The following is a 115,343-nucleotide window of genomic DNA, read 5'->3' as shown; positions in this document are numbered from 1 at the left end:
ATCACAACATTATCAACACCTGCAAATGTACCTTTTACGAAGTTGTAATATTCCATAGAAGCGAGATCAACATCAGTTAAACCTTGCAATGCTTCGGCCGCTTTAGGTCCTTGTATCGCAAGTAAAGATGTTTTATCAGAAATATTATGCATTTCTACACCTTTATCATTGAATTTCTGAATCCAGTTCCAGTCTTTATCTATGTTAGATGCATTAACAACCAGCATATAGGTTTTTTCATCTATACGATAAACCAACAAATCATCAACAATGCCTCCGTCTTCGTTTGGAAGGCAAGAGTATTGTACTTTTCCATCATAAAGTTTTGAAGCATCATTACTGGTAACACGTTGAATTAAGTCTAACGCATTCTCGCCCTTTAAAATAAATTCGCCCATATGGCTAACGTCAAAAACGCCAACGCCGTTTCTAACCACAGCATGTTCTGCATTTATACCGTCGTACTGAACTGGCATATTATAACCTGCAAATGGCACCATTTTAGCCCCTAAAGAGATGTGTTTATCTGTTAATGCGGTATTCTTCATATTATATATCTGTAAAAACGTGGGCAAAGGTATATAAAATTTAAGCACTTACTAACTTTTGGTAGATATTCAACATCCTTTTAGAGATGGAAAAAAAGTCGTGATCACGCTCTACCGTTTTTCTCGCATTTTCACCTATTTCACGCCATTTTTTAGGGTTGGTGATGCATTGCAGTATAGACCTGTAAAACTCGTCGGCAGTATTGGCTATAAGAATATCTTTACCATGTTCGCACTTGATTCCTTCGGCGGCCATGCTTGTTGCAATGATACATTTGCTCATGGCCATACCTTCGATAATTTTTACCCGCATCCCACTGCCAGACAACAGCGGAACTATCATAATCGCTTTAGAATTAATAAATTCTATTGCGTCAAAAATTTCACCTTCTACTACCAGGTTTTCAGAGTCATACTCAAAAAACTCTCTGGGCATGTTTTTTCCAGCGATATAAAATCGCAGCTCACTACTCAATTTTTCTATATCCGGCCATATTTCATCAAGAAACCATTCCAATCCCTCTTTATTTGGTCGCCAATCCATAGCCCCTAAATGAAACAACGTAGGAAAGCTGGTTTTAGAGGGGTCGGTAACATATTTTTTAAAGTCTAGTGCTACCGGAAAAACTTCAAGAGCTGTTTCACAACCAAACCGAAGAATACTTTGCCTGTCTTGCTCGCTTATAGCAAAAACCTGGTGAAACCTGTTCATCTGTTCGGTTTCATAAACCTTTAAACGACGCGCAAGAAATTGTAAATACATCCGTCTTGGTGTAAACTTTTCGGTTCTTGCAATACGCTCCCAAACATCAAACTCTATATTATGCGCCCTATAAACCACTTTGGCCTTACTATTCGCTTTAACAATATCCAGATAAGGCACCACAAACAGCCCCTCGAATTGAATAATATCAAATTCATTTTCCCTTAAAATATCTTCAAGCAGTTTAGCCGCCTCATCATCAAAATATCTTGAAACGTTATAAGACTGATTAGAGAAAACATTAAATAACGCTCCCCAAACATTAACCTCGGTATCCAAGCTAAAGGAATGGAATTTTATGCTGTCAAAAACAGGGTCATAAATATCATCCACATCAACTCTGTGTTTATTAGTGTTGATGCTAAATAAGGTTATTTCGAGGCCAAGTTGTAGCAACCCCTTAATAGTGTTATAAACTACTATGGGATATCCACTATTTGGCGGAAAGGGGACCCTATTTGTCAGAATTAATATTTTCAAATCACGTGAAAATACTAATTATCCTTCGTTTTCGGAAAATAGGGCCAGTTGCGGATTGCTAATTGTGAAAGTTTTACGGTGAAATGGCGACAAGCCGTGCTCTAAGGCAGCCATCCGATGTACTATTGTAGGATACCCTTTATTTTGATGCCACTGATAATGAGGATATTGGATCGATATATTTTCCATAAATTCATCTCTATGGGTTTTAGCAAGAATAGACGCTGCTGCAATATTTAAATATTTACCATCTCCTTTCACAATGCAGGTATGAGGAATGTTTGGGTATGCTTTGAAACGGTTTCCATCTATGCTCAGATATTCTGGCTTTATGGCTAACTTTTCTACTGCTCTATGCATTGCAAGAAAGGATGCATTGAGGATATTAATCTTATCTATTTCCAGGTGATCAACTTCTGCTACAGCCCAGGCAATTGCTTCCCTTTCTATAATTACCCTTAAATTACAACGCTGTTTATGAGTAAGCTTTTTAGAATCAGTTAACTCTCCGGCAATAAAATMAGGAGGTAAAATTACAGCAGCAGCAAATACTGGCCCTGCCAAACAACCTCTCCCTGCTTCATCACATCCGGCTTCTAATAATTCATTCTGGTAACAGTTCAATAGCATATTACAACAAAGTTAGTAAATTTAATAGTTGTGCCTATACAGAGATATTTTGCGACTTTACATCAAATGCATCTCTTAGTCCAATAGCTAATAAATTAAACGCATATACGGTAAGCATAATTGCAAGTCCAGGTAGAATAGCCAGATAGGCAGCATCCATAATAATATATCCGTAATGCTCCTTTATCATACCTCCCCAGCTAGCCATTGGAGGTTGTGCCCCAAAGCCTAAAAAGCTTAATCCTGTTTCTAAAAGTATTGCCGAAGCGAAATTCGCAGAAGCAACCACAAGTATTGGACCGGCAATATTAGGTAGGATGTGCTTTATGATGATTCTTGGAGTAGAATATCCAAGTGCTTTTGATGCTTCTACAAATTCTACCTCCTTTAATGCAATTACCTGTCCGCGTACCAAACGGGCAACATCTACCCAGGTAGATAACCCAACCGCTATAAATATTTGCCAGAATCCTTTACCGAGGGCAAACGAAATTGCAATGACCAGTAATAGGGATGGTAGCGACCAGATCACATTCATAAACCAGCTGATTGCAGCATCAGTTTTACCTCCAAAATAACCTGCCAAGGCCCCTAAACTAACTCCAATAAAAAGGGAAATAAGTACAGCCATTAACCCTACCGACAATGACACGCGAATTCCCAGGATCAATCTGCTTAACAGATCTCGTCCATAAACATCAGTGCCTAGCCAAAAAGTCTGCGTATAGCGGTTAGTACCTTTAACTAAAGGGAAACTTGTTTCCTCCGCTTGCTCATCATCGCCAATATATTCTCTTGCATAAACTTTGCCCTGGCTTTCACGGTAAGAAGTGATAGGTACACTCTTAAAGTCTGCCTCCTGGCCATAAAGCATCTTCTCAAAGAAATTAACTTTCCTAATGTTCTTGTTTTTACTGACAATTAAAAAATCAAAGGTTCTTCCTGGTTTTTTATTTGTAAGCTGAAGATGCATGGTATTCGCATTCGGGGTTTGATCAGGAGTAATTGCATAACCAAGAATACCCATAATGATAAGCGTAACAATAAATAACAACCCACCAAAGGCTAGTTTATTCTTTCTAAACCGTTTCCAGACTTTTCTTGAAGGGCTATTGTTTGCTTCCACTACTTTACCATTCTCCCTTTCCAGTTATATTTTCCGGAGTTGCCGGCAATACCAATATAAACGATGTATATCATGTGCAATATGTTTAACACAGGCAGCAGAAGCAATAATTTTCGCCTTCTTGCAAAACCAGTTACATCATATAAAAATAAGAATTCGACTATTATTTTTGCCAGTATTTGAAATACAGCCAATTTAAAATAGAACCCTATAAACAAACCAATACCCAGGTTCATAAGTACACTTAGGTTGAACAACCATATGCAAACACCAAGAACAATGATCGACTTGTTTTTGTATCTGGTGCTTTTTGAAGCCCAACGTTTCCTCTGCTGAATGAATTCCTTTAATGTGGGCTTCGCATGTGTATAAACGATAGCATCTCTATTCTTTAAAAATCCAACATTGTTATCAAAGCGAGCTGCTATTTTATGCAAAAGTAATTCATCATCACCAGAAGCGAGATCATCAATTCCTTTAAATCCACCTACTTCATAAAAGGCTTCCTTCTCATAGGCCAAATTGGCACCATTGCAGGTAGACGGTTGTTTGTTCCCTATGGTTGAAGCACCCAAGCCTATTAAATAAAGAAACTCCAGCGATTGTGCCCGCTCAAAGAAACTTTTTTCCTGAAAATAAGCAACAGGTGAGGAAATCATTTTATAATTTCCTGCCTCATAAAACTGGATTATCGTTTTTAACCAGTCTGGCCCCATTCTGCAATCAGCATCAGTAGTAATTATCAATGTACCGGTCGACTGTCCTATAGCTGTTTGTATCGCCTTTTTTTTATAGGAGTTTAAAGCTTGATCCTCATTAAGGCAAATTAATTTTACACCTCTGCTTGCATACGATCTTATAATTTCAGCGGTTCTGTCTGTAGAATGATCATCGATGAAGATAATTTCCGTGAGTTCCTTATTATAATTTTGAGCAAGCAGGTCATCAATAGTATTTGAAATATTTGTTTCTTCATTACGTGCGGCTACCAAAATGGACACCCTGGTTTTTCCTTCACCCTCAGAAGTCTTAAAATATATAAGGCTATGCCACCCTTTAATAAAGGCTATAACCACTATTACATATAAAATAGTTAAGAAAGAGGAGAGGTAACTAACTGCGCTGAATATTTCCAAAGAAATTAAGTTTAAAAACGAAATAAGTTCCTAATATAGCAGGAATTATAATATTTATTAGCCAGATACCAGCAGTGCACGCTATAACTGCAATATTCTGATCTGTTATGAAGCCAAAAAAGTATGATGCCGTAACACTCCTAACCCCTATATCAAAAAGATCAAGAGAAGGTAAAGTCGATTGCACAAAAAACAGAATACTCACCATCATCATGATATCAAGATAATGTAATTCAGGTATTAGCCAATAGAAAAGGATAAAGTATTGGGTACTAAACACAACGTATCTTGACAAGCAAAACAACAATATGTTTAGCAGCTCCCTTTTCTGATATCTTGCAAGAATCCCATAGAATCTTTTGTATTTACGTGTAAAACGCATGGACACCAAAATTCCATTTAACCATTTTATATTAAAATAAAAAATGATAAAAAACAAGCAGAACATTATTGAAAGGATTACCAGGGCATAAAACAAGCGGTAATCTATATTTACAAACTTGTAGATGAAAATACATAGTGCTATTGCGCCAAACACGTTGGTAAGTACCATTTGGCCTATATTCCCAACCGCCATGGCCACTACACCTACAATCCTTCTTTTAGGCGACAGGAAGAAGACCCGGCCACCATATTCTCCAATTCTGTTGGGTGTGAACACTGCCCAGGTTAATCCACAGAATACAGATTCAATAGATCTCCAAATGCTAATTTTCTCTATGCCTGAAACTAACCTTCTCCATTTTAGCGCTTCCAGCCCCCAGTTCAAAAGCATAAGAACAATAACCGTAGTCATCACCAGGATAATTTCTGATTCAGGAATTTGCTTTAATAAATTTTTAAATGAGTTTAAATTCTCATTATTTGACAGTTTGTTGTAAATGATCCAAAAGGCAAATACAACAATTGCTGTTTTAATAAAGTAGGAAAGTATTTTTTTGTACCGCGATGTCAACTTTTTTGTATTTACTATCTGCAAATATGCTTAATATTGTTTTATGTTGGCTGAAAAAAAGGAAAGGGTGATCATGGGTATAGACCCGGGAACTTCAATAATGGGATATGGAGTAGTGTTAGAGAAAGGAAGTAAAATTGAATTAATCACCATGGGGATCGTTAAAATGGATCATATGGACGATCACTTTTTGAAATTACAGCGCATTTTTGAAAAAACCATTCTCCTTTTGGATGAGTTTAAACCCGATGTTCTGGCACTTGAGGCTCCTTTTTATGGGAAAAACATTCAGGTTATGCTAAAATTAGGTCGGGCACAGGGTGTAGCAATGGCAGCTGCCCTATCCAGAAATATCCCCATTGCAGAATATGCACCCCGGAAAATCAAACAATCCATAACAGGCAACGGAAATACCAGTAAAGAACAGGTAGCCGCCATGTTACAGCGACTATTAAATTTTAAGGAAACACCCGAATTTCTAGATGCAACCGATGGTCTAGCTGTTGCTGTTTGCCATTCTTTTCAGAGGGTAAGCACCAGCGGAGCAGGTAAATCCTACTCCGGCTGGGAAGCATTTGCCAAAGACAATAAAAAACGTCTTAAGCAGTAACCTGATTTGCGTTAACTACTTTTCTTTTACGATAATATTTAAAGCCGAAATACGCTGCTGTTCCAATTAATATCCAAACCCATAAGTTCATTGCAACAAGTATAACTTCTTTAAAGATGTACCATCCGTTCTGAAAGCTTAATCCCAATCGGGTAAAGAAATTTGGACGATAGCTATACAAATCATCATTTCCAACAAGAATGCTCTTAACAGTATTGTTCTGATAAAAATTAAGGGTAATTGTACTGTACTGAACTTTACTGTCAATCATCAGATTCTCTATCTTTTTATCTACGTAATCATCTTTAAGAGATAGCGAGGTTTCTACATTATTACTTTTCTTATTGGCATGCTTATTAAGTTGTTCTACAGCCTCAACCCTATTTTCATTCTTTAATTTATTGCTCAAATAGACAATGCTTTGATCGTCCATTTTAAGCGATTGCTGATCTATAAAAACAGCAAACTTTGCTACTTTATTGGTGAACTCATCCAGCTTATCTGAAGGAACCTTTGCTATTATAAATCCTTCCGTGCGGTAGGAAGTAAGCTCCAATAATGAGTCTGTAGAATATTTTACCTTTTCTGTTTGTTGGATATTGCTTTGAACCGTGAACTCTGCAATGGTTCCTCCTTCGGCTTTTATTGCTGAGCTTAATTTCTCTTTCGTATTCTGAACGTCCTTAACCCTGAAACGCATATCTGCAGTCTTGATGATCTTTTCAGCTAGAAGTGAATCTGTTGCCTCCAGATTGGCACTTGCGGAGTCAGAATTTTCTAATTTTKAATCTTTATTACTGTTGCACGAAAACATGGCTATTGCGAATACACAATAGATTAAATATTTTTTCATAGTATTAATGATTAGGTTTTTTCCTTAATACCAAATATTAAATTAGGTAACCTAAAAATTTCAATAAATAAGATCAATTTTAATGTAAATCATATAAACGTTACAAAAAAAAACGTCCTCACCAGCTTTTGCTAATGAGGACGTTTCTAAAAAAATATTTTTATACTATGCGTCTAATATTTTGAATACACCTTTACAAGCGATTATAGAACCGATTAAAAGTATTGCCCATGAAATAATAGACAATGTGGTAGAGTCACCAGCAAAGCGTAAAAATACGCCCAAAATACCAACTAAAATCCCAACGGTCATCAACTTATAAATTGAGATCTCGTTAGCTCTTTTCATGCTTTCTGTATTGTGTTTTGGTGTCTGTTCCATTTTACTGTTTTTATGTACTGCGCAAAAATAATATTTTTTAAACTAATACAGCATATAACGCTGATCTTTTTATATCACTCAATTCTACCCATTCAAAGCAGCTGCACCACTTACAATTTCTGTAAGCTCTGTGGTAATTGCAGCCTGACGAGCCTGGTTGTACGAAAGCTTTAAAGCTTTCAACAAGTCGCCTGCATTTTCAGTTGCTTTATCCATTGATGTCATACKGGCACCATGTTCAGAAGCATGAGAATCCAATACAGCTTTGTATAATTGAATTTTAATTGACTTAGGAATTAACTGCTCAACTATTTCTTCCTGAGAAGGCTCTAAAATATAGTCTACGTTAGTAGATTTCTCTTCTGTAGCATCCTGGCCATTAGTTAATGGAATTAATTGTTCAGTAGTTAAAATTTGAACAGCAGCATTTTTAAATCTGTTGTATACCAGTTCAACTCTATCATACTCACCTTTGGCAAAGCCTACCATGATAGCATCAGTGATTTTGGTAACATTTTCGAAAGTAAGTTCAGAATACACCTCGTTATTGTTTCCAATTACGTTGTAGTTACGTTTCTCAAAGAAATCCTGAGATTTCTTACCTATAGCTACAATACTTACATTACCATTTTTCAACTGTTCGCTATACTTCTCGGCAATCAAATTATTAGTAGCTTTAATTACGTTCATATTAAACGCACCAGCTAAACCACGGTTAGAAGAAACCACAACGATCAAAACCTTGTTAGGTTCACGCTCTTGTATAAAAGGTGACGATGATCCCTCTAAACTAGCTGAAAGATTTCCTAAGATCTCTTTTAGCTTGGTAGCATAAGGACGTAACTGTATGATAGCATTAGTTGCACGCTTCAACTTAGCGGCCGAAACCATTTTCATGGCTTTGGTAATCTGCTGAGTAGATTGTACCGATGCTATTCGAATTCTTACTTCTTTTAAATTAGCMATTCTTCTTTATCTTCAGTTCAGCTTTATTAGTATTTACTTGAAAGCTCTTTAGCCACAGTTTCTAATACTCCAGTGATTGAATCATCAAACTTACCTGCTTTTAAAGCTTTTAACGTTTCTGGATGACGCAATTCTAATTGCTGTAAATATTCAGCTTCAAATTCTCTTACTTTATTTATAGGAACTGAACGCATTAAGTTTTTAGTACCGATATAAATGATAGCAACTTGTTTCTCAACAGTTACAGGAGAGAACTGACCTTGTTTCAAAATCTCAACGTTACGTGCACCTTTATCAAGAACTGATTTAGTAGCAGCATCTAGGTCTGAACCGAATTTAGAGAACGCCTCTAACTCACGGTACTGAGCCTGATCCAATTTTAATGTACCAGCAACTTTTTTCATTGACTTGATCTGAGCATTACCACCCACACGTGATACCGAGATACCTACGTTAATGGCCGGACGAATACCCGCATTGAACAAGTTACTTTCTAAGAAGATCTGACCATCAGTAATTGAAATTACGTTGGTAGGGATATATGCAGAAACGTCACCCGCTTGAGTTTCAATAATAGGCAATGCAGTTAATGAACCGCCACCTTTAACGATACCTTTTAACGATTCCGGTAAATCGTTCATCGCTTGTGCAATCTCATCATTCGAGTTGATCTTTGCAGCACGCTCTAACAAACGACTGTGAAGATAGAACACGTCACCTGGATAAGCCTCACGACCGGGTGGACGACGTAATAACAATGACACCTCACGGTATGCAACAGCTTGTTTAGATAAATCATCATAAACAATTAAAGCTGGTCTTCCAGTATCACGGAAAAACTCACCTATTGCTGCACCTGAGAAAGGAGCATAGAACTGCAATGGAGCAGGTTCAGCAGCAGAAGCAGCAACAACTACTGTATATGGCATTGCACCGTTCTCTTCAAGAGTACGAACAATGTTTGCTACAGTACTTGCTTTCTGACCGCAAGCTACATATATACAGAATACAGGATTACCTGCTTCATAAAATTCTTTTTGGTTGATAATGGTATCAATACATACGGCTGTTTTACCAATCTGACGATCACCAATAACAAGCTCACGCTGACCACGACCAATAGGAATCATCCCATCGATAGCTTTAATACCAGTTTGTAAAGGCTCAGTTACCGGCTGGCGATAAATTACACCTGGTGCTTTACGCTCAATCGGCATTTCGTAAGTTTCACCTAAAATAGGTCCTTTACCGTCGATTGGCTCACCAAGCGTATTAACAACACGTCCCAGCATACCTTCACCAACTTTAATAGAGGCAATTTTCTTAGTACGTTTAATAGTATCACCCTCTTTGATTTTGTCTGAAGGGCCCAATAGAACCACACCAACATTATCTTCTTCAAGGTTCAAAACAATACCTTGCAAGCCGGTTTCAAATTCAACTAATTCGCCCGATTGAACTTTAGTTAAACCATAAACACGGGCAATACCATCACCCACCTGCAATACGGTGCCAACTTCTTCAAGTTCTGCTTCTGATTTGAAGCCCGCCAATTGTTGCCTGATAATTGCCGATACTTCGTCTGGTCTTACCTCTACCATAATTTTATATTATTTCTTTTGTAAATTCAGTATTTATTATCTCTTATTATTTCATCTCAGGATTAAACAATTCCCTGAGCAAATTCCTTTTTAAGTTTATTTAAACCACTTGAAATACTTGCATCAAATTGTTTATCTCCAACTTTTAAAATAAAGCCGCCAATTAATTTGTCATTAACTTTTTCTTTAACAACAACTTCATTCGCACCTATTTCCTTTTTAACAATAGCTACAATTTCAGCTCTGCTTGCAGGTGTAAGTTCAACAGCTGACGTTACATCTGCAGTAACAATACCTTTAATAAAGTTGTATTGAGCAATAAAAGCTTTTGCTGTACCAAATAAAATAGCAGAACGACCTTTGCTTACAACCAATTTCATAAAGACTTTTGTAACCTGATGAACCTTAGAACCAAATATGTTTTCTAAAATCCCTGCTTTTTTATCTAAAGGAACTATAGGGTTTTTAAGGATAGCTTCTAATTCAGAATTATCATTAATTACTCGTTCTAAAAGAACCATATCATTTTTGATTTCTTCCAAAGCATTTTGCTCTGTAGAAAGATCTATTAATGATTTGGCGTATCTCGATGCTGCTTTATTTTCTGACATTTTCTTTGGTATATCTAGCTAAACAAACTATCAATTAGTTTAATTCAACATCTTTTAAAAGATTAGCAACTAAATCCTGCTGTTTTGCTTTATCTTCAAGCTGGCTACGTAATACACGCTCAGCAATCTCTAAAGATAAAGTTGAAACCTGACTCTTAAGTTCTGCTAAAGCAGCTTTCTTCTGATTTTCAATTTCAATTTTAGCTTTCTCGATTAGCTTAGTACCTTCATTATGAGCTTGTGTTTTAGCTTCATGAACAATACTATCTTTAAGGGCTTTAGCCTCTTTTAAGATATGGTCGCGCTCAGCACGGGCTTCTTTCATCAACTCCTCGTTCTGAGCAGTTAAACGAGCCATCTCATGTTTCGCAAGTTCAGCTTTATTTAAAGCCTCATCAATTGATTGCTCACGTTCATGAATAGCAGCAAGAATGGGTTTCCATGCAAATTTCTTAAGCAATATTAATAAGCAAACAAATGCGACTGCTGTCCAAAAAACTAATCCTATGGTAGGGGTTACTAATTCCATTTTATATAATACTTTTAAACTTATTCTACTTTATTAAGGCAGGTAAATAACCAATCGTTAAATACCTGCCTAAACTTTTTCAGTTTGAGTTATTAAACACCTAAGCCTAATAATGCAACTACCACACCGAATAAAGCAGCACCCTCAATAAGGGCAGCAGCGATAATCATTGCAGTCTGAATTTTTGATGCAGCTTCTGGCTGACGAGCAATACCTTCCATTGCTTTTCCACCTACCTGACCGATACCGATACCGGCACCAATTACTGCTAAACCGGCACCTATCGCCGCGATTGAACCTACCATAACTAATTTAATTTATATAATTTGTAAAAAATAGTTTCTAATTAATGATGCTCTTCTACTGCCATACCAATAAACAAAGCAGTAAGTAATGTAAATATAAAGGCTTGTAAAAATGCAACCAGTAATTCTAATACATCCATAAACAATACGAAAGCAACAGATACCGGCGCAATAGCCAATGTTTTAAAAATAAATATCAATGAGATCAAACTCAACACAATAATGTGGCCTGCAGTAATGTTAGCAAACAAACGAACCATTAATGCAAAGGGTTTAGAAATCACACCTACAACCTCAACTACAACCATAAGCGGCCATAACCAGAAAGGTACGTTAGGTAAAAAGATGTGCTTCCAGTAATATTTGTTACCATTGATATTCACAATGATCATGGTAAACAATGAAAGAACAAATGTTAACGAGATGTTACCAGTTACATTAGCGCCCCCTGGGAAAATAGGAATTAAACCTAAAACGTTATTAATCCAGATAAAGAAAAACACGGTTAACAGATAAGGCATAAACTTAGCGTGCTTATGTCCGATATTCGGCTTAGCTATATCATCTCTTACGAAAATAATGATTGGCTCAACAAACGACTGCAAACCTTTAGGTGCTTTACCAACACGTTTTTTATATGCACCGGCAACCGATATAAATATGATCAGAATAACTGCTATTGCAACAAACATTGCAGCAACATTCTTGGTGATAGAAAAATCAAGAATTTTAGATGAAGCTGCTTCATCCACCTGACCATCGGCTCCAACAATTTTAATCTTGTCTTCAACCAAACGATAAGTGTTTTTAGATCCGGTATAATCATGCTCACCATGATGAAAGTTACCAGAAGAGAAAAATTCTACACCAGCTGGAGTGTATAATATTACAGGAAGAGGAACTGAAAGGTGACCCCAAAGATGCCACATATGCGAATCCGCAATGTGTTCCATAATTACCTTGGTTGGTTCAAATTTCTTCTCACCATGTTCGGCACCATGAGCACCTTCAACATGAGCCGCAGTTACGGCAGTATCAGCAGAAACAACTGCAGTATCCCCTTGAGCAAAAACCCTAGACGAAACCGACAGAAACGCTAAAAAAAGCGTAAAAACAACAATTAACCTTTTCACTTTAAACTCAAAAACGTGGCTACAATCCATTTAGTCGCAGATTTTTACTATTTATTTTGGTGGCGCAAGTTACGTAACAAAGAGTATATTTCAAAGAAGCTGAACAATAAATATAAAGAAAAAAAATTCAGCACAAAAATCAGCCCCTTTTCCTTAGCATTTAGGCTGTAAATCAGCACAAAAGCCAAAGAAAAAAACATTTTCACGGCGATAGACCCCATAATGGCCATTATTCCAACTTCAGGATTACGTTTAAGGCCTAAATCAGCACAGAAATAAGCGATGTAGGTGATAATGGCAAAGAAGAAATATACCAGCCAAAATTTGCTGGTCAAAATCCGGGTATCAGGAAAAACAACTGGCAACAGATAGGCTATACCAGCCAAAACAATACAATAAAGTAAATAGGAAACGGTAAAACGTGCTAGGCTCAAAATCTATATTTTTTACAAAAGTAGGTATTTACCTCGGCTTAAAATAATCGACTTTAGTTTTTATTCAACTGTTTTACAACCTGATACATAGCTGCCCCAACCCCAATTAAACTAAATATAGCCGTAATAATACGCGTTTTACTCCCTCTGTATTCATCAATTTTATAGCCTATAAATGCAAAAACCCCTATTGTTGCAAGCATTTGAAAACTAATTGAAGAGTATTTAGCAAATGTCTTTAAGCCTTTTTTCTTTTCCTCAGGATCTACCATAAACTGATATATTTAAATAAAATGGGTTTTGTTAAGAAGTTATTGATGAATAAAATACTTTTGTATATATTTTGTTTTTATTAAGCATCAACTTAATCTATATTTTTTGAAAAATTACGCGATCTACAATTTAAAGATAATATTATTTAGCTTATGCCTCTGCATAATATATTCCTGCAGCTCTCAAAAAGATACCGCTTCGAGCAGAGGTATGCAGAACTTAACTGCTCGCTATAATTATATCTATAACGCTAAAGTTCTCTTAATAAATCACCAACAGGAAATTACCGAAACCTATGTTGATAATTACGACCAGATACTCCCGGTTTATTTAGGCCCGGAAACGGATAACAATGAGGTAAGCACCTCCCTGAACCTAAAACCAATGGATGATATTATTAAAAAAGCCCAAACCATCATCCTTGAAAAAAGCTACAGCAACTATATTGACGATGCTTATATATTGTTAGGGAAAGCCAACTTTTTTAATGGCAACTATTTTAACGCTACAGAATATTTTGATTATACCGCTAAAACTTACAAAGGCAATGTAAACAGCCAATTGGAAGCACTCAATTGGAAAGCGCGAAGCCTTATGCAGCTAAAAAGAATCAGTGAGGCCAATAAAGTATTAGACTCACTCGAATCTATCCTTCCGGATATTAAAAAGAAAAGCAACCTTGCCGAACCATTTGCTACACTTGCCCAAATGTGTATTTATCTGGACAACAATGCAGCCGCCATTTCCTATTTAAAAGATGCAATTAAAGCTGGTACTGGAACTGATAACAGAATACGTTGGACCTATATACTTGCTCAGCTTTATGAGCGACAAAAAAATTATCCTGATGCATTAATAAACTATAGAAAAGTAGTAAAAAGTAACGCTCCTTTCGAAATGTATTTCAACGCTAATCTTAATCAGATTAAGCTAAGAACACTTCAGGGAGGCCCACAAAAAGCAAATAAACAGGATCAATTGCTTAGGCTCTTAAAGGACGACAAAAACCTTGATTACAATGATCAGGTATATTTTCAAATCGCAGAAAGCCATGCTGCAGATGAAGAATACACTGAAGCATTAAAATACTATCAGTTATCTATTCAAAAAAGCACTACAAACCAATATCAAAAAGGTCTTAGCTATTTAAGAATCGCCGATTTAAACTTCAAAGTTTTTAAAGATTACCTTAAAGCCAAATCCTATTATGACAGCACGGTTAATACCCTTCCTAAAAATTACCCGGGATACGAGCTTATTCTTAAGAAAAACCAAAACCTGCAATACTTAACCAACAGGTATCAAATTATAAGCGTCGAAGATACCTTACAAAGCATTGCAAAATTGCCAGAGGCAGACAGGGCTGCAAAAATACAACAGCTTGCAACTCCCGTAGCCACAACTCAGCAGTCTGCAAACACCAATTCAGCTTCAACAGCAGGTTACCAACCAAACTATGGCCGTAACAACACTGCCCAGCTACAAAGCTCTTTTTATTTTAGCAATCCAGCTGCAGTAAGTATAGGATTTTCAGACTTTAAAAGAAAATGGGGAAATAGAAAGTTAGAGAACAACTGGCGTCAAAGCATTAGAACCTCGGCTCAGGAAACTTCACAGGAAATTGCGAATAACATTAATACCTCAACTGAGCCCGACGAAGCCGCTCCCGTTGTTAAAGACCCTCAAACCCTGATAAAACAATATACCGATGCGTTGCCTGTTACACCGGAACTTCTTGCAAAATCCAATCAAAAGATCATTGATGCTTACTACGAAATAGCAAGTTTCTACTTACAGGAATTGAATAGCCCTAAAGAAGCAGCAGAAGTTTATCAGTTATTATTGAGTAGATTCCCTGCCAACAATCATTTGGCAGCAACCTATTATAGCCTGTTTTTAATTAACAAGGGGGGTGATGAAGCAAAATCTGCAGATTTCAAGAGCAGAGTTTTAAAAGACTTTCCTTCGTCCATGTATGCGAAAATCATTATAGATCCTTCATTCTCATTAAAGCAATCAGAACTTGAAACAGCAACAAACAAACAATACAACGATCTATTTGAGCAGTACTTAAAGAAAGATTTCAATACCGTAATCAATCGTGTAAATGAAATCTCGAAAAATAACACCAGTAGTTTCCTTGCACCACAGTTTGCCTATTTAAAAGCAATTGCAATTGGGAGAACAAACAACGTAGATGCCCTGCTAACCGCTTTTAGTAGCATAACAGAGCAATTTCCAGACGACAAACTGATCACTCCTCTTGTTAAGGAAAATGCAGCTTATATCAATGATCATCTCTCAGATTTTCAAAAAAGGGATACTGCACTGATAGATTTTGATCCTAACGAACCGCCTTTTTTCGGCCCGGCCAAATCAATACCAACCGTTGCCAAAGCACCGGAACCAGTTGCTTCCCAAAAACCAGAACAAACGGCAAAAGTTCAGGAACCGGTTAAGGCTGCATCCCCTCTGCAAGCAGCTCCAGATGTGCCTAAAGCTACCGAAGTAAAGGTCGACGGCCCATTCAGCACAGCAACATCAACAGTTTACTATTATGTAATAGATGTATCCGATGCCTCATTAACACTAAGCTCGTCACGTTTTGGTATTGGTCAGTTTAACCGCGGAAACTATGCCGGAAGTGGTCTGAAACACCAATTAAAAGAATTTGACAATGATCAACTCATTTATGTGGGGAACTTTAGTAATTTTGACGAGGCAAAAACCTATGCATCCGGAATCACTCCACAGCTAAAACAAATCATGAAAGTTCCCGTTAATATCTACACAAGTTTCATCATCAGCAAAGAGAATTTCGAAAAACTTACCAGTAAAGCTTTGCTGGATAAGTACATAGAATTTTATAAAAACAACTATTAAAAATGAGGAAAGCACTTTCGCAGGAAGACATCAGAAAGTATAACTTTACATTATGGAAATTATTAATCGGGGGAATAATTCTCTTTTCCCTGTTTATCATTTGCATCGGATTTGGATTATTTGGAGAGCTCCCATCATTCAGAGATATTGAACACCCTAAAAGTAACCAGGCATCAGAAATTGTAACTGATGATGGAAGGGTTCTAGGCACCTATTTTGTACAAAACAGATCAAATGTTACCTATCCGGAAATCTCAGAAAACGTAATTAATGCGTTAATTGCAACCGAGGATATCCGATTCAGAGAACATTCAGGTATCGATTTCAAACGTACATTTACCATATTTTTTTATGCCCTAATCGGGAAAAAACAAGGGGGTAGTACAATTACCCAACAGCTTGCTTTAAACCTGTTTTCAGAAGAAGGAAGACAAAAAAACTTTGCCAAGCGTATTTTACAGAAATTTCAGGAATGGGTTATTGCCGTAAAACTAGAGCGCAACTATACCAAAGAAGAAATTATTGTGATGTATCTTAACACGGTAGAATTTGGCAACCAGGCATATGGTATCAAATCGGCCGCCAGGGTTTATTTCAACACAACGCCAGATAAATTAACTGTTTCACAGGCAGCAACCCTGGTTGGTATTCTTAAAGGAATCACCAGATACTCACCTACCCGAAACCCTGAACGGTCTTTAGCCAGAAGAAATACAATTATGGGGTTAATGCTAAAAGAAAACCTGCTTACCCAGCAACAATTTGATGCTGAGCAACAAAAACCACTAGGGTTACACTTTAGCGCAGCAACTGTTAACGACGGAATTGCACCATATTTTAGGGCTGTTTTAAAGAATGATATCAGGAGAATATTTGAAGAGCGTTCTATAACAAAACCAGATGGAACTCCATATGATCTTGACAGGGATGGGTTAAAGATAATCACAACCTTAAATTACGACATGCAGGTTGCAGCTGAAGATGCGCAAAAGGAATACATGAAAACCCTTCAGCAGTCGTTTATCAACAGCTGGAAAGGACGAAACCCATTCAAAGGAAAAGAAGCCCAGATAGAACAGGGTGTTAAAAGATCTGACAGATACAGAGCTTTACAGCTTGAAGGTAAATCGGAAGCAGAAATTAAAGAAGACTTTAATACTCCCACCCGTTTAACCATCTTTACCTGGAAAGGAAATATAGATACCTTAATGAAGCCTATTGATTCTGTAAAGTATTACAAAATGCTTTTAAGAAATGCAATGATGGCCATGGATCCGCAAACAGGATATGTTAAAGCCTGGGTTGGTGGTATCAAMTACGAACATTTCAAATATGATCAGGTTAAAATGGGTACAAGGCAGGTGGGCTCAACCGCTAAACCATTTACCTATGCCGTAGCAATTGAAAACGGGTATTCTCCATGCTTTTCTGTGCTTAACGAACCGGTTACAATAGAAGTTCCGGGAAGTCCACCATGGACCCCGCGTTCCGGAGGTACCGTTCCGGGCTACCTGACTTTGCAAAAAGGACTTGCACTTTCGCAAAACTATATTGCTGCTTACCTGATGAAACAAGTAGGCCCTACTGCCGTGGCTACACTGGCTAAAAAGATGGGTATTACATCAGAAGTACCGGCTTACCCGTCTATATCTCTTGGTTCATTCGATGCTTCTGTTTATGATATGGTTGGCGCTTACAGTGTTTTTGCTAATAAAGGTATTTGGACAAAACCAACCTATATTCTAAGAATAGAAGATAAAAACGGTGTGGTCTTGCACAGCGAAAAACCAATCCCTGTTCCGGCAATGAACGAAGAAGTGGCCTATGTGATGACCCGTATGCTTAGAGGTGTAGTTACCAACGGAACTGGTTGGAGGCTAGCTGGCAGGTTTGGCATTAAAACTCCAATTGGCGGTAAAACAGGAACAACACAAAACAATTCAGACGGATGGTTTATGGGAATCAGTCCGCAATTGGTTGCAGGTGTATGGACCGGGTGTGAAGACCGTGCATTTCACTTTACCAGTACTGCACAAGGTGATGGAGCTACAACGGCTCTGCCTATTTTTGCCGGCTTCATGAAACGTGTATATGCAAACCCTAAATTAAATATCTCTAAAGCAGATTTCGAACCTCCTAAAAGCGGTGTTTCCATCACTTTTGACTGTAACCAGTATCAGCAGCAGGAGCAAAAAACGGAGCTTGATGAGAAATTAGGTTTTTAACCAACTTAACCTACCTTAGTGTCAATGAGTGCTTTTGAATATAAAAAGGCTGTTAGTGATATTCCTCATAAACCCGGCGTATATCAGTTTTGGGATACCGAGGGCATTCTAATTTACATTGGTAAGGCAAAAGACCTAAGAAACAGGGTTGGCTCCTATTTCAATAAGGATAATCAGATGAATGGAAAAACAAGGGTACTTGTTTCCAAAATCAGAAAAATATCCTTTACCATTGTTGATACTGAAATTGATGCATGGCTGCTCGAAAACAGCCTCATAAAAAAGCACCAGCCAAGGTATAATATCATGCTTAAGGATGATAAAACATACCCATGGATCATCATCAAAAAGGAAGCCTTCCCGCGTGTATTCTGGACCAGAAAAATGGTTAAAGATGGGTCTACCTATTTTGGCCCTTATGCCTCTGTTGGCATGATGCATACCATACTTGACCTAATTAAAGAAACATACCCGCTTCGTACCTGCAATCTCCCGCTTACCGATAAAAACATTAACGAAGGCAAATTTAAAGTTTGCCTGGAGTATCAGATCGGTAATTGTAAAGGCCCTTGTCAGGCTTATCAAACGCATGACGATTACGACAACGGTATAGAGGAAATCAAGGATATCCTTAATGGAAAAATAGGAAATGTAATACGAGATGTAAAGCAGGTAATTAAAAACTCTGTTGAACAGCTAAACTTTGAATACGCCCATCAATACCAGCTAAAGCTGCAGGTGTTAGAAAAATACCAAAGTAAGTCTACCGTAGTAAACAGTGCAATTACCAATATAGATGTAGTAAGTATTGCTTCAGATGAGCGGTATGCTTTCGTAAATTACCTAAAGGTAATGAATGGCAGTATTATTCAGACTCAAACCATCGAAATCAAGAAACGATTAGATGAAACCGATGAGGAATTACTAACCATCGCCATCACGGAGTTCAGAACAAAATTCCACAGTACATCTAAAGAGATCATTGTTCCTTTTGACATTGTACTTCTCGATACCAATCTGAAGTTCACTGTACCCAAACTGGGTGAGAAAAAAAAACTACTCGAGCTCTCACAAAAGAATGTGCTGTTTTTCAAAAAAGAAAAGTTAAACCAGTACGAAAAGCTCAATCCTGATTTAAGAACTGATCGTATCCTTACGCAAATGCAAAAGGATCTAAGGCTTACTCAATTGCCAAAACATATAGAATGTTTTGATAACTCCAATTTTCAAGGTCAGTATCCGGTATCCGCAATTGTAGTTTTTAAGGATGCCAAGCCATCAAAAAAAGATTACAGACACTTTAATGTTAAAACCGTTGAAGGGCCCAATGATTTTGCCACAATGGAAGAAGCTGTTTACAGGCGATATAAGCGTATGCTGGAAGAAGAAGGAACATTGCCTCAACTTATCATCATTGATGGCGGTAAAGGCCAGCTATCATCAGCTTTAACGAGTTTAAAAAAGCTGGGTATAGACAAAAAGGTTACCGTAATTGGAATTGCCAAGCGTTTAGAGGAATTGTATTACCCGGGAGATTCTTATCCCCTATACCTGGATAAGAAATCTGAGACACTAAAAGTGATTCAACAACTACGAGATGAAGCGCACAGGTTCGGTATCACCTTTCATAGAAAAAAACGAGATCAGGGAACATTAAAAACAGAACTGGAACAAATAGATGGTATAGGCAAAACGACTGCCGATAAGCTGTTAAGGCATTTTAAGTCCGTAAAGAAAATAAAAGAGGCATCAGAAGCAGCCCTTGCAGAAGTGTTAAACAAAAAACAGGTACAGACTCTGCTCAATTATTTTAAACAATAGGATTATACAATATACAATAGGGTATAAAACACGTCATCTCGACTTTAGGAGAGATCTCTTGTTTGTATTGTTCAAGAGATCTCTCCTAAAGTCGAGATGACGAAAAGGTTAAAATAAAATCCGTTCTAATACTCCCAAAGACTCTGTTCAAAATCAGAGATCGATTTCTTTATCCGTTCAGACTCATAAAGCTTTCTAGGATCTTTAGGATCGGTAAGACCTAACATATCCGTAATATTTTTATTTCCCGGATTGGTTTCTTTAACAACATAACTCGAGAACAACCTTCTAACAAAAAAATCATCAAAAGTTAAAGTAGAAGCATCATTACCCGGGTTATTAAGGCGTTTTTTGCTTAACAGCTCACGTGCATCATCATAATAAACCCAAAATACCGGTTGCCAGTGTCCTTCAACCTCTTTCATTGGCGCAATACCAACTATTCTTGGTTCAAAAACAGAGCGCTTAGAATCTAGTATCCAATCTTCCTTTATTCTGTATTTTAAAAACTCATCCGATCTTAATCTTCTTAAAGAAGGTTCGGCAATTTTACCCGTTGCAGAATCAGCTACACCTTCACTTACCCCTCTTGCACTTTGCAAAGCCTCCTGAGCAGTCAAAGCAATGCGAAACGAATCATTATCGTCAAGAATCTTCCCTGCGGTAGTATCTTTATTAGAATATACTGTTAACTCCTCGTTGCCAATCGCTTCTAATAAAATATCAATTAGTTTAGCATCTTCAGCTTTAAGAACCGAGTTAATGGTGTCTCTTAAATCAATTTCACGCCAAATTCTTTTCGCATAATAAACATCCTCTTCCCTTACATCAGCATATGGAACCATCACATTACTATCGATGTCCTTTCTTACGGCAAAACCATCCTTTGGAGGTGTTTTAATCTTAGTTTTCTTAAGTGAATCCACCTTAGCCGGAGCTGTCGGGACCTGTGCAAATGCACCCATACTTAACAACAATAATGCAACAATACCTAAGACATTTTTCATAATATTCTATTTTGCTACAAATGTAATTCCGTCTAAAACTTTTTGTCTTCCATCTGGCCCTTCGCAAACAATATCCTTAAAGATAACAGTTGCATTTGGCTTAATAGAATTTAAAGCCCCTTTAATCTGTCCGTTAAAACCACCACCACTGCATTGAATGGTAACCGCATCAGCCTTCGGATTAATAAAGGTAGCAGAAAATCTGATCACCCTGAATTTAACATCGAAAACGAAATCTTCAAGCTGTGTCTCAATTCCACCGGCACCTTCCAGCCATTCCAAAGGAACATTACCTCCGGCTTTTCCTTTAACATATGCTCTCGGAGTAGGCAATCCTTTAACTCTGAATTGCTGAGAACCCAGATTTAATGTTTTACCGGCGTTAGTAGCAGAAACATTAATACTTAAAGTTTTGCCAACCTGTCCACCATCAACATTAACAGTGTACTTACCATTACCGCCAGAAATAGATCCTCCTGAAATAGAAGCACGAACGCTTTCTAAAGGAAAACCAGCCGCCGAAACTGAGAATGGATTAGGAATACCGGCATAAATAACATTCATTTTATCTGGTGATACCGTTGCCGAAGGCTTAGCTACCTGATAGCTTTGCTCAGCAGTTGGATATTCTTTAATCTGTCCGTCGGTTTGTCTAACCCGGATAATCCCTTTCCATCTAAAAACACCAACACTGCCGGTGCTACCAGAATAAGTTCCTTTACCCTCTTTAACAGATAAAGCATTTCCGCCAACCGAAATTTCAGGATTAGATCTAGAGTCGCTAGCCGTTAAAAAAACCTGAGCAGTATACGGCTGGCCTTGTACCACATATGAACTTGGTGCAACAGCAACCGCTTCAAACTGATCTAAATTTACAAGGGCCTTATCCATGTTACCGAATAATTTCTTTACAACTTCAGCTTCAGCATTTTTAACATCCGACTGTATCTTGGTCAAAATTGTATTTGCGGCAGTAAGCGGAGTGCCTTCGCTAAAGTTAATATCCTCCCACTTTTTATTGCCGTTAATATTTTTCTCAGCGTCTTTGGCCTCAAGCGTAAAGGTTACACCTGCACGATCTTTCTCATCCAGTAAGGCAATTAATTTCTCACGGGTTTCATTGATCTTAACTTTAAGCTTCTGACCTTCTTTCTGATTAATCATAATGCCCTGTGCAATATCAAGGTTTGCTCTTTCAACAAGATCACCTGTTTCCTCATCAATACCTTTTCCTGCGGCATTAAACTTATCTTTCAGCTTCTGCACATAATTATTCAACTCATCTGCATAGGCTTTGGCTTTGTTGGCCTTATCCCATATTGGTTGAGCCCTTGCCGGCTCATCTTTAAGTTTTGTATTTTGAAATGATGTAAATAATTGTTCAATGCTTGTATTTACGTTAGTTTTTGAACTAACTAAACTATCATTGATATTTTTAAAAGCATTTAATATAGTATCTGATACGTTTAGGGCGAGCATAGCTAACAATACCAAATACATGATATTGATCATCTTCTGTCTCGTTGTCTGTTTTCCTCCGGCCATTCTAAATAGGTCTGTTTGGTTAATTAATAAATAAAATAATTACTAATTATCCGCGTGGCTGGTTCATAGCAGATAACATATTGCCATAAATAGCATTTAACGATGACAGGTTTTTAGCTAATTTACCTACTTCATCTTTAAACTGTTTAGAATCTTCCATTGATTCATTAAAGTTGTTCATCGTAAGCGATAAGTTCTGGTAAAACTTATTCATAGATTTCAAATGAGCACTTGAATCCTGTAGTTCTAATTCATATACAGCATTTAAAGCTGATAAATTTTTAGCCAATGTATTTACCTGCTCATGGTAAGATTTAGAAGCAACATTGCTTTCACCCATTTCTACCAATTGAGAAGTAGCTCTTTCAAATGCACTGTTTAAGCTATCAAAGCTTGCCGAAGCACCTTTAATTTTACCTGTAAATTCAGCTGTTGCAGTTGAAACATCAGCTACATTAGATATAGCAGCAACTTTATCTCCAAAAGTACGTAAACCCGTACCCAGGCTTTCAATCAATTCAGGACCAATTTTAGCGTCTACAAGCATCTTATCTAAGGCCGCAGTTGAAGAAAAACTTGCAGCAGGTGCAGCAACCGGTCTGGCCGAAGCCTTAGGCAGTTCCCCATCAAAATCGTCTCTTAATTCAGGATATACCCTTTCCCATGCTGGTTCAGGGTCAGGTTGAATGAATCCGGTTAGCGCAAAAAGAATTGCTTCTACCCCTAGTCCGGCACCAATCATATAATTACCCCAAACACCACCAAGGTGAAGGATTTTGAAAAGTGCTCCAAGAATTACCACACTAGCACCAAGCGATATAGCTAGGTGCATCTTATCAAATTTTCTATTTGCTGCCATTTTATTAAAATAAGGATTATCGGTTTTGGGTTTTGTTCGTTTAGTTTTTATAAGAAATATCAGTTCCAGGATATGAAGAAATACATCTGAAACCAATATAAGATCTTGCTTCATCCTGATACTCATAAGTACCAACAGAGTTTTGCAGGAAGAAACCTATGTCTTTCCATGAGCCACCCCTTACAACCTTACGTTTTTTGTATTTGCTGTCCGAAGTTTTAGCTACATAAGTAAAATTAGGATTAAAATCGTGTAGCATTGGCGCTGCTGATGGGTTGTAAGCAGTTATAGTCCACTCGGCAACGTTACCAGCCATATTATATAATCCGTAATCATTCGGAAAATACGATTTTACGTTTACGGTATACAAACCACCATCATCTGAATAGTTTCCGCGTCCAACTTTAAAGTTTGCCTGCATACACCCTTTGGTGTTACGCACATATGGCCCTCCCCATGGATATTTGGTTTTCACGTTACCACCTCTGGCAGCATATTCGAACTGAGCATCACTTGGTAATTGATACTCGGGTCTTGAATTAAGCGGTTGTTTTCTTGCTACCGCTACTGATTCATAGAAGCGTGTACGCCATACACAAAATGCAGAAGCCTGCTCCCAGTTTACACCAACAACAGGATAATCATCGTAAGACGGATGGTTAAAGTAAGTTTTAACCATTGGGTCATTCTGCGAATAGGAATAATCTACTTTCCAAACCATCGTATCAGGGTAAACTGGAATAGATGGGTGATGATTGGGATTAGAAGGATCAGGCAAATCTGTATAAGTAACAATAAAATCCTGTCTCTTTTTAGAAGGATCATTTCTTCCTTCGGCAGCCAGATCAGTGCTTACATAGCTGTAAGCATATCTTAATTTTCTGATATCAATTTCGTTTCTTCCGGGAATCGCATCAGCTCCGCTATAATACATATCGGTTAACTTGCTGCCGTATCCGCCATTTTTATTACTCCACAGTTGTGATCCGTTACCAACTTTTCTCCAGTCGATATTTCTTGTTCCACCAAGAGGAGTTGAGCCTGCCGGTCCTTGTGGTTGTGCCTGAAAATAGTTCGGTGCACCAGAGGGGCCTAAACTGGTTACAGCAATTGAATCTCTAACCCAGTTTACAAATTGCCTGTATTCAGCATTTGTAATCTCGGTCTGATCCATAAAAAATGCACTAAAGGAGGTCATTTTACTAGGCGAGCTCTGAGAGTTATTGATGTCCTCATCAGATATACCTATAAGGGTTCTACCAGGAGGTATGTAAACCATACCMAAGGGAATCCTATTATTTCTGAATTTTTTATTGTATACACCAACCAGTTCGCCCTGGCCGCCCTTTCCACAACTGGAAAGAAATATTGCAACGATAAAAAAACCTAATAAGTATCTGTTTCTCATAATTAGCATCAAGCAATTTCCTAACAATTTTATCAATAATGATTGATATAAACAATTATTGGGGGTAAAAATATGCTTAAAGACTAAAATGAACAGAATTTAGTTCAAATGAACTTAATTATTAAACTTTAAAGAAATAATGCTTAACTGTATGTTAAGCATTATTTGTTAGACTTTTTAATATAATTTTCTATAGCCATAATCATAGAAGGAGCCTCTGGAGAAGGGGCTGCAATGTCTACAATAAGGCCCGCATCCTTAACAGCTTTGTGGGTATTTACTCCAAAAGCAGCTATACGGGTATTGTTCTGTTTAAATTCAGGGAAGTTAGTAAACAACGACTGAATACTTGATGGGCTAAAGAACCCGATCACATCATAAAAAACTTCTGCCAGATCCGAAAGATCTGAAACAACTGTTTTAAATAATACAGCCGGAGTAAAATCATAACCATTCTTCTGCAAGAAATTCATAGTATCCTCAGTAGCCACGTCAGAGCAAGGGTAAAGGAACTTTTCACCTGCGTGTTTTTTCAAAACCTCGGCTAAATCTGCTGCAGTTTGCTTTCCAAAAAAGATCTTGCGCTTTCTATACTGAATGTATTTCTGCAGATATAAAGCAGTAGATTCTGAAATACAAAAATATTTCAGATCGGCAGGAACTTCGTACCTCATTTCTTCACAAATTCTGAAAAAATGATCAACGGCGTTTCTGCTGGTAAATACCACGGAGGTGAAATCACTTAACGTAATTTTGTCCTTTCTAAAATCCCTGGCAGGTACTCCTTCAACATGAATAAATGACCTAAAATCAATTTTCAAGTTATACTTTTTTGCCAAATCAAAGTAAGGAGATTTCTCTGTTTCTGGTTTCGGTAATGTTATTAAGATACTCTTTACCTTACGCAACCTATCTTCTGTCTTTTCTTGCATTTTACAAATTACACGGTTATAATCCTATTGCCTTGATTAAAATTAATATAGGGCAAATTTCGAGGGCACAAAAGTACAAAAACAAATAGACTTTTGAAAATCGATGATGAGATAAAATATTAACCCCTGCCCTTATGAACTGAAAAGCAAAGATCACGCCTAACAGTATAAAAGAGATAGCAATGTAGTATGGGCCATATTTTAAGGGGGATAATGCGAATGCTATAACCAGTGGAATGAAGATTAAAGAGAGGTTAAAATAACTCAAATATAATATTGTAACATATTCATTAACCGGCTTCTGAATGTTAAAAAGGTACCCTAATATCCTTAAAATAACTATTTTCATGATGTATAAAACCACAATAAGTATAGAAATGCTCAGGTAAAACTGGAAACCTGTACCTGGAAAAGAGATGTGATAAAAGCCTGAAACAAGGTAAAAGAACATTCCTATTGTAAAGCCAAACTGAACAAATAAGAGTAAAAAAGGCCACGATGTAAACAGGTTATCTTCCTTATTAAGATTGTTCAAAACCCTGTTACTAAAAAAAGATTGCACAATTGTTTGTAACTGTTTATTAAAGGATATTTTTAACACTGCAAACAAAACCAAAAGCAAAGCTACAATAGCCGGCACCCAAACTGAACCTTTTGGTACTGGTTTGCCCAATCTGTATTTACTTACCTTCATCGTGGTAAGCTCTTTATATCTGCTGATAAGATTAGAACGACCCACAACATTTGCCTTAATTATACTATCCATAATCATGTGTTTATGGACCATTGAATCTGGAAAAAGCCAACTGTGGGTCATTATAGAATCCGTAACAAATTGCTGACGGGCAAGAAAAGCCGGATCTTTTACAAATTTACGTTTGTAAGTTGTTGTTACAACAGAATCAACAGTCTGCGGTACTATCTGTGCATAAGTCCGGCTATAGCCTAAGGCAAAAAATAAGGAGACAATTAGTATAACACGACTCAAATTCATCGCCCCAAATTTAGATAAAACTTTTGAAGATCATGCCAATAGCATCTTTAATGAGACCTAGCTGGATCGCTACTAGTTCGAGACTAGTTCGAGACTGCTTTGAGACTGCTTCGGGTAAAGGTACCTTTTTTCCGAAGCAATCTGCTCTCAGTCCTTATTCTGTCTCGATTTTGTCCAAGCCCGGCTACCTCCGTGCATGCTCTGAGTACAGAGCCGGATTATAACTTTTTCTGTAGTATAAAAATGTTTATCTTTAACTAACCCTATATTGGCTAAGTATGGATCCCTACAACTCGGTTGTTAAAAAAACGGCCCCAACTGAAGCGCTTCAGGCTTTTGTATCTGAATATGTTTTCAGGATACTTACTGTACCAAAACATGAACCTGTGGTTAAAGCCATGCCCTTACGTGTAATGGGCTCTATTGATTTCTTTTTGGGCGACAGTTTCGAAACGATTAACTGCAATTCTAATCAGACTGAATCTTTTGCAAGATGTACCATTCGTGGTCCGCGTACACATAAAAAATATATCATTGCAATTAGTGGTCATTTTGTTTCGTTCACTATCAAATTTAAACCTGCCGGTTTGTACCGATTACTGGGTATTCCGGCAAATCTTTTTTGCAATCAGGCTATTGATGGACAGCTGTTATTTGCCAGTATATTTAAAGAAATAACCGAAAGACTGATGCCTTGTAGTGACATTAATGAGTGCATTGAAATTGTAGAGCCTTACTTGCTACAAATGGCATTAAAACACGCCAAAATTTACCCCTCTAAAGCGGTAAATCAAATGACAAGCCTGATTTTTAACAATAGAGCACCTGTATTTTTGCCTAAGGTATCGCTATCAGACAGGCAGCTGGAAAGGAATTTCGCAAAAGAAATTGGCACTACCCCCAAATTATATAGCAACATGGTTCGTTTTGAAAACCTGCTGCATTATAAAATTAATTTTCCTGATAAAAGCTGGACCGAAATAGCTTATGAGTTTAATTACTATGATCAGATGCATCTTATAAAATCCTTTAAAAAATTTCTTGATGTTACTCCAAGCGACTTTCGTGCTGGAAACTTTGCTATTTAATCAATTTTGAAACATCATTTTATGCTTAATATTCTAGCAAAGATGTCGTTTTTTTACTATTAAATTCAATTGCGCTGCTTGAAATTTGGATGTGCTTTTATTAAACATCCACCCATGAAAACTCATCAATCGCTATTATTACCAACGCTGATATTGTTGGGATTAGGAATGTTGATGTTGCTTACAGTAGCATCAATACTAAGCTGATCAGATGTTAATATGACCTCTGCAAAAAAGCTTAAATGATTCTATAACTTTTGAAGTTCTGCCATGCAGCTGAATAAACTGGAAAGTGCGAAACATCTCTATTCCTTTGATATCTACAATACTAAGTTCGTTCCTTTTTAGTTCACCAATAATAGTTTGCATGGATAAGAAAGCTGCAGCTTCTGAATGAAGAAGGTATTGTTTAATACTGACATTACTTTCTAGCTGCAGTTCAATTTTGAGGTCTTTTAGGTTTATGCCGACCTCGCTTAGTGCCTTTGATATAACATCCAGTGTACCAGAGCCATGCTCCMTAAGCACCAACGACAAGTCCAGTAGTTGCAGCGGAGTAATTTCGCCCTTGCGGGCTAGTGGGTTGTCAGACTTTGTGACCAAAACCAATTCATCGTCACTAAATTTTTCATAGTTTATCTGTGGATAATGCATCTGCCCTTCTACCATTGCCACATCTATTTTACCATCTATTACCAGTTGTGTAATAGATTCCGTATTCCCTCTGGTAAATGTAAATACGATTTCGGGATAAGCTGTTTTAAATAAAGCAAGGATTTTGGGCATGAAAGTTTGTGCCAATGTTGTGCTTGCCCCTATACGAAGGTTACCCCTTAGGCCATCACTTAACTGAGCCAGGTCGTTTTCGATAAGTAAATAAATTTCAAAGATTTTCGCGGTATGCTTTAATAAAACATTGCCCGCTGCTGTTAAGGAAATATGATTCCCGTTTCGAACAAACAAAGCAGTATTTAGCTGTTTTTCGAGCTCACGAATATGTCTGGTTACGGCAGGTTGCGTAATAAAGAGTTCGGCAGCTGCTTTGGTAAAGCTCAGTTTTAGTGCAACTGTTTGAAATACTTGTAACCTGAAATCGAATATCATAGGCACAATATATAAATATCCATAGAATTATGTAATGACCTTTAATAACTTTTTGTTATGACCTATAACTATAAACATCTTTTGCATTGGCTTCATTAATGCCATCTTTGGATAACACACAAATGAAACCTTATGTTAACTAACCAATTAAAACTCTTCGCTATTATTAGCACCACCGCCTTAATATGCAGTTGTAACGAACCGGGCAAGCACATACAACAGCATAATTTAAGCGAAACAAAACCCACTCCAGTTGTTAAAGATGTATGGCAGGCTCCTGAAGAGCACACTATACCAAAAAATTCCAAGGGCGAAATGATTCGCTATGGTAAAGATTTGATTGTAAATACCTCTGCCTACTTTGGCCCTAAAGGAAGATTGGGTAAATTTACCAATGGATTGAATTGCCAAAATTGTCATTTAGATGCAGGCACCAGGATATTCGGTAATAACTATGCTGCTGTGATGAGTAGTTACCCGAAGATTACTGCTCGCTCAGGGAAAATAATCAGCCCCGCAGCACGAATTAAAGGTTGTTTTGAGCGTAGCCTGAATGGCACAATGCCAGATTCTGCATCCAAAGAAATAAGAGCAATGCTGGCTTATATGGAATGGCTTAATCAGGGTGTTAAAGAACCTGAAGGCATGTATGGAAGGGGTACAGAAAAAATAGCCGTGCTGGATCKCCCTGCCGACCCTAAGAAAGGCGCATTGCTATATTCCTCAAAATGCAGAAGCTGTCATGGCGAAAATGGAGAAGGTATTGCTGCAGCTGGAGGCAAGACCTTTGTTTATCCACCATTGTGGGGTAAACTAAGTTATAATGATGGCGCCGGACTTTATCGCCTCTCTAACTTTGCGGGTTTTATTAAGAACAATATGCCTTTTGGTGCTTCTTACAAAAATCCGATATTAACAGACGAGGAATCATGGGACATAGCGGCTTTTGTTAACTCGCAGGCACGTCCTCACAAAGATCAACACAAAGACTACCCCGATTTAAAGAAGAAACCTGTAGATGCTCCATATGGGCCCTACGGAGATCAATTCTCGGAAAAACAACACAAATATGGCCCATATCAACCAATTAAAAATGCACACAAAACAAAAACATAAATGAAAAATCTAACCAAGTACATCTTTGCAATATTTGCAATCTTATTATTCACTGCCATCAAACCGGCCATGGCTCAAAACAGTCAGGAATTTCAACCGGCAAAAAGCAAGAACAAACAATATTATGCGCTTTATGCATTAAACAGCGGTGATGAGCAAAAGATAGCCGGAACATTAAGAAATATTAAAAACGCGTTGGAAGATCCGCGCTTAAAGGGAAAACTTCATATTGAGCTTATTGCCTTTAGCGGAGGCGTAGCAGTGTTCGATAAAAAAGGTCCCTTTAAAGAAACTTTACTCGATTTAAAATCTCGTGGAGTAGATCTTGTTCAATGTGAAAATACAATTAGGGAGCGCAAAATTGAGAAGAGCTCTTTGTATGATTTCATTAACTATGCGCCGAGTGGTAATGGTGAAATTATTTTGCGCCACTATGAAGGATGGGCAATTGTACATCCATAAATATTCTTTAAAATGAAGGTTTAACCCAACAATAATGAGCAAATTAAAACTAATCATATTTATACTAACAGTAGTATTTTTTAACAACACTACTGTAATGGCTCAGGATCATCGTTTCGATCCGCCATGGAATACACCTCCCGATTCAAAGGTGAAGTTTACAATTCCCGGGATTGATAATGTCCCTGATATTTATGGCGACATAAATGACCCTCAGCTGGTTGTATTTTTTGCCGGCAACCAGTTTATGGTTATTGATGATTTGATGAAATCATTTAAGCTTAAATACCCGCAGTATACCCGGGTGCTTGCAGAAACCCTTCCTCCTGGTATTTTAGCAAAGCAGATTGAAGCAGGTAGCATTGTTATTGGCAACATGCGGATAACATTAAAGCCAGATGTATACACTGCCGGCAAAAGCAGAATTGATGAAAGTAAGGACTGGTTTAGCAGAACTGGGCTTTATGCTAAAAATAAACTGGCTATAATGACCCGAAAAGGAAACCCAAAGCAAGTAAAAAAGCTGGCTGACCTGGGCCGCAGCGATGTGCGTGTGAGCATGCCTAATCCTGAATGGGAAGGAATTGGAAAACGCATTGAGGAAGCTTATAGAAAAGTAGGTGGAGATGCGCTTAGAAACACCATAATGGAAACTAAAGTGAAGGATTCGACAACATACCTTACTCAAATTCATCATAGGCAAACACCCATGCGCATTTTATATGAGCAAAGTGATGCAGGGCCTGTTTGGTATTCTGAAGTACATTATCAGAAAATGATTGGTCACCCGATTGAGTACATTGAGATTCCCGAAAACGAGAACATCAAGGCTCAGTACTATGCCGGTCAGCTTAAAAAAGCGCCGCATCCTAAAGCAGCTAGAGATTTTATGGATTTTCTTGTAAGTAAAGAGGCCCGTGCCATTTACAGCAAGTACGGATTTGAACTCCCTTAACCGGGAGTTCAAATTTTATTAATTTTCTTCTTTAAGCGGGCTCACTTTAATGGATTTGAATTTCACTTCACCATGCTTGGAGTAAAACCATAAAAACCCGCCTCTTTGTTCTGGAGTACGGTTTACAATGCATCTTTTGTTGTCAATTGAAACATCTATAATATCGTCTTTCACTATTATATCAAGCTTAATGGTTTTGTTTAAACCGCTAACAGCTCTGATCATTGTATTACCAAGGCTTACGGTTTGATTATTTGGTGAGAAGTTTAGTCGGTAACCAGCCTCTGCTTTTTCGCGTGATCTTAAGTACAGTCCATACTCATCAACCGAACCAGCTGTTTCTATTTCCATAGTAATCCGGCTATTTAATGGAATAGCCGCTGCATGGGCTGCTCCTACTCCATTAGGTGCTTTAATTGAAATACTGTTTTTGCTGACAATAGAAGCGTGCAGATCGGCAACCAGATCAGGTTGAATCTCTGTTCCAGTTTCAGGGATCATCTCGGTCGGGAACTTTGAACTTAGTGTCCCGTCTGCTTCCTGTATAATTTCGCGAAAGATGGCATTGCCGCCAAACCTTTCTCCACCATCATCCTTGTTTTGATCTCTAGAAGGAATCCATGCGGCTGCAATACGTCTGTTGTCTTTAAACTCAGCAGTCTTAACAACATTTGTCCACGACTCATTGATGGTTTGGTAACGGGGCTCTTCCCAAGGGCCATAAGGACTTTTAGATTTTACGTAATAGGTATCTCCATTGTCGCCATATACCAAATAATACCAGCCATTCCATAAGAAATAATCCGGGCACTCTGGTACTGATGATTGTCCGGTTAATACCGGGTCAAGTACAATCCAGTTCTTTAAATCTTTAGAAGTAAGGTGTACCAAAGCGCCTCCGGCATGCCTCAATACAGAATTCTCTTGCCAGCTGGATACAAATAAATGAAACTCTCCTGTTTTCTCATCAACAAACGCCTTTGGGTCCCGGAAATCTCTTTTGCTATAACCCGGAGCTGAGGTATAAAACGGGTTTGGTTTTTGCTTGTCGAAGTTAACACCATCAGGGCTTATTGCGTAACTCAGCTGTTCGTTTACCTGTCCTTCCTTGTTGACTAGCCGTGTTGCATAAAAAGCATAGTATTTATTTTTATAATACACGATGGAACCTGTACAGATGGATTTTTCCCACTCCTCATCAATTCCAAGCACTACTGGATGTTGCTTCCAGGTTTTTAGATCTGTTGTGGTACTTAAAACCCATTGATGGCCCCCTAATCCTTTAAGGCTTGCATGGTGCGCGGAGTCTAGAAGCCAATAAAACGAGTAAGTGCCGTTTCGCGAAAAAGGCATGCAATCACCAACAAACAAATCACCTTTAGGCCTCCAGTATTGAAGGTTCTTAGTGCTTTGAATTTTAGGATCGTACCGCACACCAAGCTGTGCCATAAGGCTATTGGTCGCAAAAACGATTAGCATTAATAGTAAACATCTTTTCATATGTGTTGTTTAAAGTAAGGTTCTTATTTAGTTTTACCTAAAGCCATACCAATAAGTTGTAGCAGCACAGTCGGCTTCGCCATGTGCCCAGCCCAACATTTCCAGATCATATTTAAAGTCTGTTTTAAAAGTTACGCCATCAAGATTCCTTGTTCTGGTAAAAGTATTGTGACCATAAGAATCTTCGGTATCGGCCCGAGGTGCATTGGCAAAAGGAGATTGATAAAGCACCACTGGAGCCCATGAAGTATTGTAATAATCTTCGGCTCCTGTGCCAAATTCTGAAGGGAAGGTTTCGCCGTCTACATATAGCTTCTGATCACCCTCACCATACCAGGTATGCATGTGATTGAATACTGCAAAACTATCTCCAAGGAAGATGCCTTTGCCTTTAATTTTGCTAAGCTGCCATTCAATAGCTCCGGATGTCTCATCCCATTTCTTTATCGGAACCTTTTCTGAAAACTTCCAATGTGCATGAAAATACATACTGTTACTATTCCATGAATAAGGCTGACTGATTGCTTTTAATGTGATGGAAACCGACTGATCGCTCTGGTTTTCTAATGATACAGTAGCAGATTTCTGATAAGGCATTGTCCACCTGGATATAATTTTTCCATCGCCAGTAACAGTTCTATACCAACTTTGCAAAGGCCTGCCACCTACTCCTGATCCTGAAAAATCACCTATCGGACATTCAACACTTTGCTCGCCATCAAACTTGATCTTAAGTATGGTTGATCTCAACAGCTTCTCTAGACTTTGATTATCCTGCGTTGAAACTTCAATGCTTAAGAATTTAACTGCATTTGTTCCCTTGGGCAGGTTTACAGATGCCGTTTGCTTTGGCAGAATAGTTTGATTTATTAATGACTGTTTTCCTTTACTAACATTAACAGGATTTAAAAGCTGCGTGTTAACTTTATCTAGTAAAGTGGTTAAACTCCTAGCCTCCTTTAAACTAAATGTTCTGACGGTTGTACTTGGGTCATATTTGCGGAAATTGATTTGATAATATCTGGGTTCCTTTATTTCGGGTTGTGCATCTTCCCAGGTAACCTTACAGTGTTTTGCGTAAGGCATGGGTAGATAAAGTGTACTGCCTCCTTTTTCTAATGGTTGATAACTGGAATGAGGGATTAATAAGGCTGGGCCCGGTTTTAGGTCGATCTTCATCAGATCGTAAGATGGTATAACAATTTCCGGTATGGGATTGTTATCAAAATAAATTCTCAGTTTGCCCGCTCTTTTAAAAGTGGTTAGCCAGAAACGCACCAGTGCACCGGGGCCTTCCTGATCGAGCATAACATATTCTTTATGCCCTTCATTCTGCTCTACCCTTATAAATTGTGAGTTATCGCCATTGGCAAACCATCCTGGTTTATCCGGCGAAATGGAATGACGATCGTAACTGCTGGCCTGCCCTGCACTGTAATAAGGCTTGGGCCAATAAGTAACAGCATTAAAATCTGTCATTTCTTTAAGCAGTGAGGCTGTGGATACCGTTTGTGCGTGTCCAATAAATCCGCCAGCTATCAATAATATTATTAAAAAACCTGTTGTAAATTTTTGCATATGATTAAATCGCTCTACTTTTTACCAGAAAAATCAACCTGCACAGTATTCTTAATTGGCTTTATCCTGAAAACTGTTTTATCATCTGGCTTACTAAAGGTACCTTTAATTGCTGTAATAGAATAGTCCATTCCTTCAAACTGGCAATCAATTTTATTGGCATTGATTGCTTTAAACGGAAGCACAGCATTTTCTGCAGCAGTCATATCCAAGAACCAGTTGATAGGCTTGCCACCTTTAACACTTAATGTCATTTGCCTTTCATCAATATCCATAACCAACGATGCACCCTTGTCTTTTAAAGGCCATATGATGTGTAATTTTCCTGTAGCCGGGCTTTCGATGACAGGATTCCCTCCTTCAAGCAATACTTCTTTGCCATTCTCCAGGGCTTTAAAACGCATACCCGCTATAGTGCCGGGCTTACTCCAGATATAACCGTCTACAAAAGGAAGTGTAAAAAAAGAGCACTCATTAGAGGTTGCTTTATCTTTGGTATAAACAGAAGGGAATTCCTCATTAAACAGGTGAATATCACGAAAGTTTAAAGATCCGTTTTCCCACAATAAGTTAACCCTATAGAACCTGCTGTTGAACCACACAGTTTTCCGGTTGCTTCCCGGAAGGTCTGTATTTACTGTAACAGAAGTTGCCGGGGTTACTTTATAATTATCTTTAAACCACTGTCCGGATTCTGCCAATGTTTCTACTTTTACTTTGTTCTCGTCTCTAAGTTTTGCAATTAACGGTAACTGAATCTGAAAACCTTTTGACATTGCATCCCAGGTAAACGAATTCTCCTGACCCGCCTGAGTGTAGGCAAATTCCATAGACTCTCCTTCAACAAATTCTTTAAAGAACCAGTTTACCCAGGTAGAATCTCCTCCGGCATCAGGATAAACAGGCTCAAGTGTAATTACCCCTTGTCTGTCGGTACCTAAACCATTGTCGTATTGACGGATCGGATCGCTTCCAAGCATTCTGAAAATGGGAACAGGTAATTGGTTCTTTTCATTTTGTGCCGGCATGTACGAATTTATTTTGCTTGGGTAATAAGCCTGATTCCAATAGCCACCCCATAAGGTATAGCCATCTGTACCTACCTGATCTTTACAATTGCTGGAGGCTATAATATGATATTTTTCGTACAGGTAATTTAAGGTATGAGAATCAATGAACCAAGAGCCTACGGATTTAGGATAATATCCAAATATGCTTTTAAAATCGGCCATGTACACATCGGCCAGTTTCTCACGCTCTTCTGGAGAATACCCTGTAGAAAAACCAATATCCGCATGCCAGTCCCAAGGATAACGTCCACGCCATTTCAGTCCGGCTTTCTCTACCATTGGTTGTGGAATTTCCCACCATGCACCAATTTCGAAAGCATCCTTAGGTAGGCTTTTTAGCAGCTTTTGATAACGGCTGTCCATCAGTGCATCATACTGTAATAGGAAAGTCCCACCTAAACGGTACTTCTTCATCATTTCTACTTGCTTAACTACCGTTTGATAAAGCACATCCTCAGTAATCTTTGGATCTCTGGGTTCTAGCAAACGGATAAAATTCACAATATTGATGATTTTTGGTTTTGGTTTTTCTTTGGTATGACCAGAAAATGGACTTGCAATACCTGCAAGGAAGCAAAGTAAAAAAAGGAATCTTGTTCTCATTGGAATATAAATGGTTTTCATCATTACCACAAATTTAACGCTATGAAATCCTTAGCCATCCTGTACTGTTCTGGCCTGATAAGCAAGTATCAAAAAGTATAAAGAAAATGTTCTTTACTATAAAAGCGCTATTTTGATTTACGGTTAGCTTTGATAGATATACCCAAAATTTATAATGATGAGATTTATCCTACTACTTTCCTTTTTTCTGTTCCTTTTTCAAGACACCTGTTTTTCTATTGAAATAGAGAACCGTGATATTAAGCATAATGTTAGTGCCAAAACAATTACAATCACTGTTCCTGATAAAAAAACATCAATTACAATTGATTATTCAAATGGCTGTGTAATTAAACAATTGAGTTTAAATGGGAAAAATACGCTTTCTCCGTCAGGGGTTTATACAGGAATCAGAACAAGTAATGCAACCTTTTCTTCGGCCGATGATAATAAGCATATCACGCTTACTAAAAACGCGAATGGGATAACGTTAAGTGGCATTAGCTATGGAAATGGCACAATTTCAGTGAAAGAAGTGTGGGATTTCAAATTGAATGGCAACAAGATAATTTGGGATATCACACGTGATTACAATAATGCTGCTAGTCTGGAAGATATGGCATTTCCTAAATGGAATTTTACTGACCTATCTGTTTGGAAAGGGGGAATTATGGATAATGGTGGCATGGTTTGGTGTAAATACCTTAAACAGGTAAACGATACGTATGGCGTGCATACAGGCGGAGTAACTTTCTGGAATACCGAATCTGGAGATGCATTGCGTATTACAGCAAAAACTGATAAAGGCAAGGAGATTGCTTCAAAGTATTCGCATAGCGAGAAAAATGAGTTTACCTGTACGCAATTAGTAACAGATACACAACTGAAACAGCGATACGACTTAAGCAGGTTTGTGTCGGGCAAGGCCGATGTATTTGCTCCTTTTGAAGTTAAAAAAGGAAAACTTAAAGTAAGTTTTGAACTGCAATATGTGGATTATAACCGCGAATATTCAAGGGGAACCTTGGCGGGTATTGATGCCGTGGCAGTACGGGAACTGCTAAACACAACCGGGCGATATGGTGTAGTAGATAACAATATAATAGGTGCAAATGGCTGGTTAACGAATTGGAAATGTTTGCATGAGCCTTTCTTTGCACAGATCGGGATGGCGGTAAATGACCCGAACTATACCAACAACATGTCGGCAACACTAGATCAGGAGCGGGACCAGGCCATGCTTGGTGATGGCCGTGTTTTATCGCGCTGGCACAATGCTGCTGGTGATGAGATACCGGGAACATATAATTCTAAGACCGGATATTATGAAGCAATGTGGGGCTATACAATAGACTCTCAAACAGGCTACGTGATTAATACCAGCGAGCAATTTGATTTAAACGGAAATGTTGATTGGTTGCGGTCTCATCAATTGAGTGTAGAAAAAGCCTTGGATTGGCTGATCAAACGCGATTCGAATAATAATGGGATTTTTGAGATGATGAATGATGGCATTGCCGATAAAAAAGCAAGCGACTGGTTAGATATTGTGTGGGCAAGTTTTGAGAATTCTTTTGTAAATGCACAGATGTATGAAGCATTGACCCTATGGTCTAAATGCGAAAGGATATTGGGCAACCAGCAAAAATCAGATCACTATTTGGCCATAGCTTCGCGCCTAAAAACCGCTTTTAACAAGCCGGTTGAGGAAGGTGGATTTTGGTCGGCGGCTAAACAGCAGTATGTATATTGGCGAGACAAAGATGGCTCTGTACATGGCGATAATCTGGTTACACCAGTAAATTTTGCGGCTATAGCGTTTGGTATATGCGATGACCCAAAAAGAATAGCGTTGATCCTTGATCAGATAGAGTACAGATCTAAAGCTGAGAATCTTTTTCACTGGCCATTGTGCTTTGATTCTTTTAAAAGAGAAGAGGTTAGTGAGGGCAACTGGCCTTTCCCAAAATATGAAAATGGTGATATATTTCCAACCTGGGGATACCTTGGTATAAGGGCTTATGCTAAATACGATAAGGCTATTGCACTTAAATACATCAATAACTTGCTGGACCAGTATAAAAAGGATGGGCTCTCTTCTCAGCGGTATAGCAGAACTACTCAACTTGGATTGGGTGATGATATTTTGGCTGGCATAAGTACAAGTATTACAGCTTTATACAGGGATATTTATGGAGTCAGGCCAAAATGGAACAGGATGGGATTGGAACCGAATATGAGTAGCACGCTAAATGGAACCAAATTCTCTTATACAAACCGCAACACAGTTTATAACCTGGAACTGAGCGTTAACAACTATTTAATGCGCACCAATGGTTTTTCAATAAAAAGCAAAGAGAGCTTTGGTGCAAATAAGGCAGGTAATATACTTACTTATTATCCGCACAATGACGATGTGATGTTGCTTCAGATTAATTCCGCAAGCAATCGTAGCATAAACATGGAGATTAATTCATGGGATGCTAATGCATATTCATGGACCGTTACCTCGCCTGACAAATATCTATTTACAATCAAGGGGCTGGCTCCTGGCAAAAAGTATGAATTAGCTATAAATGGAGTTGCTAAGCATTTTACATCAAAAAATGACGGTAGCTTTTCAATAGAGCATACTTGCAAGTCGACCACTAAATTTGCGGTAAAATAACCTTACATATGTAACAGCATTAAAGTAAAAATACTGGTTTTCAGTGATTGACCAGACAGATCTCACTGATTAAATTTAATTTCTAAAACTTTAGAGCGTAAAAATCCAAATAAATATTACTGGTTTTTACAATTTTCGTTTAAGTCAAGAGTTAAATTATGAGTAAAACTACTGACCAGTTTAGTGAATATGTGAACACGCTTTTCCTAGAAAATGCGACGAAAGAAGCGCTTACTTCTCCGGATTTATATCATTCGCATAGCTTTTATCTTAACTTAATTCCCCTTCTTACAGAGAATGGGAAAAATGATATTAATATACCGGCAGCCAAACTTGAAAAATTAGGCATCGCCAGCTACCTTTATTTTAGGGCACTATTGGTTTATGACCATATGACTGATAGCCAGACGGAAACGACAGAGAAGAAAACAAATCTTTATCTTTTTTTTAGTTTTTTCGAGAGATCAGCAGCAGAGCTGGGGAGGCTGTACGAGAATAGCAATCCGTTCTGGCAGTACTTTGAAGCCTGCAAACTAGAGTACTTCAACACCACCTTGTTAGAAAAACAATGGTCACAAAAAAGACCCGCAATTACTGAAGCAGTATTTAAAAAAATTGCTTCCGGTAAGTCTGCAGTATGTAATGCCATTGTTTATGCATTGAATGGATTGATGCCTAAGGATTTTCAGCATACTCCTGATTGGTTAGAATGTCTGCAGCACTTGCATATCGGATTTCAATATCTTGATGATCTCGACGATTTTAAAAAAGACGGAATAGAACAACAATGGACATATACCCACAGCCAGGTTGAGGAAGCAATTAAAGATCAAGGGCATAATCTATCGGCGGTTTCAAGTGACGCTAAATACCGCTATCTCTTTCTTTCAGGCATAGCTGTAAGAAATTTAGAGAATGCCATTGATCATTTTCGGCTTGCAAAAACAATAGCTGCAAAAACACAGCTTCACAGGCTTGTGACATTTATCACAAGCAAAGAAGAAAGATGCCGTAATCAGATACGGGAGATAAGTCTGCTTATTGAGAAAACAAAGGACAAGGCCAAAAAAAGCACCGATCATTTACAGGCCAGAACAATACAGCACTCAACCACTGCAGGAATAGATTTTATGGCGGGCTCCTTACAGGAGGATGGTTACTGGCGCGATTTTCTGACCTCGGCCGGCTTTGGCAGAGATTGGATTACAGCTTATGTTGTTCTGCAGCTTTCGGATATACCCGGGAACGAAGCATTGATAGCAAAAGCATCAGAACAATTACTTTCCCGAACCGGAGCGGCGTATAATGAAAATATCATCGCTGACGCGGACTCTATTAATTTTTTTATATGGATGCAAAATAACAGGGGGGTAAATGTACCGGAGGCGACCGTGGTTAACTGGCGCTCGTTTATGCATAGTAATGGTGGGTGGGCGACTTATAACAATGAATTATCGCTGCGGGAAAAGCTCGGTTTAGACAAAGGTGTAAGCGTTGCAGGTTGGTTAATGCCTCATAACTGTGTGTCGGCTGTAGCTGCCTGTGTATTATCTTTTATGGAAATCAATGAGGCTTATGACGATACAATTGGTTATTTACTCAAACAACAACACGATGAAGGATATATTTCATCGTACTGGTGGACAAGTCCAATCTATGCCACCTCATTTAGCCTAATGGCACTTAGTAAGACAAAGAAATATGCAGATGCTGCGGCAAGGATGGCATGCTGGTTAAGTAATATACAAAACTCAGATGGTTGCTGGTATAATCCTGCCGTAAATGAGCCCAGTGCATTGTATACCGCGCTAGCCATGAAAGCACTACTACAATTCAACGATAAGCACTATACAGAAGAGATACAGAAAGGTGCAGAATGGCTTTTAAGAAACCAAACCGGCGACGGTAGCTGGCCCACCAACCGGGTATTGTTACTTCCGGCAACAAATGTTATCCAGTTAGAAACTGTTGAGCAATGGCGTAAAAGCTCATTTGGCGTGAATGTAATAATAGACGATCATAATCGTGTTTTCACTACGGCTACAGTATTAAATACGTTGCATTTGTACGAACAAAAATATTCCCTGATCCATGCTAGTTAAAGACCTCTCTCTTTCAGAAACAGACAATAGCCGATGGGTATTAAAAACCATGGATGGCCGCCATATGCTGCTTAATCAGGCAAGCGCGACGCTAGTGCAGCTACTTCAGAAACATCATGATTATGAAGCAGCTGTACAGGCCTTTAACCTGCATTTTAATACAGACCTGAGTACCGAAACATTTCGTCAGCTTACAAAGGAAAAGCTGTCCGGCTTTCAAATACTAACAGAAGAAGAAAATGGTAAAGTTCAGAAAAAGGGGAAATACCTGCATCTGCAAGTGCCATTTTTTTCACCTTCGGTAGCAGGAGCTTTGTCGGCCCCCTTTCGTTTCCTGTATTCACCACGTTTATTTTTCGTGTTGATCAGTATACTTGCGGGAGTAGTTGCCTGGATATTGATTAGTTATCCGTCGCAGCAGGCCTTCGAATGGACAAATGTCAACCTGTTACTTCTCGCCTGTTTGGTTTATCCTTCGGTGCTTATACACGAACTTGGGCACATCGCGGCCTCTCGTGCAGCGGGCGTGGAACACGGGGAGGTCGGTTTTGCCTTTTATCTTATTTTTCCTGTGTTGTATTCAGATGTAACCAACATTTGGCAGGTGCCTAAAAAGCGTCGTATTATAGTAAATCTGGCGGGTGCAACCAATGAACTCCTTTATGCTGTTTGTCTGTTTCTGATTTTTTATTTTACAGGCAACAAAACCCTGCTAACCGCCTTTTATCTCATCAATCTGAAAATATTGTTCGAACTGAATCCTTTTGTGCGTATGGATGGTTACTGGGTATTTTCAGATATTACCAATACACCAAATCTGCTGCCAAAGGCAAACAAACTGGTGAAGGACGTTTTCGGAGCAGTTTTCTCACGCAGCAAACATCTGCCGGCTGCGTTTAGCCGAACAGATAAATGGCTAATTATTTACGGTATGGCTAACACTGCTTTTATTCTGATTTATATGGGATTTATGCTTGTAAGCCACTTTGATAGTATAATTCATTTTCCGGCTATCCTGTTAGATCTGTTTATGAAAATGATAAGAATGGAACTTTCATTCAACAACTTGAAAAGTGAATATCTTTTTGTATTTATTTTTTATTGGTTAGTGGGKAGGATGTTATACCATTTTATTTTAAAAAACTCGCGGGTTACGTCAGCAAAGCTAGGCCGGGTGGCTTACTGATGTCTATTTAATTTCATCCGGTTTACCTATTAATTATTTACTATTATGAAAAATTCAACCGAAGAATTACAGAGCTATCAGCCAGAGTTGGTTAAAATGTTCGAAGTAGAAGAGCTTGAAGAGAGAATGGAGTTTGCAGCGTGGAGTCTTTCTGCTAAAGCGAGCAATGACGGCTGGGAAGCGAGTGCTACCGTTACCCTTTAGAGGTTAACAACCTACAATAGGAGCATGGTATTGCGCAATACCATTGCTCCTATTTTTATTTCTTATTTTTATCTCTATGCGATTTTATCAGATTCTTATTCTTTATTGCCTTAGTTTTATTTTTTGTACGCCAGCACTTTTTGCCCAGGCAAATCAAGGCATTAAACTGCATGGAACTGTTGCAGATTCAACTAATAAACAGCCCTTGCCCAATGCAAGCATTTACAATGAACAGGCTCAAAATGCTACCATAAGTAATGATGAAGGCGGTTTTGAGATTTATGCAGATGCCCTTCCTGTTACATTAAACATATCTTACGTTGGTTATCAAACACAAAAAATTACGGTGACAGATCCCACGCAACAGTTATCGATAGTGCTTAGTCCTGCATCCATCAGCCTTGACACGGTGTTGGTTGGCAGAGACAATGCAGTCCAGCTGATCAGGAAAGCATTTGAAAAGGTGTATGCCCATGCTACCAGGAAGTATTACGGCAAAGGATACATCAGACAGTTCACTAAGGAGGGTGATACCTACACCGGCATGCAGGAAGCTATATTTAACGGCCAATGGCAGAGTTTTGCCATGACTGGCTGGCAACCGTTACAAACAAGGTATGCTAATCTGGAGAAAAGTATGATCAGCTTTACAAACTTTAGCTTCTTTAGCTTTATGTCTACGGGATATTTACCAAGTAATGTGGTACGAAAACCAGTAACGAAAAGACCGGATTCTCTATATGATTGCCGTATCAGCCAATATATAACAGGAAGTAATATGCATGAAATTGCTGTGATTATGTGCACGCCTAAAACTAACAAGACAGATAATATGTTCGTTGGAAAGATATTCATTGATACTGAAAATTACGACGTATTGAAACTTGACGGGAAGATCGTTAACTTTTCATTTGACCTGAGTGGTCCACTAAAATTAAAAGACACAGAAGTAAATACTATAGTGAACTTTAAAAAGACTGCAGATGGTGCTACTGTTCTTGATTTTGCTGATATTAAATTCACCAGCAAAGCTGCATTTGGTTTTGTGACGGCTAAGAAATTGTTTTATGATGCAAAGATCTTAATGTACGATTATGATGATACGCTTTCGAAAGAGAAATACATGACTATCACACCAAAGACCGACGATGTGGGGTTGATGAAGAACATTCCATACAACAGTGAGAAATGGGATGGTAATACTATGATCTCACATACTCCACTGGAAAACGAGATTATAAGTTCTTTTGAACGTCGTAAACTAATTAGTAATTACCTTCGCTGATCGTGCCAGATTAATCTCTCTATTGTACACAAGTCATTTTTATACCTTATTTTTGCCAGATGTCCGGCATTTATATCCATATTCCTTTTTGTAAGAAAGCCTGTAGTTATTGCGACTTTCATTTCAGTACCTCTTTAAAATACATTGATGAGATGACTGATGCCATATGCGAGGAAATTATTCGAAAAAAATCCAGGATAACAGATCAGGTCGGTACTATTTATTTTGGGGGTGGAACACCATCAGTACTTCCATCAAAAGGTTTTGAAAAAATATTTAATACCATAACTAAACATTTCTCTGTTTCATCGGATGCTGAGATCACTATTGAGACTAACCCTGATGATCTTGATGCAAAAAAGATCAGCGAATTAAGGCAGTTACCCGTTAATAGATTTAGCATAGGAATACAATCTTTTTTTGATGAGGATCTGATATGGATGAACAGGGCCCATAATGCAGGCGAAGCTGAAACCTGCATAAAACGCAGTCAGGATGCAGGATTTGAAAACCTGAGCATCGACCTTATTTATGGCTATCCTTTACTAACAGACAACAAATGGCTAAGCAATATTAATAAAGCTATTGAATTCCAAACACCACATATTTCGGCATATTCATTAACTGTTGAGCCACGCACTGCACTTGCAAGTGCAATAAAAAAAGGCAAACAAACGCCTGTTAATGATGAACAGAGTGCTTCTCAATTTATTACACTTATTGACAAACTAAAAGAAGGTGGTTTTGAGCATTATGAGATTTCGAACTTCAGCAAACCAGACAAGTACGCCGTTCATAACACCAATTACTGGCGCGGGATTCCTTATTTGGGGATAGGCCCATCTGCTCATGGTTTTAGCGGTAAAACACGATATCTTAATATCGCAAATAATACAGCTTACTTAAGCGAATTGCAAGCTGGAAAACTCGCCGAAACGATTGAAGAGCTTAGTCTTTACGATAGGTTTAATGAATATATTATGACCTCATTAAGGACAATGTGGGGTACAAGTTTAACTAAAATTGAGTCTGATTTTGGCAAGGTGTTCTTAACGGACACTATTAAAAATATAAAGCCTTTTATAGAAAAGAAGTGGTTAGAAAATCAGAGTGACCAGCTTGTTTTAACGTTAGATGGGAAATTGTTTGCAGATCATATCGCATCTGAATTGTTTATAACAGAAGATGATCACCTTAAATATTAAGTAATGAATAGTAAAGTTGTTTGGATTACCGGCGCATCCTCTGGAATTGGCGAAGCTTTGGTTTATGAATATAATAAAGCAGGCGCAAGATTGATCATATCCTCACGCAATCGTGATGAGTTATTTCGGGTTAAAACGAACTGCAAGAATCCGGTAAACATTCATGTATTGTCCTTAGATCTTGAAAATACAGCCACCTTAAGCGGAAAAGCCGAAGAGGCTATTCGTATTTATGGTCATATCGACATTCTGATCAATAGCGGTGGAATTAGTCAGCGTGGATTGGCTCTGGAAACCGACCTCGAAACTGAACAACGTTTAATGAATGTTAACTTTTGGGGAACAACCATCCTAAGCAAAGCAGTGCTGCTTAATATGATTGCAAATGGAGGTGGTAATATTGTTTGCATAAGCAGCCTGGTTGGAAAGTTTGGCACAAAGATGCGCTCTGCTTATTCAGCATCGAAACACGCATTGCATGGATACTTTGATTCACTTCGGTCTGAAGTGTATGACAAAAAGATAAACATTACAATTATCTGTCCTGGTTTTATTAAAACGAATGTTACGCTTAATGCATTAACGGCAAATGGTACACCGCAGGGCACCATGGATGCTGCACAGGAAAATGGTATGTTAGCGGAAGATTGTGCCAGGAAGATCGTTCAGGCAGTAAAACTAAATAAGGAGGAAGTGTACATTGGGGGTAAAGAAGTGAAGGGAGTTTTGTTTAAAAGATTGTTCCCTTTAAGATTCTCTAAATACCTTAGAACTGCGAAAGTTACCTAACACTTCACCAGCAATCTGCAAGATGATAAAAATTGCAAACGTTTGCGCAATCATTTCAAAATCAGAACAAAGGGAATAGAAGCTAAAAAAGGGAGCGTAAATTTACGCTCCCTTTTTCTGGTTATTTTATTGGGTTTATCCAGTAAGAATATTCATGTTTTACAAAAGGAACTCTGTATTCCTGTAAAGGCATAGAACCCCAGCTATCGATTCCTTGTACACCACTTTGGATCAAATCCATGTGCATGTAAATTTTATCGCGCTTAACAAGTTCGCCTGAATGATACTGCTGTTTCTCTTCTTCCGGGTCAAGATCATCCAATGAATATGGAAGTGCTGAGAAGCTCAATAAGCTATCGGCCATACCAAAGCTTAACCCTTTTCCTTTTTTATCTGTAAAATTCACCCAGCGTACATCTGTTTTATTACCGCTTTCCTGTGGACGCGCATATGGGAAATACTGCTCATCAACAGTTTGACTATACAGGCCAATAGAGGACCCTGTTTTACGATCCCAATAGGTTTCTCCAGGGCCGCGGCCATAGAAATTTATTTTACTAAACTCTTTGCTTAATTGCAGATCATTACCGATACGCTGCATTAGCGGATACTTTCCTTTAATGGCTGTAAACTTGTTGTCTACTTTAACCACTCCATCTGCCCTTACTGTAAATGTCTGCGTTACAGAAGCATCACCATTTACCAGTTCTTTTGTAAATGTTACAGTCACATCACCCGCCCCATCTTGTTTAAGATCCGCCATACTTAGTTTACCTTCTGTATAAGCATTGCGCCACTTCCTTAAGCTACTGTTAAAACCTGCACCTATATCATTATCTGTAGGTGCACGCCAGAATGCCGGGATTGGTCCTTCGGCAAGCATTTGAACCCCTTTAATACTATAGCTGCTCATAGTACCCGCTGCCATATCAAAAGCTACAGAAAAGTCTTTGCCTTTTACAATAGCTTTACCTGATTCTTTTTCTATCAATAGCTTGCCATTAGCAGTTGCTATTTTAACAGGTTGGGCTGTACCGTTCCATGCAAATTGTTCTGCTGCGATGTTATATCCCGCCGGTAAAAACGGTTCTTCCTTTTTAAGGTTATAATAAATATTTAAAAAGTATTCTGCTCCTTCCTTAACCTTGGTTTTAATTGGTAAGCTGATCTCCTTTTCTGTTCTTGGATCAATATTTAAAGCACTTATATTACCTTTCTCTATAGCCTTACCATTTTCCAGAAGTTCCCATGCCAGCCCAACGTTATCAAGGTTTTTAAAGAAATAAGAATTATTGATGCTGATATTATTTGACCCGTTATAAGCTGTTTTAATATACTGATATACCTTTTTTACCTCAACAGCCATTGGTGTCATTCCTCTGTAATTGGTAACAACACCTTTTACACAAAAATCATTATCACTAAAATCCTGATTAACGGGACCGCTTAATGGAAAATCTCCACCATATGCATTAATGCGTTTACCATTTTTAACCGTATCAATTGCCTGATCTATCCACTCCCAAATAAAGCCTCCCTGTAAATTAGGCTGGCTTTCTATAACGTCCCAATATTCTTTAAAGTTACCCAAACTGTTGCCCATAATGTGCGCAAATTCACTCATAATAAGGGGTCTGTCTGGTTTGCTGTTAGCATATTCCTTAAGCCAATTCGGATCTGGATACTGAGGCACAATCATATCTGTATTGTAATCTTCTTCTGCGCGTTCGTATTGTACCGGCCTGATGTCATTTGACTTTAACCAGTCGTAACCCTCATAAAAATTAACCCCATTTCCCGCTTCGTTTCCAAGCGACCATGTGATTACCGACGAATGATTTTTATCGCGTTCATACATTCTTTTAATACGCTCCAAATGAGGAGCTCTCCATTGTTTATCATTACCCAGTGTATATGCCAGATCGTAATAGCGACCATGAGATTCTATATTCGCTTCGTCAACAACATAAAGACCGTATTCATCACATAACTCCATCCAATATGGATCAGGAGGATAATGAGAATGCCTAACTGAGTTTACATTCAGCTTTTTCATCATCTCCATATCTTTTCTCATATCGGCACGGGTAAGTGTATGCCCTTGGGTTGCATTATGCTCATGACGATTAACACCTTTAAAGAATACCCGCCTACCATTTACCAGAAAGTTATTATTTACCAGTTCTACAGTGCGGAAACCGATGCGCTGAGGAATAACCTCCAGCACTTCTCCTTTTTTATCTTTAAGTGTGATGAATAGTGTATACAGATTTGGTGTTTCTGCAGTCCATGCTGCAACATTTTCTACCTGTGTATTAAAGCTAACCGTACTTTTAAAATTTCCAAGAGCTGTTTTAACCCCTTTTGTTTCATCTTTGTAAACAGATTTACCTTTAGAATCTACCAAGTCTAATTCTATAGCGAAGCTATCAGGCTTGCTGTGCATGGTTTTATTGTCTATTCTGTAATTGTCTATTTCGGCAGTAAATGAAAGAACCCCATTTTTATATGATTTATCCAGTGTTGCAATTGCTTTAAAATCTCTTACATCTAATTTTGGTGTAGCATACAGATAAACATCTCGCTCAATTCCCGAAATACGCCACATATCCTGGCACTCCAAATAACTTCCATCACTCCAGCGGTACACTTGCAAAGCAACCAGGTTTTCTCCGGGCTTTATATACCTGGTAATATCAAATTCTGCTGCAAGTTTACTGTCTTCGCTATAGCCTACTTTTTTACCATTTACCCATATATAAAACGCGGATTTTACAGCCCCGAGATGAATAAATACCTGGCGGCCATCCCAATTTTGAGGCAGACTAAATTTTTTACGATAAGACCCTACCGGGTTATTATCTACTGGAATATCAAAAGGAGGATTCATTTTAGCGCCGGTATTTTTACGGCCGGCAAATTCGTATGGCTGATTTACATAGATAGGCAAGCCATATCCATTGGTTTCCCAATTGGCAGGCACTTTAAAATTATCCCATTTGCTATCGTCGAAATCTGTTTTAAAAAAATCATCCGGACGCTTATGCGGGTCCTGTACCCAATTAAATTTCCATTGGCCATTTAAGGTTAAAAAGTAATCGGATTTTTCTTTCTCTCTCTTAGAAGCCAGATTTTTGTTTTCAAAAGCAAAAGCTGATGCTCGCATTGGCATTCTATTAACTGAGACTACTTCGGGGGTTTGCAGTTCAGACGGCAATTGCTGTCCAATTACAGCCGAGGTAGCCAATAATAGAGATAGGGTTGTTAAAAAAGTTCTCATTTGTATTCTTAGATTGTATTATCCACCCTCGAACCTAATTATATTTTGGTTAAAACATTAGCGCAAACGTTTGACTTAAATTTAGTTCAACATTTTAATTATGGTTTTCATACATTTAATTTATAACACAAACCACACATAAATGAACATGAAAAGAACCACCCTGTTTCTGCTTGCATTTCAGTTTTTACTTAGCACAGTTTGCCTAGCAAAAGCCCAAAATAGCGCAGAACCTGAAACCATTACCATACCGCTTGGCGGGAATGGATGGGTAAACGAAAACTCGACAGCCAGCATTAAAAAGGAAGGTATAACCAATTGGTCTGCCGCTAGCGATGTAATTACCATCTATTTTAGAACAGAATCTTCCGGAGAAGCAGAGATTTCTTTAAAACTAAGTGTCCCGGAGGGGAAAAGTAAAATAAGTCTCACTGCCGAGGGCACGACTCTTGTGAAAGAAGTAGGTAATCTGGGCTCTGCTATAGTTAAAATAGGAAGCATTACCATTAAACAGCCTGGATATGTGAAGATAGAGCTAAAAGGACTTTCTAAAACAGGAGGTTTTTTTGCAGAGGTATCTGATTTAATTGTAAGTGGCAGCGAAGAGCTTTTAAAAGGTGCTGCTTACGTTAAAAACGATGAAGGCAATTACTTTTATTGGGGTCACAGAGGCCCATCTGTACATTTGGGTTACAAAATCCCTGCTGAAGCAGAAAACAATACGGAATGGTTTTACAATGAAATTCAGGTTCCGGTAGGTGAAGATAAATTAGGTACGTACTTTATGTCGAATGGCTTTAGCGGAGGATACTTCGGGATGCAGGTAAATTCACCAACTGAGCGTAGGGTTTTATTTTCTATTTGGAGCCCATTCTCCACTGACGATCCTAAATCCATTCCAGACAGCATGAAGGTTGTATTGCTTAAAAAAGGAAGCACAACAAAAACAGGCGAATTCGGCAATGAGGGTTCTGGCGGTCAGAGCTATATGTTTTATCCATGGAAAGCTGGAAAAAGTTATGCTTTTTTAATAAGAGCACAACCTAATAAAGACAAAAAAACGACGATATATACCGCCTATTTTAAGGATTTGGAAAAAGGAAACTGGCAACTTGTAGCCAGCTTTGAACGTCCAAAGTCCGGAGAGTATTTAAAAGGACTCCATTCCTTCTTAGAAAACTTCTCTCCATCAACAGGCGATCAATCCCGCAAAGCAAAATATAAAAATCAATGGGCCATTGATTCTGAAGGTAATTGGCATGAAGTTACCGCAGCAACATTTACAGCTGATGCCACTGCAAGAGAGAATTACAGGAAGGATTATGCAGGAGGAACAGAAGATTCGTCATTCTTTTTAAAGAATTGTGGCTTTTTTAATGATTTCACTCCAATAAAAACTCCTTTACAAAGAAAATCATCTGGAAAAGAACATCCTGAAATTGATTTTAAAAAACTGCCGTAAGGCCTATAAGGGTGTTTAAATCAAGTTTTGGACACCCTTATTAACTCATCACTCCTATTTTTGAGCCACTCCAGTCTGGGAACAGCACCTTATCATTATTAATTCTTAAATGCTTATCGGCAACCTCACTAAACACAGCTCTAAAATCTGTAGTAACTGCAAGGTCTCTTCCATCTTCAAGGTTTTCAATTGCAAGAGGATTCACTATACCATGTACTAATCCTCCCTTTACTCCATTTCCAAGAATAAAGTTGCAGGAAGCCCTGCCATGATCTGTCCCTCCGGTTCCGTTTTGTTTTACTGTTCGGCCAAACTCAGTCATGGTCATAACCGTTACGTCATCTTGCAGCGTATCTATGTCTGTCCAAAAGGCCATAATACTTTCACTGAGATCATTTACATTTCTTGCAAAAATTCCGGTTTCTCTTCCCTGATTAAAGTGAGTATCCCATCCTCCCGATTCAGCAAATGCCACTTCCATCCCTACATTCATTTTGATTAGCTGTGCAATCTGCTTCAAAGAATTTCCTAAGGCTGAATTAGGATAGATAACTCCATTGGTGGGTTTATAATTTTTCACATCTGTTTTTTGAAGCATTTTTATGGCTTCAAAACTCTCTTTCCCGGTTTCTTTTAATAGACCAGAGGAAGTTTGATCGTAAAGATCTTCAAAGCTTTTAGCAGCCATGTTGGCTCCATTAACATTACCCCTCATTTGAATGTTAAAATCTTGCAGGTTGCTAATGGCTACCGCGGGATTATCACCATAAAAAGATCTTGGTAAGGATGAAGTTAAGCTCACTCCTCTGAGGGGCGTTACTCCGTCGTGCCCAAGCAAGCCAACGGCTCTGTTTAGCCACCCACTTTCAGTACCTTTTTGAAAAGGCGTACCTGATTCCATATAATCCTGTGCGTCGAAATGAGAGCGTGTATTATTTGGAGAACCTATTCCGTGTACTATTCCCATTCTTTTTTCTCTAAATACCTGTTCAAAGGAGCCCATTGAAGGGTGTAACCCAAAACGGCCATCCAAATCTATCAAGGGTTTATTTGCAGAAGTTTTAGCAGCTGACATAAACAGAGACGGTCTCGCAGTCCTTAAATATTCGTCTGTAAAAGGAGTTACCGCCATAAGTCCATCCATAGCTCCCCGCTGAAAAATGCAAACTAGTATTTTCCTTCTTTCAAAAAGGCCTGGTTGCTTTATCCCGGCAACAGCATCGGCCAGAAAACCTGGTACTCCACCCATCCCTATTCCAAATAAGGCAAGTCCTCCTGCTTTTAAAAATCCCCTTCTTGATGTCATGATAGTTTTTTATTTAAATCTATTTACGTTGGAATTCAGGAGAACCAAGAATTACACCTACTACCTGAGCCAATTCTGAATTCTTCACATCTTCTTTTTTAGTTATTCTACCCTTTTTAACGCCTCCCATAACTTCGGTGTTGTCAATATTCGATGCTACGGGCGTGTTTTTCTCAGCAGCTATTTCTACTTTTTTATTTAAATCGGGATCCTTAAGCATAGGTTTCAATCTCTTTATGGTAGCGTCAAGATTACGTTCGGGCATAATGATCTTGCTGTATGTTGTTAAAGCTGCCTCAGCACTCTCGGGTTCATGATTATTGTTTAAAGCCGCCAGGTCAACCTTTATTCCTGGGATGCGCTGAGAAGCAAGTGCCAAACCAAAATTCATTCGGTTTAATAATGCTCCGGTATTAATCCAATATTGACCCCTATCTGGGAATCCTGTTGGAGCCTGATAATAGTACATCTTTTGTCCCATTTTGTTGATCCAGCTAAACAACTGATATGGTTGTGTAATTTGAGCATCTAAACTCCGTACTGCGCTAATGGCAAGTTCAAAAGGCGACTTTGTTTTTTCCCTTAAAGCATCAACCTTCCAGAATTCGGGAGAAGAAACCATGGTGATCATTACCTGTTTTATATCTCCGTCTGTTTTAATAAATGTTTTTGCCATTCTATCTATAAGCCGTGGAGACGGTTGATCGCTTACAAATCTTGTTGCAATCTTTTTTGAAATGAATTTTGCCGTAGAAGGATGATGGGCAAGCATGGTTAGTAAAGTTACACCTTCCTCATACCCACCATTGGCAGAGAATCGTTTGCCAAGCACTGTTTTCTCTCCATTATCATGCCAGGTGGGCACAAATAAGAAATCTCCCTGATGCACAAACCCTCTTTTTTCAAGATTAGTTTCCCCAACATTATCCATCAGCTTTTTCATTCCTGCACCATATCCATCTTCGCCCATTGGAGCGATAGTCCAGCCCGTTAATACCCTTGCCGCCTGCGTTACATCGTTCTGGTCATACCCCCCATCCACACCAAGTGTATGTAATTCCATTACCTCACGGGCATAATTTTCGTTTAATCCCCCTTGTTTCTTTTTAACCTGTGCTTTCCTATTCTTATTGCCACCTTTTGTTTGTACAGAATCATTTCTGACAGCTGCAGGTTGCCCGCTGCTACTAAAATTATCTAAATAGATAAGCATTGCAGGAGACTTAGCCGTAGCCAGCAGCAAATCGTTAAACTTACCAGTTACATTGGGTCTGATCACATCCCGTTCAAAAGCAGGAACAAAAGAAGCGCATTGGTTTTTGGTCAAAGAGACATTAAAGTGATTGAACCAGAAATCGGTAAGTAACTCCCGTAATTGATTATTCGTATAAGCAGCTCTTAAAATTTTCTGGTTAATAAACTGACGATATAGCTCTTGTTGGGGCTTTAGTCCATTCATTTCCATATACTCTTTAATCTGCTTTTTATACGCTGCCTGATTTCCTTTATTTACCGAATCTTTATCTATAGCTCCATCTTTAATGGCCATACGCAATACTCTTGCAGATCTGGGATATTTATTTTCTACATCAGTATTACTTAAATTGATATCATCAAATTGGGCCAACATTTTATCCAGCTCTTCATCTTGTAAGCTGCCTTCCAGCTGTTGTATAAACCATTTCTCTAAACCTATTTTCAGAACACGATCTACGTCTCCAGCCTTGGGGCCGTAAGTAAATCTGCTTAGCATGTGTTCGGCTGCCTGTCGCTCACTTAGTCCTGCTTGCTTGTAAGGGAATTTCAATTTTACAGTAACTGATTCCTTTTGAAAAAAAGAGCATAGGGTAATAAAAAACAAAACAAATACAAAAGAGAAGGGGATCTTAATGGCTGTTTTCATAGTTGTTTTGTTGGATTATGTTGGTATGACAATTAAAACGTCAAAAAGATTAATCAGCATATAACTTATTATGAATAGAGAAATCCGTCATTAAGATTTGAACGTATATATACTTATAAGCGTTGAAAATTTCATTGAAGTAAGACTTTCGGGTGGTGATCAATATGGCCGATGTAATTAAAAAGCATCGGCTTTTTTGTTTTGTCAGGGATTTTCAATTTTTGATATCTGCAATTCCCTTCACTATCGTTTTTCTATAATTTTGCTTTATCTTAATATTGAATTAACATGAAGTTTGACTTATCACCAATCGATATCGTTAATGATATTTCCAAAGAGGAATTCGAAAAGAACTACTTGAACGCCCGCAAACCGCTCATTATAAAAAACATGTCGAAGACATGGCCTGCATACGACAAGTGGAATTTAGACTACATGAAATCTGTTGTCGGCGATAGAACTGTTCCCTTATATGACAGCTCTAAAGCTGATCCTTCAAAACCGATTAATGCTTCAGCAGCTGAAATGAAGTTCGCAGATTATGTAGAATTAATTAGAAACACACCTACCGACCTCCGCATTTTTTTGTTTGACCCCATTAAACAAGCACCTAAACTACTGGATGACTATCGTGCACCGAAAGAATTGATGGGCGGTTTCCTGGACAGCTACCCAAACATGTTTTTTGGTGGAAAAGGTTCCGTTACTTTTTTGCATTATGATATAGACCTTGCTCATATTTTTCATACCCATTTTAACGGTCGCAAACATGTGATCCTTTTTGAAAACAAATGGAAAGAGCGCCTTTATCAAATTCCATATGCTACTTATGCATTAGAGGATTATGATGTTGAAAAGCCAGACTTTAATAAATTTCCGGCACTGCAAGGTGTTAAAGGAGTTGAAGCATTTCTGGAGCATGGCGACACTTTATTTATGCCTACGGGTTACTGGCATTGGATGAAATATCTTGATGGGTCTTTTTCTATTAGCCTAAGGGCCTGGGATAAATCATTAGCGGTAAAAGTAAAAAGTTTATATAATCTTACCMTTCAGCGTAAGTTTGATGATTTTATGAAAGCTAATTTCAAAGAAAAGTACATGACCTGGAAAGAGAAACTGGCTATCAAACGAGCAAACAGAGCGCTCGTCAGTCAGCAACCCTGTTAATAATGATCTAATCTTAATTTATTTGAAATAGTAGCTATGAAATAAATTAAGAATGACCTTATGAAGAGAAGGATTTTTTTATCTAAGTTTGTTTTAAATAAGGTCGGTAAACAGGCATTTCGCCGTTAACACGTATCTTATCATTAAAACTTATGAGTTTTATTTTAAAGCCGGTAGATACCGTTGAGAGCATCAGCCCCGCTGATTTTAAAAAAAATTATTTAGATGCCAGACGCCCTTTGATCATTAAAGGACTGACTAAAACATGGCCGGCAAGAGAAAAATGGACGACCGACTATTTAAAAGAAATAGGAGGAGATCTGAAAGTTAGCTTGATGGACAATTCTAAGGCTGATCCGTCGAAACCGATTAATGCATCTGTAGCAGAGATGAGATTTGGGGATTATCTTGATCTTATTAAATCTAAACCAACAGAACTGAGGATCTTTTTCTTTAATCTGTTTAAACATGTTCCTAACCTGGTAAATGATATTGTTATTCCTAAAGATTTAATGGGAGGCTTTATTGAAAGCATGCCCGCTATGTTTTTTGGAGGATCGAACTCGGTTACCTTTTTACATTACGATATAGATTTACCTCACCTTTTCCATACCCACTTCGGTGGAAGAAAGCACATTATCCTTTTTGATAATAAATGGAAGAAGCGCTTGTACTGTATCCCTAATGCAACCTACGCATTAGAAGATTATGACGTAGCCAATCCTGATTTTGAGAAATTCCCAGCACTTAAGGGGGTTGAAGGTTATGAAGTTTTTCTTGAACACGGTGATACCCTGTTTATGCCTACCGGTATGTGGCATTGGATGAAATATCTTGACGGCTCTTTTTCGTTAAGCCTAAGAGCGTGGGATGCGTCAATTACAAGAAAGGCCCAGAGTGTATTTAACCTTGCTATTAAAGGAGGTGTTGACAGTATTTTAAAAATGGCATTTAAAGCTCCTTACGCTAAGTGGAGAGAACGCCTGGCAATAAAAAGAGCTGAGAGAGCATTGGCAAACGGCAGCCCTAAATAGGCTGCCGAAACTTCTCTGCCTGAGGTATTTTTACAACTGGATAACATTATTAACACCTCAAACTTTTACCTTCGATAATTCGTTTATAATGAATATATGAGAGGTTTCCATTTTTCTAATTTCCAACCCGATGATTTACCGAAAGGTGGCTTTGATGAATTGCTTAAGCTTTTCACCCAGCTTTTGAATTATACTGCAGGCGATGCCGGGGAGGCATTGGCCTGGATGAACGAGCTGGACAAGAAATATAAGTTCACAAATAACGAATATGGGATGGGTGATTTTATTGATGACCTTAAGGAAAAAGGTTATTTGAAAGAGAACCCGGCAAATGGTGACTTAAGCATAACTGCCAAAACAGAGCAAACCATACGTAAATCTGCCCTTGAAGAGATATTCGGCCAGTTAAAAAAAGCCGGAAAGGGTAACCACAACACCAATATATCAGGCATTGGCGAAGAGAAAAATGCAGACAGAAGAGAATTTACTTTTGGTGACAGTTTAGATCAGATAGACATTACCGCGTCAATCCAGAATGCCCAAATAAACCACGGCATTGCTAACTTTACGTTAACAGAGCGAGATCTGGAGGTAGAGGAAAAAGACTATAAGACCCTTACATCGACCGTACTGATGATAGACATATCACATTCTATGATTCTATATGGCGAAGACAGGATAACGCCCGCTAAAAAAGTAGCTATGGCGTTGGCAGAGCTAATTAAAACCAGATATCCTAAAGACACGCTGGATATTGTTGTATTTGGCAATGATGCATGGCCTATATCAATTAAGGATTTGCCTTATTTACAAGTAGGGCCTTACCACACAAATACTTTTGCCGGATTGGAATTGGCAGCCGATTTACTACGCCGTCGTAAAACCCATAACAAACAGATTTTCATGATTACGGATGGTAAACCAACTTGTTTAAAAGAAAACGGCAGATATTACAAGAACAGTATGGGGCTTGACAGAAAGGTGGTTAATAAAACCTTAAATATGGCGGCTCAATGCAAACGACTAAATATCCCAATTACCACGTTTATGATAGCCCAGGATCCTTACCTGCAACAGTTTGTACGAGAATTTACCCAGATCAACGGAGGAAGAGCATTCTATAGTTCCTTAACCGGCCTTGGAGAATACATATTTGAAGATTATATAAAGAACAGACGGAAAACAGTCAGATAAGTTCTAAGCGCTCAATTCGAAAAGATAAGACATGGATTACAACAACATAAAAACACTTGGCCAACTAAAGGCCTCAAGCTATAAATCATTATCTGTAAAAGACGAGCTTCGTAAGAATCTGATTGTTCAGCTTAAAAATAAGGATGCTGGATTTGAAGGCATTTTAGGATATGATGAAACCGTGATTCCGGAATTGCAAACGGCTATTCTTTCGCGCCATAATATTTTATTGTTGGGTTTACGCGGTCAGGCAAAAACACGTATTGCCAGGCTGATGGTAAATCTTTTAGATGAGTATATTCCATACGTAAGCGGAAGTGAGATTTTTGATGACCCTTTGAACCCTATTTCATGGTACGCAAAGCATGAAATATTAATTCATGGCGACAATACCCCTGTTAGCTGGCAGCACCGTAGCGAAAGATATACTGAAAAACTGGCTACTCCCGATGTAACCGTAGCCGATTTGATTGGAGATGTTGATCCAATTAAAGCTGCTACCTTAAAATTAACGTACAACGACGAACGGGTAATTCATTTTGGTTTAATACCCAGAGCTCATAGAAGCATCTTTGTAATTAATGAGCTGCCCGATTTGCAAKCGCGCATACAGGTGGCATTATTTAATATGCTACAGGAAAAAGATATTCAGATAAGAGGTTTCAAGTTACGCTTGCCATTAGATGTACAATTTGTTTTTACTGCAAACCCGGAAGATTATACCAATAGAGGCTCTATTGTGACGCCGCTGAAAGACCGCATAGAAAGCCAAATCCTAACCCACTATCCTAAAACCATTGACATTTCCAGAAAGATAACCTTCCAGGAAGCAAAAATAACAGAAGAGCAAAAAGCGAACATCGAAGTAGATGGCCTGGTTAAAGATCTGATAGAACAAGTTGCATTTGAGGCCAGAAAAAGTGAGTTTATTGATCAAAAGTCGGGGGTTTCAGCAAGGTTAACCATTACCGCTTATGAGAACCTCATTAGTACTGCAGAACGAAGAATGTTGATTAATGGAGAGAAAAGCACATCCATAAGACTTTCTGACCTGGTAGGCATTATTCCAGCAGTAACCGGAAAAATTGAACTGGTTTACGAAGGTGAATTGGAAGGACCTGCAAAGGTTGCGAATACACTCATCGGCAAAGCAATTAAAAGTTTATTTGCTCGCTATTTCCCTGATCCGGAAAGAGCCAAAAAAAGTAAAACCGCTAACCCATACACTAACATAACCGAATGGTTCACAGATGGAAATACACTAGATATAGCCGACTCCCTTACACAGGCAAAGTACGAAAAGCAGCTTAGGGAGGTTAACGGCCTATATGATCTGGTTAAAAAATTCCATCCTAAACTAAGCGAAAACCAAACCTTATTGTTAATGGAATTTGTACTGCATGGTTTGGCGGAATATTCACAGTTAAACAAAAAATATCTTGAAGGGGGATTCGGATTCTCAGATATGTTTGAAAGCTTATTTAACACCGAACTTGGTGATGACGACGACGATGACATTAATTTCAGGTAATCTTATTAATAAAAATACTTAAATGGGACGACTACCCGCACTTATAATTTTATCTGTTTTACTTCTGGCTTTCGATTACTACTGTTATCGGGCAATATTATCCGTATTTAAAAAATGGAAGCCAACTACAAAAAAACTGTTTTCAATAATTTGGTGGACGTACACCGGTATTCTTGTAATAGGCGTGTTTGCAGCGATTTATGTTCCTTCTTACTTACCTTTATATTTAAGCCTTCGATCAGTTATTCTTGTGGCATTCTTTTTAACCTTGGTTTGTAAAATAGTAATGCTGCCGTTTTTATTGATTGATGACATAAGGAGATTAATTGTTAAAATAAACAGGTTCTTCAAAAGAAAAAACACAGCAGTTTTGACTGAGAAAGAGCCCCAAACTATGGTTGGAGAACCTATAAGCAGATCGTCGTTTATTATAAAAGCTGGATTAATCACAGCTGCTATTCCCTTGACCTCTCTTACCTGGGGCATTTCCTCTGGCGCCTACGACTATAAGATAAAAAGGAGGACTTTAGTGCTCCCGAACCTCCCAAAGGCTTTTGAAGGAATCAGATTTGGTCAGATCTCGGATATCCACTCTGGAAGTTTTTATAATAAGAAGGCGGTACAGGGCGGTGTAGAAATGCTCCTGGCAGAAAAACCTGACTTTATCTTTTTCACAGGAGATCTTGTTAATGATATGGCCACTGAGATGCGCGACTATCAGGATCTGTTCAGTAAAGTTAAAGCACCCCTTGGAGTGTATTCCGTACTCGGAAATCATGACTATGGCGATTATCATTTTGGTGGCGCACCATCAGCTGCTAAAGCTAAGAACCTGCAGGATGTAATTAAAACCCATAAAGTAATGGGTTGGGATTTACTGATGAATGAGCATCGCCGGTTAAAGATAGATGGCGAGGAGATTGGAATATTAGGGATTGAAAATTGGGGAATGGGCCGTTTTCCAAAGTATGGCCGGATGGACCTGGCAACTAAAGACACAGATGATCTACCTGTAAAGCTACTACTATCTCACGATCCTTCTCATTGGAGGCAAGAGGTTTTGAAAAAATATCAACAAATAGATGCTATGTTTAGTGGCCATACTCATGGCATGCAGTTTGGCGTAAGAACTGAACATTATCAGTGGAGCCCTATACAATACATATACAAAGAATGGGCTGGTCTTTACAAAGAACAAAATCAACAACTTTATGTAAATGTTGGTTATGGCTTTCTAGGTTATCCAGGAAGGGTTGGAATTTTACCGGAAATAACGATATTTGAATTGAAGCGGGCCTAATTAAATTAACCGCCTCTCTGCAAATGATTAAAAGAATACTTCTTTCTATTCTTGATTTCCTGCTATTCAGCAACCTGTTTATAGGTATTTGTGCGGTTGCCCAGGGCTTGGTAACCTATCATCTTTTACATGTTCCTGCAGATAAATATATACTTGCATTCTTATTCTTTGCTACAGTAGGTCTTTACAACTTTAGTATGTTATTGGCCAAGCCTAAAGACCCAGGAAATTCACCATACATTAGAGTTAGATGGATATTTTCACATCATCGCCTAATCATTTCAATTACACTGATTTGTATTTTGTGTTTAATTCCACTCGGCTTATGGTATTTAAGCTTGGAATCTAAACTGCTGATGGTATTTACCGGATTAATGGCTGTTGGCTACAATGTACCTTTCCTAACACTAAATAAGCAGCAAATCGGTTTAAGAAATATCCCGGGAATTAAGCTATTTCTGATCGCTCTTGTTTGGTCTATAAGCAGTGTATTGCTACCAATAGTTGAACTTGAACGCAGCTATCAGATCAATATCTCCTCGGCCGAAACCCTCTTACTTGTAGCCAAACGCTTTTTATTTATTGCGGCCATTACTGTTCCCTTTGACATCAGAGATTTGTTTCAAGATAAGCTGTATGCACTTAAAACAATCCCTGTAATGCTTGGAGAAAAAAAAGCTTACGTCTTCTGCCAATTTTTACTCGGCCTCTATGTCTTGCTGTTAATTCTATTCAGACAGGCAACAGTAGGAGACATCGTTGCCCTTACCCTAACCATAATCTTAACGGGCTGGCTGATCTTTAAATCCAATATCAAAAAGAATGAATACTACTATTTCTTCTATCTTGATGGAACCATGGTTCTACAATACCTCGCATTACTACTCGTTACCTGGATTACGCAGTTATAAAAATAAGTTACGCTGGGTTAAAGCGATATCCAACACCTCTTACCGTTTGCAGTAATTGCGGATTATCAGGATTAAGCTCTATTTTTTTACGTAAGCGTACAATGTGCATATCAAGAGTTCTGGTATTCACATCAGAATTGTACCCCCAAACAACCAACATAAGTTCATCTCGGTTAATTACCTTATTCGGATTCCTTAAAAAGTAAAGTAAAATCCTGTTTTCAAGAATTGTAAGCTCTATCTTTTTCCCGTTTCTGAATAGTGTATGGATATTAGGGTGATGTTCCATATTTCCGAAACGATGGATCTCTGAACGGTCATTATTAAGCAGATATTTAACCTTACTATCCAACATTGCAACCAGAACATCCATATTAAATGGTTTAGTTACATAATCTGAAACTCCAAAATTATAAGCATCTATCTTATCCACATCCTGAGCTTTAGCTGTCATCATGATGATCAAATTCTCGAACCCCTGTTTTCGTACTTCTTCACAAACTTCGGCACCCTGTTTACCAGGTAACATCCAATCTAAAAGAACAATATCAGGCTGCTCATCTATTATCATTTTTTCGGCAGTTAAACCATCACCAACCTCCAAAACATCATAGCCTTCGGCTTTTAAACGATGTACAACCAGAAAGCGTAAATTCTCGTCATCTTCAACTATCAGTATTTTAATTCCCTTAGACATAATTTTTTATTTATTTGAATATAAATGCAAACGTATAATGGTACTAGTCATTATATGGCAGTACAATTTTAAACTCTGTTCCTTTATCAACTTTACTTTTTACCGTAATCTCGCCACTCATAAAGTTAACGAGTTCCTTACAGAAAGCCAAACCCAGACCAACGCTCCCATTCTGGTTGTACTGGTTTTGTATGCGAAAAAATTTCTTAAATATATTATTAATTTCTGACGAAGGAATTCCTATTCCCTGATCCGCAAACCGGAATACTACTCTTCCCTTAATAAGTCTGGCAGAAATGTGAAGCCGTTTCCGCTCTTGTGGCGAATACTTATAGGCGTTTTCTGCCAGGTTATCAAAAAGACTTCCCAGTAATACCGGATCGGTAACAAATGTTTTGAATCCGCTTACATCAAAAGTAAAATCAAAATCGGGGTGTTTAAGTCTATGTGATTCAACCGTACTTTCAATAAAATCATTAATATTAATTTTCTCGGAGTTTAGCTGTATTGCCTTATTCTCAATCTGAGTAAAGGCAAGTAATTTGTTCATTAAACCATTCAGCTTATCAGCCTCTTCATCAAGAATTTTTCCATAAAGTTTTAATTCTCTTTCGGTTAAACTAGATGCACTTTTAATGTTGTTTCCTGCAATCTTAATTACACTTACCGGAGTTTTAAACTCATGAGTAAGGTTATTCATAAAATCGTACTGCAGTTTAAACATCTTCTGATTAATATTTAAGTTTCTATAGATAAGGAATGCCACCAATACCAAAATACTGTAAAACAACAATACACCTAAAGCAATCGGAAGGAAATAACTGAGGATTTCCTTATCAATAAAGGATTTAGAAGAGATAAAATAAAGCTTAAAATCTGAAAATGGTCCCGGCAAGGTTATCTCAGTAGTAACATATAATGAAGAGGTTTCAAGCGGATCATATGTTAACGGTTCAATTTTAATATATTGATATAATAGAGGTCTAGAGTTGATGATCTTGATTTTATATGGATCCAATTGAAAAGAAAGCATGTCCTGCTGATAAATCGGCTGTGGATTTAAAGATTTTCTCATCATTGTTTTGTACATCTTAAGATCCTCTATCCTCGGTATATTCAAATAGGTAATCTTGTTAGACCGTACATTACTAAAGTTACTAAACAGTTCATCCTGGCTAGGTACGCGAGTGGTATCCAAACTCTCAATATACGATACCAGCTTCAATGCTAAGGCATTAAAATCGTCCCCTGCAATGAAATTACGGGTATTATCACTTGAGAATAGCTTAACCGAATCCATTGGAACCAAGCTTCCAAACTGATAAATACTTTTAGGGCCAAAAGAGAACTTTCCGATATTTAAACCATCAGTTACCGGGGTATTTTTAACTTCAGAATCATAAAAGATTACCTTGGATACAAAGGGATATTCCAGCAACACGGTGTCAACAAAGTTAGATGCAGTGGCCGAATCCAGATAACCATTATAATAAGAAACCTCAGGTAGTTTTTTCTGAAAGAAATCATTATATGGCCTAATGCTTTGTTCAAGTACGTTTACCTTTTCAGAAACAAATTGGTTTTCTATATACTTTGTACTAAATCTATAGGCTAATAAAAGCGACAACATAAACAGCACCAACATCAAAATGATGAAAGTGAGTATTAATGGAAAATTCTTACGATAACCGCTTTTCTTCTCTGAAGACATGAGGTTGAATTTACTTCTTTTTTAGGTTAACTTCTAAAAACGATTCAAGAGCTGTATATAGTTTTTGTCGTCCCTCATCGTTTTTACTATAGAATGGATCACCATCATTTTCCAAATAAGTCACGCTTATATTTCTCTTTTGGAGATTTTTTACGAACTGTATGGTTTCACCAGCATTTATATTCGGATCCTTGGTGTTTTGAGCAATAAACAAAGGTTTCTCTATCCTATCTACCTGAAACAAGGGAGAAGACTGGCGCATTTTATCTACGTCAGTAAGTGGATTTCCTATAACCTCATAGTACATTTGTAATTTCGGTTTTAAAAATGGTGGTATTGATTTCAAATAAGTGAATAAATTAATCACCGCAGAATTTGAAGCACCACATGCATAAGTCTTATTTTCAGAATATAAACCATTAAGTGCAATGTATCCACCAAAACCAGTTCCATATATTCCAATCCTTTTAGGATCGGCAATTTTTTTACTGATCAGCCACTTAACGCCATCATTAATGTCATGTTGTATTTTACATCCCCACTCTTTAAAACCAGCAGCCATAAAAGCTTTACCATAACCAGTAGACCCTCTGTAGTTTACTTGAAAAACAGCATACCCTCTGTTTGCAAGAAACTGCACTTCTGGATTATAACCCCAAATATCTCTTGCCACTGGCCCATCGTGAGGCAGCACTACAACCGGCAAATTCTCGGCTTTCATTTTTAAAGGTAATGTTAGATATCCCTCTATTTTCATCCCATCTCTTGAAACATAACTGACAGGTTTCATCTCGCACATTTCGTCTTCATTAATAGCTGAATTGAAATCGCTCAATTTTCGAATTTTCCCTGTTTCAGAAAAATAAAGGTAGTAGGACCCTGGATTACGATCGGTAAACGTTCTTACAATAAAAACGGTCTCTGCTTTATCCCTATCAATTATCCTTGTTTCTGTTTTAGGGAGTAATTTATCCAGATTATTGTAAATTAATTTTACCGAATCATCCAGATAATGCTTCTCTTTTTTCCAGGTTTCATAAACAACAAAAGACATTTTCTGCTTTCTCCTTGAATACTGAGCGTCAGTAATATTTATAGTCTCGTCACCAAACAAAACCTTAATCTCTTTCCCGGTCTTACAATCAAGCTCAACCAAGGCCCCTTTATCACGGTTTACATTGGAAATAGCATAAATAACGTTTAGTTTATTTTTAGCAAAAGCAATTGGTCTTAACGTATTTTTAAAGTTATTTGTTACTATCGGCTTAAATGCGTCGTTTTCGCTTTCTCTGTATAACAATGTTTCATTTACACCATCACTGCTTGTTGCCAATCGGAGTTTACCTTCAGAATCTGTGGTCCAGTCTGTAATATTTCCCGGATTTTTTGCAGCCATTTGCATTTCCCCATTACGAACATTTAAACGATAAACATCAAAAACTGTTGAGTCTCTTTTGTTAGACGAGACAAGCAGGTATTTATCGTCCATCAATTGATCATCAAGAACCTTTATTCTGCTCTTTTCGTTATTCGTTAGCTGCCGCTCATTCTTACCATCCTTATTAATAATAAATATATCAGAGAGCCTAAGCGCAGGATCCGTTTCTTTATAATAAATGAGCTCATCCTTACTTACCCAAAAATAGAAGATAATGCTCTTTTCCTTTAATTGAGTTATCTTTTTCCCCTTACCTGTCTCAATATCCTCAACATATAAATTTTGATTCTTGCCCTCTAATTTCAGATAAGACAAGTTCCTGGCATCTGGTGAAACCCTATAGCCTATCCTATTTTGCGATTTAAAAAAATCGTCGATAGGCATAACTCTCACTCCCCCCTTTTGTGTACAGGCTAAAGCAAAAAGTGATAAGAAAAGAAAAAAATATTTTTTAAATACAACCATATCATTTTTCTGCTTACAAAGCTACGGAACCCTACCAGTGTAAATCAGTTTACACCAATATTGTTACCTTAAACCCCCATTTCAATATGCTCAAAATAAATTAAATATTTAACTAATATGAATTATCAGTTCCTTAGAAACAATCTTTAAAACCCGTCAAATCAATAATTGCCTCATAACCAAAGAAAATAAATATTAAATAATAGAAAACATTCCTTGAGTAACATTTAAAATACGCTTTTATGTTTTTACCAATAGAAGGGAAATTAGAATTCAAATCATTATTTTAGGGACTCTATTGATAGTCCATCCCTGATGAAAAAATTAATTCTGATTTTATTATTCTCTTATACAAGCTTTCTTTGCTCAGCTCAAAGCAGCGTTGATGAAGGATTGGCTTTTCAATATTACCAGCAAGGCCAGTATCAGGAAGCCTCTGTTTTACTGGAGAAATTGTTCAATGCGACTAAGAATGATACTTATTTTGACCTCTGGTATACCTCCCTTATTAAGCTCAAAAAACTAGATGAGGCCGAAAAGATTGCCAAAAAACTAATTAAACAAAATCCAAAAAACTTACATTATACAATGGCTCTTGCCCGTGTTTATCAGGAAAAGGGACAAATAGATGCGGCAAATAAGGCATACTCAGAAACGCTGAACAATTTGCCGGCAGATGAGTTTAAGATAAGAGAGGTTGCTAATATATTCTATAGCTTTCAGGCATATGATCTCGCTATATCAACCTTCTTACAAGGAAGAAAGATGCTTAACAATGAAAAGATTTTCACTTACGAACTTTTAAGTATATATCGTTTTAAAAAGGATAAGAACATGCTTGTGCAGGAGTACATTAATGCACTCGCTCAAATGCCTGAATTATTGCTCCAGGCAGAAAGTGTACTCTCTTCTATTTTTGAAGACAACGCCGATTACCTTATTTTACAAGCTGCCTTGTTAAAAAAAATACAGAAGGAACCGCAAACAGAGATTTATACCAAACTTTTAATATGGCAATATCTTCAGCAGCAAGAATACGAAATGGCATTAAGGCAGCTAATAGCACAGGATAAACGAGTTAAGGATGATGGAGCTATATTATTCAATACGGCCAATACTTTTATTGCTAATCAAGCCTATACTACTGCTATAAAGGCCTTTGAGTACATTGTAAGTAAAGGCAAGGAGAATCCATATTTTTTACCCGCAAAGGTAGAAATGATAGATGCAAAATATCAGCTGGTAATCACGGGTCAATTTGATAAAAAAGCAATTACAGATCTTGCTACAGAATACGGTTCTATAATTGATGAGTATGGAAAAACTGCTCAAACAGTTTTTGCAATGAAGAAACTGGCTAACTTACAAGCATATTATCTTAACGACTTACCTAAGGCTGAAAAAACGTTAGAAGACGCATTAACTATCACCGGCCTTTCTGCAGCCGAAACAGGCCAGATGAAACTCGATCTTGGAGATATTTATATATTGACACAACAACCCTGGGAGGCTTTTTTAATTTACGAACAGGTGGCTAAGCAGTTTGAAAACCAAGCTGTAGGAAACGAAGCTCATTTCCGCTCAGCAAAACTTTCTTTTTATCAGGGCAATTTCTCCTATGCAAAATCCCAGGCAGATGTTTTAAAGGCATCAACATCTCAATTAATTGCTAATGATGCATTAAACTTGAGTTTAATGATTTCCGATAATCTTCAATCTAAGGTAGACAGCAATGCACTTAAAATGTATGCTGATGCGGAGATGCTTCAGTTTCGAAATCTTCCTGCAAAGGCTCTCATAAAACTGGACAGCATTGCAATCGCCTTCCCAAACAATAGCTTGACTGATGACATATTAATGGCAAAATCCAGAATATATATCAAAACAAATGAAATAAATAGCGCCATAAAGGTCCTTAAAGAACTTATAGACCAACAAGGAACCAGTCTTTGGGCCGACGATGCGCTATTTACATTAGCAGACCTATATGAGAAAAACCTGAAGAATAATGAAGAAGCTAAAGCATTATATCAGAAACTGATTAGTGACTATCCAGGTAGTATGTTTACCACAGAGGCCCGTAAGCGTTTTAGGAAACTTCGTGGGGATAATATTGGTACATAGTTCTATCTTTGCACCATGTTATTATACAATGTAACCACAATTATCGAAGATAACTCAGCAGATCGCTGGCTTCAATGGATGCAGGAGATCCACATTCCACAAGTAATGCAAACAGGATTATTTGTATCCAATAGGCTTCTTAAAGTAGTTGACTCTCCAAATGAAGGTGTAACATACTGTGCGCAGTATATAGCCGAAAACATGGATAATTACTTAGCCTACCAGGATAACTTTGCACCTGCTTTACTAGCCGAAGTGAATGAAAATTTTAAAAATCAGCAGGTGTCCTTTACCTCTCTGATGGAATATATCGCTTAATCCTATTTATGAATATTATAGAGACTCCCATTGCTAACCTTCTGGTTATTGAGCCCAAGGTTTGGAAAGACAACCGGGGATATTTTTACGAAAGCTACAATTCAAAGTTGTTTTCAGACGCAGGTATTGATGCTACCTTTCTACAAGACAATCAATCTTTTTCTCAGAAAGGTGCTTTACGTGGACTTCATGCTCAAAAAGCTCCATTTGAGCAAGGTAAGTTAGTAAGGGTTCTACAAGGCAGCGTTTTAGATATAGCAGTAGATATCAGAAAACAGTCTGAAACTTTTGGCCAATATTTCAGTATAGAACTTAGTGGCGATAACCATAAACAATTATGGGTTCCACCAGGATTTTTACATGGTTTTTTAACTCTTGAGGATGATACTATTTTCACCTATAAAGTAACTAATTACTATGACAAGGCTTCCGAAATTGGTGTAATATGGAATGATGCTGATATCAACATCGATTGGAGTAGTAGCATTGCAAAAGAAGATCTGATCCTCTCTGACAAAGACCTGATATTGCCCACTTTCAAAGATTTCGACAGTCCTTTTTAAAGATTGGACTTACTATCAACCCTGTAATTGTTCTGTTCGGCTTGCTAAGCCCTTTCTTTGACATCTGGGTGGCGGAGATCCATTAGGTACCTTTCATAAGGGTACAGATCTCCGATACACCTATAATACAGGTAGGTAACCCGTGTGTAACACCTGTTATTACTTAACCTGAACCGAACCATTTGTAGGGTCAGGTACAAGGAGAGACTGACTAAAATTACCTGTATTAAAAAAATATGTGCCGTAATATGCGCTCTGTGCGTTTTATGCGCAATAATACGTTTTAGGCGTTCTGTGCGTTTTCAGAATAATTGACATTATTGTTTGATCAAATCATACAACTCGTCCAATTTAGGCGAAAGAACGATCTCAATTCTACGATTCTTGCTTCTGCCCTCCGCTGTGGTATTGGCATCCAACGGCTGAAATTCGCCTTTCCCTGTTGCTGTCATACGCACACTCTCAACCTTACTAACTTCTGTCAGGTAGCGCACCACCGATGTTGATCGCAAAACACTTAAATCCCAATTGTCTTTAATTTGTCCCAGGTTAGTTATTTTTTGAGAATCTGTATGACCTTCAACAGCGATGTTAATTTCGGGCTGTTGCTTTAATACATCTGCCAGTTGACTTAAAGCTTGTTTTCCCTTCTCGTCAATAATAATACTTCCAGAAGGGAATAGCAATTTATCAGTAAGAGAAACATATACTTTACCATTTCTAATCTCCACAGTCAAACCGTTTTTAGTAAATCCTAGAAGTGCCTGCTGCAGTTTTTCCTTTAATTGATTGGTAGCCTCATCACGTTTACGTAATATCTCTTCCACTTCTTTTAAGCGTTGCTCACGTGTTTTTAAATCATTCGAAAGCTTGTTGATCTCCGTAGAACTCTTATTCTTTAGTTTAGCATAATTGCTATCCATTTCGGAATACTTGTTCTTCAGATCGTTTAATGCACTGCTTAATCCGGTAGTATCTTTTTTTAACCTTGCAATCAGACCCTCCAGATTTTCATTCTTTAATTGCGATTCTCCCCATCCTGTTTTTAATGAATCTTGTGTTGCTAGTAATGATTTATACTTTTTAGGAGACAGAACTACGCACGAACTGAATGCACTGGCAAACAGCCCAACGAATAAGAATAAGCTAATTTTTTTCATTAATGTGTTATTAATTTAGTGATCAGGAAAATTCGCGCAAGCCCATCATTTAGAGCTCTAACCCTATACGCGTTTTTCAATAAGTTTATTGCGCTACTGCGTTTCTCAAAAATAGAATAAAAGGATAAACATTTTCAAAAGCAGTTTTCAACTTATCAACGATTCCTGGTTTTAGGAATTCATCATCCCTTAAAGGACACACTGCTATAAAGCTCTTAAGTTTTAGAAATTCTATTTGAGGATGATCAGTATCATAGCCTTTCGGGGCATTTTTTAACGTATCTTCCTGACTTAGCGTAAAAGTATTTTTAAAACTTTTGTTATCAATTATGCTCAGAAATTCGGAAGTATTATAATCTATCTCTTCTCTTATACTTTTTAAAACAGGAGCTTCAGGCATCCAAAATCCAGCGCCAAGGAAACATTCTCCCGGCTGTATATGAAGATAATATCCCGGACCATGTATATTGCTCCCATTTATACTAAAAGAAATCCCAAAGTTATTTTTATATGGATCTTTATTTTTACTAAAACGAACATCCCTATAAATACGTAATAGACATTTTTTTGCTGGTGTATCGATAGGAAATTCAGGGTCTACAGCTGCTAATTTGGGTATCAACTGATCAATAAATGCCAATACATTTGTTTTCGCAGTTTCATACCTACCCTTGTTTTCTGCGAACCATTCCCGGTTGTTGTTTTGAGCTACGTCTTTAATAAAAGCTAATGTTTCTGACTTAATCATGGCTTGTCGTAATAGGCGTTATACTTTATTTTTGGAGAAAGCCAATGTAATAAAATCACCCGGGAATAACGATAATTGAAAGGTGCCAAAATTAAACATCCTGTAAAGATTACAGTAAGATAAAGCCATAAAGATTCAAACTCAAGATTACCTCCTGAAAATACATAAGTAGCTATACCTAATGCAATCATCTCTGCACAATTCATAGCATAGCTCACATACATGGCCGCGTAAAAATAACCTGGCTCAATTTCAAAACGTTGACCGCAATGGCCACAAATGGTATTGGTGTGCTGTACGTTAAAGCCATAAAGACTTCCCGTAAAGATATCGCCTCTCCTGCATTGAGGGCATTTACCGTGTACGAGGGCGTATAACTTAGACGTTTTCTGCATAATTAACAGTTCTTTTGCGATATTTTATATACCACAACACGCCCATTCCTGATATTAGAAGATAAGGAATAGCCAAAAGGTACAAAATACCTGAGTTTAAACCTTTTCCCTGAGTATTACCGTTCTTTACACTTTGTTCAGCACTCACAGTACACATGGCACATTGCGCATTCACATTATTTGACGATGATACTGTGATCAGGATCATAAAGAGGAAGATAACTGCTACCTTTTTCATGTTGCAAATATAAGCAAAGAAACTGTAACACATTTTAAGAATAGTCAGAAACCAGTCTAAAAATTGTAATAAGGTGATATCATTAGGTATACTATTACCCCAGTTACAGCAACATACAGCCATACCGGATAAGCCCACCTAACAATTTTTTTGTGACGTTCCACCTGCATATTAAATCCTCTTAAAAAGCTCACAAGGATTAAGGGTAAAACAACAATAGCAAGAATAATGTGTGTAGCCAGTATAAAGAAATAGATATAACGGGTTGATCCAACTGCGGCCAATTCAATTGCCGACAATACCCCGTTATGATCAACATCTCCATACTTAGTATCTTTTTCATAGAGGTGAAAAACGATATAAAAAAGGAGGAAGATTGCCGAAAGGATAAATGTGATAACATTCGTTACTTTATGGGCCTGGATGTTTTTCTTTTTTATAAAAATTAAAGACACAATAAGGAGTATTGCACAAGTTGCATTAATGCCTCCTATTATATGTGGAAATAGATAGATGAAAGATGGTGTAGGCTCTGGAGGTGGTACTAACTTTAACGCGATAACCACAAGTAACACAACCGCTGTTACAATCCATATTAATCTTAAAAAAAACTTATCATTAAAATTCATATTCTATCTATTTGGAACTTCTTATCTTCCGTCTCTGGAGTTTCTCAACTCCTCTGCCAGCAACACTTTAATTTCATCATCCAGCTTTGTTAAGGCCTCCTGATTTGTGGCCTCATAATAGCCTCTAATGCGACGATGGCTATCAAGCAATACTAGCATATTGCTATGAATAAATTTGTTCTCAGTGCCAATCTTTTCCTGATGGGCATCTAAGGACAATCCTTTTTTTATCAATGTCGATAACTGTGTGCTATCTCCCGTTAGTAAATCCCACTTGCCTGCCTTTGCAGAAAGTGTCTTCGCATAACCTGCAAGTACATCTGGTTTATCAGTTTCAGGATCAATACTGATTCCTACAAAAGTAACTGCTTTATCATGCTGATAGGTTTCATTAAAACCTTTCATAGCCCTAGTTGTCGCTCCAGCACCATTCGCATCTCCTTTGGTATAAAACAGACTTAATATTAAAATGTTACTTCCATATTTACTCAAACTAACAGAATCTCCATTCTGGTTGATCAGCTTAAAATCATTTACTACATGGTAAATCGTATCGGGAATCTGTGTCCCTCTAACCGAGTGAAATGTAGCAGCAACTTCTTTATGTCCAAAAATAGGAAGCGGTCTGTATCTGTTTTTGCCTTTTTCCTGGAGTAAATAATACAAAAATCCTGGTACCGCTAATATGGTGACCAGGATTAATATTTTTTTTATTGGAGTACCCTTCATTAAACTAAAGGCATATGTAGGTGTAAGTAGCCGCCTTCAATTAACATCAAAACAATAAAGTAAAAGATAAAAACAAAAACGACGGTTAAAGAAACCTGAAGCCCTACCTTCTCATATTTAAGGTGCATAAAGTACGCAACGATATAGAATGCTTTTAATAAAGTTAAGGCAATGTAAACGAAGTTACCTATATGCTGAGGCATGTGGCCACCTGGTATAAGAACCAAAGCAATAATAAACTCAATTACCGTGATTGCAAGCAGGATACCAAATACCTGCCAAATTTTCTTTTTATCTAACCCAGCATGTTCACCATGTGCATGCTCGTCGTGAGAGTGGTCTGTATGTATTTCTGACATAATATTTTAATTGAGAAAGATTAAACTAAATAGAAGAATGTAAACACGAATACCCAGACAAGGTCTACAAAGTGCCAGTATAAACCAACTTTTTCAACCATTAAGTAATGTCCGCGTTTTTCAAAAGTACCATTAATAGTCATGCATAAGATGATGATGTTAATGATCACTCCGCTAAATACGTGGAATCCGTGGAATCCTGTTATTGTAAAGAATAGATTTGAGAACTGAAGTGCAGATACTGTAGATACCTCACCGGTAAACAAATGATGTAGCGTTTCCATGGTTGGAATCTTTCCCCAGCCAAACCCTTCATGGAACAAATGTGTCCATTCTGCAGCCTGACAACCCAGGAACATTAAACCACCTATAATAGTAGCAATCATCCACCACACTACTTCCTTCTTAGAGCGTCTGTGACCAGCCTCTACCGCAAGTACCATAGTTACCGAGCTCATGATCAAAATAAACGTCATAATACCCACAAATACAAGTGGAGCACCACTATCGGTTATGCCTGGAATAGATTGGAAAACCAAATCCGGATCTGGCCATGTAAATTTACTGAAGCGCTGCGCTCCGTAATAGATCAATAATGACGAAAATGTGAATGCATCAGAAACCAGAAAAAACCACATCATTATTTTGCCGTACTCTACTGACCACGGCGAGCGGCCCCCACTCCATGGAGTAGTTTTTACCTGATCTAATTGTGATAATGAACTCATTTTGTAAATAGTAATAGTTTGTTAAAAAATCTAACTGTTCAAAAGTAAAAAAACATACAGATATATCCATAATATATCTATAAAATGCCAAAATATAGAAGCAATTTCCATCCGGTACTTGCGTGTTTCTATCGGCATTTCTTTATAAGCCCCAATTAGGGCATTCAATACAATACATAAACCTGCAAAAATGTGCAGTAAGTGGAAACCAGAAACCACATAAATAACAGAAATAGCAGCATTATTATTTACCATTGCTGCTCCGCTATGGTATAAGCTCGACCATGCTTCTACCTGCAGGTAACCAAATACTAATCCAAGGGCAATAGTAAACCACAAGAACAATCTCTGCTTTTGAATCTGCCCGTTCCTTAGCGCTCTTGATGCCAGGAATAAACAGATACTGCTACCTACTAATGCAGCTGTACTATACATGAAAACATCAGGCAGTACCAAACCGTGGCCTTTACCTTTTGAGGCTGCAAAAACAATGTAATAACTTGTCCAACCTCCAAACATAATAGTTGAGGAAACCACAAACAACCAGATAACAAACTTCTTAGGTTTAGTATCTATAGGTGCTGCAGACTTCATATCCTCTTTATTTAATGTGTGTACCATCTTAAATTATTTAGCTATAAAATCAAAAAATAAAATCACCTGCACTAATGGAAGATAGAAGAAGGAACAAAACATTACCTTCCTTGCACTTGCCAAATCCATATTAACCCACATTTTAAATGCCAGCCATGCAAACACCAATCCCGCAATTAGTGACACTCCAGCTATATAATAGCCACCAAATCCATAGAATGTTGGCAACAAGCTAACCGGAATTAATATTAAGGTGCTGATAAATGTTATAAATGCACTTGCCTTATCTCTTTTAGTAGTAGGCAACAATCTAAATCCGGCCTTCTTGTAATCATCATCAAGTACCCATGCGATAGACCAGAAATGAGGAAACTGCCATACAAACTGTACAAGGAAAAGTATTACTGCAATTTCATCTATCTTTCCGTGAGCTGCCACGTAACCAATTAGTGGGGGCAAAGCTCCCGGAATGGCCCCAACAAATACTGCGATAGGTGATTTGCGCTTTAAAGGGGTGTAAGCAAAAGCATATAAAAATATCGAGAATACGGATAACAATCCTGTTTCGATATTTAATTTCCCTAATAACCACGTGCCAAGCATTCCCATTACTAACCCCGATACCAAACCCTGGCCAGTGGTCATATGTCCGGCAGGCATTGGACGGTCCTTGGTTCTGGTCATTAACTTGTCCAGATCAACCTCTATTACCTCATTGAAACAATTGGCTGCAGAGGTAACCAGGAAGCCCCCAGCTATTAAAATAAGCCATTTGGTCCAGTCTATTCCAGGAACCACTCCAGCGATTTCTACCTGCGACCCAATTAAAAAGGTAACTGATGCAGAAAACACTACCAGAAAGGTAAGTCTGAATTTAATGAGCTTAGAAAAATCTGTTAAAAACTGTTTCAAATTATATATTATTAATGCTCTTGATTGTAAGTATCTGTTTTGTAAACTAACAAGAACAGATAGTATTGCAGACTAAATAGTAAGGTTGAAAATAAAATGTGTAATGCCTGAGCGTAAGGAGGCAATGCAAAGTTCGACAATATTAATCCAGTTACTATCTGAATAATCAAAACTACTGCTATGGAATTGGCTACCATTAAAGCGGTAGCTTTACCATTAAACCTATCTTTAACAAGCTTGTATATAATGATGTTCAATATAAGCACAACCATAGCTGAGTCTCTATGATAAGAAAAAATCTTGCCTACTCTGGTTAACCAGCTTTCGCGGTCATTATACATTAAAGCTTTTGAAACAGCATCAACAGCCTCTCTTACTTCGGTTCCTAAAACAATTTGCAGCACACTTACCACTATAGCTAAAAAGATTAAAACCTTTAACCATACTACCTTAGCCATAACTATGGTTACTGCCTTATGCATCTGCTGTGCGTAGTTATAGGTATAAACCAATATGGCCAGAATTACTAAAGCCAATAACATGTGTACCGTAACAATCCATGGAACCAGATTGGTTGACACAACAATTGAACCTAACCATGCCTGAAAGGCGACCACTACCAGATTCACCCAGMTTAAAACTACTATACGTTTGGCTGTTTTACGATAGGTAAAAGAATAGATAACTAATCCAACTAATAAAAACCCGGTTGCAGCCCCCATCAAACGATTTAAATATTCCGTCCAGGTTTTTGCTACATTAAAAGTCTCTGGTTGTAAGATAGATTCATCATGTCTTATGCTATCTGCAAGATGTCCTTTACCTAACTTATCAAGTGTTTTAGCAAAACGTTCATTCTTTACAACACGTTCAGCTACATACTTTTCTTTGTAGTCTGCAGGTAGTTGCGAAGCCGAGGTTGGAGGAACATATTGATCAAAACACTTTGGCCAATCCGGACATCCCATACCAGAACCTGTACTACGTACTATCCCCCCTGCCAAGATTAGCAATAAGGTTACAACTATCGTTATAAGGTTTAGCCTGATAAATCTCTTCTCAGATTTAGGAACCATGGTGTGTATTAGATTTAAAAAAAATGAGGTATCTGTTGTAAGTATTTACCTACTGCAGATACCCCATCATATTATAAACTATATGCTAGTCTAATTTTGTTCTGCCTGCAGCTTCTTCTTTCTCTTCCCACTCTCTCTGTATACGCTCAGCTTCAGCGTTTCCTTCAAAATCATGTGGCATATTAGAGCTCATAGTTTGAGAGAAAGGCACAGTTTGAGGAATAAAGTCTTCCTCGGCACCTGGCTTGCTATAGTCATATGGCCAACGGTAAACAGTTGGAATCTCACCTGGCCAGTTACCATGTAAACGTTCTACAGGAGTAGTCCACTCTAATGTATTCGCACCCCAAGGGTTTTGAGATGATACTTTGCCTTTGAAAATAGAATAGAAGAAGTTAAATAAGAATGCAACTTGAGCCATTGCAGCAATAATTGCAGACCATGTAACCAAAATGTTTACAGTAACCCATTTCTGCATAAACTCAAACTCAGTAAATGCATAGTAACGACGAGGAACCCCATCAAGACCTAAGAAGTGTAGTGGGAAGAACACTAAATAAGCACAAATAAATGTGATCCAGAAGTGTAAATAACCAAGTTTACTGCTCATTAATCTTCCGAACATTTTAGGGAAGTAATGATAAACACCTGCAAGCATACCAAATATTGCAGCAGACCCCATTACAAGGTGGAAGTGAGCAATAACGAAGTAAGTATCATGCAAGTTAATATCTAAAGATGCATTACCTAAGAATATACCAGTTAAACCACCTGAGATAAAGAATGATACCATACCAATAGCAAACAGCATAGCTGGAGTAAATCTGATATTACCTCTCCATAGTGTAGCTAACCAGTTGAATGTTTTAACTGCCGAAGGAACAGCAATAATCAAAGTAGTGATCATAAACACACCACCCAATAATGGGTTCATACCCGTTACAAACATGTGGTGACCCCAAACGATGAATGATAAGATGGTAATACCGATTAGTGAATAAATCATTGCATGGTAACCGAAAATTGGCTTTCTTGAATTCACAGACATAATCTCTGAAGACAATCCCATTGCAGGCATGATTACAATATATACCTCAGGGTGACCCAGGAACCAGAATAAGTGTTGCCATAAGATTGGTGATCCACCTTCGTTTGGCAATACTTGAGTACCCATAACAATATCAGAAAGATAGAAACTTGTTCCAAAGCTACGGTCAAACACTAACAATACAACACCTGCAACTAATACAGGGAAAGATAAGATACCTAAAACAGCTGTTAAGAAAAATGCCCAGATTGTTAATGGCATTTTCCACAAATCCATTCCCTTAGTACGCATGTTTAAGATAGTACTTACATAGTTGATACCACCCATTAAAGATGATGCAACGAAAAGTACCATACTGATCAACCATAAAGTCATGCCTAAACCAGAACCACTAATTGCAGTTGGTAATGCAGATAGTGGCGGATAAACCGTCCATCCCGCACTTGCCGGTCCTGTTTGTATAAAGAATGAACTCATCATGATCACACACGCAGTAAAGAAGAACCAGTATGAAAGCATGTTAAGGAATGGCGATGCCATATCCCTTGCCCCAATTTGAAGAGGGATCAATAAGTTACTAAAAGTACCGCTCAAACCAGCTGTTAATACAAAGAATACCATGATGGTACCATGTATGGTAACTAATGCAAGATAAAAGTCGGGTTTTATCCTCCCACCTTCAGCCCATTTACCTAAAAATGTCTCTAAAAGAGGAAAACTTTTATCTGGCCATGCTAATTGTATACGGAACAATATAGATAAGCCCATTGCTATAACAGCCATGATAATACCAGTTATCAAAAACTGTTTAGCGATCATCTTGTGATCCTGACTAAAGACGTACTTCGTTAAAAAAGTCTCTTTGTGATGACCATGATCATCATGGCTATCGTGGTTATGTGTATCGTGTAATGATATAGTTGACATAATGTGCTATTCCAGTATTGTTATTTTTTTAAAGCTATTTGATTCGTTTTAACTGCAGAAGTATCTTTTGCAGCTGTATCAGCAGGAGCTGCAGCAGCTGGTTCACTTGCAGGAGCCGAAGCTACAGGCAAATTAAATTGCTTCCTTAAATCATCAGTTAGGTATGTTGGCAATTCAGCAACCCATGCGTCATACTCGGCTTGTGAAACAACTTTAACCTCTCTCTGCATTTTGTAGTGACCATCACCACAAATCTTATTACATAAGAACAAATATTTAAACTTAGGATCATTTGTTTTAGCTTTCATCTCCTCAGTAGTAATTGTAGGAGTGAATTCAAAATATGACGTCATACCTGGTACAGTATTCAACTGAACTCTAAAATGTGGCATATAAAAACTGTGGATCACATCTTTACTGGTAAGAATCAAACGAACCGGCTTATTAACTGGAATAACCATTACTTCTGCAAGTTGATCATCCAATGTCTTTTTATCTTTAAAATCAATACCCAAAGCGTTGTCTGAAGTAATTAATTTATAGTTTTTAAGTCCTACCACACCGTCGGCACCTGCGTAACGAATTGCCCAGGCAAACTGAGATGAAGTTATCTCAATACTGATAGGCTTGTTATTAGGATCTTCAACTTTATAGAATATAGATCTCCAGGTAAGGAATCCCATAAGTACAAGAACTGTTAGAACTAACGCCGGAATGATTGTCCAGATACGCTCAATGGTATTGTTATGAGGATAGTAATAAGCTTTTCTTTTTCCGCTGTGTTTGTAGAAATAAGCAAAAGCAAATAGAAGTATGTGTGTAACAATGAAAACGATGGTGGTAAGAATCAATGTAATATTAAACATCTGATCTATCTTTTTACCATGCTCAGAAGCAGCCTCAGGTAAGATCATGTTACCATGAACCGTATATTCCCAATATACACCATATAAACCTACTATAAGGAATAAGGCGAATAAACCTCCGTTTATTGCATCCCAGTTAATTCCTTTTGGTTTATCCTGTGCCTCACGGGTCAATTCATAAACCTTTAATGCCTTACCAACTATTGCTACAAATAAGCAAACCAGTAAAAATGCAAGAACATAGAACGTCGCGGTTTTATAAACCGGCCCCATATCAACAGGTTTCTCTGCTGTTGCAGCGGCAGCCTGCGCAAACGCGCTTGTATTTGCAAATGCAGTTACAATCACTGCTAGTGCCGCTATTGTTTTATTACTTATTAATTTTCTTAGACTCATTTTCTTAAAAGTAGTAACACTGTACTTCTATTATACTATTATTTATTATATCCTATCCAGATCACCTATTATAAATGGTGATTTAAACTTTCTTGTAAAAATGGATGGTTCTTTGCGATCAAAGGTTTTTTACTTAATCCATTTAAAACGGTAAAGGTAAACAAACCTACAAAACCTATCGCTGTACCAATTTCAATGATACCAAAACCATGGTGCTCTTCTACAGTTCCAGGCATGATCATTTGGTAATAATCAACCCAGTGACCACATAATACAATGATCGACACTGTAAGTAAAATATTTTCTTGTCTTTTATTATCTCTGTCCATCAACAGCAATAATGGCGCAAGGAAGTTTAAAATTAAATTCAGGTAGAACCAAAACTCATAGTTATCAAATCTTTTGTAAAAATATACAGTCTCCTCAGGCATGTTTGCATAGTAGATAAGCAAAAACTGAGCGAACCATACGTAAGTCCAGAAGATAGAGAAACCAAAGATAAACTGACCTAAGTTGTGTAAATGACTGTTGTTTACCCAAGCCATGTAACCTGATTTCCTTAACAAGATAAGGATAATGGCAATAGTAGCTAAACTGCTAACCCACATTGCTGCGAAGTTATACCAGCCAAACATAGTAGAGAACCAGTGTGCCTCAAGTGACATTACAGTATCAAAAGCAAATATTGGGGTAGTAAATCCATAGATTACAAGAAATACACAAGAATACTTAAAGCTCTTTCTGTAAGAATTTAAGCCCCCTTCTAAATCTTCATTATTAGATAATCTGGCAAGTAATAATGCAAAAAAACTATATACTCCCAGGAAGATTACCTGACGAGCCATAAAGAAAGGCACATTTAAAAATGCTGATTTACCTTGTATTAATTTATCAAAGTTTTCGCTGTTAGGATCTGTTAACCCCGGAGCGTTCCAGTGATGATATAAATTGTGAGTATATAAACCTGCAGCCATAACAGCAATTAAAATAACTACCGCAATTGGTAGTGCTTTAGCCATTGCCTCAGGTACACGTAGTATAGAAGCAGACCAACCTGCTTGTGCTACAAATTGAACAGCTAAAAAGAATGCGCCCGACATGCAGACACAAGCGAAGTAATAAGCCATTAATAACAGGTTAGCAAAAGTACGCTCGTGAAGCGCCTCAGCCGAAAAGCCATAGCCTATAGCCAATAATCCTATTACTATAGCGATTATGCTTAGGTTTTTTGCTTTACCTGTAAACTCAAACTGCTCAGTTAAATTATAATTATGAGTTCCCATTTATTTCTTCTTTTCTATTTTGCTTTTTGTAATTGTTGTACATAAAGTACTACTTTCCATCTCTCTTCTGGTGATAATTGAGATGCGTATGAACCCATCATGTTAACACCATATTTAATTGTATGATAAATCTTACCTGCGGATAGATCTTTCATTAAACCGCCCCTTGAAGAGGTTTTCTCAGGATCATGAAATGATGGAACACCATTAATTTTTTCCAATTTAACAAGGTGACCTTGTCCATCACCTTCTTTACCATGGCAAGGTGAGCAAAATGCATTAAATAAATGCTGACCTTGTAAAAGATTCTGTTCGGTTAATGGTAAACTGTTTATCAATTTAACACCAGCTTCTTCATAACCTTCTTTTGTATTTGGATAAACATCTTCCTCAACAAATCCAACCGGAGCGGTATGTTTCGGTGGAGTTTGTGCGGTTTGTCCATTTGCAAAGTTCTTATTTGCCTGATCCGGGTTATAAGCAATCGGATCATACATATTCCTTGCGTATTCTAAACCCGTACTACGTTTATCTCTGCATGCTGAAAAAATAACAGCAGTGGCAAGAATACAAAACGAGGTTAAAACTACTTTATTCCTATTCATAGCTAACATACTTCCTTTCATTATACTTTACTTCTAAAGCACCAGCTTCTTTTAATAAATCATCTATCTTACTGTGCTCAGCATTTTCTTTTGCATCAATAGCAATAATAAACCTGTCATTTGTTGCTCTTAAATCCATTACTCTTGGAGCTCTTCCCGGAAACAAATGGGTTGAAGCATAGTAAGAACCAACCAGACCAAAAGCACAAAATAAGATGGTAAGCTCAAACGTAATTGGAATAAAATCCGGTAATGCGAAATGCGGTTTACCACCAATGTTAATTGGCCAATCATACGCTGCAGCAAAGTACACAAATGACAACATGGTCATTGTACCAGTAATTCCAAAAAAGAAAGCTGCTATATCCAACCTTGAACGTTTAACACCAAGCTTTGCCTCAATACCGTGGATTGGCATAGGTGTATAAACATCATGTATCTTAATGTTATTATCCTGCAATTTTTGAATTCCATGCATCATTTCATCAGGATCACCAAAACTGCCTAAAATATATTTGATATTATTCATTGTTATATTTTTGCGTAATCTTCTTGTTTAACACTATCAAATTTCTCTAAAGACTCAATGTATTCTGCTACATGTTCTTTTTCAAGATGTCCTTCTTTAATCTGCTCCAGTTTAGCTTGCTCACTTGCACTCTTAAGTAATAGTTTTACCTCTGCTATAGCAATAGAAGGCAATACTCTTAAGAACAATAAGAACAACGTAAAGAACACACCTATTGATCCTACGAACACACTTACGTCAACCCAAGATGGATAGAACATAGCCCAGCTCGATGGTAGGTAATCACGGTGTAATGAAGTTACAATGATTACGAAACGCTCAAACCACATACCTATATTTACTACAATAGATAAGATCCAGGTAGCTGCAATACTGGTACGGATCTTTTTGAACCATAACAACTGCGGAGAAATCACGTTACATGTCATCATCATCCAGTATGCCCACCAGTAAGGTCCTGTTGAACGGTTGATGAAAGCATATTGCTCATATTCAGAACCTGAATACCAGGCAATGAAGAATTCTGTTAAGTAAGCAACACCTACGATAGATCCGGTTAAGATAATGATTTTATTCATCGACTCAATGTGGAACATGGTGATGTAGTTCTCAAGACCTAATACTTTACGTGCAACCAATAATAAGGTTAACACCATTGCAAATCCTGAGAAGATCGCCCCTGCCACGAAATAAGGAGGGAAGATTGTAGTGTGCCATCCTGGAATTACCGAAGTTGCAAAGTCCATAGATACAATCGTGTGTACCGAAAGTACCAGAGGTGTAGAGATACCAGCTAAGATGATAGATACAGCCTCAAATCGTTGCCATGTCTTAACGTTTCCAGCCCATCCGAATGACATGATTGAATAAACTTTACGTCTTAATCCGGTTGCACGGTCACGAATAGTCGCGATATCAGGTAAAAGACCTGTATACCAGAATAAAAGCGATACCGAGAAATAAGTAGAGATCGCAAACATATCCCAAACTAGTGGAGAGTTAAAGTTAACCCAAAGTGATCCGAACTGATTTGGTAAAGGAAGTACCCAATATGCTAACCATGGTCTACCCATGTGAGATACAACATATGTAGCCGCACAAATAACGGCAAATATGGTCATCGCCTCAGCAGAGCGGTTAATAGAGTTACGCCAGTTCTGACGGAAAAGTAATAATACCGCCGAAATCAACGTTCCTGCGTGACCAATACCTACCCACCATACGAAACCGGTAATATCCCAGGCCCATCCTACTGTTTTATTTAAACCCCATGCTCCGATACCGAACCAAAAGGTATACCCCACAGCTACTACCCAAAGGGTAGCACCGCAAAGTGCAATTATAAATCCAATCCACCATGCCCTGTTAGGCTTATTCTCAACTGGCATTAAAATATCGTCCGTAATTTTTGCATACGTGATATTCTTGCCGGTGATTAATGGTTCTCTTAATATTGATTCGTTATGTCCTGACATAATTTATTTTCTTTAATATCAGCTTACGCTTGTACTGTTGTATCTGTATTTCTAATTTTTGTCATATAACCTATACCCGGTTGTACGTTTATCTCTTCTAAAACATAGTAAATACGTTCACTACGTAATGCTTTAGATACTTCCGAGTTAGGATCGTTGCCATCTCCAAAGATGATTGCATTGGCAGAACAAGCTTGCTGACAAGCCATTTTGATATCGCCATCTTTTAACGGGCGTTTTTCAATTTTAGCTTGTAATTTACCTGCTTGAATACGCTGAATACACATAGAGCATTTCTCCATAACACCTCTTGAACGCGTAGTTACATCAGGGTTAAGAACCAACTGAGTAAATTCATTATTCAAGTAGTTATCGAAGCGTGAATCATTCCAGTAGTTAAACCAGTTGAAACGACGCACTTTATATGGACAGTTGTTTGCACAATAACGTGTACCCACACAACGGTTATAAGCCATGTGGTTCAAGCCATCTGATGAGTGTACTGTTGCCAATACCGGACAAACAGTCTCACAAGGAGCATGATCACAATGCTGACAAAGCATTGGCTGATGAACTACAGAAACGTTATCAAGGTTATCTAAATGAGCAATTTCTTTCTCTTTAGTTACTGAATTGATGCCATTTCCATGTTCGCCATGAGCATGTGCCTCTTCTGCATGACCTTCACCTTCAACATTAAAGCTGTAATAACGGTCAATACGAATCCAGTGCATCTCTCTACGTCTGCGTACCTCTGTTTTACCTACAACCGGAATGTTATTTTCCACGTTACAAGCAACAATACAAGAACCACAACCAGTACAAGCATTCAAATCGATTGCCATAACCCAGTTGTTACCTGGCTTCTCATATTTATCCCACAGATCGTAAGTTTTATGCTTTGCGTGGTCATTACCTGAACCAGCAGCGGGATTCTTTTTATATTCTGTAAAAGTAGCTTCGCGAATAATATTTCTACCCTCAAAAGAGTGGTGAGTTTGCGTTTGAGCCAGCTCTTCAGTTTTTCCTGTTCCAGAAAGCTTAACGGTAGTTGCATACTTAGAAGTACCATTAGTAAAGCTTACAAATGGATAAGCATTTTTTCCAACGTTATCTCCAGCTTTACCAACCTTTGTACGTCCGTAACCTAAAGCAACAGAAGCTGTTCCCTGAGCTTGTCCTGGCTGAATAAGCACAGGTAACTCAATTTCATAACCTTTATCGTCTTTTATCGAAACAATATCAAACTCTTTAAAGCCTAATTCTTTAGCAAATTTAGGTGCTAAGGCAATGTAGTTATCCCAGGTTACTTTAGAAACAGGATCAGGTAATTCTTGTAAGAATGCATTGTTTGCATGTTTACCGTCTCTCATCGGAATACTTTCGTAAACCTGTAACTCGATATCTTTAGCTAAAGCCTTACTGTTATTTACAATCGAAGGTATTACAGCTGCAAGCGATAAGCTAAATGTATATGTGCCGGCAGGTTTCAATGCCGAAGCAAAAACCCCTGTTTGCAATACATCTTGCCATGTTTTACCTAAAGCAGGTAAAATGCTTTTTTCCCAGTTATTACGTACATACTGATAATATTCTTTAACCGGACCGTTAGACCAGATTAAAAGACTTTCCTCAGCCTGACGTGAGTTAAACACAGGGTTAATGGTTGGCTGTACAATTGAATAATATCCTTCATATGCGTTAGCATCACCCCACGACTCTAAATAGTTATGGTTAATGGCAATTACATTACACAATGTTGAAGTCTCATCTTTTCTGTCAGAGAAAGAAACTTTTAAACCAAMTTTAGCTAATCCATCAGTAAATCCTTTAGCATTTGCAACGTCATAAGCAGGGTTGCTATCTAAGAAAAATACTGCAGCAACCTCACCTCTGTTCATTTCGTTGATAAACTCAGCAAATTCTGCGTCATTACCAGCGTAACGTTTACAAGGGTTATCAAGATCTATAGTAGTACCGTAGCTACCAATTGCCGAGTTAATTGCATTTACCAATATTTGGGTAGATACATCATTCGAACCTGAAACTACAAGTGACTTTCCTTTATTTTGTAATAATTCTTTAGCTATTAATTTAAGTGCTTTATCAGCAGTAACATTATTAGGTAAAGCAGCACCAGCTAAAGCGTTTCCGGTAATTGCATTATATAAGGCAATTAAAGCAGGTCCTTCTTCTGATAATTTAACCGGTACACGGGTATCTGCGTTTGTTCCTGTTAAGCTCATACCAGCTTCGAATTGGAAGTGGCGAGACATCTTACCAGCTTTCAAAGATTTGTGATCTCTGTTCGAAACGTACTGTGAAGTAAATTCTTCTCCGCTAATCCAGGTACCTAAAAAGTCTGCTCCGAAACTTACAATCAGATCAGCCTTATCAAAGTTATATTTAGGAATAACAGCTTTACCAAAGCTATTTTCATTTGCTTTAATAATACCTGTATAAGAAACAGCATCATACTGAACATGCTTAGTAGTTGGATAAGCAGTTGTAAAATCAGCAACAACCGCTTTAGTAGAGGGGCTGCTTACTGAAGATGAAACAATACGAATTTTCTTTCCTGAAGCCTGAGCCTTATTTAACTCTGCCTGTACAAACTTATCTATCTCAGCCCAGTTACTCTCTGCATCTTTTAATACAGGAGCTTTAAGTTTTGAAACATCATAAAGATCCAATACAGAAGCCTGAGCCTGAGCATCAGTACCACAATTAAACGTTCCTGCATTAGGATTTGGTTCAATTTTAATTGGTCTTCCCTCTCTTGTTTTAACTAAAACACTTTGTCCGTTAAAACTTGAAACATAATAGTTCGGTATACCCGGAACTACCTCTTCAGGTTTAACCAGGTAAGGAATTGATTTGTGAACAGGAGCAGTTTGACAAGCTGCCAGCGTTACCGCACCTAACCCAAAGCCTAAAGCCTTTAAAAAGTCACGGCGTGGAGTTACTGTACTTAACCCTGCTTCATTTAAAACATCTTCTATTGGAAGTGGCTCAGCAAATTCGTTTTTGTTATTTTCAACAAAATCCGGAGTGTTTTTATACTCTTCTAAGCCTTTCCAGTATTTTTTATTGCTTTCCATTTAAGCTATATTACTGTTTATCGAACGTTCTTTTTATTAAACTCTAATTAATAGTGGCACTTACCACATTCTAAACCACCCAAAGCTGCAGGAGTGATTTTCTCACCTTTCTTGATTTTCTCATGCGCTTCAATAATCTTATCATAGAATGCATTTCCTTTAACTTCAAGTTTGGTGTCTTTATGACAGTTAACACACCATTTCATGGTAAGTGGAGAGTATTGATATATCTCTTCCATTGTATCAACCGGACCATGACATGCAAAGCAAACAGGCTCATTAGGTTTCAAACCTTTCTCTTTTCTGATAGCTTCTTCACCTACAACTACGTGTTGAGAGTGATTAAAGTAAGCGAAGTCAGGAAGGTTGTGAACACGAACCCATTCAACTGGTTTTTCTTTTGAGTGATCATAAGTCATAGTTGCCGGATCATATCCAAGGGCAGTATAGATCTTTTGAATCTCTGGTGAAATCTCGCCATCATATTTCTCTGTTGCCTGCACTGATTTGTGACAGTTCATACAAACATTCAAAGATGGAATGGTTGAGTTTTTCGATTTAAATGCACCAGCATGGCAATACTGACAATCAATTTGATTGGTACCTGCGTGCAGCTCATGCGAGAACTTGATCGGTTGTACCGGTTGGTAACCAGTATGAACACCTGTATCCCACATACCCATCCAGCCAAATGAACCTAAGGTTATAATTAAGCCCAGGATGAAGAAAAATACAAATTTCTTATTCTTAAATAATCTTTTAACACCTGTACCTAAAGAAACGCTATCTTCTTCCGCAAGAACAACTCCTTGTTTTTGAAGTATCAAACGCTCTAACATTTTTATCGCACGACCTAAAACGATCAATACAATAATAGATATCAGGATAATTGCGGCAACCCCTGCGATTGAAAAACTGGAAACACCTTCAGAAGCACTTTCTGTTGCTGCTTTATCTCCTTCTTTCTTAGGCTCACCTGCCTTAGCGTAAGCTATAATGTTTTTAATTTGATCATCAGTCAAACGTGGAAATGTTGTCATCTCCGCAGCTGAGAACTTAGAAGCCTCTATGGCTTGCTTGTCTCCTGCATCAACTAACGCTTTCCAGTTTCTGATCCACTTGATTGCAAAAGCTTCATCAAGCTCATTAAGTTTTGCTGTTAATGCCGGACCAGTACTGTTACGATCTAACTGGTGACAAGAATTACAATTATCCTTAAATAGTTTGCGGCCCTCTACTACATCTTGTGCCTGTGTTGCAGAAACGATTAAAACAGATAGAGCCGTAAACATGAATGCCGACTTCCAAACTCTTCTAACGATCAATGAGATATCCCTCATAATGAGTATTTTATGCTATTTTTTAAAAAACTTTATAAACGCAATTGGCTTTTAAACTTAGGTCCTTCACCAAAACGTCCACAAAAGTAAAATTTATTAACTTACCAATGACAAATAAATGACAGTAAATACAATTTATAATCAATCTAAATAGTTCGTTTTTTATGCTTTAAACGACGAAAATCAGCATTTTTTTAAAAATCACTGATTCCATTTTAAGTCCTACTTTCAAAGCAGGACTTGTTAATTTAAATTACATTTTTAATATCCACGCAAAGATCAGTGGCGCCACTATAGTCGCATCCGATTCTACAATGAATTTCGGTGTATTTATATCCAACTTACCCCAGGTAATTTTTTCATTAGGAACTGCCCCTGAATATGAGCCGTATGAAGTTGTCGAATCAGAGATCTGACAGAAGTAACTCCAAAATGGAATATTCTCCATTTCCATGTCCTGATACAACATTGGAACCACACATATAGGAAAATCTCCAGCTATACCACCGCCTATCTGAAAGAATCCAATTCCTTTACCATCGCTGTTTTTGATATACCAATCTGCTAACCAGCCCATGTACTCAATACCACTTTTCATGGTAGTTGCTTTAACTTCTGATTTCATCACATATGAGGCAAAGATGTTACCCATTGTAGAATCTTCCCATCCCGGAACAACAATTGGCAAATTCTTTTCTGCCGCTGCCAGCATCCATGAATTCTTAGGATCAATTTCATAATATTGTTCCAAATCTCCGCTTAACAACATTTTATACATAAACTCATGCGGGAAATAACGTTCTCCTGCATTGTCTGCATCTTTCCAGATTTTATAAATATGTTTTTGCAATCTGCGAAATGCTTCTTCTTCAGGAATACAAGTGTCGGTAACACGATTGTAATGGTTCTCTAATAAATCCCATTCATCCTGAGGGCTCAAGTCGCGATAGTTAGGAACTCGTTTATAATGTGAGTGCGCAACAAGGTTCATAATATCTTCTTCCAGATTCGCGCCTGTACATGAAATAATTGATACTTTGTCCTGACGAATCATCTCAGCCAGTGAAATTCCCAATTCTGCGGTACTCATCGCGCCAGCTAGCGTGATCATCATTTTACCACCTTCATCTAAGTGCGTTTCATATCCCTTAGCTGCATCCATCATTGCGGCTGCATTAAAATGGAGATAATTGCGCTCCATGAATTGAGATATAGGTCCTCTTGTTGTACTCATTTTGATCTTAATTTTGTTGCCGCAAAAATAGGCAAATAATCTTAATGCCCTAATTGTACTTCACCTCTCCTTAAAAACCGGTACGACTACCTGTCTTATCTAAAGCAAGATTCTATCTTAACAATACAAACAACACTGTTTTTCTTCTTATAACGACCTTTTCTCATCATGTAAAAATCTAGTTAGGATAAGTTCCAAACTTTAGGATTCAATTTCAAACACTGGCCTTAAAGTTGCTAGGCAGAACTGATAATTAAATTTTTCTACTATTTTAGGCCAATGAAGAGAATTTCCCTGTGCACCGTATTTGTTTTAATAGCCCTAAGTTCAATGGCGCAAAAGAAACTAATAGAGCGCTATCTATCTAATAAAACAGATTCCTCACGCAGGCCTAGTTTTATGCCCGTTCCGGTTTTTAGATATACACAAGAAATAGGCCTTGAATTTGGCATTGGTGCACTCTATTCTACTTATCTAGACAGGAAAGACCTTACAAATCGCAGTTCAAATTTTTCAACTGTGCTTTCTGCATCTACTAAGGGCCAATATAACATCTCCTTGAAAGGAGATGTTTGGACAAAACAAAACACGCATCACTACATTGCTGAAGTGCGCTTTAAAAGAATGCCCTTCGATTTTTATGGTGTAGGCAATGAAACTCTTGAGGCAAACGAAGACAGACTCATTCAAGGCTATGTTAAAGTTGGCCTAGAAGCCGAAAAATTACTCCTACCTCATATGTACAGTGGTTTATCTCTTGGCTTTGAAAACTATCATTTTACCGATAAAGAAGTGGGAGGCATTTTTACCACCGACCAAACACTAATCCACAAAATAGGAGGTTCTGTATTCTATGCAGGAATTTCCCAGACATATGACACCAGAAATTCTAACAACTATACAACCAAAGGCTTTTACGGAAAGGTAACCTATCAATATGCACCAGACTTTTGGGGAGGAGAGAATTTCACAGGAAGTTTAATAAAAGCCAATGTTCGCAATTTTTGGTCCTTATCGCCCAAATTTGTCATCGGGGTAAATGGATTATTCCACTCTGTGCAAGGCAAGAACATACCCTTCTACTTATTACAACAAATGGGTAACGACGAAATAATGAGGGGCTACTATACCGGGCGATACAGAGAAAGGAATTTACTTGCCGCCCAGGCAGAGTTACGCTATCGTTACAACAACAGGTTTGGCGCTGTCATATTTGGTGGCGCAGGACAAGTATTTGATAATGGCGACCTATCCATCAAAAGTTTTAAACCTTCATATGGAGCTGGTGGGCGTTACTTCTTTGATCCTGAAAAAGGATTAAGTGTACGCGTTGATTATGGTATTGGCGAAAAACGCGCAAATGAAAAACGCCAAACCGGTTTTTACATCAGTTTAGCTGAAGCATTTTAAAACTTTATCTTAAAGTGCTCCTTAGCCTGTCCTTTTCTAAAATAAACCAACCCTATCCAAAACAAATCAATTGTAACAACAACCTCCGGGTGATTCTTAATTTCTTGCCAGGCTTCCTTCATTCCTTTACTCCAATATATATCATCAAATATGAGCAGGGAGTTTTCATGAATCTTAGGTAAGCACCAATTGAAATAATTTAATGTAGCCTCTTTTCTATGATTACCATCAATGTAAACAAAATCAAGCTTTTCTGCTTTAGTTATAACGTCAGGAAGTAATACATCAAAATTTCCAACCTGCAATTCAACATTTTCAAGATCCAGTTCTTTAAAATTATTATGCGCAACTTTCGCAGTTTCCGGACAACCCTCAATTGTAATAACATCTGCTTCAGGACAAGCTTTCGATAAATAAGCCGTAGTTATGCCTAAACAAGTACCTAGTTCAATAATAGCTTTAGGATTATTGTCTTTTGCTAAACGATAAATCAATTGAGCCAAAGCAGGATTCTTCAATGCGTTCTTCGCAATCTGACTTACCTTCTTTGTTCGGTTCTTATTTAAATGAGAACCTGCACCCAGATCGGTCACAGTTACTAATGAATCGTCATTGAAAAGTTTTTTTCTCTGCGCTTCAATGCTTTTATATTCACTTTTAGACTTAAAATCGTAAATTACCTCATCCGTAAGTTTATAAACAAATGGGGAATGGGTACCATGCCTGCTTTTAGAGGTAAAGCGATGCTTCAGATAATCACTGATAAAGTTAAAAACCATAGCCGCAAAAATAGGCATTCAAATTTGTATGTTTAATGGAAAACATTAAAGAAATAACTGCTTTAGTAAAACTTCTTGATGATCCCGATCAGGAAATCTATCAACACGTTGAGGGACGACTGCTTGAATATGGCAATGAAGTCATTGACTACCTTGAAAATGCCTGGGAACATTCATTAGATTCTTTGCTTCAACAAAGGATAGAAAATATTGTACATAAGATACAGTTTTCAAATGTCAAGGAAGATCTTAATTTATGGTATCAAAGCGGAGCATTTGATCTGTTACAAGGGGCCTTAGTCATTAACCGCTATCAATATCCTGATCTTGATGAGGATAAGGTGATTCTTCAGATTGAAGAAATCAAAAGAGAAATCTGGTTAGGATTGCAATACGAAATGAGTTCTATTGAAAAGATAAAACTCATCAACCATATCTTTTATAACATTTACGGCTTTAGTGGAAATACAAAAAACCACCACGACCCACAGAATTCATATATAAACCAAGTACTGGAAAGTAAAAAAGGCAATCAGATTTCGCTTGCCATCATCTATTCTACACTTGCGCAAAAACTGGATATCCCTGTATATGGCGTAAACCTGCCTCAGCATTTTATTTTAGGATATATAGACGAAAGTAAGCGCGAAGAACAGGAATTTGGAGTTCTTTTTTACATTAACGCATTTAACAAGGGGGCCATATTTGGTAAACACGACGTTGATCAGTTTCTCCGACAGCTAAACCTCGACCCTCTTCCAGGATTTTACGCACCCTGCAGCAACGTAGAGATCATCAGGCGTGTTATCCGCAACCTGATATCTGCTTATGAGAATCTGGGTTCAAAAGAAAAGGTTGAAGAGCTTAAGGAATTACAGGATATTCTGGCAAATACTGAGCTTTAAATTATAGAAACTTATTACTTTTCATCCAATTCGTCAGCCGCTCAAACCAGTCGTCTGATGTGGTTTTGTTATTCAAACCAAAACCATGTCCGCCACCTTGATATAAATGCATCTCTGCCTTAACCTTGTTAGCCACCAATGCCTGATTAAAAATAATACTATTTTGTACCGGCACACCGTTATCATCATTAGCATGAACTAAAAATGTTGGTGGTGTTTGTGGCGTTACATGTTTCTCATTGGAAAAATATTCTTTTTGTGCCTGCGTTGCATTAGCACCTGCCAGATTATTTGCAGAACCTGTATGTGGTGATTCAATAAATGAAATAACCGGATAAATTAAGATAGAAAAATCTGGTCTCAGGCTAAGCTTCTCTTTATTCTCAATTTTCACATCATTGTAGTGAACCGTTAATGTCGAAGCAAGGTGGCCACCTGCAGAAAAGCCCATAATACCAATTTTTGCTGGATCAACGTTCCATTTATTAGCTTGCCCCCTTACCAGATAGATAGCCTGTTCTGCATCCAGCAATGGCCCAAATGATTTATCAACCATTATTGCATCATTAGGTAAGCGATACTTCAGCACAAATGCAGCTACACCTATATCATTAAATCGCTTTGCAACATTATACCCCTCATGATTAATAGCCAAAATACCATAGCCCCCGCCCGGGCAAATGATAACAGCTGCTCCAGTAGCCTTTTCCTTTGAAGGTAAAAATACAGTAAGCGTTGGTTCAGATACTTTACTGATCCGTATAATTCCGTCATCTCCAACAGGAGCGGTCTCTTTAAAATCTGCAGGTGCTGGTTTTGATCCCGGTATTACGCCGGGATATAATTTAACTATTTCCTGAGCATTCAAATTAGCTGTACACATCAGTATCATTAATAACGAGGTAAAATATTTCATCTTTAAAATTCCATTAAGTATGCTTTTAAAAAGTTGTTTATATCCCCATCCAGCACAGCCTGCGGGTTTGAGGTTTGGTAATTGGTCCGATGATCCTTCACCCTCCTGTCATCCAGCACATAACTCCTGATCTGCGAGCCCCACTCTATCTTTTTCTTACTTCCTTCTACCAAGGCTGTAGCTTCCATACGCTTGCGCATCTCGATCTCGTAAAGCTGCGATTTCAATAAGCGAATAGCATTTTCTTTATTCTGAAGCTGTGAACGCGACTCCTGATTCTTAATAATGATTCCCGAAGGTTTATGATATAAACGAACTGCAGTTTCTACCTTGTTTACATTCTGGCCCCCGGCACCACCCGACCGGAACGTTTCAAACTCTATCTCCGAATCCTTTACTTCAATTTCTATGGTGTCATCAACCAGTGGATATACATAAACCGAGGCAAAAGAAGTATGTCTTCTCGCATTGGAATCAAATGGAGAGATTCTGACAAGGCGATGTACCCCATTTTCTCCCTTTAAATACCCATAGGCGAATTCACCCGAGATTTCAATTGTAACTGTTTTAACACCCGCTACCTCACCTTCCTGGTAATCCTGCTCACTTACCTTGTATCCATTTTTCTCAGCCCACATTAAGTACATACGCATTAACATATAAGCCCAATCGCAGCTTTCTGTACCTCCGGCACCCGCGGTAATCTGCATTACTGCATTCAGCTGATCTTCTTTGGTTTTGAGCATATTTTTCAGCTCCAGATCTTCTATGGCATTTACACAGAGATCAAACTGTTCCTGCATTTCTGCTTCAGTGGCATCTCCGCTCTGCCAGAAGTCGAAAAGCACTTGGGTATCTTCCATCAGGCTGTTGGCGTGCTGCCAGCCATCAGTCCACACTTTTTTCGAATTGATTTCAGCAATATGTTTTTCTGCTTTCTTTGGGTCGTCCCAAAAATTTGGTTGCAGGGTAAGCTCCTGCTCAATACGAATATCTTCTAATCGGTTTTCAACGTCAAAGGTACCTCCTCAGCGACGCTACTCTGTCCCTTAAATCCTGAATTTGTTCTTTAGTCATAATCACAAATATATAATATAAAACACAAATGGCTACTTAAACAATGTTTAAATAGCCATTTGTTAAAAGAGGGAGAATTAATTAAAAAGCCCCTTTAGTTTATCTACAATTCCATCTCCTTTACCCTCTGCCCCAGTCGCACCATCATTATTTCCTGTAAACATTCCTGTAATATCCGACAGATCGAATTTACCATCCGGCCCTGCAAGGTTACCTAATACGTCTTTAATATTAAATGAATTATCATTTGGATCGTTAGTTTTATTTACAAATTTTTCCATTATTGTAGGAATAATAGAAGCAGCAATACTTTTTGCAGATTCCATGTTGATACCCAACCCCGCCAGTTTTTCTGTAAAACCGGATGACGCCTGATCAACAACTGAACCTGTACCTCCATTTTTAAATGTATCTACTAAACCTCCAATATCTCCTGATGACAGCTTTTCTTTAAGCGCATCAATAATAGAACCTGATGCGGCTTCAATTGCTGCGTCATTTTGCTCATTCGGAACTGCACTATTATTCACAATAGCGTCCTGAACATTTTCTGTTACCAATTGTTTTAAATTTTCAATCATAGCTAGTTTTTTTATGGCAATGGATTGCCTATTATATTTAAATATAGCTAAAATAATTCTCTTGTATGAACTTCCGATGAAACTATGTTTATCATTAAAATATTAAATCTCTGCAATCAAATTTTGTGAAATAAAATAAACCGCTACATTTACAAAAACACTAATTATTATGCTTCCAACAGTAAACTTTACAGAAACCGCCGCTTACAAATACCTGGCCGATCACTTTATTAACATCAATGAAAAAAGCTTAAAACAGCTATTTGCAGAAGATGAAGGCCGATTTGAGAAATTCTCCTTAATATTTGAAGATATCTTGGTCGACTATTCGAAGAACCGAATTGACGATACCACTATAGCTCTGCTCATTCAATTAGCCAGAGAATGCAAATTAGATGAAGCAATAAAGGCAATGTTTAGTGGAGATAAAATTAACCAGACAGAGGGCAGACAAGTATTGCACATCGCATTACGCGAACCTGCCGACGGTGAAATTTTAGTAGATGGCAAAAACGTTGTTAAGGACGTCCATCAGGTGCTTTCAAAAATGGAAAAATTCAGTAATGCCATCATTTCCGGAAGCTGGAAAGGCTATACTGGCAAAGTGATAACTGATGTTGTTAATATTGGTATTGGAGGTTCTGATTTAGGCCCTGTAATGGTTACCGAAGCTTTAAAGGCATACAAAAATCATTTAAACATGCATTTTGTATCAAATATAGATGGCACCCACATTGCAGAAACTTTAAAACAGGTTAATCCTGAGACTACATTGTTCCTGATTGCCTCAAAAACGTTTACTACGCAGGAAACCATGACCAATGCAAATACTGCAAGAAGCTGGTTTCTGGAAAAAGGTGCAAAAGCTAATGACATTGCAAAACACTTTGCTGCCTTATCAACCAATGCAAAAGACGTTTCTGCTTTTGGAATTGATACTGAAAACATGTTCGAATTCTGGGATTGGGTTGGTGGAAGATATTCTCTATGGAGTGCAATCGGATTACCAATTTCATTGAGTATAGGTTTCGATAACTTTAAACAATTATTAGCTGGAGCACATTCCGCAGATCAACATTTTGAAACTTCAGAATTTGAGATCAATATCCCCGTTTTATTAGGTCTTATAGGCGTTTGGTATATCAACTTCTTTAATGCCGAAACTCAGGCCATTTTACCTTACGATCAATACATGCACCGCTTTGCGGCTTATTTCCAACAAGGCGATATGGAAAGTAACGGTAAACATGTAGATCGAAATGGAAATGATGTAAACTATGAAACCGGCCCAATCATTTGGGGTGAGCCTGGTACGAACGGTCAGCATGCCTTTTATCAATTAATACACCAGGGAACACGCTTAATCCCTTGCGATTTTATTGCCCCTGCACAAAGTTTAAACCCTATCGGCGATCATCATCCAATTCTTTTATCGAATTTCTTTGCTCAAACAGAAGCTTTAATGAATGGAAAAACCAAAGAGCAGGTAGTTTCAGAACTTAAAAAAGAAGGTAAGTCAGACGAAGAGATTGACAAACTGGCGCCATTTAAAGTATTTGAAGGTAACAGACCGACCAACTCTATCTTATTAAAGAAAGTTACACCATTTAGCTTAGGAAGTCTTATAGCTATTTATGAGCATAAGATCTTTGTACAAGGCATTATATGGAACATCTTCAGCTTTGATCAGTGGGGTGTTGAGCTTGGTAAACAATTAGCAAAAAGTATTTTACCTGAACTGCAAGACAATAATGATGTTTCTTCTCATGATGGATCTACAAACGGATTGATCAATCAATACAAAGCCTGGAGAAGTTAAGTATTGAACACTTAGTTTGTGTATTTACTTAAATGATCACATTAAACCTTTTAATGTTAATTTATTCTAACCCAACAGAGTAGCATGATCATATTTTATGATTAAAAAGGTTTAATGCTATTTTATTTGTAAATTGAGATATAAAACACATTTAAAGTAAATCATCATGAAAACGCTTAAAAACACATTACTGTTGGTTATCATGTTCATCGCGATACAGGTTTCTGCCCAAACGGATAAAGAAACCACCGCAAGACTGGTAGAAGCCAAAACTTTGGTATTTAACGCTACAACAGCATTACCAATGGCAAATATGGATCTTAATAAGGTTCTCCAAAGATTTCCGGGAGGGCAGGGAAGCGGAGCAATTCAGCTTAGTGGATCCCAATATACGCTAACAATAGCTAAAGATAGTGTAGAAGCATATTTACCTTACTACGGCAGGGCATACAGTGCAAATTTAAATCCTAACGACTCAGGCATTAAATTTAAATCTAAAGATTTCACCTACAAAACCGAGAAAAGGAAAAAAGGTGGCTGGCTAATAACCATTAGACCAAAAGACACCAAAGATGTACAATCACTTACGCTAAGTGTTGGAGAAAAAGGATACGCAGTGCTTAACGTAACCAGTAACTACAGACAAGCCATTGCATTCAACGGCTTCATTAGCGAGCCCGTTGCAAAGTCTAATAATGCACCTGCTAAATAATTAAAGAATAGCGTTAGTTCTTTTTTACAGGAACTAACGCTATTTCAAATAACTTCGGCCATTTCTTTCCTGTAACAAATAGACGCTTATCTTGTTTATCCCAGGCTATACCGTTTAAAACATCATTTAAAATACTATCTTCTGTTTTAAAGTATCCCTTTGGCAACAATCCGCTCAAGTCTATTTTCTTCTCAACAATCCCTGTATTAGGGTCGATTACTACTAAATAATTGTATTGATAAATATTTGCGTAGATTTTTCCGTCTATATATTCAAGCTCATTAATAGAATCAACTGCCCCAAGGTTATCATAAACATCAATTACACGTTCATCTTTATAGGTATCCTTATTCATGAAATAAAGTCGGTTTGTACCGTCAGACATGATCAACTGCTTACCATCATAACATAAACCCCAACCCTCTCTGCTGGTTTGATAAGGAAATGTTCCAATTTGTTTAAAGGTCTTGGCATCATATACAAACCCGGAATTCGCTTTGTAGGTTAACATTACAATCTTATCGTCTACAAGTGTAGATCCTTCTCCAAAATATTGCTTGTCAAGATCTATCTTTTGCACAGCCTTGCCAGTTGCTAAATCTACCCATCTTAATGTCGAGAAACCGTTCTCACCAGTACTTTCCAGTAATCTCCCATTATGGTATTCCAGTCCCTGAGTATATGATGAAGTATCGTGCGGATAAGTCTTAACAATTTTATAAGTTAGCAGCTCAGGGTTTAATCCCGACCTTAACACAATATTAATTGTCGAAGTATCTTTTTTACTCCCATCATCAGTTATTGCTGTAATTATCTTATATCCTACGGCCAGTCCTTTTGTTTTTATACTTATGGCCTCTGTGCCGTTCTTTGTTTCAACAGTTTTACCATCTACCTGGTAAGTAACTGATTTAATCTGGTTGTCTTTTGGAACATCGAGTTCCACTTTTACCTCATCACCCAAACCAAACATTTGCCCTTGTTCGGGTGCTTTAAACCCAACTACAGAAACAGAAGGTTCATTCTTACAAGAAAAGATAAATGAAACGCTAAATAGTAGAGAAAGGATTGGTATTACCTTAAAGAAATTGGTGTTATTTTTAACTTGGCCAGAATGCATCTTCAATATGATTAATTTTATAAAGGTGTTTATTTTCAAAAACAATTGCAATAATATCGAAACGAATTTCACCTTGGTTGTTATTCATTTCAATGTAGGCAGATGAAGCATACTCAAGTTGTCTTTCCTTCTTAATGCTTACAAAATCTTCAGGCTCACCATAATCTGTCGAACTTCTTGTTTTTACTTCAACAAAAATTATTGTCCCTTCCTCATTAGCTATAACGTCAACCTCCGCTCTACCGTACATCCAGTTCATTTTTAGTATCCGATAACCCAGATTTTCTAAATACTCTTTAGCAATATCTTCTCCTCGTTTACCTAAATCGTTGTGACTGGCCATTACTTTAATATAACAGTTCCAAGGTACTTAGAAATATCCCGCTCTACACCCTTTATCATCATGTGGCGCTGCATCAAAATCTCCTGGTTTACCGGGTCGGTTTCACTTGCAAGTTCTTTTGTAATATCGGTAAGCATCTTGCCAATTTTGTTCTTTTTAAGATGATAGAGCCCACCAAAAATTGTTGCTTTTAAGTTTATGCTCTCATCTCTAACATAAATATTATGTCTGTTTTCCCAATTCTCGCTTAGTGAATAGGGTGAGGTTGATAATGTGATGGCAAGATCAACAATCCGCCTGTCTCCACTTTTAATAAACTGACTGGCAACCGGCAAATGACCGTTCTCTATTTCTTCTCTGTATGTGTCAATAATGAGTTTACATATCTCATCCTCAAAAGTAACATCAGCTAAGTTCTGTATAATAAAAGAACCAATATACATATTGTCAATCTTATCCCAGGTAACCAGCTCATGACCAAATGCCAGTAGTAGCCGAATGATCTCGCGTTCCTGTATTAGATTTGTATCCGCTGTTTCTACCTGCTCTGCAGGTCCGGCCGACTCTCCAGGGTTCTCAAACAGATTATCAGGCGGCCCATCTTGCTGATATGGGTTTTGTTGGTATTGCGACTGCTGAGGTTGGTTGCCCCCACTTGTTTTTTTAAATTTGGCGGCCCTGATTTTATTCAGTTCAGAAAGCAATATCCTTTCTTCAACCTGCAACAAACCACTGCATTCTCTAATAAAAACAGAAGCTTTAATGTCGTCAGGTATTTTAGCGATACTTTCTACAATATCCCTAATAATACCTGCCCTTTTTATAGGATCAGTCCCAGCCTCTTTTAACAGGATGCTGGCTTTATACAGAATAAAATCCTTACGGTTATTTTCTATGTACTTTTTAAACTCTCCCGAACCAACATGATGCATGTAAGAATCAGGATCATGCCCATCCGGAAAAAGCACAACCTTAACGTTCAATCCTTCTTCAAGGATCATATCTAAACCTCTCAGAGAGGCTTTAATACCCGCAGCATCACCATCATAAAGAATGGTAACATTTTCCGAGAACCTACCAATCAGCCTTATTTGTTCGGTAGTTAATGATGTTCCCGACGAGGCCACCACGTTTTCTATGCCGGCTTGGTGAACAGCTAAAACATCTGCATAACCTTCAACCAGATAACAGTTATCTGCATCTCTAATTGCCTTCTTTGCATGAAACAAACCATAAAGCACGTTAGATTTATGGTAAATATCGCTTTCCGGTGAGTTTACATATTTAGGAACATTTTTATCTGTTTTTAATGTCCTGCCACCAAAACCAATTATCCTTCCGGTAAAATTATGAATTGGGAACAGCACCCGACCTCTGAAACGGTCATACAGCCTGCCTTTATCATTCCTGATTGCAAGGCCCGTTTTCTCCAGATATTCTTCTTTATGACCTGCTCCAACAGCACTCTGGATCAAAGCATCCCAGGCATCGGGCGAATAACCCAATTGGAATTTCTTTAAAATATCCTCTCTAAAACCACGCTCCTTAAAATAACTTAGGCCAATTGCCCGGCCATCCTCACCTGTCCACAGCTCATTGGCAAAGTAATTTGCAGCGTACTCAGAAACGATGTACAAGCTCTCGCGGGCATTCTGTGCTTCTATATTTTGAGGCGACTGAACAGTCTCCTCTACTTCGATATTATATTTATTGGCCAGAAATTTAAGTGCCTCCGGGTAGGAGTACTTTTCGTGGTCCATAATAAAGTGAACAGAATCGCCCCCTTTACCACACCCAAAACACTTATAAATCCCCTTGGCCACCGACACGTGAAACGAAGGGGTTTTCTCATTGTGAAATGGACAATTTCCAATTAAACTTGAGCCACGCTTCTTTAGAGTCACAAAATCACCAACCACCTCCTCAATACGAGCGGTTTCCGTGATTTTGTTTATGGTATCCTGATCAATCATTCCCTATTATTTATCCTCTCTTCCAAATGCAGCAAAATGCTGAAATCTATTTTACCAATGGCAATAACTTTTCTGCTAAAGTCTGATTGCCCTTTTCATTCAAGTGCACGCCATCAGAAGTTAAAATTCCTTTGTCTTTATCTTCGGTATTATGCTCAGCGTTATAAGTCTTAAATATTGCTCTCAAATCACAAAGTGGGAGGTTATTCTTAGCAGCGAGTTCTCTTATAGCACCAGAATACTTATCCAAATCTCCATCCATCTCATTTACGCCATTCTTTTTCTCACCAATTACTGCCGGGGTACAAAGAACAACCTTGGCACCATTTGCCTGAATCTTATTTATCAATGCCTGATAGAACTTAATAAACTTATCGTAATCTGTTCCTGTTCTGCTCGACTGCTTGTGCCATACATCATTAACCCCTATGTAAATTACTACCAGATTTGGTTTTTTGTTCAGCACGTCTTCTTCCATTCGAAGATAAAGGTCATATACCTTATTACCACCAATGCCTGCACCTATAACCTCGTATTTTGCAGGGTCAAGCGCCTTTTTTATTAGGTCAACGTACCCACCCGGCTCAACGCCGGCCTGAGTAATAGAATCTCCAAAGAAGATGATCTTTTTGGGTTTATTATTCATAGCAGAGAAAAGTAATACCATAAGAAATGCAGACAGTAACGTCAGTGATTTGAAGTAAGTTTTCATTGTTATAATCTTTTAAAAATAAAAGCTTAAAGAGCTTCTTACGAAGTTAAAAAATTACTTTCCTTTTCCAAGGTGATAATCCTTATGTACAATTAAAAAGCTGGCGCGTTCTTCCTTTTTTAAAGGATAGTCCCAATTCCCCTGATAAGAGATTTTGGTGGGCAGTTTCTCGTCGCCGAAATAACTGGTTTCGATATTCATCTGCACATTAAAATCAAACAGCATATTGCTGTATTTCATATCTACATAACGGCCCAGTATTTCGAAAGTGCGCTTATCAAAAATAGTAGTAAGCTCCTTTATCATTAGGCCTTCTTTGGTTCCGTTGCTTAAATCCTTCTTCACCGTCACCTTAAAACGGTATACCGGAATTGAATCCAGATATGTCCCGCTGTAATAGCTGTAATCGTAATACTGTCGCATATTAGCAGTAAAAATTTCTGTTTTACTACCAATAAAAGGCAAGCCTTTAATTGGTTTTCCCGGAGCAAAGATCAATGTTTTTAATTTATCCTTATACCCTGCATTTGCACCATCTGCCTTTCCTCCCTTTGAATCTTCTTCCGAAAATTCAGTTTTGTAAGCATTCATAAAGATGTAGTCAAACATTTCAATCGTATACAATTGGTATTTGCCATTCTTTCTGTACACCTTTCCGGTATCCTGTTTTGCAAGGTATACCATCTTTTCGGGGCCTTCATTAGTATGTTTGATCTTGCGATAGATCCGCCCGTCTACCTTATTTTTCTTATTATAAGTATAGATGTTGTTCTCTGCAATGAAATTATACTTCTTCATATTTCTGAAAGCCTTATAAAAGCTTTCATCAGTAATAATGGCGTTAATAAAAGTCTCTACACCAAATTTCTGAGCAGAGATATTTACGGCCGAATCAAGCTGTATGGTTTTAATAGTATCTGGATTAAAACGATCTATTTCCTGAGCAGATCCTTTTAAAGTAATTCCAACTAGTACAGCTAACCAAAGTATTTTCTTCATCTATTCTAATTATGTAGTCGATCGTCAAGCGTTCGTAATCCTGGTTTGGTAAGCGCTCGTCATTCTGAATTTATTTCAGAATCCCGTTTGAGCAGGTTTTGAGTAGTATGTCCGAGATCCTGAAATAAATTCAGGATGACGAGTGCACTAGGATAACGCATATAACATGATACTATTAATTACCCAGCTGCTTAAGCGCAACATAAGCCATCAATCCTGTAGATGTCTTTAGTGCATCTTCATCAATATCAAAGTTAGGCGTATGAACAGAATAGGTAGTTCCTTTTTCTTTATTTCCTGTTCCTAATCTGTAAAAGCAAGCGTCTGTAACTTGCGAGTAATACGCAAAATCCTCTGCAGCCATCCATATATCCAGGTCAACCACATTCTCTTTACCTAAATAATCTTCAGCAAAAGCACGCGTATTAGCTGTTAACTTCTCTTCATTTATCAAATAAGGATAGCCGTCCATAATTCTAAAATCACAGCTTCCACCCATACTTTCGGCAATTCCTTCGGCCATTTTTTTCATTAAGCGCTTTGCTTCTTTGCGCCATTCTTCGTTTAATGTTCTAAAAGTACCTTCAATTTTCACCTCATTAGGGATAATATTCGTTGCCCCGTTGGCTTGTACTTTTCCAAAAGAAAGGACAGAAGGTAATCTTGGATCTGCATTTCTGCTCACAATCTGCTGCAATGCAATAATAATATGAGAAGTGATCAATACAGGATCTATATTTTGATGTGGCTGTGCACCATGCCCGCCCTTTCCATGAACCGTTACATACAATTCATCGGTAGATGCCATATAAATACCTGAACGGAAGCCTACTTTACCGGTATCAATTAGAGGCATCACATGCTGCCCAACTATCGATTGCGGCTTAGGGTTTTCAAGCACCCCCTCCTTAATCATAATACTTGCACCACCGGGCAAAACCTCCTCGGCAGGTTGAAATATCAACTTAATAGTACCTCCAAATTCAGCCTTTAAGCTATTCAGGATATAAGCACTACCTAATAAAGAAGAACTATGTACATCGTGTCCGCAAGCATGCATTACGCCGGGATTTTTAGAAGTATAAGGTTTCTCATTAGCTTCCAATATAGGCAAGGCGTCCATATCAGCACGCAATGCAATGATGTTATCAGATGGAAGATCTCCCTTAATAATTCCTACAACTCCTGTATTGGCCATATCAGAAAAAGGAATACCCCAATCTGTTAAATGCTTTTTAATATATGCTGAAGTTTCAAATTCCTTAAAGGAAAGTTCCGGGTTGGAATGAAGGTGCTGACGGTAGCCAACAACCTGTTCAAAAATATCATTTGAAAGTGCCTGTATCTTATCTTTCTGGATCATCGTTGTATTCTAAATTAGGTGCATTAATCTTTTCCCTGAATATAAATAGCGTAGGAAAATTACTTCTTAGTTCGTTCATAAATCGCTGAGCTTCCAGGCGCGTCCGGAAATCTCCTACCCTTAAATAGTAGTTAGGCTCTTTATAAGTGATGTAAGTATTAACTGCTGGGTAAAGTGAATTAAATCTTGATTGCTCATTAAAAACCTGTCTTCTGTCTGATCCATAAAATGCCTGAACCCTATATCCCATCTGCGATACCACTGGCCCCGGCTTATAGGGTACAGTCCCCGTCCCTGGCTCCTTTGTATTTAACGCAATGCGTTTTGCTATTAAGCTATCTATCATTGGGTCCTTAATTATAGTTACCTGACCCCTGGTTTGAGCAAACAGACCAAAATAGGAACAACAGAATAACGCAGCAAATAGTAGTTTCATGAACAAGGCTTTAAAAAAAGAATGCCGATTTTTTTACAAAAATCGGCATTCTTTATCTTTATTACAAATTACAATCCTGCACCGTGACAGTTTTTGTATTTCTTACCACTTCCACAAGGGCATGGTTCGTTTCTTCCTATTACCGTATCCTTACGGATAGGCTGCTGAGGCACGTGTTCACGTGTATCCTCCATCTGAGCAACATCAGCTGAACTTGTAGCCTGATTAAATTCAGGTTTAGACATTTTCAATCTGGTTGGTGCTGGTCTTGGAGCCTGAGCTTCCCTTACATCATTAGGATCTGTCTGTACCGGAATTCCACCTTTATACAAGAAACTAACCACCTCTTTATTTACCGCATTTAACATGTTTTTAAACAAGTTAAATGCTTCCATTTTATAGATGATCAATGGATCTTTTTGTTCGTATACCGCATTCTGTACAGATTGCTTTAACTCGTCCATTTCACGTAAGTGCTCTTTCCACGACTCATCAATAAGCGCAAGTACAATTGTTTTCTCAAAAGATCTGGTAACCTCACGACCACCGTTATCAATTGCCTTTTTCAAACCTACAGGAACCTGTACACTACGTACACCATCAGTAAAAGGAACAACGATTTGCTMTATCTGCTCACCACGCTCCTGATATACCTGAGTTAATACCGGCATAGCCTGAGCAATAATTGCATCAGATTTTCTTGCATAGAAAGCAGTTACTTCCTCAAATAATTTATCTGTTAAATGATGAACGCCTTTTGAGCTGAACTCAGCTTCATCAATAGCTGTATCTGCAGAGAAGTTTTTAATTACCTCAAGCTTAAAGCCTTCGTAATTTCCTTCTTCTTTGTATTCAGTTACAATATCTTCCGCAACATCAAATACCATATTGCTCATGTCAACATCTAAACGCTCGCCGAACAAAGCATTTTTACGTTTAGCATAAATAACCGAACGCTGAGAGTTCATAACATCATCATATTCAAGCAAACGCTTACGAATACCGAAGTTATTTTCTTCTACTTTTTTCTGTGCACGCTCAATAGATTTGGTGATCATTGAATGCTGAATTACCTCACCATCCTCAATACCCATTCTTACCATGATGTTAGAGATTCTTTCAGAACCAAATAACCTCATTAAGTTATCTTCTAATGACACGAAGAACTGAGATGAACCCGGATCTCCCTGACGGCCTGCACGACCACGTAACTGTCTGTCTACACGACGAGACTCATGACGCTCCGTCCCAACAATTGCCAAACCACCAGCATCCTTAACGCCTGGGCCTAATTTAATATCCGTACCACGACCAGCCATGTTGGTTGCAATGGTTACCTGACCAGGTTGTCCTGCTTCAGCAACAATATCAGCTTCTCTCTGGTGCATCTTCGCATTCAGGACATTATGTTTAATACCTCTCAGTTTCAACATACGGCTAAGTAATTCCGAAATCTCAACCGAAGTTGTACCCACCAATACCGGGCGGCCTGCTTCAGTTAATTTTACGATCTCTTCTGCTACTGCATTATATTTTTCACGAACAGTACGGTAAACATAATCCTGATGATCTTTTCTTGAAATAACTCTGTTTGTAGGTATCTCTACTACATCCAGTTTATAGATAGACCAAAACTCGCCAGCCTCTGTAGTAGCTGTACCCGTCATACCGCAAAGCTTGTGGTACATACGGAAAAAGTTTTGCAAGGTAACGGTAGCATAGGTTTGCGAAGCATCTTCAACTTTTACATTTTCCTTTGCTTCGATTGCCTGGTGTAAACCATCTGAATAACGACGGCCATCCATAATACGACCAGTCTGCTCATCTACAATTTTAATTTTACCTTCATCAATGATGTATTCAACATCGATCTCAAATAAAGTATATGCTTTCAACAACTGGTTTACAGAGTGGATACGCTCTGCCTTAATAGAGTAGTCGCGCATTAAAGCATCTTTCTGAGCTATTTTTTCTTCACTGGTTAATGATGATTTTTCGATATCAGCAATCTCAGTACCTACATCAGGTAACACAAAGAAATTGTGGTCTTCACCAGATTTCGTGATCAGCTCGATACCTTTCTCAGTTAGTTCAACCTGGTTGTTTTTCTCATCAATATAGAAGAACAATTCCGAATCTACTTTAGGCATATTCTTAGACTGATCTGCCATATAATGGTTTTCAGTTTTCAATAAGGTTTGTTTTACACTACCCTCACTTAAGAACTTGATCAATGCTTTATTTTTAGGCAAACCACGGTGCGCGCGTAAAAGTGCTAAACCACCTTCGCCCTCTTCTGTACCGGTTTTACCATCATTAATTAATTTTTTTGCTTCGTTTAAAGCTTTGGTAACATATTCTTTCTGAGCAGTAACCAAACGCTCAATACGTGGTTTTAGCTCATGAAATTCATGCTGATCACCAAAAGGAACAGGTCCTGATATAATTAATGGCGTACGGGCATCATCAATTAAAACTGAATCGACCTCATCCACCATTGCAAAATGTAGCTTGCGTTGTACCAGCTGATCAGGAGTTTGCGACATATTGTCACGCAAATAATCGAAACCAAATTCATTGTTGGTACCATAAGTGATATCAGCAAGGTATGCGTCTCTGCGTTCCTGAGAGTTTGGTTCATGTTTATCGATACAATCAACCTTTAAACCATGGAACTCAAATAAAGGACCATTCCACTCCGAGTCACGTCGTGCAAGGTAATCATTCACCGTTACGATGTGTACACCTTGTCCGGCAAGTGCGTTCAGGTAAGCAGGCAGCGTACTTACTAAGGTTTTACCTTCACCAGTGGCCATCTCTGCAATTTTACCATTATGCAATACCATACCACCAATCAACTGAACATCGTAATGTACCATGTTCCAAACTACCTCGGTACCTGCAGCATCCCATTTATTGGCCCAAAGTGCTTTATCACCTTGTATAGTTACATTCTTTTTACGGGCAGCATAGTCGCGGTCAAACTGAGTAGCCGTAACTTCCAGTTGCTCATTTTCAGAGAAACGTCTCGAAGTTTCTTTTACCACTGCAAATGCAGCAGGCAAAATCTCAGACAACACTACTTCTAATTCCTTATCACGATCTTTGATTAAAGCATCAATCTGATCGTATATAGCTGTTTTTTCAGGCAATGACAATTCCTGGCTTTCAGCATCGGTTTTTAACCCGCTTATTTTTCCATCTATTTCTGCTAACGCTTTAGCGATAACATCTTTAAAATAAACTGTTTTATTACGCAGTTCATCATTGCTTAGTGCTGATAATTTTGCGTACTCTTCGTTTATTTTGACTACTATAGGCTGTAATGCCTTAATATCTCTTTCTGATTTGCTTCCAAAAACTTTGGCTAAAAATCCTAACATGTATACTTGTGTTTGTTTATTACTATTATTAAAACTGATAAAATTACAACAACCAAGCCATTACCGGGCTGTAAGCCAGAATGTCAGTTGTCAGTGCGCTCAATGTTTTCGCTTCGCGTCATCCTAAGTTTATTTTCAGAATTCCGGTTTAGCAGGAATTGAGGCATGTGCGAGATCCTGAAATAAATTTGCTTCACAGCTTCTGTGAGGTCAGGATAACGATGAATGCTAAAATTAGGGACTGTTATTCTTGGGCTGTTCCCTTATGGTAAGGTTTAAGATGTTTTGATTATGAGCCCTATATTTAATGATATGTGCTTCAGGAAGTACTCCTATAGTAGTTAAAGCACTATAAGATAAGAAAAAAGGATACCTCGAATCGTCAGGCTGACTTGAGCGAACAGTTGCCTGTTCTGTGTTCACCTGCTGCTTATTGCAGTACTTTTCGGTTATAAGTCTTAGCCCCTCAACCCGCTCGGCTTTGGCCAAGTGGGTAAGACTAAAAAATACAAGTGATAAAGTAACAATGTGTCTCATGTTGGCGGCAAATCTAATTTTAATCTTTTACAAACCGAAATCTATTGACAAACAACCTTTTCTAAGCATATTTTATGCCTAATTTAAACTTAGCCTGTGATAATTTAGCTAAAGCGGTATATTTGCCCACACAGACCCAACAATTAAATCATATATAGATGAATATCTTACTATTAGGATCAGGAGGAAGAGAAAGTGCCTTTGCCTGGAAAATGAGCCAGTCTCCTCTTTGCTCTCAATTATTTATTGCACCTGGTAATGGTGGTACAGGAGTTTATGGAAAAAACATAAATCTTAACATCAATAATTTTGAAGCCGTAAAAGCATTAGTTCTTAAAGAAAACATAGAACTGGTAGTAGTTGGCCCCGAAGAACCTCTTGTAAATGGTATTCATGATTTTTTTGCTGAGGATGAAAGTTTATCAAAAATCCCGGTTATCGGGCCAAAAAAAGAAGGTGCAATTTTAGAAGGCAGTAAAGATTTTTCTAAACAATTTATGGCACGCCATGGTATTCCTACAGCAAGTTCGCGTTCTTTTACCGGCAAAACTTTAGAAGAAGGTTTAACTTACCTGCAATCTCATCCCCTTCCGGTGGTATTAAAAGCCGATGGATTGGCAGCAGGAAAAGGCGTTTTAATTATAGATAATACCGAAGAAGCACAGGAAGAATTAAAATTAATGCTTAGCGGCAAGTTTGGCGAAGCCGGAACTACAGTAGTAATTGAAGAGTTTTTAAGTGGCATAGAGCTTTCGGTATTTGTACTTACAGATGGCGAAAACTATGTGATACTTCCTGAAGCAAAAGATTACAAACGTATCGGGCAAGCAGATACTGGCCTAAATACTGGTGGTATGGGCTCGGTATCTCCGGTTCCTTTTGCCAGCAAAGCATTTTTAGACGAAGTTGAACGTGATATTATCATTCCAACCATTAGCGGTTTAAAGAAAGATAAAATCAACTATACAGGCTTCATCTTCTTCGGTTTAATTAAAGTAAATGAAAAACCTTTTGTAATTGAATACAACTGCCGCATGGGCGATCCGGAAACGGAAAGTGTAGTTCCAAGAATCGAGAATGATCTGGTAGAACTTTTTCTTGCAACAGCCAAACAGAAATTAAAAGGATATAAATTAAATATCAGCCCTAAAAATGCTGCAACCGTAATGATTGTTGCGGGCGGATATCCTGGAGAATATGAAAAGGGTAAAGCCATTACCGGTATTGACAATGTACGCCAATCTTTGGTATTTCATGCCGGAACAGCACTTGAAGGTGGTGTTGTAAAAACAAACGGCGGTCGTGTTATTGCAGTTAGCAGTTTACAAGATAGCCAGTTTGATGCATTACAATCGGCAACAGCCGATGCTGCCCGCATCTATTTTGACGGCAAGTATTTTAGAGAAGATATTGGTTTTGACTTAGTATAAGGGAGCAGGAATCTTCCTTATACGGTAAAAAAACAGGGTGTGTCATAAATCATGACACACCCTGTTCTTTTATCTTATCGTCGAGATGACATGCATTCGTTAATCAACAACTACACGTTCTTTAACCAATTCACTATTGTATTTGCAATGCGTAATGATTGTATAACGATTGTATAAACCCCCAATTTCCACAGGAATTCCCCCCAAAATTGGCAACCAATTAAGCAGGTCTTATTTAGTTTTTGGAGCGCCTAATACTTCCGCAAGTTTGCTTTGTAATTCTTCTCCTCTTACATTCTTTGCAATGATTTTTCCGGTTGGGTCAATCAGATAATTTGCAGGAATACCACGGATACCATACATCTTGGCAACGGCATTATCCCAAAACTTCAAGTCTGATACGTGAGTCCATGTTAAGCCATCATCTTTAATAGCTTGTAACCAGGCTTCTTTTTGACCAGGTTTATCCAGAGAAACACCTAGAACCGTAAAGTTTTTGTCTTTATAAGTATTGTATGCCTTAACTACATTCGGATTCTCGCCTCTGCAAGGTCCGCACCATGAAGCCCAAAAATCAAGCAACACATACTTCCCTTTAAAATCAGATAATTTAACAGGCTTATCGTTTACATCATTTTGAGTAAAATCCATTGCCAACGAACCAACATTATTTTTCTTTAATGATGATAACATCTCGGCTATGCTTTTACCAAGATCAGTAGCTTTAACCTCAGCAGAGAATTTATTAAAATCAGGCTCCACAACGGTTGGGTTAGCATCAGGCCCTATTGTACCTGCAAATGCTACCAGAGCAACATAAGAATCGCGATTAGCTAAATAAAACTGTTTATTAATATCTATAAACTCTTTTTGAAGTGCTTCGCTACGTGCCTGCACAGTTTTTATATAGTTTTCATCCTTACGCTCTTCATCAGTTTTACGCTTATACTCCGCTTCTAACGCAGCGTTTTTATCCATAACAGATTTTGTTATGGCTTTATACTTAGCATCATCATCATTTACAGCAGAACCTTTTACTACGGCATGTTTAACAGAATCGGTAGCCGAATTAACTGCAACCGTTTTTGGCTCCAGGTAAAATCTAAATAAATCAACAGCTGCCGGATCTGCTGGGGCAGGAGCTTTATCATCATGAACAACTCTAATTGCCGCCTGTGATATTCCGGTTAAGGGGCCGGTAAACGAAAACTTACCTCCCGCAATAACGGCTGAATCCACAACCTGGGTACTTCCTGTTTTATAATATAAAAATGCTTTGGCCGGGGCGTTTAAGTTCCCAACTTTGGCCYGCAATGTGAATTTTCCTTGTGCCATAGCTGCAACAGGCAATAAACAAACTGCAGTAATTAATAATTTCCTCATATTGTGTTCTTTAATTTTAACAAGCATTGGTACAATTTATTATATATATAATAGTATGCCTGCACTCAAATATAAATTCAAGCCCCTACATAACGCAATAAAAAATGTAAAATTATAATAGTTTCTGGAATGTGCGCCACCAGAGATCAGGCATTTCGCCATTTACAGCAGTCGTATAATCATCGTAACGACATGGTACTAAGTGAAATCGTTCATTCTTTGAGATTCCTGTAGGGTAAGGGACCTGCATCCACCACCTATCTGATTTTTTACTTTTAACAAACAACATCTCTCCTGTTCCGTCATTTAAACTGGCTCTGTAGATCAGGTATTGAGATTTTGGTGTAAGCGGAAAATCCTTTTTACGGTTGTAATAGCCATCAACAAAATACCAAACCATTTGAGCCAGCAGCATGGCTGTTTGCCCGTTGGTATCGAAGGCAGGATTAAATTCATAGAAACCGATAGAGGTAAGCTTATCACTCATCCCTGCGTATCTGGCAATGCGGCAAGCCTGCTCGCCATAAAAGCCATTTGGCCCTGCATTTGCATTTGCCGCAGCATCAGATGAGCGAATTGCGCCAATATCGAAACTGAGCATATTGGCATTACGAACAATCGGTTCGGTTAAACTGATATCATCTGCAAATTCACCTAAGCGGTGCACATCAAAATACAGCTTGCTCATTACCTTTAAGCTTTCCTGATTCACATAATAGGTTTGGTAACCAATATTACTAAAGTTGAAAAGGTAGTTTGGCTGGTGAAGTAGTATTTTATTTAAGTAGGTATCTGATTTGGCAGCAAGTCCTTCCTGATCTTCTTCATCAAGGTCAAATTTACTATCTACAACCACCAGATCTACCTTTTGCTCCAGGCTTTCGTAAGCCAGGTATTGCGCGTAAGTAAGGTCTTGCCCGCCGCCAATAATTATAGGTACAATGTTCAGCTTAATCAATTCAGACACTACCATTTTTAATGCTACGTAGGTGTCGGAAATTGAGGCACCAGCTTTTATATTTCCCAGATCTATAATTTTACTGGTATAAGCGCCTTCATTTAAACTATAAAACTGGGCACGAAAATAGTCGGGGGCAAGGCCGCAGCCTTCATTATTTACAGAAGCACGGTCATCTTGTACTCCAAAAATGGCAATATCGTATTCATTTTCTTCAAGGTCAGGAAATTTATCTGTGTAAAAAGTAGCCTTCAAACCTAGCTGACTGGTATAAAATCCCGCTTTTGGTGAGAATTTGTCTGTACTTAAAGGTGAAAAAAAATCGGATAAAGACATATAGTACTATAAATGTATGCCATCAAATATCTATTTTTGAGAGCATATTTTAATGAACATCCTAAAAAAAATGAAATGATATTAGTTACCGGCGCCACTGGATTTTTAGGAGCAGAATTAATAAATCAATTAACTGAGTCGGGTGTAAAGGTAAAAGCATTAAAACGCGAGCACTCTGTTATACCGCAATCAATAAGCAACAACGCTGATATTGAGTGGTTTGTTGCGGACATAAATGACATTTCTTCACTTGAGGATGCCTTTGATGGTGTCGATCAGGTTTACCACTGCGCAGCCATGGTATCTTTTAATCCTAAGGATAAAGCCCAATTGCTAAGGGTTAATATTGAAGGCACCAGCAATATTGTTAACCTTTGTGCAGAAAATAACGTTAGGTTGGTGCATGTTAGTTCCGTTGCCGCGTTAGGAAATGCAAAAAAGGGCGAACTAATTACCGAAAAAGATTTCTGGGAATACGATTCAAAAGCACATTCATATGCCATTTCTAAATACGAAGGTGAAATGGAGGTTTGGCGCGGAATAGCAGAAGGGCTAGATGCGGTAATTGTAAATCCCTCGGTAATTATTGGAGCAGGAGCAGGTTTTGAAGGCAGCGGTGCAATATTTAAGCTGGTTAAAGATGGTCTTTCTTATTATACCAGAGGTGCAACAGGAATTGTGGATGTTTATGATGTTGCAAAAAGCATGATTGCTTTAATGAACAGTAAAGAAAGCGGAGAACGTTACACCATATCTTCTGAAAACTATCATTACCAGCGGTTTTTTGGAGAAATTGCACAGGGTTTTAAGGTAAAAGCCCCTGCCAAAGAAGCAAAGCCATGGATGCTGGGCATTGCATGGAGAGCCGCAAAACTGGCATCCCTATTTACAGGAAAACCCGCAGCATTAACAAGCGACGCAGCAAGAAGCAGCTTAAACGAAAGCTTATACAGTAACGAAAAAATAAAGCATACAATAGGAATACAATTTAAACCACTTAAGCAAAGCATCGAAGAAGTTTGCGAAGGGTTAAAGAACAACTAAAAATGAAGCAGAAAAATATTTACATCATTGATTTTGACAGCACCTTTACACAGGTAGAGGCTTTAGATGAGCTGGCCCGTATCTCTCTTAAAAAACATCCTGAGAAAGACGCTATTTTTCAGAAGATTGAAGATTACACTAACCTTGCAATGGAAGGAAAGCTTTCTTTTGGAGAGAGTTTGGCTCAAAGAGTAAAGCTTCTTGAGGCTAATGAAGATCATTTGAAACAACTGATTACGCATTTAAAGAAAAAAGTTTCTGCTTCTTTTTCGCGTAATGCCGAATTCTTTAAAAAGCATGCAGATGAAGTTTTGATTGTTTCAGGTGGCTTTAAAGAATTTATTACTCCGGTAGTAAGCAAGTTCCACATTAAAAAAGAAAACATCTACGCCAATACTTTTGTAACTACCGGCGATGGAAAGATAATTGATTACGACCACTCGAACCCTTTAAGTGAAGAAGGTGGCAAGGTAAAATTGATGCAACAGCTAAACCTTGAAGGCGACCTTTACGGAATTGGCGATGGCTATTCTGATTTTCAGCTTCGCGAAAGTGGCTTGATAAAGAAATTCTATGCTTTTACTGAGAATATTTCTAGAGAAAGCATTGTTAAAAAAGCAGATCACATTACGCCAAGCTTTGACGAGTTCTTGTATGTAAACAATTTACCAAGGGCTATATCATATCCTAAAAACAGGATTCTGTGTTTGATTATTGGTGATGCAGACCCATTGAGCATTGAGTTACTGAAAAAAGATGGTTTCTCTGTTCGCCACAAAACTACTTTTGAAGAGAAATATGTAGCTGATGTACACATGATGTTGTTGGCAGATGGTGAAAAGATTGAGCTTGAGAAATTAAAAAGAGCGGTTAAGCTTAAAACTATAGGTTATCTTGGCAATACAAAAAACAAAATTGATATAGCTACCTGTACTGAGCAGGGCGTTGTTGTTTTTGAAGATCCAAAACACAACCCACGTAATATCGATTTCATTCCAAAAAGGATGATCGATTTTATGAATACAGGTACCAGTTACCTTAGCAGTAATTTCCCGAACCTGCAATTGCCAAGAATCGAGAAATCGCACAGGTTAATACACATTCATAAGAACGTACCGGGTATTATGGCTAAAATAAATACTGTTTTTGCCAAGCATGATATTAATATTGTGGGTCAGTTTTTGATGACTAACCCTGAAATTGGTTACGTGATTACAGATATAAATGCACAATACGACAAGCAGTTGTTTAAATCGTTAAAAAAGATTGAGCACACCATAAAATTCAGGGTTTTATATTAGAATGGAACTTACACCTCAGATAAAGGAAAAACTGGATAAACTGCAGGAAAAGTATGCAGCAATGGGTCAGGATATGTCTGCATATCTGGATGGCTTGTTATATGCTGATTTCTTAACTTATTGGGATTATATCCATCTGGATACTCTACTGAGCCTGCAAAACCCGAAAACGCCATTCCCGGATGAAGAGATTTTTATCATGTACCATCAGATTACTGAGCTATATTTTAAACTTGCACTTCATGAATGCAAACAGATTGCTGATAATMAGGAACTAACGGTTCAGTTTTTTACCAATCGGGTAAAACGCATTAATGCTTATTTTAATGCATTGGTTACTTCGTTTGAGGTGATGGTGAATGGGATGGATAAAGATCAGTTCCTGAAGTTCAGAATGTCGCTGTTACCAGCAAGTGGTTTTCAATCTGGTCAATACCGAATGATAGAAATTTGCGCAACTGATTTTATCAGGCTGGTTGACAAAAGCAAAAGAGAAGAACTTGCAGATAAGAGCGTTGAAGAGCAATTTGAATTCATTTACTGGAAGTTTGGGGCTACAGAATTGGCCAGCGGTAAACAGACGCTTACTTTAAAGCAATTTATAAACAAGTATGCTGCGCAGTTCCTGCAATTGGTAAAGGACAGGAAAGAGACTAATTTTTCGGCCTTATACTATAAGCTGTTAAAAGAGGGGCATGATGTTTCTGCTTTGGCAGATGAGCTTAGAAAGCTTGATTTATATGTGAATGTGGAGTGGCCATTGTCTCATTATAAATCTGCGGTCAGGTATTTGGAGAGAGATCCTGTAGATATTGCAGCTACCGGTGGCACCAACTGGCAGAAGTATTTACCTCCACGTTTTCAGAAAAGAATTTTCTATCCTTTCCTTTGGACAGAAGATCAAATGGAGGAATGGGGCAAGGGTTGGGTGCTTAGTGTATTGAAAACACTTAGAAATGAGGCGTAAACATTGTCAAAATCCAAAATAATAAAGAATAAACAAGGCTTTTTTTATTAAATTTGCAGTAATAAAATACAAGTCAAAATGAACGAGACATTGGATATAACAGTAACCAAGACTGAGCAGACCAGATTAACAGTAACAGATTTTTCTCAATTACCTT

At 38.0% G+C, this 115,343-nt stretch carries 101 protein-coding genes (2 of these 101 running past the window's edge); 34 read left to right on the top strand and 67 right to left on the bottom strand.

Features of this window, described 5'->3' with window-relative positions; genetic code table 11:
* The 6 genes in view from gcvT to AC1DDK_RS14740 are tightly spaced (at most 40 nt apart) and all read right to left on the bottom strand, a layout consistent with a single transcriptional unit that may run on beyond the window.
* A protein-coding gene (gcvT, locus tag AC1DDK_RS14765) for a glycine cleavage system aminomethyltransferase GcvT (protein ID WP_477633968.1) crosses the window boundary here: on the bottom strand, nt 1–548 show its 5' portion. 532 nt of this gene lie to the left of the window's left edge; the window shows 548 of its 1,080 coding nt (coding positions 1–548); its start codon is at nt 546–548; the stop codon falls past the left edge of the window.
* A 40-nt stretch (nt 549–588) separates the two neighbouring features.
* Nucleotides 589–1,791, bottom strand: coding sequence for a glycosyltransferase family 4 protein (locus AC1DDK_RS14760; RefSeq protein WP_172661657.1), 1,203 nt, complete (start codon nt 1,789–1,791; stop codon nt 589–591).
* Between the two features lie 18 nt (nt 1,792–1,809).
* On the bottom strand, nt 1,810–2,421 hold the full coding sequence (locus tag AC1DDK_RS14755) for a ribonuclease HII (protein ID WP_477633967.1): 612 nt from the start codon (nt 2,419–2,421) through the stop codon (nt 1,810–1,812).
* 34 nt (nt 2,422–2,455) lie between these two features.
* Entirely contained in the window at nt 2,456–3,547 is a 1,092-nt protein-coding gene (locus tag AC1DDK_RS14750) for an ABC transporter permease (RefSeq protein ID WP_288881827.1), read from the bottom strand.
* On the bottom strand, nt 3,547–4,683 hold the full coding sequence (locus AC1DDK_RS14745; RefSeq protein WP_288881824.1) for a glycosyltransferase family 2 protein: 1,137 nt from the start codon (nt 4,681–4,683) through the stop codon (nt 3,547–3,549). Before AC1DDK_RS14745 ends, AC1DDK_RS14750 begins: the two co-directional genes overlap by 1 nt.
* The gene (locus AC1DDK_RS14740; RefSeq protein WP_172661661.1) at nt 4,661–5,638 is read right to left on the bottom strand and encodes a hypothetical protein; all 978 of its coding nucleotides are present in this window, start codon (nt 5,636–5,638) and stop codon (nt 4,661–4,663) included. The genes AC1DDK_RS14745 and AC1DDK_RS14740 overlap by 23 nt, the downstream gene beginning before the upstream one ends.
* 43 nt (nt 5,639–5,681) lie before the next feature.
* Between AC1DDK_RS14740 and ruvC the strand changes: the two genes are divergently transcribed.
* The gene (gene ruvC, locus AC1DDK_RS14735) at nt 5,682–6,248 is read left to right on the top strand and encodes a crossover junction endodeoxyribonuclease RuvC (RefSeq protein WP_172661662.1); all 567 of its coding nucleotides are present in this window, start codon (nt 5,682–5,684) and stop codon (nt 6,246–6,248) included.
* Here the strand turns inward: ruvC and AC1DDK_RS14730 are convergent.
* From AC1DDK_RS14730 to AC1DDK_RS14685, 10 genes are all read right to left on the bottom strand, one after another.
* Nucleotides 6,238–7,101 carry a DUF4349 domain-containing protein gene (locus AC1DDK_RS14730; protein ID WP_477633966.1) on the bottom strand — a complete coding sequence of 288 codons (864 nt, stop codon included), beginning with the start codon at nt 7,099–7,101 and terminating at the stop codon, nt 6,238–6,240. The two genes, ruvC and AC1DDK_RS14730, sit on opposite strands and share 11 nt — an antisense overlap.
* A 165-nt stretch (nt 7,102–7,266) precedes the next feature.
* Complete coding sequence (locus tag AC1DDK_RS14725; protein ID WP_172661664.1) at nt 7,267–7,482, bottom strand: hypothetical protein; 216 nt, start codon at nt 7,480–7,482, stop codon at nt 7,267–7,269.
* A gap of 84 nt (nt 7,483–7,566) precedes the next feature.
* Entirely contained in the window at nt 7,567–8,448 is an 882-nt protein-coding gene (gene atpG / locus AC1DDK_RS14720) for an ATP synthase F1 subunit gamma (protein ID WP_477633971.1), read from the bottom strand.
* A gap of 26 nt (nt 8,449–8,474) precedes the next feature.
* On the bottom strand, nt 8,475–10,049 hold the full coding sequence (atpA, locus tag AC1DDK_RS14715) for a F0F1 ATP synthase subunit alpha (RefSeq protein ID WP_172661666.1): 1,575 nt from the start codon (nt 10,047–10,049) through the stop codon (nt 8,475–8,477).
* Between the two features lie 62 nt (nt 10,050–10,111).
* The gene (atpH, locus tag AC1DDK_RS14710; protein ID WP_172661667.1) at nt 10,112–10,660 is read right to left on the bottom strand and encodes an ATP synthase F1 subunit delta; all 549 of its coding nucleotides are present in this window, start codon (nt 10,658–10,660) and stop codon (nt 10,112–10,114) included.
* A gap of 34 nt (nt 10,661–10,694) precedes the next feature.
* Entirely contained in the window at nt 10,695–11,189 is a 495-nt protein-coding gene (locus tag AC1DDK_RS14705; protein WP_172661668.1) for a F0F1 ATP synthase subunit B, read from the bottom strand.
* Nucleotides 11,190–11,281: 92 nt separating this feature from the next.
* A complete protein-coding gene (gene atpE / locus AC1DDK_RS14700; protein ID WP_048907663.1) occupies nt 11,282–11,494 on the bottom strand; it encodes an ATP synthase F0 subunit C in 213 nt (70 codons plus the stop codon).
* Nucleotides 11,495–11,535: 41 nt separating this feature from the next.
* Nucleotides 11,536–12,657, bottom strand: a complete 1,122-nt coding sequence (gene atpB / locus AC1DDK_RS14695; RefSeq protein WP_172661669.1) for a F0F1 ATP synthase subunit A — start codon at nt 12,655–12,657, stop codon at nt 11,536–11,538.
* A gap of 17 nt (nt 12,658–12,674) precedes the next feature.
* Nucleotides 12,675–13,061, bottom strand: a complete 387-nt coding sequence (locus AC1DDK_RS14690; protein WP_172661670.1) for a hypothetical protein — start codon at nt 13,059–13,061, stop codon at nt 12,675–12,677.
* 53 nt (nt 13,062–13,114) lie between these two features.
* A complete protein-coding gene (locus AC1DDK_RS14685) occupies nt 13,115–13,333 on the bottom strand; it encodes an AtpZ/AtpI family protein (RefSeq protein ID WP_172661671.1) in 219 nt (72 codons plus the stop codon).
* 106 nt (nt 13,334–13,439) lie between these two features.
* Here AC1DDK_RS14685 and porW point away from each other — a divergent pair, with 106 nt between their 5' ends.
* Genes porW through uvrC form a run of 3 tightly spaced genes read left to right on the top strand, consistent with a single transcriptional unit; the run spans nt 13,440 to nt 20,263 of the window.
* Nucleotides 13,440–16,217 carry a type IX secretion system periplasmic lipoprotein PorW/SprE gene (porW, locus tag AC1DDK_RS14680; protein ID WP_477612053.1) on the top strand — a complete coding sequence of 926 codons (2,778 nt, stop codon included), beginning with the start codon at nt 13,440–13,442 and terminating at the stop codon, nt 16,215–16,217.
* Between the two features lie 2 nt (nt 16,218–16,219).
* Entirely contained in the window at nt 16,220–18,442 is a 2,223-nt protein-coding gene (locus AC1DDK_RS14675) for a penicillin-binding protein 1A (RefSeq protein WP_477633965.1), read from the top strand.
* A gap of 24 nt (nt 18,443–18,466) precedes the next feature.
* Complete coding sequence (gene uvrC, locus AC1DDK_RS14670; protein ID WP_288883885.1) at nt 18,467–20,263, top strand: excinuclease ABC subunit UvrC; 1,797 nt, start codon at nt 18,467–18,469, stop codon at nt 20,261–20,263.
* Nucleotides 20,264–20,388: 125 nt separating this feature from the next.
* Here uvrC and porN read toward each other — a convergent pair whose 3' ends face one another.
* The 6 genes from porN to AC1DDK_RS14640 all read right to left on the bottom strand — a co-directional run bounded on the left by porN (nt 20,389) and on the right by AC1DDK_RS14640 (nt 27,008).
* A complete protein-coding gene (gene porN / locus AC1DDK_RS14665) occupies nt 20,389–21,270 on the bottom strand; it encodes a type IX secretion system ring subunit PorN/GldN (protein WP_172661675.1) in 882 nt (293 codons plus the stop codon).
* Between the two features lie 6 nt (nt 21,271–21,276).
* On the bottom strand, nt 21,277–22,815 hold the full coding sequence (porM, locus tag AC1DDK_RS14660; RefSeq protein ID WP_172661676.1) for a type IX secretion system motor protein PorM/GldM: 1,539 nt from the start codon (nt 22,813–22,815) through the stop codon (nt 21,277–21,279).
* A gap of 46 nt (nt 22,816–22,861) precedes the next feature.
* Nucleotides 22,862–23,674 (bottom strand): type IX secretion system motor protein PorL/GldL, encoded by an 813-nt coding sequence (gene porL, locus AC1DDK_RS14655; RefSeq protein WP_172661677.1) that lies wholly within the window; start codon nt 23,672–23,674, stop codon nt 22,862–22,864.
* Nucleotides 23,675–23,714: 40 nt separating this feature from the next.
* Nucleotides 23,715–25,082 (bottom strand): T9SS ring complex lipoprotein PorK/GldK, encoded by a 1,368-nt coding sequence (gene porK, locus AC1DDK_RS14650; RefSeq protein ID WP_477633964.1) that lies wholly within the window; start codon nt 25,080–25,082, stop codon nt 23,715–23,717.
* A 161-nt stretch (nt 25,083–25,243) separates the two neighbouring features.
* Nucleotides 25,244–26,014, bottom strand: coding sequence for a uroporphyrinogen-III synthase (locus AC1DDK_RS14645; RefSeq protein ID WP_048907674.1), 771 nt, complete (start codon nt 26,012–26,014; stop codon nt 25,244–25,246).
* Between the two features lie 16 nt (nt 26,015–26,030).
* Nucleotides 26,031–27,008 carry a DUF4271 domain-containing protein gene (locus tag AC1DDK_RS14640; protein WP_172661679.1) on the bottom strand — a complete coding sequence of 326 codons (978 nt, stop codon included), beginning with the start codon at nt 27,006–27,008 and terminating at the stop codon, nt 26,031–26,033.
* A gap of 278 nt (nt 27,009–27,286) precedes the next feature.
* On the opposite strand from AC1DDK_RS14640, the gene AC1DDK_RS14635 reads away from it, so the two are divergent.
* Complete coding sequence (locus AC1DDK_RS14635; protein ID WP_172661680.1) at nt 27,287–28,096, top strand: helix-turn-helix domain-containing protein; 810 nt, start codon at nt 27,287–27,289, stop codon at nt 28,094–28,096.
* 207 nt (nt 28,097–28,303) lie between these two features.
* Here the strand turns inward: AC1DDK_RS14635 and AC1DDK_RS14630 are convergent, their stop codons facing one another.
* Complete coding sequence (locus AC1DDK_RS14630; RefSeq protein WP_477633963.1) at nt 28,304–29,200, bottom strand: LysR family transcriptional regulator; 897 nt, start codon at nt 29,198–29,200, stop codon at nt 28,304–28,306.
* Nucleotides 29,201–29,332: 132 nt separating this feature from the next.
* Here AC1DDK_RS14630 and AC1DDK_RS14625 point away from each other — a divergent pair, with 132 nt between their 5' ends.
* Genes AC1DDK_RS14625 through AC1DDK_RS14615 form a run of 3 tightly spaced genes read left to right on the top strand, consistent with a single transcriptional unit; the run spans nt 29,333 to nt 31,733 of the window.
* Entirely contained in the window at nt 29,333–30,316 is a 984-nt protein-coding gene (locus AC1DDK_RS14625; RefSeq protein ID WP_477633962.1) for a c-type cytochrome, read from the top strand.
* A complete protein-coding gene (locus tag AC1DDK_RS14620) occupies nt 30,317–30,778 on the top strand; it encodes a DsrE family protein (RefSeq protein ID WP_172661683.1) in 462 nt (153 codons plus the stop codon).
* A 34-nt stretch (nt 30,779–30,812) separates the two neighbouring features.
* Complete coding sequence (locus tag AC1DDK_RS14615) at nt 30,813–31,733, top strand: molybdate ABC transporter substrate-binding protein (protein WP_337717321.1); 921 nt, start codon at nt 30,813–30,815, stop codon at nt 31,731–31,733.
* Nucleotides 31,734–31,751: 18 nt separating this feature from the next.
* Here AC1DDK_RS14615 and AC1DDK_RS14610 read toward each other — a convergent pair whose 3' ends face one another.
* From AC1DDK_RS14610 to AC1DDK_RS14600, 3 genes are read right to left on the bottom strand one after another with little or no spacing between them, the layout of a single operon-like run.
* Nucleotides 31,752–33,233: a family 43 glycosylhydrolase gene (locus AC1DDK_RS14610; protein WP_337717319.1), complete on the bottom strand. Its 1,482-nt coding sequence runs from the start codon at nt 33,231–33,233 to the stop codon at nt 31,752–31,754.
* A 33-nt stretch (nt 33,234–33,266) separates the two neighbouring features.
* Nucleotides 33,267–34,811 (bottom strand): glycoside hydrolase family 172 protein, encoded by a 1,545-nt coding sequence (locus AC1DDK_RS14605; RefSeq protein WP_172661686.1) that lies wholly within the window; start codon nt 34,809–34,811, stop codon nt 33,267–33,269.
* A gap of 14 nt (nt 34,812–34,825) precedes the next feature.
* Nucleotides 34,826–36,508: a hypothetical protein gene (locus tag AC1DDK_RS14600; RefSeq protein WP_216854413.1), complete on the bottom strand. Its 1,683-nt coding sequence runs from the start codon at nt 36,506–36,508 to the stop codon at nt 34,826–34,828.
* A gap of 151 nt (nt 36,509–36,659) precedes the next feature.
* On the opposite strand from AC1DDK_RS14600, the gene AC1DDK_RS14595 reads away from it, so the two are divergent.
* The 7 genes from AC1DDK_RS14595 (at nt 36,660) to AC1DDK_RS14565 (ending at nt 45,923) form a co-directional block, all read left to right on the top strand.
* Entirely contained in the window at nt 36,660–39,152 is a 2,493-nt protein-coding gene (locus tag AC1DDK_RS14595) for a glucosidase family protein (RefSeq protein WP_337717317.1), read from the top strand.
* Nucleotides 39,153–39,310: 158 nt separating this feature from the next.
* Nucleotides 39,311–41,254 carry a prenyltransferase/squalene oxidase repeat-containing protein gene (locus tag AC1DDK_RS14590; RefSeq protein ID WP_288883898.1) on the top strand — a complete coding sequence of 648 codons (1,944 nt, stop codon included), beginning with the start codon at nt 39,311–39,313 and terminating at the stop codon, nt 41,252–41,254.
* A complete protein-coding gene (locus AC1DDK_RS14585) occupies nt 41,244–42,440 on the top strand; it encodes a site-2 protease family protein (protein ID WP_288883899.1) in 1,197 nt (398 codons plus the stop codon). The genes AC1DDK_RS14590 and AC1DDK_RS14585 overlap by 11 nt, the downstream gene beginning before the upstream one ends.
* A gap of 45 nt (nt 42,441–42,485) precedes the next feature.
* Complete coding sequence (locus AC1DDK_RS14580) at nt 42,486–42,644, top strand: hypothetical protein (protein WP_172661689.1); 159 nt, start codon at nt 42,486–42,488, stop codon at nt 42,642–42,644.
* A gap of 76 nt (nt 42,645–42,720) precedes the next feature.
* Nucleotides 42,721–43,929, top strand: a complete 1,209-nt coding sequence (locus AC1DDK_RS14575) for a carboxypeptidase-like regulatory domain-containing protein (RefSeq protein WP_288883900.1) — start codon at nt 42,721–42,723, stop codon at nt 43,927–43,929.
* A 59-nt stretch (nt 43,930–43,988) separates the two neighbouring features.
* Entirely contained in the window at nt 43,989–45,134 is a 1,146-nt protein-coding gene (gene hemW / locus AC1DDK_RS14570) for a radical SAM family heme chaperone HemW (protein ID WP_288883901.1), read from the top strand.
* A 3-nt stretch (nt 45,135–45,137) separates the two neighbouring features.
* Nucleotides 45,138–45,923, top strand: coding sequence for an SDR family oxidoreductase (locus tag AC1DDK_RS14565; RefSeq protein WP_172661692.1), 786 nt, complete (start codon nt 45,138–45,140; stop codon nt 45,921–45,923).
* 121 nt (nt 45,924–46,044) lie between these two features.
* Here AC1DDK_RS14565 and lacZ read toward each other — a convergent pair whose 3' ends face one another.
* The gene (lacZ, locus tag AC1DDK_RS14560) at nt 46,045–49,203 is read right to left on the bottom strand and encodes a beta-galactosidase, LacZ type (RefSeq protein WP_337717315.1); all 3,159 of its coding nucleotides are present in this window, start codon (nt 49,201–49,203) and stop codon (nt 46,045–46,047) included.
* Between the two features lie 148 nt (nt 49,204–49,351).
* Here lacZ and AC1DDK_RS14555 point away from each other — a divergent pair, with 148 nt between their 5' ends.
* A complete protein-coding gene (locus AC1DDK_RS14555) occupies nt 49,352–50,665 on the top strand; it encodes a DUF3472 domain-containing protein (protein WP_288883604.1) in 1,314 nt (437 codons plus the stop codon).
* A gap of 40 nt (nt 50,666–50,705) precedes the next feature.
* Here the strand turns inward: AC1DDK_RS14555 and AC1DDK_RS14550 are convergent, their stop codons facing one another.
* Nucleotides 50,706–51,971 (bottom strand): DUF1501 domain-containing protein, encoded by a 1,266-nt coding sequence (locus tag AC1DDK_RS14550; RefSeq protein ID WP_288883605.1) that lies wholly within the window; start codon nt 51,969–51,971, stop codon nt 50,706–50,708.
* 19 nt (nt 51,972–51,990) lie between these two features.
* Nucleotides 51,991–53,874 carry a DUF1800 domain-containing protein gene (locus tag AC1DDK_RS14545; protein ID WP_288883606.1) on the bottom strand — a complete coding sequence of 628 codons (1,884 nt, stop codon included), beginning with the start codon at nt 53,872–53,874 and terminating at the stop codon, nt 51,991–51,993.
* 288 nt (nt 53,875–54,162) lie between these two features.
* Here AC1DDK_RS14545 and AC1DDK_RS14540 point away from each other — a divergent pair, with 288 nt between their 5' ends.
* The 6 genes from AC1DDK_RS14540 (at nt 54,163) to AC1DDK_RS14515 (ending at nt 61,014) form a co-directional block, all read left to right on the top strand.
* Nucleotides 54,163–55,044, top strand: coding sequence for a cupin-like domain-containing protein (locus AC1DDK_RS14540; protein WP_477633961.1), 882 nt, complete (start codon nt 54,163–54,165; stop codon nt 55,042–55,044).
* Between the two features lie 152 nt (nt 55,045–55,196).
* Nucleotides 55,197–56,078, top strand: a complete 882-nt coding sequence (locus tag AC1DDK_RS14535) for a cupin-like domain-containing protein (protein ID WP_172661698.1) — start codon at nt 55,197–55,199, stop codon at nt 56,076–56,078.
* A 96-nt stretch (nt 56,079–56,174) separates the two neighbouring features.
* Nucleotides 56,175–57,272 carry a vWA domain-containing protein gene (locus AC1DDK_RS14530; RefSeq protein ID WP_048907737.1) on the top strand — a complete coding sequence of 366 codons (1,098 nt, stop codon included), beginning with the start codon at nt 56,175–56,177 and terminating at the stop codon, nt 57,270–57,272.
* A 31-nt stretch (nt 57,273–57,303) separates the two neighbouring features.
* Entirely contained in the window at nt 57,304–58,803 is a 1,500-nt protein-coding gene (locus AC1DDK_RS14525) for a sigma 54-interacting transcriptional regulator (protein ID WP_477633960.1), read from the top strand.
* Nucleotides 58,804–58,825: 22 nt separating this feature from the next.
* Nucleotides 58,826–60,103 (top strand): metallophosphoesterase, encoded by a 1,278-nt coding sequence (locus tag AC1DDK_RS14520; protein ID WP_288883610.1) that lies wholly within the window; start codon nt 58,826–58,828, stop codon nt 60,101–60,103.
* Between the two features lie 23 nt (nt 60,104–60,126).
* Entirely contained in the window at nt 60,127–61,014 is an 888-nt protein-coding gene (locus AC1DDK_RS14515; protein WP_172661701.1) for a UbiA prenyltransferase family protein, read from the top strand.
* Nucleotides 61,015–61,021: 7 nt separating this feature from the next.
* Here AC1DDK_RS14515 and AC1DDK_RS14510 read toward each other — a convergent pair whose 3' ends face one another.
* From AC1DDK_RS14510 to AC1DDK_RS14500, 3 genes are read right to left on the bottom strand one after another with little or no spacing between them, the layout of a single operon-like run.
* Nucleotides 61,022–61,711, bottom strand: a complete 690-nt coding sequence (locus AC1DDK_RS14510) for a response regulator transcription factor (protein ID WP_172661702.1) — start codon at nt 61,709–61,711, stop codon at nt 61,022–61,024.
* A gap of 43 nt (nt 61,712–61,754) precedes the next feature.
* Nucleotides 61,755–63,422, bottom strand: coding sequence for a sensor histidine kinase (locus AC1DDK_RS14505; RefSeq protein WP_288883614.1), 1,668 nt, complete (start codon nt 63,420–63,422; stop codon nt 61,755–61,757).
* A 10-nt stretch (nt 63,423–63,432) separates the two neighbouring features.
* Nucleotides 63,433–65,325: a S9 family peptidase gene (locus tag AC1DDK_RS14500; RefSeq protein ID WP_172661704.1), complete on the bottom strand. Its 1,893-nt coding sequence runs from the start codon at nt 65,323–65,325 to the stop codon at nt 63,433–63,435.
* 315 nt (nt 65,326–65,640) lie between these two features.
* Between AC1DDK_RS14500 and AC1DDK_RS14495 the strand changes: the two genes are divergently transcribed.
* The 3 genes from AC1DDK_RS14495 to rfbC are packed head-to-tail and all read left to right on the top strand — an operon-like array spanning nt 65,641 to nt 68,330.
* The gene (locus AC1DDK_RS14495; RefSeq protein ID WP_288883616.1) at nt 65,641–67,449 is read left to right on the top strand and encodes a tetratricopeptide repeat protein; all 1,809 of its coding nucleotides are present in this window, start codon (nt 65,641–65,643) and stop codon (nt 67,447–67,449) included.
* 15 nt (nt 67,450–67,464) lie between these two features.
* Entirely contained in the window at nt 67,465–67,767 is a 303-nt protein-coding gene (locus tag AC1DDK_RS14490; protein ID WP_172661706.1) for a DUF4286 family protein, read from the top strand.
* An 8-nt stretch (nt 67,768–67,775) separates the two neighbouring features.
* Complete coding sequence (gene rfbC, locus AC1DDK_RS14485; protein WP_172661707.1) at nt 67,776–68,330, top strand: dTDP-4-dehydrorhamnose 3,5-epimerase; 555 nt, start codon at nt 67,776–67,778, stop codon at nt 68,328–68,330.
* Nucleotides 68,331–68,647: 317 nt separating this feature from the next.
* On the opposite strand, the gene AC1DDK_RS14480 is transcribed toward rfbC, so the two are convergent.
* The 20 genes from AC1DDK_RS14480 to AC1DDK_RS14385 form a co-directional block, all read right to left on the bottom strand.
* Nucleotides 68,648–69,490 (bottom strand): OmpA/MotB family protein, encoded by an 843-nt coding sequence (locus AC1DDK_RS14480; RefSeq protein ID WP_172661708.1) that lies wholly within the window; start codon nt 69,488–69,490, stop codon nt 68,648–68,650.
* A gap of 85 nt (nt 69,491–69,575) precedes the next feature.
* Entirely contained in the window at nt 69,576–70,238 is a 663-nt protein-coding gene (locus tag AC1DDK_RS14475; RefSeq protein ID WP_288883619.1) for a DUF2461 domain-containing protein, read from the bottom strand.
* Complete coding sequence (locus AC1DDK_RS14470; RefSeq protein ID WP_172661710.1) at nt 70,235–70,633, bottom strand: DUF983 domain-containing protein; 399 nt, start codon at nt 70,631–70,633, stop codon at nt 70,235–70,237. The genes AC1DDK_RS14475 and AC1DDK_RS14470 overlap by 4 nt, the downstream gene beginning before the upstream one ends.
* On the bottom strand, nt 70,617–70,871 hold the full coding sequence (locus AC1DDK_RS14465; RefSeq protein ID WP_172661711.1) for a hypothetical protein: 255 nt from the start codon (nt 70,869–70,871) through the stop codon (nt 70,617–70,619). The genes AC1DDK_RS14470 and AC1DDK_RS14465 overlap by 17 nt, the downstream gene beginning before the upstream one ends.
* A 56-nt stretch (nt 70,872–70,927) precedes the next feature.
* Nucleotides 70,928–71,500: a DUF420 domain-containing protein gene (locus AC1DDK_RS14460; protein ID WP_172661712.1), complete on the bottom strand. Its 573-nt coding sequence runs from the start codon at nt 71,498–71,500 to the stop codon at nt 70,928–70,930.
* A 21-nt stretch (nt 71,501–71,521) separates the two neighbouring features.
* Nucleotides 71,522–72,229, bottom strand: coding sequence for an SCO family protein (locus tag AC1DDK_RS14455; protein ID WP_477612050.1), 708 nt, complete (start codon nt 72,227–72,229; stop codon nt 71,522–71,524).
* Nucleotides 72,229–72,588, bottom strand: a complete 360-nt coding sequence (locus tag AC1DDK_RS14450; protein ID WP_172661715.1) for a cytochrome C oxidase subunit IV family protein — start codon at nt 72,586–72,588, stop codon at nt 72,229–72,231. Before AC1DDK_RS14450 ends, AC1DDK_RS14455 begins: the two co-directional genes overlap by 1 nt.
* A 20-nt stretch (nt 72,589–72,608) precedes the next feature.
* Entirely contained in the window at nt 72,609–73,316 is a 708-nt protein-coding gene (locus tag AC1DDK_RS14445) for a cytochrome c oxidase subunit 3 (protein ID WP_099440523.1), read from the bottom strand.
* Between the two features lie 30 nt (nt 73,317–73,346).
* Complete coding sequence (locus tag AC1DDK_RS14440; RefSeq protein ID WP_172661716.1) at nt 73,347–73,937, bottom strand: cytochrome c oxidase subunit 3; 591 nt, start codon at nt 73,935–73,937, stop codon at nt 73,347–73,349.
* A 6-nt stretch (nt 73,938–73,943) separates the two neighbouring features.
* Nucleotides 73,944–74,822, bottom strand: coding sequence for a heme o synthase (gene cyoE, locus AC1DDK_RS14435; protein WP_048907755.1), 879 nt, complete (start codon nt 74,820–74,822; stop codon nt 73,944–73,946).
* Between the two features lie 11 nt (nt 74,823–74,833).
* Nucleotides 74,834–75,898 carry a COX15/CtaA family protein gene (locus AC1DDK_RS14430; RefSeq protein ID WP_477633959.1) on the bottom strand — a complete coding sequence of 355 codons (1,065 nt, stop codon included), beginning with the start codon at nt 75,896–75,898 and terminating at the stop codon, nt 74,834–74,836.
* An 85-nt stretch (nt 75,899–75,983) separates the two neighbouring features.
* Complete coding sequence (locus tag AC1DDK_RS14425) at nt 75,984–77,873, bottom strand: cytochrome c oxidase subunit I (RefSeq protein ID WP_172661718.1); 1,890 nt, start codon at nt 77,871–77,873, stop codon at nt 75,984–75,986.
* A gap of 20 nt (nt 77,874–77,893) precedes the next feature.
* Nucleotides 77,894–79,135, bottom strand: coding sequence for a cytochrome c oxidase subunit II (locus AC1DDK_RS14420; RefSeq protein WP_172661719.1), 1,242 nt, complete (start codon nt 79,133–79,135; stop codon nt 77,894–77,896).
* Nucleotides 79,136–79,203: 68 nt separating this feature from the next.
* Entirely contained in the window at nt 79,204–80,418 is a 1,215-nt protein-coding gene (locus AC1DDK_RS14415) for a quinol:cytochrome C oxidoreductase (protein WP_172661720.1), read from the bottom strand.
* Between the two features lie 14 nt (nt 80,419–80,432).
* Complete coding sequence (locus AC1DDK_RS14410; RefSeq protein WP_306413930.1) at nt 80,433–81,023, bottom strand: c-type cytochrome; 591 nt, start codon at nt 81,021–81,023, stop codon at nt 80,433–80,435.
* On the bottom strand, nt 81,016–81,552 hold the full coding sequence (locus AC1DDK_RS14405; protein ID WP_048907761.1) for a DUF3341 domain-containing protein: 537 nt from the start codon (nt 81,550–81,552) through the stop codon (nt 81,016–81,018). The genes AC1DDK_RS14410 and AC1DDK_RS14405 overlap by 8 nt, the downstream gene beginning before the upstream one ends.
* Nucleotides 81,553–81,554: 2 nt before the next feature.
* A complete protein-coding gene (nrfD, locus tag AC1DDK_RS14400; RefSeq protein ID WP_048907762.1) occupies nt 81,555–83,027 on the bottom strand; it encodes an NrfD/PsrC family molybdoenzyme membrane anchor subunit in 1,473 nt (490 codons plus the stop codon).
* 23 nt (nt 83,028–83,050) lie between these two features.
* Complete coding sequence (locus tag AC1DDK_RS14395) at nt 83,051–86,128, bottom strand: TAT-variant-translocated molybdopterin oxidoreductase (RefSeq protein WP_477633958.1); 3,078 nt, start codon at nt 86,126–86,128, stop codon at nt 83,051–83,053.
* Nucleotides 86,129–86,175: 47 nt separating this feature from the next.
* Nucleotides 86,176–87,468 carry a c-type cytochrome gene (locus AC1DDK_RS14390; RefSeq protein ID WP_246269619.1) on the bottom strand — a complete coding sequence of 431 codons (1,293 nt, stop codon included), beginning with the start codon at nt 87,466–87,468 and terminating at the stop codon, nt 86,176–86,178.
* A gap of 253 nt (nt 87,469–87,721) precedes the next feature.
* Entirely contained in the window at nt 87,722–88,702 is a 981-nt protein-coding gene (locus AC1DDK_RS14385) for a deoxyhypusine synthase family protein (RefSeq protein ID WP_068887856.1), read from the bottom strand.
* Nucleotides 88,703–88,981: 279 nt separating this feature from the next.
* On the opposite strand from AC1DDK_RS14385, the gene AC1DDK_RS14380 reads away from it, so the two are divergent.
* Nucleotides 88,982–90,112, top strand: coding sequence for a BamA/TamA family outer membrane protein (locus AC1DDK_RS14380; protein WP_288883630.1), 1,131 nt, complete (start codon nt 88,982–88,984; stop codon nt 90,110–90,112).
* Here the strand turns inward: AC1DDK_RS14380 and AC1DDK_RS14375 are convergent.
* Nucleotides 90,109–90,909: an O-methyltransferase gene (locus AC1DDK_RS14375; RefSeq protein ID WP_477612047.1), complete on the bottom strand. Its 801-nt coding sequence runs from the start codon at nt 90,907–90,909 to the stop codon at nt 90,109–90,111. The genes AC1DDK_RS14380 and AC1DDK_RS14375 overlap by 4 nt on opposite strands.
* Before the next feature lie 17 nt (nt 90,910–90,926).
* On the opposite strand from AC1DDK_RS14375, the gene AC1DDK_RS14370 reads away from it, so the two are divergent.
* Complete coding sequence (locus AC1DDK_RS14370; protein ID WP_048907765.1) at nt 90,927–91,796, top strand: transglutaminase-like domain-containing protein; 870 nt, start codon at nt 90,927–90,929, stop codon at nt 91,794–91,796.
* 1 nt (nt 91,797) lies between these two features.
* Here AC1DDK_RS14370 and AC1DDK_RS14365 read toward each other — a convergent pair whose 3' ends face one another.
* From AC1DDK_RS14365 to AC1DDK_RS14355, 3 genes are all read right to left on the bottom strand, one after another.
* Entirely contained in the window at nt 91,798–92,712 is a 915-nt protein-coding gene (locus AC1DDK_RS14365) for an alpha/beta hydrolase (protein WP_288883634.1), read from the bottom strand.
* 2 nt (nt 92,713–92,714) lie between these two features.
* A protein-coding gene (gene prfB, locus AC1DDK_RS14360; RefSeq protein ID WP_152542455.1) for a peptide chain release factor 2 occupies nt 92,715–93,789 on the bottom strand; the annotation gives its coding sequence in 2 pieces (ribosomal slippage) (nt 92,715–93,728 and nt 93,730–93,789; 1,074 coding nt in all).
* A gap of 77 nt (nt 93,790–93,866) precedes the next feature.
* Complete coding sequence (locus tag AC1DDK_RS14355) at nt 93,867–94,370, bottom strand: DUF937 domain-containing protein (protein ID WP_288883637.1); 504 nt, start codon at nt 94,368–94,370, stop codon at nt 93,867–93,869.
* A gap of 169 nt (nt 94,371–94,539) precedes the next feature.
* Here AC1DDK_RS14355 and pgi point away from each other — a divergent pair, with 169 nt between their 5' ends.
* Both pgi and AC1DDK_RS14345 read left to right on the top strand, forming a co-directional pair.
* Nucleotides 94,540–96,189 (top strand): glucose-6-phosphate isomerase, encoded by a 1,650-nt coding sequence (gene pgi, locus AC1DDK_RS14350; RefSeq protein WP_288883638.1) that lies wholly within the window; start codon nt 94,540–94,542, stop codon nt 96,187–96,189.
* A gap of 166 nt (nt 96,190–96,355) precedes the next feature.
* Nucleotides 96,356–96,901: a DUF4251 domain-containing protein gene (locus AC1DDK_RS14345; RefSeq protein ID WP_288883640.1), complete on the top strand. Its 546-nt coding sequence runs from the start codon at nt 96,356–96,358 to the stop codon at nt 96,899–96,901.
* A gap of 13 nt (nt 96,902–96,914) precedes the next feature.
* On the opposite strand, the gene AC1DDK_RS14340 is transcribed toward AC1DDK_RS14345, so the two are convergent.
* From AC1DDK_RS14340 to AC1DDK_RS14300, 9 genes are all read right to left on the bottom strand, one after another.
* Nucleotides 96,915–98,021: a glutaminyl-peptide cyclotransferase gene (locus AC1DDK_RS14340; RefSeq protein ID WP_172661732.1), complete on the bottom strand. Its 1,107-nt coding sequence runs from the start codon at nt 98,019–98,021 to the stop codon at nt 96,915–96,917.
* The gene (locus AC1DDK_RS14335) at nt 98,002–98,364 is read right to left on the bottom strand and encodes a YraN family protein (protein ID WP_172661734.1); all 363 of its coding nucleotides are present in this window, start codon (nt 98,362–98,364) and stop codon (nt 98,002–98,004) included. Before AC1DDK_RS14335 ends, AC1DDK_RS14340 begins: the two co-directional genes overlap by 20 nt.
* Nucleotides 98,364–100,337 carry a DNA primase gene (gene dnaG / locus AC1DDK_RS14330; RefSeq protein WP_172661735.1) on the bottom strand — a complete coding sequence of 658 codons (1,974 nt, stop codon included), beginning with the start codon at nt 100,335–100,337 and terminating at the stop codon, nt 98,364–98,366. Before dnaG ends, AC1DDK_RS14335 begins: the two co-directional genes overlap by 1 nt.
* 46 nt (nt 100,338–100,383) lie before the next feature.
* Nucleotides 100,384–100,983, bottom strand: coding sequence for an SGNH/GDSL hydrolase family protein (locus tag AC1DDK_RS14325; protein ID WP_288883644.1), 600 nt, complete (start codon nt 100,981–100,983; stop codon nt 100,384–100,386).
* A gap of 120 nt (nt 100,984–101,103) precedes the next feature.
* Nucleotides 101,104–102,048 (bottom strand): hypothetical protein, encoded by a 945-nt coding sequence (locus AC1DDK_RS14320; RefSeq protein ID WP_288883646.1) that lies wholly within the window; start codon nt 102,046–102,048, stop codon nt 101,104–101,106.
* 175 nt (nt 102,049–102,223) lie between these two features.
* On the bottom strand, nt 102,224–103,411 hold the full coding sequence (locus AC1DDK_RS14315; RefSeq protein ID WP_288883648.1) for a M20 metallopeptidase family protein: 1,188 nt from the start codon (nt 103,409–103,411) through the stop codon (nt 102,224–102,226).
* Complete coding sequence (locus AC1DDK_RS14310; RefSeq protein ID WP_288883650.1) at nt 103,395–103,847, bottom strand: SPOR domain-containing protein; 453 nt, start codon at nt 103,845–103,847, stop codon at nt 103,395–103,397. Before AC1DDK_RS14310 ends, AC1DDK_RS14315 begins: the two co-directional genes overlap by 17 nt.
* A 68-nt stretch (nt 103,848–103,915) precedes the next feature.
* The gene (gene secA / locus AC1DDK_RS14305; RefSeq protein ID WP_477633957.1) at nt 103,916–107,230 is read right to left on the bottom strand and encodes a preprotein translocase subunit SecA; all 3,315 of its coding nucleotides are present in this window, start codon (nt 107,228–107,230) and stop codon (nt 103,916–103,918) included.
* A 234-nt stretch (nt 107,231–107,464) separates the two neighbouring features.
* Nucleotides 107,465–107,767, bottom strand: a complete 303-nt coding sequence (locus AC1DDK_RS14300; protein ID WP_172661744.1) for a hypothetical protein — start codon at nt 107,765–107,767, stop codon at nt 107,465–107,467.
* A 158-nt stretch (nt 107,768–107,925) separates the two neighbouring features.
* On the opposite strand from AC1DDK_RS14300, the gene purD reads away from it, so the two are divergent.
* Nucleotides 107,926–109,197: a phosphoribosylamine--glycine ligase gene (purD, locus tag AC1DDK_RS14295; protein ID WP_172661745.1), complete on the top strand. Its 1,272-nt coding sequence runs from the start codon at nt 107,926–107,928 to the stop codon at nt 109,195–109,197.
* A gap of 231 nt (nt 109,198–109,428) precedes the next feature.
* On the opposite strand, the gene AC1DDK_RS14290 is transcribed toward purD, so the two are convergent.
* Together AC1DDK_RS14290 and AC1DDK_RS14285 are read right to left on the bottom strand one after the other, a co-directional pair.
* Nucleotides 109,429–110,580, bottom strand: a complete 1,152-nt coding sequence (locus tag AC1DDK_RS14290; protein WP_477633956.1) for a redoxin domain-containing protein — start codon at nt 110,578–110,580, stop codon at nt 109,429–109,431.
* A 112-nt stretch (nt 110,581–110,692) separates the two neighbouring features.
* On the bottom strand, nt 110,693–111,874 hold the full coding sequence (locus tag AC1DDK_RS14285; RefSeq protein ID WP_288884390.1) for a formimidoylglutamase: 1,182 nt from the start codon (nt 111,872–111,874) through the stop codon (nt 110,693–110,695).
* 75 nt (nt 111,875–111,949) lie between these two features.
* Between AC1DDK_RS14285 and AC1DDK_RS14280 the strand changes: the two genes are divergently transcribed.
* From AC1DDK_RS14280 to AC1DDK_RS14265, 4 genes are all read left to right on the top strand, one after another.
* Nucleotides 111,950–112,918, top strand: a complete 969-nt coding sequence (locus tag AC1DDK_RS14280) for an NAD-dependent epimerase/dehydratase family protein (protein ID WP_337717313.1) — start codon at nt 111,950–111,952, stop codon at nt 112,916–112,918.
* Between the two features lie 2 nt (nt 112,919–112,920).
* The gene (locus AC1DDK_RS14275; protein ID WP_172661757.1) at nt 112,921–114,219 is read left to right on the top strand and encodes an HAD-IB family phosphatase; all 1,299 of its coding nucleotides are present in this window, start codon (nt 112,921–112,923) and stop codon (nt 114,217–114,219) included.
* 1 nt (nt 114,220) lies between these two features.
* Complete coding sequence (locus tag AC1DDK_RS14270; protein ID WP_477633955.1) at nt 114,221–115,186, top strand: tryptophan 2,3-dioxygenase family protein; 966 nt, start codon at nt 114,221–114,223, stop codon at nt 115,184–115,186.
* Nucleotides 115,187–115,264: 78 nt separating this feature from the next.
* Nucleotides 115,265–115,343, top strand: the 5' portion of a protein-coding gene (locus tag AC1DDK_RS14265; RefSeq protein ID WP_477633954.1) for a branched-chain amino acid aminotransferase. Its footprint extends 986 nt past the window's final position; the window shows 79 of its 1,065 coding nt (coding positions 1–79); the start codon lies at nt 115,265–115,267; its stop codon lies beyond the right edge, outside the window.

The sequence above is a fragment of the Pedobacter sp. 05T44 genome (genome assembly GCF_056395985.1).
This window is presented reverse-complemented; position numbering and strand designations above follow the sequence as displayed.

Coding starts and splice junctions, on each gene's coding strand:
- atpB (WP_172661669.1), bottom strand. CDS start 12,657: ATGGATTGTAGCCACGTTTTTGAGTTTAAAGTGAAAAGGTTAATTGTT.
- AC1DDK_RS14455 (WP_477612050.1), bottom strand. CDS start 72,229: ATGAAGGGTACTCCAATAAAAAAAATATTAATCCTGGTCACCATATTA.
- pgi (WP_288883638.1), top strand. CDS start 94,540: ATGCTTCCAACAGTAAACTTTACAGAAACCGCCGCTTACAAATACCTG.
- AC1DDK_RS14505 (WP_288883614.1), bottom strand. CDS start 63,422: ATGTCTTCAGAGAAGAAAAGCGGTTATCGTAAGAATTTTCCATTAATA.
- AC1DDK_RS14480 (WP_172661708.1), bottom strand. CDS start 69,490: ATGAAAAAAATTAGCTTATTCTTATTCGTTGGGCTGTTTGCCAGTGCA.
- AC1DDK_RS14425 (WP_172661718.1), bottom strand. CDS start 77,873: ATGTCAACTATATCATTACACGATACACATAACCACGATAGCCATGAT.
- AC1DDK_RS14725 (WP_172661664.1), bottom strand. CDS start 7,482: ATGGAACAGACACCAAAACACAATACAGAAAGCATGAAAAGAGCTAAC.
- AC1DDK_RS14595 (WP_337717317.1), top strand. CDS start 36,660: ATGATGAGATTTATCCTACTACTTTCCTTTTTTCTGTTCCTTTTTCAA.
- AC1DDK_RS14310 (WP_288883650.1), bottom strand. CDS start 103,847: ATGAAACTACTATTTGCTGCGTTATTCTGTTGTTCCTATTTTGGTCTG.
- purD (WP_172661745.1), top strand. CDS start 107,926: ATGAATATCTTACTATTAGGATCAGGAGGAAGAGAAAGTGCCTTTGCC.
- AC1DDK_RS14370 (WP_048907765.1), top strand. CDS start 90,927: ATGGAAAACATTAAAGAAATAACTGCTTTAGTAAAACTTCTTGATGAT.
- nrfD (WP_048907762.1), bottom strand. CDS start 83,027: ATGTCAGGACATAACGAATCAATATTAAGAGAACCATTAATCACCGGC.
- AC1DDK_RS14335 (WP_172661734.1), bottom strand. CDS start 98,364: ATGGCCAGTCACAACGATTTAGGTAAACGAGGAGAAGATATTGCTAAA.
- porM (WP_172661676.1), bottom strand. CDS start 22,815: ATGGCCGGAGGAAAACAGACAACGAGACAGAAGATGATCAATATCATG.
- AC1DDK_RS14580 (WP_172661689.1), top strand. CDS start 42,486: ATGAAAAATTCAACCGAAGAATTACAGAGCTATCAGCCAGAGTTGGTT.
- AC1DDK_RS14685 (WP_172661671.1), bottom strand. CDS start 13,333: ATGGTAGATCCTGAGGAAAAGAAAAAAGGCTTAAAGACATTTGCTAAA.
- porL (WP_172661677.1), bottom strand. CDS start 23,674: ATGGCAGCAAATAGAAAATTTGATAAGATGCACCTAGCTATATCGCTT.
- AC1DDK_RS14410 (WP_306413930.1), bottom strand. CDS start 81,023: ATGAATAGGAATAAAGTAGTTTTAACCTCGTTTTGTATTCTTGCCACT.
- AC1DDK_RS14325 (WP_288883644.1), bottom strand. CDS start 100,983: ATGAATAATAAACCCAAAAAGATCATCTTCTTTGGAGATTCTATTACT.
- AC1DDK_RS14280 (WP_337717313.1), top strand. CDS start 111,950: ATGATATTAGTTACCGGCGCCACTGGATTTTTAGGAGCAGAATTAATA.
- AC1DDK_RS14300 (WP_172661744.1), bottom strand. CDS start 107,767: ATGAGACACATTGTTACTTTATCACTTGTATTTTTTAGTCTTACCCAC.
- AC1DDK_RS14385 (WP_068887856.1), bottom strand. CDS start 88,702: ATGAGTACAACAAGAGGACCTATATCTCAATTCATGGAGCGCAATTAT.
- atpE (WP_048907663.1), bottom strand. CDS start 11,494: ATGGTAGGTTCAATCGCGGCGATAGGTGCCGGTTTAGCAGTAATTGGT.
- AC1DDK_RS14520 (WP_288883610.1), top strand. CDS start 58,826: ATGGGACGACTACCCGCACTTATAATTTTATCTGTTTTACTTCTGGCT.
- AC1DDK_RS14535 (WP_172661698.1), top strand. CDS start 55,197: ATGAGTTTTATTTTAAAGCCGGTAGATACCGTTGAGAGCATCAGCCCC.
- AC1DDK_RS14510 (WP_172661702.1), bottom strand. CDS start 61,711: ATGTCTAAGGGAATTAAAATACTGATAGTTGAAGATGACGAGAATTTA.
- AC1DDK_RS14490 (WP_172661706.1), top strand. CDS start 67,465: ATGTTATTATACAATGTAACCACAATTATCGAAGATAACTCAGCAGAT.
- AC1DDK_RS14380 (WP_288883630.1), top strand. CDS start 88,982: ATGAAGAGAATTTCCCTGTGCACCGTATTTGTTTTAATAGCCCTAAGT.
- AC1DDK_RS14610 (WP_337717319.1), bottom strand. CDS start 33,233: ATGAAAAGATGTTTACTATTAATGCTAATCGTTTTTGCGACCAATAGC.
- ruvC (WP_172661662.1), top strand. CDS start 5,682: ATGTTGGCTGAAAAAAAGGAAAGGGTGATCATGGGTATAGACCCGGGA.
- AC1DDK_RS14445 (WP_099440523.1), bottom strand. CDS start 73,316: ATGAGTTCATTATCACAATTAGATCAGGTAAAAACTACTCCATGGAGT.
- uvrC (WP_288883885.1), top strand. CDS start 18,467: ATGAGTGCTTTTGAATATAAAAAGGCTGTTAGTGATATTCCTCATAAA.
- lacZ (WP_337717315.1), bottom strand. CDS start 49,203: ATGAGAACTTTTTTAACAACCCTATCTCTATTATTGGCTACCTCGGCT.
- AC1DDK_RS14275 (WP_172661757.1), top strand. CDS start 112,921: ATGAAGCAGAAAAATATTTACATCATTGATTTTGACAGCACCTTTACA.
- AC1DDK_RS14340 (WP_172661732.1), bottom strand. CDS start 98,021: ATGCATTCTGGCCAAGTTAAAAATAACACCAATTTCTTTAAGGTAATA.
- AC1DDK_RS14550 (WP_288883605.1), bottom strand. CDS start 51,971: ATGACATCAAGAAGGGGATTTTTAAAAGCAGGAGGACTTGCCTTATTT.
- AC1DDK_RS14565 (WP_172661692.1), top strand. CDS start 45,138: ATGAATAGTAAAGTTGTTTGGATTACCGGCGCATCCTCTGGAATTGGC.
- AC1DDK_RS14465 (WP_172661711.1), bottom strand. CDS start 70,871: ATGAAAAAGGTAGCAGTTATCTTCCTCTTTATGATCCTGATCACAGTA.
- AC1DDK_RS14315 (WP_288883648.1), bottom strand. CDS start 103,411: ATGATCCAGAAAGATAAGATACAGGCACTTTCAAATGATATTTTTGAA.
- AC1DDK_RS14620 (WP_172661683.1), top strand. CDS start 30,317: ATGAAAAATCTAACCAAGTACATCTTTGCAATATTTGCAATCTTATTA.
- AC1DDK_RS14515 (WP_172661701.1), top strand. CDS start 60,127: ATGATTAAAAGAATACTTCTTTCTATTCTTGATTTCCTGCTATTCAGC.
- AC1DDK_RS14475 (WP_288883619.1), bottom strand. CDS start 70,238: ATGATTAAGTCAGAAACATTAGCTTTTATTAAAGACGTAGCTCAAAAC.
- AC1DDK_RS14615 (WP_337717321.1), top strand. CDS start 30,813: ATGAGCAAATTAAAACTAATCATATTTATACTAACAGTAGTATTTTTT.
- AC1DDK_RS14405 (WP_048907761.1), bottom strand. CDS start 81,552: ATGAATAATATCAAATATATTTTAGGCAGTTTTGGTGATCCTGATGAA.
- AC1DDK_RS14450 (WP_172661715.1), bottom strand. CDS start 72,588: ATGTCAGAAATACATACAGACCACTCTCACGACGAGCATGCACATGGT.
- AC1DDK_RS14460 (WP_172661712.1), bottom strand. CDS start 71,500: ATGAATTTTAATGATAAGTTTTTTTTAAGATTAATATGGATTGTAACA.
- AC1DDK_RS14390 (WP_246269619.1), bottom strand. CDS start 87,468: ATGAGGGATATCTCATTGATCGTTAGAAGAGTTTGGAAGTCGGCATTC.
- AC1DDK_RS14545 (WP_288883606.1), bottom strand. CDS start 53,874: ATGAAAACAGCCATTAAGATCCCCTTCTCTTTTGTATTTGTTTTGTTT.
- hemW (WP_288883901.1), top strand. CDS start 43,989: ATGTCCGGCATTTATATCCATATTCCTTTTTGTAAGAAAGCCTGTAGT.
- AC1DDK_RS14470 (WP_172661710.1), bottom strand. CDS start 70,633: ATGCAGAAAACGTCTAAGTTATACGCCCTCGTACACGGTAAATGCCCT.
- AC1DDK_RS14590 (WP_288883898.1), top strand. CDS start 39,311: ATGAGTAAAACTACTGACCAGTTTAGTGAATATGTGAACACGCTTTTC.
- rfbC (WP_172661707.1), top strand. CDS start 67,776: ATGAATATTATAGAGACTCCCATTGCTAACCTTCTGGTTATTGAGCCC.
- AC1DDK_RS14285 (WP_288884390.1), bottom strand. CDS start 111,874: ATGTCTTTATCCGATTTTTTTTCACCTTTAAGTACAGACAAATTCTCA.
- dnaG (WP_172661735.1), bottom strand. CDS start 100,337: ATGATTGATCAGGATACCATAAACAAAATCACGGAAACCGCTCGTATT.
- AC1DDK_RS14495 (WP_288883616.1), top strand. CDS start 65,641: ATGAAAAAATTAATTCTGATTTTATTATTCTCTTATACAAGCTTTCTT.
- AC1DDK_RS14575 (WP_288883900.1), top strand. CDS start 42,721: ATGCGATTTTATCAGATTCTTATTCTTTATTGCCTTAGTTTTATTTTT.
- AC1DDK_RS14500 (WP_172661704.1), bottom strand. CDS start 65,325: ATGGTTGTATTTAAAAAATATTTTTTTCTTTTCTTATCACTTTTTGCT.
- AC1DDK_RS14355 (WP_288883637.1), bottom strand. CDS start 94,370: ATGATTGAAAATTTAAAACAATTGGTAACAGAAAATGTTCAGGACGCT.
- AC1DDK_RS14640 (WP_172661679.1), bottom strand. CDS start 27,008: ATGAATTTGAGTCGTGTTATACTAATTGTCTCCTTATTTTTTGCCTTA.
- porN (WP_172661675.1), bottom strand. CDS start 21,270: ATGAAAAATGTCTTAGGTATTGTTGCATTATTGTTGTTAAGTATGGGT.
- AC1DDK_RS14705 (WP_172661668.1), bottom strand. CDS start 11,189: ATGGAATTAGTAACCCCTACCATAGGATTAGTTTTTTGGACAGCAGTC.
- AC1DDK_RS14440 (WP_172661716.1), bottom strand. CDS start 73,937: ATGGTACACACATTAAATAAAGAGGATATGAAGTCTGCAGCACCTATA.
- AC1DDK_RS14605 (WP_172661686.1), bottom strand. CDS start 34,811: ATGCAAAAATTTACAACAGGTTTTTTAATAATATTATTGATAGCTGGC.
- AC1DDK_RS14415 (WP_172661720.1), bottom strand. CDS start 80,418: ATGGGAACTCATAATTATAATTTAACTGAGCAGTTTGAGTTTACAGGT.
- AC1DDK_RS14375 (WP_477612047.1), bottom strand. CDS start 90,909: ATGCCTATTTTTGCGGCTATGGTTTTTAACTTTATCAGTGATTATCTG.
- AC1DDK_RS14645 (WP_048907674.1), bottom strand. CDS start 26,014: ATGCAAGAAAAGACAGAAGATAGGTTGCGTAAGGTAAAGAGTATCTTA.
- atpA (WP_172661666.1), bottom strand. CDS start 10,049: ATGGTAGAGGTAAGACCAGACGAAGTATCGGCAATTATCAGGCAACAA.
- atpH (WP_172661667.1), bottom strand. CDS start 10,660: ATGTCAGAAAATAAAGCAGCATCGAGATACGCCAAATCATTAATAGAT.
- AC1DDK_RS14345 (WP_288883640.1), top strand. CDS start 96,356: ATGAAAACGCTTAAAAACACATTACTGTTGGTTATCATGTTCATCGCG.
- AC1DDK_RS14530 (WP_048907737.1), top strand. CDS start 56,175: ATGAGAGGTTTCCATTTTTCTAATTTCCAACCCGATGATTTACCGAAA.
- AC1DDK_RS14320 (WP_288883646.1), bottom strand. CDS start 102,048: ATGAAGAAAATACTTTGGTTAGCTGTACTAGTTGGAATTACTTTAAAA.
- AC1DDK_RS14420 (WP_172661719.1), bottom strand. CDS start 79,135: ATGAGTCTAAGAAAATTAATAAGTAATAAAACAATAGCGGCACTAGCA.
- AC1DDK_RS14555 (WP_288883604.1), top strand. CDS start 49,352: ATGAAAAGAACCACCCTGTTTCTGCTTGCATTTCAGTTTTTACTTAGC.
- AC1DDK_RS14635 (WP_172661680.1), top strand. CDS start 27,287: ATGGATCCCTACAACTCGGTTGTTAAAAAAACGGCCCCAACTGAAGCG.
- AC1DDK_RS14600 (WP_216854413.1), bottom strand. CDS start 36,508: ATGATGAAAACCATTTATATTCCAATGAGAACAAGATTCCTTTTTTTA.
- AC1DDK_RS14365 (WP_288883634.1), bottom strand. CDS start 92,712: ATGAAATATTTTACCTCGTTATTAATGATACTGATGTGTACAGCTAAT.